Source organism: Nostocoides sp. (assembly GCF_037045025.1).
Classification (GTDB): Bacteria; Actinomycetota; Actinomycetes; order Actinomycetales; family Dermatophilaceae; genus Nostocoides_A.
In genome coordinates this window covers 1-112459 of record NZ_JBAOHM010000012.1, presented here as the reverse complement: position 1 = coordinate 112459, position 112459 = coordinate 1, and the positions used below count along the sequence as shown (strand labels likewise).

The 112459-nt window shown below is 70.6% G+C and carries 109 protein-coding genes and 3 pseudogenes (1 of these 112 cut by a window edge); 57 read left to right on the top strand and 55 right to left on the bottom strand.

Annotated elements, in window-relative coordinates; genetic code table 11:
- The 5 genes from V9G19_RS15700 to V9G19_RS15680 all read left to right on the top strand — a co-directional run.
- Positions 1–802 carry the 3' portion of a branched-chain amino acid ABC transporter permease gene (locus V9G19_RS15700; RefSeq protein ID WP_462286371.1) on the top strand. It extends 260 nt beyond the left edge of the window, so 802 of the gene's 1062 nt are visible here — the last part of the coding sequence; its start codon lies off the left edge, out of view; its stop codon occupies positions 800–802.
- Positions 803–826: 24 nt separating this feature from the next.
- Complete coding sequence (locus tag V9G19_RS15695) at positions 827–2053, top strand: ABC transporter substrate-binding protein (protein WP_462286370.1); 1227 nt, start codon at positions 827–829, stop codon at positions 2051–2053.
- Positions 2050–2904: an ABC transporter ATP-binding protein gene (locus V9G19_RS15690; protein WP_462286369.1), complete on the top strand. Its 855-nt coding sequence runs from the start codon at positions 2050–2052 to the stop codon at positions 2902–2904. Before V9G19_RS15695 ends, V9G19_RS15690 begins: the two co-directional genes overlap by 4 nt.
- Before the next feature lie 163 nt (positions 2905–3067).
- A complete protein-coding gene (locus tag V9G19_RS15685) occupies positions 3068–4279 on the top strand; it encodes a phenylacetate--CoA ligase family protein (protein ID WP_462286368.1) in 1212 nt (403 codons plus the stop codon).
- A gap of 77 nt (positions 4280–4356) precedes the next feature.
- On the top strand, positions 4357–5871 hold the full coding sequence (locus tag V9G19_RS15680; RefSeq protein ID WP_462286367.1) for a mannitol dehydrogenase family protein: 1515 nt from the start codon (positions 4357–4359) through the stop codon (positions 5869–5871).
- A gap of 65 nt (positions 5872–5936) precedes the next feature.
- On the opposite strand, the gene V9G19_RS15675 is transcribed toward V9G19_RS15680, so the two are convergent.
- The 4 genes from V9G19_RS15675 to V9G19_RS15660 all read right to left on the bottom strand — a co-directional run bounded on the left by V9G19_RS15675 (position 5937) and on the right by V9G19_RS15660 (position 9548).
- A complete protein-coding gene (locus V9G19_RS15675) occupies positions 5937–6314 on the bottom strand; it encodes a hypothetical protein (protein ID WP_462286366.1) in 378 nt (125 codons plus the stop codon).
- Between the two features lie 136 nt (positions 6315–6450).
- Positions 6451–7377 (bottom strand): 2-hydroxyacid dehydrogenase, encoded by a 927-nt coding sequence (locus tag V9G19_RS15670; RefSeq protein ID WP_462286365.1) that lies wholly within the window; start codon positions 7375–7377, stop codon positions 6451–6453.
- Positions 7378–7461: 84 nt separating this feature from the next.
- Positions 7462–8772, bottom strand: coding sequence for an FtsX-like permease family protein (locus V9G19_RS15665; protein ID WP_462286364.1), 1311 nt, complete (start codon positions 8770–8772; stop codon positions 7462–7464).
- On the bottom strand, positions 8769–9548 hold the full coding sequence (locus V9G19_RS15660; RefSeq protein WP_462286363.1) for an ABC transporter ATP-binding protein: 780 nt from the start codon (positions 9546–9548) through the stop codon (positions 8769–8771). Before V9G19_RS15660 ends, V9G19_RS15665 begins: the two co-directional genes overlap by 4 nt.
- 160 nt (positions 9549–9708) lie before the next feature.
- Here V9G19_RS15660 and V9G19_RS15655 point away from each other — a divergent pair, with 160 nt between their 5' ends.
- The 4 genes from V9G19_RS15655 to V9G19_RS15640 are packed head-to-tail and all read left to right on the top strand — an operon-like array spanning position 9709 to position 12830.
- Positions 9709–10119, top strand: a complete 411-nt coding sequence (locus tag V9G19_RS15655) for a TOBE domain-containing protein (protein WP_462286362.1) — start codon at positions 9709–9711, stop codon at positions 10117–10119.
- Complete coding sequence (gene modA, locus V9G19_RS15650; RefSeq protein WP_462286361.1) at positions 10112–10918, top strand: molybdate ABC transporter substrate-binding protein; 807 nt, start codon at positions 10112–10114, stop codon at positions 10916–10918. The genes V9G19_RS15655 and modA overlap by 8 nt, the downstream gene beginning before the upstream one ends.
- The gene (locus tag V9G19_RS15645) at positions 10915–11754 is read left to right on the top strand and encodes an ABC transporter permease (protein WP_462286360.1); all 840 of its coding nucleotides are present in this window, start codon (positions 10915–10917) and stop codon (positions 11752–11754) included. Before modA ends, V9G19_RS15645 begins: the two co-directional genes overlap by 4 nt.
- Positions 11751–12830 (top strand): ABC transporter ATP-binding protein, encoded by a 1080-nt coding sequence (locus V9G19_RS15640; RefSeq protein WP_462286359.1) that lies wholly within the window; start codon positions 11751–11753, stop codon positions 12828–12830. The genes V9G19_RS15645 and V9G19_RS15640 overlap by 4 nt, the downstream gene beginning before the upstream one ends.
- On the opposite strand, the gene V9G19_RS15635 is transcribed toward V9G19_RS15640, so the two are convergent.
- The 3 genes from V9G19_RS15635 to V9G19_RS15625 form a co-directional block, all read right to left on the bottom strand.
- Positions 12821–13702, bottom strand: a complete 882-nt coding sequence (locus tag V9G19_RS15635; protein ID WP_462286358.1) for a trimeric intracellular cation channel family protein — start codon at positions 13700–13702, stop codon at positions 12821–12823. The two genes, V9G19_RS15640 and V9G19_RS15635, sit on opposite strands and share 10 nt — an antisense overlap.
- 150 nt (positions 13703–13852) lie before the next feature.
- The gene (locus tag V9G19_RS15630; protein WP_462286357.1) at positions 13853–15937 is read right to left on the bottom strand and encodes an elongation factor G-like protein EF-G2; all 2085 of its coding nucleotides are present in this window, start codon (positions 15935–15937) and stop codon (positions 13853–13855) included.
- 55 nt (positions 15938–15992) lie between these two features.
- A complete protein-coding gene (locus V9G19_RS15625; protein ID WP_462286356.1) occupies positions 15993–16655 on the bottom strand; it encodes a SanA/YdcF family protein in 663 nt (220 codons plus the stop codon).
- Between the two features lie 35 nt (positions 16656–16690).
- On the opposite strand from V9G19_RS15625, the gene V9G19_RS15620 reads away from it, so the two are divergent.
- Positions 16691–17008, top strand: a complete 318-nt coding sequence (locus V9G19_RS15620; protein ID WP_462286355.1) for a DUF4235 domain-containing protein — start codon at positions 16691–16693, stop codon at positions 17006–17008.
- A 117-nt stretch (positions 17009–17125) separates the two neighbouring features.
- Positions 17126–17674 (top strand): Uma2 family endonuclease, encoded by a 549-nt coding sequence (locus V9G19_RS15615; protein WP_462286354.1) that lies wholly within the window; start codon positions 17126–17128, stop codon positions 17672–17674.
- Between the two features lie 33 nt (positions 17675–17707).
- Here V9G19_RS15615 and V9G19_RS15610 read toward each other — a convergent pair whose 3' ends face one another.
- Genes V9G19_RS15610 through V9G19_RS15595 form a run of 4 tightly spaced genes read right to left on the bottom strand, consistent with a single transcriptional unit; the run spans position 17708 to position 22426 of the window.
- A complete protein-coding gene (locus tag V9G19_RS15610) occupies positions 17708–18730 on the bottom strand; it encodes a DUF2332 domain-containing protein (RefSeq protein WP_462286353.1) in 1023 nt (340 codons plus the stop codon).
- Positions 18727–19908: an imidazolonepropionase gene (hutI, locus tag V9G19_RS15605; protein ID WP_462286352.1), complete on the bottom strand. Its 1182-nt coding sequence runs from the start codon at positions 19906–19908 to the stop codon at positions 18727–18729. Before hutI ends, V9G19_RS15610 begins: the two co-directional genes overlap by 4 nt.
- Positions 19908–21224 carry a formimidoylglutamate deiminase gene (locus V9G19_RS15600; RefSeq protein ID WP_462286351.1) on the bottom strand — a complete coding sequence of 439 codons (1317 nt, stop codon included), beginning with the start codon at positions 21222–21224 and terminating at the stop codon, positions 19908–19910. The genes hutI and V9G19_RS15600 overlap by 1 nt, the downstream gene beginning before the upstream one ends.
- Entirely contained in the window at positions 21221–22426 is a 1206-nt protein-coding gene (locus V9G19_RS15595; protein ID WP_462286350.1) for an allantoate amidohydrolase, read from the bottom strand. The genes V9G19_RS15600 and V9G19_RS15595 overlap by 4 nt, the downstream gene beginning before the upstream one ends.
- 201 nt (positions 22427–22627) lie before the next feature.
- On the opposite strand from V9G19_RS15595, the gene V9G19_RS15590 reads away from it, so the two are divergent.
- The 5 genes and pseudogenes from V9G19_RS15590 (at position 22628) to V9G19_RS15570 (ending at position 25821) form a co-directional block, all read left to right on the top strand.
- Positions 22628–23599: an RCC1 domain-containing protein gene (locus V9G19_RS15590; RefSeq protein WP_462286349.1), complete on the top strand. Its 972-nt coding sequence runs from the start codon at positions 22628–22630 to the stop codon at positions 23597–23599.
- Between the two features lie 220 nt (positions 23600–23819).
- Positions 23820–24035 (top strand): annotated as a pseudogene (locus tag V9G19_RS15585) (hypothetical protein); the annotation flags it as partial.
- Positions 24036–24059: 24 nt separating this feature from the next.
- On the top strand, positions 24060–24557 hold the full coding sequence (locus V9G19_RS15580) for an RCC1 domain-containing protein (RefSeq protein WP_462286403.1): 498 nt from the start codon (positions 24060–24062) through the stop codon (positions 24555–24557).
- Positions 24461–24874, top strand: a complete 414-nt coding sequence (locus V9G19_RS15575) for an RCC1 domain-containing protein (protein ID WP_462286402.1) — start codon at positions 24461–24463, stop codon at positions 24872–24874. Before V9G19_RS15580 ends, V9G19_RS15575 begins: the two co-directional genes overlap by 97 nt.
- Before the next feature lie 56 nt (positions 24875–24930).
- Positions 24931–25821 (top strand): AEC family transporter, encoded by an 891-nt coding sequence (locus tag V9G19_RS15570; protein ID WP_462286348.1) that lies wholly within the window; start codon positions 24931–24933, stop codon positions 25819–25821.
- A gap of 42 nt (positions 25822–25863) precedes the next feature.
- Here V9G19_RS15570 and V9G19_RS15565 read toward each other — a convergent pair whose 3' ends face one another.
- Positions 25864–27174 (bottom strand): glycosyltransferase, encoded by a 1311-nt coding sequence (locus V9G19_RS15565; protein WP_462286347.1) that lies wholly within the window; start codon positions 27172–27174, stop codon positions 25864–25866.
- A gap of 42 nt (positions 27175–27216) precedes the next feature.
- Here V9G19_RS15565 and V9G19_RS15560 point away from each other — a divergent pair, with 42 nt between their 5' ends.
- On the top strand, positions 27217–27873 hold the full coding sequence (locus tag V9G19_RS15560) for a TetR family transcriptional regulator (RefSeq protein WP_462286346.1): 657 nt from the start codon (positions 27217–27219) through the stop codon (positions 27871–27873).
- 31 nt (positions 27874–27904) lie between these two features.
- Here V9G19_RS15560 and hutU read toward each other — a convergent pair whose 3' ends face one another.
- Positions 27905–29587, bottom strand: coding sequence for a urocanate hydratase (gene hutU, locus V9G19_RS15555; RefSeq protein WP_462286345.1), 1683 nt, complete (start codon positions 29585–29587; stop codon positions 27905–27907).
- 314 nt (positions 29588–29901) lie between these two features.
- On the opposite strand from hutU, the gene V9G19_RS15550 reads away from it, so the two are divergent.
- The 3 genes from V9G19_RS15550 to V9G19_RS15540 all read left to right on the top strand — a co-directional run bounded on the left by V9G19_RS15550 (position 29902) and on the right by V9G19_RS15540 (position 31376).
- A complete protein-coding gene (locus V9G19_RS15550; RefSeq protein WP_462286344.1) occupies positions 29902–30327 on the top strand; it encodes a VOC family protein in 426 nt (141 codons plus the stop codon).
- A 114-nt stretch (positions 30328–30441) separates the two neighbouring features.
- Entirely contained in the window at positions 30442–30990 is a 549-nt protein-coding gene (locus tag V9G19_RS15545; protein WP_462286343.1) for a Uma2 family endonuclease, read from the top strand.
- A 68-nt stretch (positions 30991–31058) separates the two neighbouring features.
- Positions 31059–31376 carry a YdeI/OmpD-associated family protein gene (locus V9G19_RS15540; RefSeq protein ID WP_462286342.1) on the top strand — a complete coding sequence of 106 codons (318 nt, stop codon included), beginning with the start codon at positions 31059–31061 and terminating at the stop codon, positions 31374–31376.
- A gap of 38 nt (positions 31377–31414) precedes the next feature.
- Here V9G19_RS15540 and hutH read toward each other — a convergent pair whose 3' ends face one another.
- Both hutH and V9G19_RS15530 read right to left on the bottom strand, forming a co-directional pair.
- On the bottom strand, positions 31415–32992 hold the full coding sequence (gene hutH, locus V9G19_RS15535) for a histidine ammonia-lyase (protein WP_462286341.1): 1578 nt from the start codon (positions 32990–32992) through the stop codon (positions 31415–31417).
- A 393-nt stretch (positions 32993–33385) separates the two neighbouring features.
- A complete protein-coding gene (locus tag V9G19_RS15530) occupies positions 33386–34039 on the bottom strand; it encodes a maleylpyruvate isomerase N-terminal domain-containing protein (protein ID WP_462286340.1) in 654 nt (217 codons plus the stop codon).
- Positions 34040–34153: 114 nt separating this feature from the next.
- Between V9G19_RS15530 and V9G19_RS15525 the strand changes: the two genes are divergently transcribed.
- The gene (locus V9G19_RS15525) at positions 34154–34807 is read left to right on the top strand and encodes a DJ-1/PfpI family protein (RefSeq protein ID WP_462286339.1); all 654 of its coding nucleotides are present in this window, start codon (positions 34154–34156) and stop codon (positions 34805–34807) included.
- Entirely contained in the window at positions 34788–35264 is a 477-nt protein-coding gene (locus V9G19_RS15520; protein WP_462286338.1) for a MarR family winged helix-turn-helix transcriptional regulator, read from the top strand. Before V9G19_RS15525 ends, V9G19_RS15520 begins: the two co-directional genes overlap by 20 nt.
- Here V9G19_RS15520 and V9G19_RS15515 read toward each other — a convergent pair.
- Entirely contained in the window at positions 35252–36175 is a 924-nt protein-coding gene (locus tag V9G19_RS15515; protein WP_462286337.1) for a LysR family transcriptional regulator, read from the bottom strand. The genes V9G19_RS15520 and V9G19_RS15515 overlap by 13 nt on opposite strands.
- Before the next feature lie 100 nt (positions 36176–36275).
- Here V9G19_RS15515 and V9G19_RS15510 point away from each other — a divergent pair, with 100 nt between their 5' ends.
- Positions 36276–37490, top strand: coding sequence for an MFS transporter (locus V9G19_RS15510; RefSeq protein ID WP_462286336.1), 1215 nt, complete (start codon positions 36276–36278; stop codon positions 37488–37490).
- Here the strand turns inward: V9G19_RS15510 and V9G19_RS15505 are convergent.
- Positions 37456–37617, bottom strand: a complete 162-nt coding sequence (locus V9G19_RS15505; protein ID WP_462286335.1) for a hypothetical protein — start codon at positions 37615–37617, stop codon at positions 37456–37458. The two genes, V9G19_RS15510 and V9G19_RS15505, sit on opposite strands and share 35 nt — an antisense overlap.
- A 76-nt stretch (positions 37618–37693) precedes the next feature.
- On the opposite strand from V9G19_RS15505, the gene V9G19_RS15500 reads away from it, so the two are divergent.
- Positions 37694–38686 (top strand): NAD(P)H-quinone oxidoreductase, encoded by a 993-nt coding sequence (locus tag V9G19_RS15500; RefSeq protein WP_462286334.1) that lies wholly within the window; start codon positions 37694–37696, stop codon positions 38684–38686.
- On the opposite strand, the gene V9G19_RS15495 is transcribed toward V9G19_RS15500, so the two are convergent.
- On the bottom strand, positions 38687–39454 hold the full coding sequence (locus tag V9G19_RS15495) for an ATP-binding protein (protein ID WP_462286333.1): 768 nt from the start codon (positions 39452–39454) through the stop codon (positions 38687–38689).
- Positions 39455–39617: 163 nt separating this feature from the next.
- Between V9G19_RS15495 and V9G19_RS15490 the strand changes: the two are divergent.
- The 3 genes and pseudogenes from V9G19_RS15490 to V9G19_RS15480 all read left to right on the top strand — a co-directional run.
- A pseudogene (locus V9G19_RS15490) lies at positions 39618–39722 on the top strand (type II toxin-antitoxin system VapB family antitoxin); the annotation flags it as partial.
- 66 nt (positions 39723–39788) lie between these two features.
- The gene (locus V9G19_RS15485; protein WP_462286401.1) at positions 39789–40190 is read left to right on the top strand and encodes a type II toxin-antitoxin system VapC family toxin; all 402 of its coding nucleotides are present in this window, start codon (positions 39789–39791) and stop codon (positions 40188–40190) included.
- 83 nt (positions 40191–40273) lie between these two features.
- Positions 40274–42655: a tetratricopeptide repeat protein gene (locus tag V9G19_RS15480; protein WP_462286332.1), complete on the top strand. Its 2382-nt coding sequence runs from the start codon at positions 40274–40276 to the stop codon at positions 42653–42655.
- A 9-nt stretch (positions 42656–42664) separates the two neighbouring features.
- On the opposite strand, the gene V9G19_RS15475 is transcribed toward V9G19_RS15480, so the two are convergent.
- From V9G19_RS15475 to V9G19_RS15450, 6 genes and pseudogenes are all read right to left on the bottom strand, one after another.
- A complete protein-coding gene (locus tag V9G19_RS15475; protein WP_462286331.1) occupies positions 42665–43417 on the bottom strand; it encodes an SDR family oxidoreductase in 753 nt (250 codons plus the stop codon).
- Positions 43418–43435: 18 nt separating this feature from the next.
- On the bottom strand, positions 43436–43909 hold the full coding sequence (locus V9G19_RS15470) for a histidine phosphatase family protein (protein WP_462286330.1): 474 nt from the start codon (positions 43907–43909) through the stop codon (positions 43436–43438).
- A 1-nt stretch (position 43910) separates the two neighbouring features.
- Positions 43911–44117: pseudogene (locus V9G19_RS15465) on the bottom strand (histidine phosphatase family protein); the annotation flags it as partial.
- Positions 44114–45208 (bottom strand): phosphotransferase family protein, encoded by a 1095-nt coding sequence (locus V9G19_RS15460; protein WP_462286329.1) that lies wholly within the window; start codon positions 45206–45208, stop codon positions 44114–44116. The gene V9G19_RS15460 and the pseudogene V9G19_RS15465, both read right to left, overlap by 4 nt.
- A complete protein-coding gene (locus V9G19_RS15455) occupies positions 45201–45998 on the bottom strand; it encodes an SDR family NAD(P)-dependent oxidoreductase (protein WP_462286328.1) in 798 nt (265 codons plus the stop codon). Before V9G19_RS15455 ends, V9G19_RS15460 begins: the two co-directional genes overlap by 8 nt.
- A 1-nt stretch (position 45999) precedes the next feature.
- A complete protein-coding gene (locus tag V9G19_RS15450; protein WP_462286327.1) occupies positions 46000–47331 on the bottom strand; it encodes an acyl-CoA dehydrogenase family protein in 1332 nt (443 codons plus the stop codon).
- Positions 47332–47371: 40 nt separating this feature from the next.
- On the opposite strand from V9G19_RS15450, the gene V9G19_RS15445 reads away from it, so the two are divergent.
- Positions 47372–48028 (top strand): TetR/AcrR family transcriptional regulator, encoded by a 657-nt coding sequence (locus V9G19_RS15445; RefSeq protein WP_462286326.1) that lies wholly within the window; start codon positions 47372–47374, stop codon positions 48026–48028.
- A 26-nt stretch (positions 48029–48054) separates the two neighbouring features.
- Here the strand turns inward: V9G19_RS15445 and V9G19_RS15440 are convergent, their stop codons facing one another.
- Entirely contained in the window at positions 48055–48456 is a 402-nt protein-coding gene (locus tag V9G19_RS15440; protein ID WP_462286325.1) for a hypothetical protein, read from the bottom strand.
- The gene (locus V9G19_RS15435) at positions 48446–48865 is read right to left on the bottom strand and encodes a sigma factor-like helix-turn-helix DNA-binding protein (RefSeq protein WP_462286324.1); all 420 of its coding nucleotides are present in this window, start codon (positions 48863–48865) and stop codon (positions 48446–48448) included. Before V9G19_RS15435 ends, V9G19_RS15440 begins: the two co-directional genes overlap by 11 nt.
- A gap of 196 nt (positions 48866–49061) precedes the next feature.
- Here V9G19_RS15435 and V9G19_RS15430 point away from each other — a divergent pair, with 196 nt between their 5' ends.
- The 5 genes from V9G19_RS15430 to V9G19_RS15410 all read left to right on the top strand — a co-directional run bounded on the left by V9G19_RS15430 (position 49062) and on the right by V9G19_RS15410 (position 51002).
- Entirely contained in the window at positions 49062–49685 is a 624-nt protein-coding gene (locus V9G19_RS15430) for a PadR family transcriptional regulator (protein ID WP_462286323.1), read from the top strand.
- Positions 49686–49721: 36 nt separating this feature from the next.
- Entirely contained in the window at positions 49722–49982 is a 261-nt protein-coding gene (locus V9G19_RS15425) for a hypothetical protein (RefSeq protein ID WP_462286322.1), read from the top strand.
- Positions 49979–50185 carry a hypothetical protein gene (locus V9G19_RS15420; protein ID WP_462286321.1) on the top strand — a complete coding sequence of 69 codons (207 nt, stop codon included), beginning with the start codon at positions 49979–49981 and terminating at the stop codon, positions 50183–50185. The genes V9G19_RS15425 and V9G19_RS15420 overlap by 4 nt, the downstream gene beginning before the upstream one ends.
- A gap of 42 nt (positions 50186–50227) precedes the next feature.
- Positions 50228–50476, top strand: a complete 249-nt coding sequence (locus V9G19_RS15415) for a hypothetical protein (protein WP_462286320.1) — start codon at positions 50228–50230, stop codon at positions 50474–50476.
- Between the two features lie 151 nt (positions 50477–50627).
- Entirely contained in the window at positions 50628–51002 is a 375-nt protein-coding gene (locus tag V9G19_RS15410) for a hypothetical protein (protein WP_462286319.1), read from the top strand.
- 14 nt (positions 51003–51016) lie between these two features.
- Here the strand turns inward: V9G19_RS15410 and V9G19_RS15405 are convergent, their stop codons facing one another.
- Complete coding sequence (locus tag V9G19_RS15405) at positions 51017–52042, bottom strand: S1 family peptidase (protein ID WP_462286318.1); 1026 nt, start codon at positions 52040–52042, stop codon at positions 51017–51019.
- A gap of 341 nt (positions 52043–52383) precedes the next feature.
- Between V9G19_RS15405 and V9G19_RS15400 the strand changes: the two genes are divergently transcribed.
- On the top strand, positions 52384–52980 hold the full coding sequence (locus tag V9G19_RS15400) for a proteasome activator (RefSeq protein WP_462286317.1): 597 nt from the start codon (positions 52384–52386) through the stop codon (positions 52978–52980).
- A 163-nt stretch (positions 52981–53143) separates the two neighbouring features.
- Here V9G19_RS15400 and V9G19_RS15395 read toward each other — a convergent pair whose 3' ends face one another.
- Genes V9G19_RS15395 through V9G19_RS15375 form a run of 5 tightly spaced genes read right to left on the bottom strand, consistent with a single transcriptional unit; the run spans position 53144 to position 57885 of the window.
- Positions 53144–54796, bottom strand: a complete 1653-nt coding sequence (locus V9G19_RS15395) for an FAD-binding dehydrogenase (RefSeq protein WP_462286316.1) — start codon at positions 54794–54796, stop codon at positions 53144–53146.
- Between the two features lie 38 nt (positions 54797–54834).
- Positions 54835–55515 carry an HAD-IA family hydrolase gene (locus tag V9G19_RS15390; protein WP_462286315.1) on the bottom strand — a complete coding sequence of 227 codons (681 nt, stop codon included), beginning with the start codon at positions 55513–55515 and terminating at the stop codon, positions 54835–54837.
- On the bottom strand, positions 55512–56417 hold the full coding sequence (locus V9G19_RS15385) for a sucrase ferredoxin (RefSeq protein WP_462286314.1): 906 nt from the start codon (positions 56415–56417) through the stop codon (positions 55512–55514). The genes V9G19_RS15390 and V9G19_RS15385 overlap by 4 nt, the downstream gene beginning before the upstream one ends.
- The gene (locus V9G19_RS15380) at positions 56414–57637 is read right to left on the bottom strand and encodes a cupin domain-containing protein (protein ID WP_462286400.1); all 1224 of its coding nucleotides are present in this window, start codon (positions 57635–57637) and stop codon (positions 56414–56416) included. The genes V9G19_RS15385 and V9G19_RS15380 overlap by 4 nt, the downstream gene beginning before the upstream one ends.
- The gene (locus V9G19_RS15375) at positions 57634–57885 is read right to left on the bottom strand and encodes a hypothetical protein (RefSeq protein ID WP_462286313.1); all 252 of its coding nucleotides are present in this window, start codon (positions 57883–57885) and stop codon (positions 57634–57636) included. Before V9G19_RS15375 ends, V9G19_RS15380 begins: the two co-directional genes overlap by 4 nt.
- A gap of 101 nt (positions 57886–57986) precedes the next feature.
- Between V9G19_RS15375 and V9G19_RS15370 the strand changes: the two genes are divergently transcribed.
- Complete coding sequence (locus tag V9G19_RS15370; protein WP_462286312.1) at positions 57987–59279, top strand: saccharopine dehydrogenase family protein; 1293 nt, start codon at positions 57987–57989, stop codon at positions 59277–59279.
- A 60-nt stretch (positions 59280–59339) separates the two neighbouring features.
- Positions 59340–59777 (top strand): pyridoxamine 5'-phosphate oxidase family protein, encoded by a 438-nt coding sequence (locus V9G19_RS15365; RefSeq protein WP_462286311.1) that lies wholly within the window; start codon positions 59340–59342, stop codon positions 59775–59777.
- Between the two features lie 134 nt (positions 59778–59911).
- Here V9G19_RS15365 and V9G19_RS15360 read toward each other — a convergent pair whose 3' ends face one another.
- A complete protein-coding gene (locus V9G19_RS15360) occupies positions 59912–61954 on the bottom strand; it encodes an NAD(+) synthase (RefSeq protein WP_462286310.1) in 2043 nt (680 codons plus the stop codon).
- A gap of 27 nt (positions 61955–61981) precedes the next feature.
- Positions 61982–62845, bottom strand: coding sequence for a crotonase/enoyl-CoA hydratase family protein (locus V9G19_RS15355; RefSeq protein ID WP_462286309.1), 864 nt, complete (start codon positions 62843–62845; stop codon positions 61982–61984).
- Positions 62846–62883: 38 nt separating this feature from the next.
- Between V9G19_RS15355 and V9G19_RS15350 the strand changes: the two genes are divergently transcribed.
- Genes V9G19_RS15350 through V9G19_RS15335 form a run of 4 tightly spaced genes read left to right on the top strand, consistent with a single transcriptional unit; the run spans position 62884 to position 67458 of the window.
- Positions 62884–64164 carry a low temperature requirement protein A gene (locus tag V9G19_RS15350; RefSeq protein WP_462286308.1) on the top strand — a complete coding sequence of 427 codons (1281 nt, stop codon included), beginning with the start codon at positions 62884–62886 and terminating at the stop codon, positions 64162–64164.
- Between the two features lie 30 nt (positions 64165–64194).
- Positions 64195–65286: an endonuclease/exonuclease/phosphatase family protein gene (locus V9G19_RS15345; RefSeq protein WP_462286307.1), complete on the top strand. Its 1092-nt coding sequence runs from the start codon at positions 64195–64197 to the stop codon at positions 65284–65286.
- A gap of 49 nt (positions 65287–65335) precedes the next feature.
- Positions 65336–66370 (top strand): TIGR03617 family F420-dependent LLM class oxidoreductase, encoded by a 1035-nt coding sequence (locus V9G19_RS15340; protein WP_462286306.1) that lies wholly within the window; start codon positions 65336–65338, stop codon positions 66368–66370.
- 47 nt (positions 66371–66417) lie between these two features.
- On the top strand, positions 66418–67458 hold the full coding sequence (locus V9G19_RS15335) for an endonuclease/exonuclease/phosphatase family protein (RefSeq protein ID WP_462286305.1): 1041 nt from the start codon (positions 66418–66420) through the stop codon (positions 67456–67458).
- Here V9G19_RS15335 and V9G19_RS15330 read toward each other — a convergent pair.
- Complete coding sequence (locus V9G19_RS15330) at positions 67432–68007, bottom strand: arsenate reductase/protein-tyrosine-phosphatase family protein (protein ID WP_462286304.1); 576 nt, start codon at positions 68005–68007, stop codon at positions 67432–67434. The genes V9G19_RS15335 and V9G19_RS15330 overlap by 27 nt on opposite strands.
- Positions 68008–68144: 137 nt before the next feature.
- On the opposite strand from V9G19_RS15330, the gene V9G19_RS15325 reads away from it, so the two are divergent.
- From V9G19_RS15325 to V9G19_RS15305, 5 genes are all read left to right on the top strand, one after another.
- The gene (locus V9G19_RS15325) at positions 68145–68879 is read left to right on the top strand and encodes a hypothetical protein (protein WP_462286303.1); all 735 of its coding nucleotides are present in this window, start codon (positions 68145–68147) and stop codon (positions 68877–68879) included.
- Complete coding sequence (locus V9G19_RS15320) at positions 68876–71062, top strand: acyltransferase family protein (protein ID WP_462286302.1); 2187 nt, start codon at positions 68876–68878, stop codon at positions 71060–71062. Before V9G19_RS15325 ends, V9G19_RS15320 begins: the two co-directional genes overlap by 4 nt.
- 87 nt (positions 71063–71149) lie before the next feature.
- Positions 71150–72619 (top strand): tyrosine-protein kinase domain-containing protein, encoded by a 1470-nt coding sequence (locus V9G19_RS15315; RefSeq protein WP_462286301.1) that lies wholly within the window; start codon positions 71150–71152, stop codon positions 72617–72619.
- A complete protein-coding gene (locus tag V9G19_RS15310; RefSeq protein ID WP_462286300.1) occupies positions 72616–73482 on the top strand; it encodes a glycosyltransferase family 2 protein in 867 nt (288 codons plus the stop codon). The genes V9G19_RS15315 and V9G19_RS15310 overlap by 4 nt, the downstream gene beginning before the upstream one ends.
- Positions 73482–74456, top strand: a complete 975-nt coding sequence (locus V9G19_RS15305; RefSeq protein WP_462286299.1) for a glycosyltransferase — start codon at positions 73482–73484, stop codon at positions 74454–74456. The genes V9G19_RS15310 and V9G19_RS15305 overlap by 1 nt, the downstream gene beginning before the upstream one ends.
- A 1134-nt stretch (positions 74457–75590) precedes the next feature.
- Here the strand turns inward: V9G19_RS15305 and V9G19_RS15300 are convergent.
- From V9G19_RS15300 to V9G19_RS15280, 5 genes are all read right to left on the bottom strand, one after another.
- Positions 75591–76916, bottom strand: coding sequence for a hypothetical protein (locus tag V9G19_RS15300; RefSeq protein ID WP_462286298.1), 1326 nt, complete (start codon positions 76914–76916; stop codon positions 75591–75593).
- On the bottom strand, positions 76913–77434 hold the full coding sequence (locus V9G19_RS15295; protein WP_462286297.1) for an acyltransferase: 522 nt from the start codon (positions 77432–77434) through the stop codon (positions 76913–76915). Before V9G19_RS15295 ends, V9G19_RS15300 begins: the two co-directional genes overlap by 4 nt.
- Positions 77431–78165, bottom strand: coding sequence for an SGNH/GDSL hydrolase family protein (locus V9G19_RS15290; RefSeq protein WP_462286296.1), 735 nt, complete (start codon positions 78163–78165; stop codon positions 77431–77433). The genes V9G19_RS15295 and V9G19_RS15290 overlap by 4 nt, the downstream gene beginning before the upstream one ends.
- Positions 78162–79271, bottom strand: coding sequence for a glycosyltransferase (locus V9G19_RS15285; RefSeq protein WP_462286295.1), 1110 nt, complete (start codon positions 79269–79271; stop codon positions 78162–78164). Before V9G19_RS15285 ends, V9G19_RS15290 begins: the two co-directional genes overlap by 4 nt.
- A gap of 102 nt (positions 79272–79373) precedes the next feature.
- The gene (locus V9G19_RS15280; RefSeq protein ID WP_462286294.1) at positions 79374–80630 is read right to left on the bottom strand and encodes an AGE family epimerase/isomerase; all 1257 of its coding nucleotides are present in this window, start codon (positions 80628–80630) and stop codon (positions 79374–79376) included.
- A 97-nt stretch (positions 80631–80727) separates the two neighbouring features.
- Between V9G19_RS15280 and V9G19_RS15275 the strand changes: the two genes are divergently transcribed.
- Positions 80728–82080 carry an MFS transporter gene (locus tag V9G19_RS15275; RefSeq protein WP_462286293.1) on the top strand — a complete coding sequence of 451 codons (1353 nt, stop codon included), beginning with the start codon at positions 80728–80730 and terminating at the stop codon, positions 82078–82080.
- Between the two features lie 116 nt (positions 82081–82196).
- On the opposite strand, the gene V9G19_RS15270 is transcribed toward V9G19_RS15275, so the two are convergent.
- Positions 82197–83081 (bottom strand): LysR family transcriptional regulator, encoded by an 885-nt coding sequence (locus tag V9G19_RS15270; RefSeq protein ID WP_462286292.1) that lies wholly within the window; start codon positions 83079–83081, stop codon positions 82197–82199.
- A gap of 80 nt (positions 83082–83161) precedes the next feature.
- Here V9G19_RS15270 and V9G19_RS15265 point away from each other — a divergent pair, with 80 nt between their 5' ends.
- Entirely contained in the window at positions 83162–83296 is a 135-nt protein-coding gene (locus tag V9G19_RS15265; RefSeq protein ID WP_462286291.1) for a hypothetical protein, read from the top strand.
- Here V9G19_RS15265 and V9G19_RS15260 read toward each other — a convergent pair.
- The 14 genes from V9G19_RS15260 to V9G19_RS15195 all read right to left on the bottom strand — a co-directional run bounded on the left by V9G19_RS15260 (position 83280) and on the right by V9G19_RS15195 (position 102583).
- Entirely contained in the window at positions 83280–85421 is a 2142-nt protein-coding gene (locus V9G19_RS15260) for a DUF998 domain-containing protein (protein ID WP_462286290.1), read from the bottom strand. The genes V9G19_RS15265 and V9G19_RS15260 overlap by 17 nt on opposite strands.
- 5 nt (positions 85422–85426) lie before the next feature.
- Positions 85427–86680, bottom strand: coding sequence for a hypothetical protein (locus V9G19_RS15255; protein ID WP_462286289.1), 1254 nt, complete (start codon positions 86678–86680; stop codon positions 85427–85429).
- Positions 86677–87411, bottom strand: a complete 735-nt coding sequence (locus V9G19_RS15250) for a type 1 glutamine amidotransferase (RefSeq protein ID WP_462286288.1) — start codon at positions 87409–87411, stop codon at positions 86677–86679. Before V9G19_RS15250 ends, V9G19_RS15255 begins: the two co-directional genes overlap by 4 nt.
- Positions 87408–88325: an FHA domain-containing protein gene (locus V9G19_RS15245; protein ID WP_462286287.1), complete on the bottom strand. Its 918-nt coding sequence runs from the start codon at positions 88323–88325 to the stop codon at positions 87408–87410. The genes V9G19_RS15250 and V9G19_RS15245 overlap by 4 nt, the downstream gene beginning before the upstream one ends.
- Positions 88322–89605 (bottom strand): vWA domain-containing protein, encoded by a 1284-nt coding sequence (locus V9G19_RS15240; protein WP_462286286.1) that lies wholly within the window; start codon positions 89603–89605, stop codon positions 88322–88324. The genes V9G19_RS15245 and V9G19_RS15240 overlap by 4 nt, the downstream gene beginning before the upstream one ends.
- Positions 89598–91334, bottom strand: a complete 1737-nt coding sequence (locus tag V9G19_RS15235) for a PP2C family serine/threonine-protein phosphatase (RefSeq protein ID WP_462286285.1) — start codon at positions 91332–91334, stop codon at positions 89598–89600. Before V9G19_RS15235 ends, V9G19_RS15240 begins: the two co-directional genes overlap by 8 nt.
- A 277-nt stretch (positions 91335–91611) precedes the next feature.
- On the bottom strand, positions 91612–94023 hold the full coding sequence (locus tag V9G19_RS15230) for a serine/threonine-protein kinase (RefSeq protein ID WP_462286284.1): 2412 nt from the start codon (positions 94021–94023) through the stop codon (positions 91612–91614).
- Complete coding sequence (locus V9G19_RS15225; RefSeq protein ID WP_462286283.1) at positions 94024–95232, bottom strand: hypothetical protein; 1209 nt, start codon at positions 95230–95232, stop codon at positions 94024–94026. It abuts the gene before it with no gap.
- A complete protein-coding gene (locus V9G19_RS15220; protein ID WP_462286282.1) occupies positions 95229–96197 on the bottom strand; it encodes a glutamate ABC transporter substrate-binding protein in 969 nt (322 codons plus the stop codon). Before V9G19_RS15220 ends, V9G19_RS15225 begins: the two co-directional genes overlap by 4 nt.
- Complete coding sequence (locus tag V9G19_RS15215) at positions 96194–97510, bottom strand: hypothetical protein (protein WP_462286281.1); 1317 nt, start codon at positions 97508–97510, stop codon at positions 96194–96196. Before V9G19_RS15215 ends, V9G19_RS15220 begins: the two co-directional genes overlap by 4 nt.
- Complete coding sequence (locus V9G19_RS15210) at positions 97507–99441, bottom strand: AAA family ATPase (RefSeq protein WP_462286280.1); 1935 nt, start codon at positions 99439–99441, stop codon at positions 97507–97509. Before V9G19_RS15210 ends, V9G19_RS15215 begins: the two co-directional genes overlap by 4 nt.
- Positions 99441–100202: a hypothetical protein gene (locus V9G19_RS15205; protein ID WP_462286279.1), complete on the bottom strand. Its 762-nt coding sequence runs from the start codon at positions 100200–100202 to the stop codon at positions 99441–99443. The genes V9G19_RS15210 and V9G19_RS15205 overlap by 1 nt, the downstream gene beginning before the upstream one ends.
- A 22-nt stretch (positions 100203–100224) precedes the next feature.
- Positions 100225–101466 (bottom strand): toxic anion resistance protein, encoded by a 1242-nt coding sequence (locus V9G19_RS15200; RefSeq protein WP_462286278.1) that lies wholly within the window; start codon positions 101464–101466, stop codon positions 100225–100227.
- A 238-nt stretch (positions 101467–101704) separates the two neighbouring features.
- Positions 101705–102583, bottom strand: coding sequence for an ATP-binding protein (locus V9G19_RS15195; RefSeq protein ID WP_462286277.1), 879 nt, complete (start codon positions 102581–102583; stop codon positions 101705–101707).
- 209 nt (positions 102584–102792) lie between these two features.
- Here V9G19_RS15195 and V9G19_RS15190 point away from each other — a divergent pair, with 209 nt between their 5' ends.
- The 10 genes from V9G19_RS15190 (at position 102793) to cas2e (ending at position 112379) form a co-directional block, all read left to right on the top strand.
- A complete protein-coding gene (locus tag V9G19_RS15190; protein ID WP_462286276.1) occupies positions 102793–103245 on the top strand; it encodes a hypothetical protein in 453 nt (150 codons plus the stop codon).
- A 189-nt stretch (positions 103246–103434) separates the two neighbouring features.
- On the top strand, positions 103435–103983 hold the full coding sequence (locus tag V9G19_RS15185) for a CRISPR-associated endonuclease Cas3'' (RefSeq protein WP_462286275.1): 549 nt from the start codon (positions 103435–103437) through the stop codon (positions 103981–103983).
- Positions 103984–104008: 25 nt separating this feature from the next.
- Entirely contained in the window at positions 104009–106267 is a 2259-nt protein-coding gene (cas3, locus tag V9G19_RS15180; RefSeq protein WP_462286274.1) for a CRISPR-associated helicase Cas3', read from the top strand.
- Positions 106264–107913 carry a type I-E CRISPR-associated protein Cse1/CasA gene (gene casA / locus V9G19_RS15175; protein WP_462286273.1) on the top strand — a complete coding sequence of 550 codons (1650 nt, stop codon included), beginning with the start codon at positions 106264–106266 and terminating at the stop codon, positions 107911–107913. The genes cas3 and casA overlap by 4 nt, the downstream gene beginning before the upstream one ends.
- A complete protein-coding gene (gene casB, locus V9G19_RS15170; RefSeq protein ID WP_462286272.1) occupies positions 107910–108575 on the top strand; it encodes a type I-E CRISPR-associated protein Cse2/CasB in 666 nt (221 codons plus the stop codon). The genes casA and casB overlap by 4 nt, the downstream gene beginning before the upstream one ends.
- A complete protein-coding gene (gene cas7e / locus V9G19_RS15165; protein ID WP_462286271.1) occupies positions 108565–109701 on the top strand; it encodes a type I-E CRISPR-associated protein Cas7/Cse4/CasC in 1137 nt (378 codons plus the stop codon). Before casB ends, cas7e begins: the two co-directional genes overlap by 11 nt.
- Complete coding sequence (cas5e, locus tag V9G19_RS15160) at positions 109698–110402, top strand: type I-E CRISPR-associated protein Cas5/CasD (RefSeq protein ID WP_462286270.1); 705 nt, start codon at positions 109698–109700, stop codon at positions 110400–110402. The genes cas7e and cas5e overlap by 4 nt, the downstream gene beginning before the upstream one ends.
- Positions 110399–111085 carry a type I-E CRISPR-associated protein Cas6/Cse3/CasE gene (cas6e, locus tag V9G19_RS15155; protein ID WP_462286269.1) on the top strand — a complete coding sequence of 229 codons (687 nt, stop codon included), beginning with the start codon at positions 110399–110401 and terminating at the stop codon, positions 111083–111085. Before cas5e ends, cas6e begins: the two co-directional genes overlap by 4 nt.
- A complete protein-coding gene (gene cas1e / locus V9G19_RS15150) occupies positions 111082–112041 on the top strand; it encodes a type I-E CRISPR-associated endonuclease Cas1e (protein ID WP_462286268.1) in 960 nt (319 codons plus the stop codon). Before cas6e ends, cas1e begins: the two co-directional genes overlap by 4 nt.
- Positions 112035–112379, top strand: coding sequence for a type I-E CRISPR-associated endoribonuclease Cas2e (gene cas2e / locus V9G19_RS15145; protein ID WP_462286267.1), 345 nt, complete (start codon positions 112035–112037; stop codon positions 112377–112379). Before cas1e ends, cas2e begins: the two co-directional genes overlap by 7 nt.
- The last annotated feature ends 80 nt before the right edge of the window (positions 112380–112459 follow it).

The following is a 112459-nucleotide window of genomic DNA, read 5'->3' as shown; positions in this document are numbered from 1 at the left end:
TTCGTCGGCGATCCTGGCCGGGAAGTACTCGCTGCCGGTGCCACTGGCCATCGCCGGTGCGGTCATCCTCACCGCGGTCATCGGCGCCTTCTTCGGCCTGCCCGGCCTGCGCCTGAAGGGCCTCTATCTGGCGATCGCCACGCTCGCCTCGCAGCAGATCATCGAGTTCGTCATCCGCCGCTGGAAATGGCTGACCGACGGCAAGGGCTATATCACCGTCGACCGGTTTGAGATCTTCGGCTGGCGGATCCCCCGCTCCAGCTTCGAGCAGAAGTGGTACTGGATCCTGCTGATCGTCACGATGCTCAGCGTCATCGCCGCCCGCAACATCTTCCGCACCGGCCTCGGCCGATCGTTCATGGCTGTGCGCGACCAGGACATCGCCGCCGAGGCAATCGGAGTCAACTTGACCCGGGCAAAGCTGACCGCATTCGCGGTGTCCAGCGGTTTCGTCGGCCTCGCCGGGGCGCTGACGGCGCACTATACCGAGACCGTGACCTGGGAGGCGTTCACCCTCAACGTCTCGATCACCTACCTCGCGATGATCATCGTCGGCGGGCTCGGCAGCATCGCCGGGGCCGTCTTCGGCGCCGTCTTCATGAGCCTGCTGCCCGTGCTGATCCGCACGATCGCCGGGCGCGCCGAAGGCTCTCTCCCCTTCCTCGCCGACCAACTGCCCGCGGTGCAAAACGCGATCTTCGGGCTGGTCGTCATCCTCTTCTTGATCATCGAGCCCCGTGGCCTGAACCGCTTGTGGGAACGCATCAAGGAATACGTCCGGTTCTGGCCGTTCCGCTACTAACCGCCCCACCCAGAAGGAGAAGTCATGAAACACACCAGACGGACCGGTTTGGTTGCCCTCGGCGCCACACTCGCCCTGACCTTGACCGCTTGCGGCGGTGGGGAGAAGGAAGGGTCGAGCTCCGGCACGAGCGGCGGCGGTGGTGAGGCCAGCGGCGAGACGATCAAGATCGGCGTCATCGCCGACATGACCGGCGCCACCGCCGACGTCGGCGGACCTTACAACCGCGGCATGCTCGCCTATGTCGACTCGGTCAACACCGCGGGTGGCCTGGGTGGCAGCAAGATCGAGGCCATCTCGAATGACTACGCCTACGAGGTGCCCAAGGCCGAACAGCTTTACAAGCAATACGTCAACGACGAGGTCGTGGCGATCCAAGGCTGGGGCACCGGGGACTCCGAGGCGCTGCACGGCAAGGTCGCCCAGGACGAGCTGCCGTTCATGTCGGCGTCCTACGCCGAGGCACTGACCGACCCCAAGGAGGCGCCCTACAACTTCGTCGTCGCCGCGACCTACTCCGACCAGATCCGGGTCGCGCTCAACTGGATCAACAAGGACTCCGGCGGCGACGCCGAGGTCGCGGTCTTCCACCACGACAGCCCGTTCGGCAATGCCCCCGTCGAGGACGGCAAGGCCTGGATCGCCGAGAAGGGTTACAAGCTGGGCTACCAGGCCTACGCGATGCCGGCCGGCTCCCCGAACTACGCCGGACTGCTGTCCCAGGCCAAGAGCCAGGGCGCGGAGTACATCATCATCCAGAATGTCGCCAGCCCCGCGGCCCAGGTCGCCAAGGACATCAAGGCCGGCGGGATGGACATGAAGATCGTCTGCCTCAACTGGTGCTCCAACGAGTTGTTCATCAAAACTGCGGGTGCCGACGTCGCGGAGGGTCACATGATGATTCAGCCGATCGCGCCCCTGTCGACCAACAAGCCCGGCCACAAGGCGATCAACGACTACATCACCAAGAAGGGCATCAAGCCCGAGGACGTCACCGTGTCCTGGGTCGCCGGCTGGGCGACGATGGAGGCGATGGCCAAGGGCATCACCAAGGCCGGCGAGGGCGGCGACCTGACCGGCCCGGCGATCAAGGAAGCGCTGGAGACGATGGGCGCCATTGACGTCGGCCAGCTGATCGGCGGCGAGACCATCCAATTCTCGACCGACTCGCACCGCGGCACCTCAAGCAGCGGGGTTTATAGCGTCGAGGGCGGCAAGATGGTCGAAGTCGAAGCACCCGCCCAGCCATGAGCCCGGCCACCAGCGCGCCGGTGGAGAGCGGCGCAAACCCCGCCGCGCCCTCCACCGGCGGGCTGCTCGAACTCAACAACGTCGAGGTCATCTATGACGACGTGATCCTCGTGCTGCGCGGCCTATCGCTCAACGTCCCCGAGGGCACAATCGTCGCCCTGCTCGGCTCCAATGGCGCCGGGAAGTCGACGACCCTCAAAGCGGTCAGCGGGCTGCTGCCGAGCGAGCACGGCGAGGTCACCGACGGCGGCATCGTCTTCGACGGCGCCGACGTCACCAAGCTCGATCCCGCCGAACGAGTGCGCCGCGGCATGAGCCTGTGCATGGAGGGCCGGCACGTTTTCGAGCACCTGACGGTGGCCGAGAATCTCATCGCCGGCGGCTACACCCAGGAACGGGGACACGTCGAGACGGACCTCGCCATGGTCTACGACTTCTTCCCCAGGCTCGGTGAACTCACCAACCAGATCTCCGGATATCTCTCCGGCGGCGAGCAGCAGATGCTGGCGATCGGCCGGGCCCTGATGGCCCGGCCCCGCCTGCTCATGCTCGACGAGCCGTCGCTCGGCCTGGCGCCGCTGCTGGTCACCGAGATCTTCGGGTTCATCAAACGCCTTAACGAGGAGCGCGGCCTGACCGTGCTGGTCATCGAGCAGAACGCCCGCCGGGCCCTAGAGGTCGCCGACCACGCCTACATCATGGAACAGGGCCGGATCGTCCTGGAAGGCCCAGCCGCCGATTTGCGCGAAAACCCCGACGTCAAGGAGTTCTATCTCGGCCTCGGCGAGGGCGGCGGCCGCAAGAGCTTCCGCGACGTCAAGCACTACAAGCGCCGCAAACGCTGGCTCTGAGAAAACCCACGAAGTTCTCCGCTCCGCCCACGCAGAGCGTGAGACCCCGTCGCCCCGATACTTCGCGGGGACCCCGACAAAACGACCCCACAAAACGACCCCACGAAGAAACCCCACACACCACCCCACAGCGCTACTCACACGCTCTCCGGAAGGTAGACCCGTGTCGCTTCACGATGCCCTGGCCCGGCGCGACCGGGCCCTGGACGCGGCCGTCCAGGACCTGGTGCGCCAGGCCGCCGCACGCGTTCCCGCCTTTGCCCGACGCTGTCACGAGGCGGGGGTGGTGCCGGACCAGGCCACCGGGGTCGCCGACCTGGACGCGTTGCCGGTGCTCGACAAGGACGCCATGGTCGCGGCCCAACGCGCCGACCCGCCGTTCGCGGGGCTGCTCGCGCCGGACGCCGACGTCGAGCGGGTCTTCCAGTCGCCGGGCCCGTTGTATGAGCCGCAACTACGCGGCGGCGATTGGCGCTGGGGGCAGGTGCTCGCCGATATGGGCGTGGGCCGGGGCGATGTGGTGCTCAACTGTTTCGGCTATCACCTCTCCCCCGCGGGCGAGATGATGGAGCAGGGCGCGCTCGCGGCCGGGGCCAGCGTGCTGCCCGGGGGCATCGGCAACCAGGACCTCCAAGCCGCGGCAATCGCCGAACTCGGCGTCACGGCATACACCGGTCTGCCCAGCTATCTCAAGGCGTTGCTGGAGCGATTCGACGCCGCCGGTTTCGACCCCGGCCGCTGGCGGCTGGGCAAGGCAATGGTCACCGCCGAGCCCCTGCCCCCCTCGCTGCGGGAGGTGCTGACCGCACGGATCAACGACGTGCGGATGGCGTATGGCACCGCCGAAACCGGGCTGCTCGCCTACGAAACCGCTGACGGAGCCGGGATGCGGATCGCCGATGGCGTGCTCGTCCAGGTCTGCGATCTCGACTCCGGGACGCCGGTCACCGACGAAACCGAGGGCCAGGTCGTCATCACCCTGCTCCGCACCGACTACCCCCTCGTGCGGTTCGGCACCGGGGACCTGTCCGGGTGGATGCTCGGGGCGGACGGGCAACCCCGGTTGCGGGGCGTGCTCGGCCGGGTCGGGCAGGCCGTCAAGGTCCGCGGCATGTTCCTCCACCCGCGCCAGGTCGAGCACGTGATGACCGGAATCACCGACCTCGCCGGCTACCGCTTCGTCATCACCCGTGAGGACAACCTCGATGCGCTGCGCTGCGAGGTCGTCGCGGGCCACGGCGCCGACGGTGATGCGCTCGCCGCCGAAGTGCGCGAGCGAGTGCGGGAAGGGCTGCGGTTCCGCGTGGACGTGACCCCGGTCGTCGCCCTGGCCGAGGGCGACGGCCCGCTCGTGGACACCCGCGACTGGTCCTAAGTAGCCTCGGGGAGACACCCGAACTCGCGACCGCTAGGGTCGCAGATGCGGCACTACCGGATCGAAGGGGACCAACCATGAGCAACGACACCGACGGCCTCGTGCCGATCACCACCGCCCTCGCCAACGGCGGCACCGCGACCACGAGGGTTCCGGCATACGATCGAGCGAAGGTCACGGCGGGAATCGCGCACATCGGTGTCGGCAACTTCCACCGCGTCCACCAGGGCCTCTATCTCGATGACCTGCTCGCCGCCCGCGACGACCAGTTCGGCTGGGGCCTGGTGGGCATCAGCCTGAGCGGCGCCTCGCCGCGGGCCACGGCGCGCGCCAACGCCTATGCGGACCAGGATTGCCTCTACACGGTGACCGCCTACACCAACGACGGCACGCAGAACTCCCGGATCGTCGGCGCGATGGTGGAATACCTCAACGGCCCCGACGACCCGGCCGCCGTCGTGGCCCGCCTGGCCGACCCGGCGATCAAGATCGTCTCGCTCACCGTCACCGAGGGCGGCTACAACCTCGATGAGGAGACCGGCGAGTTCCGCGTCGACGACCCGGCCATCGTCGCCGACCTCGCCCGCGAGACGCCCGAGACCTCCTTCGGGGTGATCACCGCGGCGCTCGCCGCCCGGCGGGAAGCGGGCGTGCCGCCGTTCACCGTCATGTCGTGCGACAACCTGCGCTCCAATGGCGACACCGCCCGGCGGGCCGTTGTCGGCTATGCCAACGCCAAGGACCCGGAGCTGGCGTCGTGGATCGAGGCCAATGTCGCCTTCCCGAACTCGATGGTCGACCGGATCGCCCCCACCGTCGGGGCGCAGGCCCGCGCCGACCTGAACCAGGCCACCGGCATCGCCGACGCCCTCCCGGCGCTCACCGAGGAGTTCACCCAGTGGGTCCTCGAAGATAACTTCCCCCAGGGCCGGCCCGCCTTTGAGGACGTCGGGGTCCAGCTACGCCCCGACGTGGCGACGTTCGAGGCCATCAAACAACGCCTGCTCAACGCCTCGCACATGCTGCTCTCCTACCCGGCCGCGCTCTCCGGCTACGCCACGGTGTCCGAGGCCGGCAGCGATCCGGCGATCGCCGCCGTGCTCAACCGGTTCATGGAAGTGGACGCCATTCCGTTCATCGAGGCACCCGCGGACGTCTCGCTCACCGACTACATGTCGATGGTCGTCGGCCGGTTCGCCAACCCGCACGTGCCCGACACGGTGCTGCGGGTTGCACACGACGGAGCCTCCAAGCTGCCGGTCTTCCACCGGAACACGGCCGAGAAGCTGATCGCCAGTGGCGCCGATCCGCGGCGCGAGGCGCTCCTGCTCGCGACCTTCCGCCGCTACACCAACGGCGTCGACGACCACGGCAATAGCTTCGAGGTCCTTGAGCCGCACCTACAGGACGCCGACTGGCCGCTGCTGAAGTCGGACAACCCGCTGGATGCGCTCTCGGCCTCCCCGTTCGCGGCGTGGGGCCTGGCCGACAGCCCGGCGTTCGTCGCGGCATACCAGGAGATCGTCGGGCTGCTCGAAAACGAGGGCGTGCCGGCCGCCCTGCGCTATGCGCTCGCGGACGCCGACGGTTAGGGACCGCTGATCCACTGGCGGCGCAGGGATCGTGTAGCTCATCGGCTGCCAGGACGACCGATGACCTACACGCTCTCGCGGGATGGCGTTCCGGCGTGCGCGCGGATGCCGGCCGCGACCTCCTCCGGCGGCAGGTCGACCATGCCCTCGCCGTGCAACCGCTCGAAGTAGGTGACGTCGCTGCGGTACATCGGCTCGGGGTTGGAGCGGCTGACCATCCGCAGCAGCACCGGGAAGCGGCCCGACGGGGCCGGGCCGGCGCCATACAGCGCCCAGTTGAACGACGCGAGATCCCAGCCGTAGTAGGCGCGGAAGACCGCGGACATCGCGGCGCCGAGGTCGGCGCAGTCGGTGTCGTTGAGGTCGGCGAGGTCGTGGCAGCCCTCGACCACCGCCCACGCCTCGTGGAAGCCGATCGGCGCCCACGGGGTGAACAACGCCACCCGGCCGTGGCGGCCGACCCAGCGAGTCCACCCGCACGAGCAATGGCACCTCCAAGGTGGCCGACGGATTGGTGAGTTCGGGGACCCGGGCGAGGATCTGATGCTCGACGAAGTCGATGGCGGACATCCCACCAGCCTACGAATACTCGCCCGCGCGCACGAGATGCTCGGGCGGCTCCCCCCGGCCGAGGCGGCCGAGCTGGTGGCGCAGCAGGGCGATCGCCCGCGGGCGCATGGCGCTCGACATACCGCCGATGTGCGGGCTGATCAGCACCTCCGGGGCGCTCCACAGCGGGTGGCCGTCGGGCAACGGTTCGGGGTCGGTCACGTCCGCGGCAAAGCGGATCCGGCCGGTATGCCGCAGCACGGCCTCGGTGTCCACCACCGGCCCGCGGGCCACATTGACGACCAGCGCGTCGTCGGGCAGGGCGGCGAGGAAGGCGTCGTCCACGAGGTGGCGGGTGGAGTCGACGAGCGGGACGACGAGGACGACGATCTCGGCGTCGGGCAGCAGCCGGGGTAGCTCGTCGATGCCGTGCACGGTCGCGATGAGGTCGTCGCCGGGCCGGGGACGGCTGGCGACCGCGGTGACCCGGGTCTCGAAGGGCAGCAGCCGCTGCACGATCGCCCGGCCGACCGAGCCGTAGCCGATCAGCAGCACCCGCCGGTCGGCCAGCGAGGGCAAGAAGCCCGGACGGCTCCACTCACCCTTGTCCTGGGCGCGCACAAAGCCCGGTATGCCGCGCTGCGACGCGAGGATCAGCGCCAGGGCCAGCTCCGCGGTCGAGGCATCGTGCAGCCCGGCCGCGTTGGCGACCGCGATGTGCTCCGGGACCGCGTCGAAGACCCCGTCATAGCCGGCCGTGAGCAACTGGACCAGCCGCACCCCCGGAACCCCGGCGACGGCGGCCAGTTTGGCGGCGGCCCCGAGATAGGGGGCCACGACGACGTCGACCGGCTCGGCCGGCGGCTCGTCCCGCGGATTCCAGACCAACGGCTCGACGCCCTCGACCGCCCCGACATCGGCCAGCCAGTCGGCGTCCGGGAAGCTGACGCGCACCATGTCGCTCAGCCTAGGGCTCAAAACGGATGCGTCGGTTGCCGGCTTTCTGCCCGGCGCAGCAGTCTCGCCTACCGGCGCTGGGCCCTACAGACGCTGGGCTAGGGCTCCGGCGCTGCGCAGGAGCACCGCGGCCAGCAGGGCGACCACCACGGGGATCCACAGGCCGGTCAGCGGGACGACAATGCTTTCGCGAGCGACGGCGAACGGGATCACGGTGAGCAGCGAGCAGCCGAGGCCGACGGCCGTGCCGACGAACCAGACGGCCGACAGCTCCGCGCGAACGACCCGGCGCACCTGGGTGCGGGTGGCGCCGATCCGGTGCAGCTGCTCCAGCTCGCCGCGCCGGTCGGCCAGCGCGGCGAGGGCGGCGTTGACCGCCATCAGCGCGGTGAAGATCGTGACGACCACGGCGACCGTGCCGTTGAGCAGCAGCAGCGAGTTGGCCTGGGCGCGGGTCATCGTCGGCGGCAGCTCGACGGTGAACGCGTCGATCAGGACGACCATGGCGACGCTGGTGCTGCCGGCGACCATCACCATCAGCGGGCCGAGCAGCGGCGCGAGCAGCTGTGGGCGCCGCAGCACGTCATACAGCGCGAGTTCCCCGACGACGTCCGAGCCGAGCCGCTGCTGCAGCCGCGGCCCGAAGCGCTGAGTGACCCAGCTGGCGGCGAGCGCGGCGGCGAGGGCGGCGATCATGGCGGCCGGGCCGCTGGACTGCATCGCGGCATACGGATCGGGGTCGTGGGCGGTCACCGCGAGCGTGATGCCGGCGGCGCCGAGCGCGTGCCACAGCAGGACGCCGATGACAATCATCCGCACCTTCGTGGGCCGGGCGCCGGCGAGCACGCCCCCGGCCGGGGTCCGGCCGGCGATCGCGCCGCGCGCGGCGAAGCCCGCCGAGAAGCGGACCAGCCAGATGACGATGAGGGCCGCGATCGCGGCGGCGGGGAGGCCATTGGCGTGCGGGACCTCGGCGCCGATGATCCCCGCGTTCTGCAAGGTCGCGAACAGTCCCCGCCCGAGCGGCCAGCCGGACAGCGCGCCGAGGATCGCGGCCGGCACCCCGACGGCGAGCGCCTCGGTGCGCACCAGGGTCACCAACTGGTCGGAGGTCGCCCCCAGGGTCCGCAACCGCCGGAATTCGGCGGTGCGCTGGTGGACGACGAGCGCGAGGGTGGACACCGGCGCAAAGACGCCGAGGATCATCGCCCAGGTGCCGATGACCCCACCCATGATGACCAGCGACTCTCGCTCGGCCATCGGCATCGGGCCGATCGCCGCCTCGAGCAGTTGCGCGAACGGTGAGAACAGCAGGGCACTGGAGAAGACCGCCACGAACGTCGCGACGAAAGCGGTCAGCCGTCCCCGCACGGAGCGGCGGGCGAGCCACCTCATGCCGCCCGCTCCATCCGCGCCGCGGTCAGCGCCTCCAGGAGCCCGAGCCGCTCGGAGACGGCGTCGAGATTCGGCCGGTCCAGACCGTCGACGATCTGGCCGTCGCTGAGGAAGAGGACCCGATCGGCATACGAGGCCGCGAGCGGGTCGTGGGTGACCATCAGCACGGTGCGGCCCTGCCGGTCGACGGCTTCCCGGAGCAGGCCGAGGACCCACCGGGCGGCGACCGAGTCGAGCGCGCCGGTCGGCTCGTCGGCCAGGATGAGCGCCGGGTCGAGATAGAGGGCGCGGGCCACGGCGACCCGCTGCTGCTGGCCGCCGGAGAGTTGCTCGGGGAAGTGGCCGGCCCGATCACCCAGGCCCACCGCCTCCAGCACGTATGCCGTGCGCGCCGCGCTCGGCGTGCGCCCGCCGAGGCGCGCGGGCAGCTCGACATTCTGGGCGGCGGTCAGGTAGGGGATGAGTTCGAAGCTCTGGAAGACCATGCCGAGGTGGTCGCGCCGCAAGATTGCCCGGGCGTCCTCGTTCAGGCGGGCGAGGTCCTGGCCGGCGACGCGGACCACGCCTCCAGTCGGCACGTCCAGCCCCGCCAGGCAGCGCAGCAGCGTCGTTTTGCCGGATCCGGAGGGCCCCATCAGGGCGATCATGGTGCCGTGGGGAACCGCCAGGTCGACGCCGCGCAGCGCCTGCACGACCCCGGCTCCGGACGGGTAGGCGCGGGTCAGTTCTCGGACTTCGGCGGCCGACACCCCGGCGGCCGTCGCGTCGGTGCGCATAGCTTTCTCCTCGATCGGTGGGCAGATCTGTTCTTCCCTGAAGGAGACCCGGCACGGGCCCCGGGCGAGACAGGGGCGTCGGAAAGCTCTCGACTTCTGTACCGCAATTGCGGCATATCTGCCGATATCCAGCCGCAACTGCTGAGCTAGGATCGGTCGCGTGCCGCACTATCGCCTCAAGGAGGCCGCCGAACTGCTCGGGGTGTCCGACGATACGATCCGCCGCTGGGTCGATCAGGGCAAGCTCGTCGTCGCGCACGACGCCGGCGGGCGGCAGGTGATCGACGGGGTGCAGCTGGCGGCATACGCGCATGATCTGGCGCTGGCAGCGCCGCGTCCCCAGCCGCTGCCGGTCGTCTCGGAATCGGCGCGCAACCGCTTCGTCGGCCTGGTCACCCACGTCCTGCGCGACACCGTCATGGCGCAGGTCGAGATTCAAGCCGGCCCGCACCGGATCGTCTCGCTGATGAGCCGCGAGGCCGCCGACGACCTCGCCCTCGAGCCCGGCGTGCTGGCCATCGCCGCCGTCAAGTCCACCAATGTCGTCGTGGAGGTCCCCGACCATGCCTGATCCCCGCCGCATCGCTGTCCTAATCGGTATGCCGCTCGCCGCGCTCGCGCTCGCCGCGTGCGGGTCTGACACCGAGCCGGCCGCGTCGTCGAGTTCCTCCTCGTCTGGGGGAAGCGCCGCCCCCGCGAGCGGCAATCTGACCGTGTTTGCCGCGGCCTCCCTGCAGGAGTCGTTCACGACGATCGGAAAGAACTTCGAGGCCGCGCACCCGGGCAGCACGGTTACCTTCTCCTTCGGGCCGTCCTCGGGGCTGGCCACCCAGATCATCAACGGCTCCCCCGCGGACGTCTTTGCGGCGGCCAGCGACAAGACGATGGCGACGGTCACCGACGCCAGGGCCGCCGGCACGGCCCAACTCTTTGCCACCAACTCGATGGAGATCGCCGTCCCGCCGGACAATCCGGCCAAGATCGACTCGCTCGACGATCTCACCGCCAAAGACGTCAAGCTCGCCGTGTGCCAAGAGGATGTTCCCTGCGGTGCCGCGGCGACCAAGGTGTTCGACACCGCCAAGCTGACGGTCGAGCCGGTCAGCCTCGAGGTCGATGTCAAGGCCGTGCTTACCAAGGTCGAACTCGGCGAGGTCGACGCGGGCATCGTCTATGTGACCGACGTCAAGGCAGCCGGCTCGAAGGTCGCCGGCGTCGAGATCCCCGCGGACCAGAACGCCACGACGAACTACCCGATCGCCGCGTTGACCGAGGCCTCCAATCCGGAGCTGGCCGATGCCTTCGTCGACTTCGTCCTCGACGCGGAGTCACAAAAGATCCTGCAGGCGCAAGGCTTCGTCGGTCCGTGACCCGCGTCCGGCGGCCGCGGAAGGGGGCGCAACGCCGCGCGGGGGCGGATGCCGGTATGCCGTGGCAACTCGGCATACCGGCATTGATCGGTGCGCCGTTCTTGCTGCTGCCGCTGCTCGCGCTCGTGCTCAGCGCGCCGTGGGCCACGCTGCCGGAGCACCTGAGCGAGCCGGTGGCCCGCGACGCATTGCGGCTGTCGGTGCTGTGCGCGACCAGCGCGGCCGCGATCGCCGTCATCGTCGGGGTGCCCTTGGCGTGGGTGCTCGCCCGGCCGGGGTTGCCTGGCCTGAGCCTGCTGCGGGCATTCGTCACCGTGCCCTTGGTGTTGCCGCCTGTCGTCGGTGGCGTCGCCCTGTTAAAGGGGTTGGGCCGCAATGGGATCGTCGGCCGGTGGCTCGATGACGCCTTCGGCCTGACCTTGCCGTTCACCACCGCAGGCGTCATCGTCGCCGAGGCGTTCGTCGCGACGCCCTTCCTCGTGTTGGCCATGGAGGGGGCCTTCCGCTCGGTCGACTCGGGTCTCGAGGAGGCCGCCACGACGCTCGGTGCCGGCCGGTGGCACGTCTTCACCCGGGTCACGCTGCCGTCGGTCATTCCCGGGCTGATCGCCGGTGGAGTGCTCGCGTGGGCGCGCGCGCTCGGGGAGTTCGGCGCGACGATCACATTCGCGGGCAATTCCCCGGGGCGCACCACGACGATGCCGATCGCGGTGTATCTCGCGATGGAGTCCGATCCCGATGCCGCGGTCGCCTTGTCCCTCGTGCTCCTGTTCGTCGCCGTCGTGATCCTCGCGCTGCTGCGCGGACGCTGGCTGACCGCGGGGGCGGGCGGATGACATCTGCCCGGGGATTGGTGCTCGCCGGGAGCGCCGCCCGCGGATCATTCACGCTTGCCCTCAACACCACGCTCTGCCCCGGGGAGGTCGTCGCCGTGCTCGGGCCCAATGGCGCCGGCAAGACGACGCTGCTGCGCACTCTTGCCGGGCTCATCCCGCTGGCCACCGGCCGGCTGGCGCTCGACGGTCAGGTGCTCGACGAACCGGCTACGGACACCTTCGTCCCTCCCCGGCTGCGCCCGGTGGGCATCGTCTTTCAGGACTACCGGCTCTTCCCGCGGATGACGGTGGCCGACAATGTCGCCTTCGGCCCCCGCGCTCGCGGGTTGAGCCGGGCCGCCGCCCGCGACCGGGCCAGGCCGTGGCTGGAGCGGCTGGAGCTGACCGAGCTCGCCGACCGGCGCCCGGCGCAAATCTCCGGCGGGCAGGCCCAACGGGTCGCGCTGGCCCGGGCGCTGGCCGCCGAGCCCGGAGTGCTGCTGCTCGACGAGCCGCTCGCCGCCCTCGACGCGACGACCCGCTCGGCGACTCGCGGCCTGCTGCGCCGGCACCTCGCCGACTTCGGCGGGCCGGTCGCGCTGGTGACCCATGATCCGCTGGAGGCGATGGTGCTTGCCGACCGGGTGCTGGTCCTTGACATGGGCCAGGTCGCGCAGACCGGCACCCCGGCCGAGCTGGCGCGCCGGCCCGCGAACGCCTGGGTCGCCGGCCTGGTCGGGCTGAACTTCTATCGCGGGGTTCTCGACGCATCGAGCAGGCTGGTCGCCCTCGACGGCGGCGGCCGGCTGGTCGTCACGCCGCACGAGGGGATCAGGGGCGGGCAGGTCGTCGTCGTGTTGCGACCGAGCGCGATCACCGTCCACACCGAGCAGCCCCAGCATGCCTCCCCACGCAATGTCTGGCCGGGCGTCGTGCGCGGGATAGAGCTGCTCGGCGACCGGGTCCGGGTCGACGTGGTGGGGGACCCGGCAGCGCTCGTTGACGTGACCGCAGCCGCCGTGGCCGACCTTGGGCTCGCCCCCGGCCGGCCGGTGTGGCTCAGCGCCAAGGCCACCGAGACCGACGCCTACCGCTGAGGCCCCGGAGTTGGGCCACGGCCGCCCTCCTCGGCGCCCGGCTCCGTCGGGTCGCCATCGCGGTGCCGGGGATCCAGCCGCCACGCGCCGGGACGGGCCGCCCAGACCGCGACATCGCGGGCCTGACGCGCAGTCTCGACCGCGGTGCGCTCGGTCGACCGCACGAGCGCACGGAACTCGGCGGCGCTCAGCGTGACTCCGAAGTCGGCATCCAGCGGCAGCGTCCACTTCCGTCGCCGCGCGATCAGCGTCATCCCGCCGCCGATCACAATCCCCACCGCCATCCCCCACGTCGATCGATCGGTGCGCGGGACAAGGAGGATGGCGATCGACGCGGCGGCAGCGGCCGTCGCGTACAACGTATTGCCGCCCGGGACGGAGTTGCCACCGAGCACGCGCGGCACCTGGCCGACGCAGATGTCGCGGACCATTCCGCCGCCGACGGCGGTGACGACCCCGAGCATGATCGACGCCAGGGCGCTCAACCCGGCGAGCTGCGCCTTGATCGTGCCCGTGGCCGCCCAACAGCCGAGGGCGAGCGCGTCACCGATCGAGAGCGGCCAGTCCCACCGCCGGCCTTCCATCTTGACCAATTGCGCGGTGAGCACGCCGATCATGGCGACCACCAGGTAGGCCCGGTCGGTCAACGCAACCGGCTGGCCGATCTGCAACATGACATCGCGGATCATTCCACCGGCCAGCGCGGAGACGACCCCGAGCACGACGAAGCCGACGAAGTCGAAGCCCCGCCGCCGGGCGACGGTCGCGCCGAGCGCGCCATTGCAGAACACTCCGGCGAGGTCGACGATCCGGAAGGCGGTGCTGACATCGAGGATCGTCAACGGTCCGACCGCCAGGGCTTGCCCACTCACCAGGCGATGATGCCCCACCCGCGTGGCCAACCGGGGACCCCGCTCGCGTCGCAGGACGCCAGGTGTGTCGCGAACCCGAGGGATCGACGCGGTCAGCCGCGGTCGGCTCGATCACCGCACACCGAGCGCAGCCAGTGGCAGCTAGCCGCGTCAGTCGCCGACGACCTCGCGGGCCAGGGCGTTGGGCATGTAGTCGTAACGCACGAACTCGCGGGTGAAGGCCCCGGTGCCGTGCGAGACCGACCGCAGGTCGATCGGATACCGGGACAGCTCGTGCTGCGGCACCTCGGCCCGGACGGTGGTGAACCCTTCGGTCTCGGCCGGCTCGGTCCCGTGCACCTGGCCGCGCCGGCCCCGCAGGTCGGCGAGCACGGCGCCGACGTGGTCGTCGGCGACGGTGACCGCGATCTGGTCGATCGGTTCGAGCATCGAGACGCTCGACTCGTTGGCCGCCTCCCGAAGTGCCTGGGCTGCCGCGGTCTGGAAGGCCATGTCGGAGGAGTCGACGGAGTGGGCCTTCCCGTCATACAGGGTGATCCGGACATCGACGCAGGGATAGCCGGCGAGCACGCCCTTCTCCAGCTGGTTGCGGGCGCCCTTCTCGACCGAGGGAATGAACTGGCGCGGGACAGCGCCGCCGACCACCTTGTCGACGAACTGGATGCCGTCGCCCCGCTCGAGCGGCTCGATGAGGATCTTGACGACGGCATACTGGCCGTGGCCGCCGGACTGCTTGACCAACCGGCCCTGCACATCGCATTGGCGGATGAAGGTTTCGCGCAGTGAGGTTTTCAGCGGCTCGGCCTCGACGTTGACGTTGTAGCGGTCCTTCAGCCGGGAGAGCAGATCCTCGATGTGCGCCGGGCCGAGGGCCCACAAGACCAGCTGGTGGGTCTCGACGTTGTGCTCCAGCCGCATCGTCACGTCCTCGGCGACCAGGCGCTGAAGGGACTGGGCGAGCTTGTCCTCGTCGTTCTTGGAGGCGGCGTGGATCGCGACCGGCAACAGCGGCTCGGGCAGCAGCCAGGGCTGCACCAGCGCCGGCTGGTCGGGTGCCGAAAGGGTGTCGGACGTCTCGGCGTGGGCGAGCTTGGTCACCCAAACCAGGTCGCCGGCGATCGCCCGATCCCGTCCGACCGACTCCTCACCGGCGACGCTGTTGATCGCGCCGACCCGGTCGGCGTCGGTGTCGTGATCGGGGTGCCCGGCGATTTCGTGGCCGATGAACCGTCCCAGGTGACCGGAGACGTGCACCGGCTGCTCGGGGGCGAGCGCGCCCGAGAAGAGGCGCACGAGGGCGAGGCGCCCGACGTATTGGTCGCTGGTCGTGCGCACGACTTCGGCCACCAACGGCCCGGCGGGGTCGCAGCTGATCTCGGCGAAGTCGCCGCCGTCCGGCGTGGTGACCTGCGGCATCCAGGCATCCACCGGCGAGGGGAAGCCGTGCTCGAACAGGCCGAGCAACTCGCCAACGCCCACGCCGCTGGCCCAGTGGGTCGGGACGATCGGGAAGAAACGGGCGGTCGCGATCGCCTTGCGCAGGTCCTCGCGCAGGGCGGCGGCGTCGAGTTCTTCTCCCTCGAGATAGCGATCGAGCATCGACTCGTCCTCGGACTCCTCGATGATCGCCTCGACGACCGGGCCGCGCAGCTCCTCGACGAGCTGCTGCTGATCGTCATCCGGGGCGCCGCTGGCCGAGCCATCGGGTCCGTGCACCTCCTGGCCGAGCAGGTCGAGCAGCCCGACCACCTTGTCGGACGTCATGATCGGCACCTGCAACGGCTGCGCCTCCCCGAACGCGCGGCGGCAGGCATCGAGGATGCTCGGGTAGTCATCGCGGGTCTGCTCCAACTTGGTCAAGGCGACCGCCCGCGGCATACCGACGGCGGCGCACTCCCGCCACAACATCCGGCTGGCCTCATCGACCGAGGCGCCCGCCGCGACGACGAAAAGGGCGGCGTCGGCCGCGCGCAACCCGGCGCGGACCTCGCCGACGAAGTCGGGGGCACCGGGGGTGTCGACGAGGTTGATCAGCAGGTCGCCGTGCCCAATCGCCGACATCCGCAGCGCGGTCGACGGGGCGCCCTCGTCCTTGCGGCGGGCCGCGCCCTCGCCATAGACGAGCCGGTCGAACAGGGTGCTCTTGCCGCCGCCGCTCGGCCCGACCAGGACGACATTGCGGATCCGGTCGGGGGTTGCCGGGACGGGCAGGGACGCACCACTGGGTCGACTCATGGCGTCCACCTTAACCACCCCGTGCGGTCACGCCGGCGGCGTGGCCGCGGCCGGCTCAGCGTGGGCTCGCCAGCGCCTCCCGGATGCCGCTTTCGGGCTCGCCGAGCACCGGGTCGCGCCTGCTGATGATGTCGTATGCCGCCTTGACCGCGGCCAGCTTTTCGCGTTGCGCGCCGCTCGACCACTCGTGCGCGTACTGCTTGGCCGCGGTATCGCCGACGCCGTCGGCGTCGAGTCCAAGAGCGCGGCAGGTCGCGACCGCCCGGGGCAGATGGTAGTCCTGGGTGATCGCGATGACCCGGTTAACGCCGAAGATCCGCTTGGCCCGGGCGCACGAGTCGTAGGTGTCGCGGCCGGCGAAGTCCCGCACGATCCGCTGGGCGGGCACGCCCTTGGCGATCAGGTAGTCCGACATCGCGGTCGGCTCGTCGTAGTCCGTGCGGCGGTTGTCGCCGGAGACGAGGATCGCCTCGACCTTGCCCGCGTCATATAGCCCCTTGGCGATGTCCAGCCGGAAGGCGAGATAGGGCGTCGGCGCGCCGGCGGCCGTCAGCCCGGCGCCGAGGACGAGAGCGACCGGCGCCGACGGGGCGTCGGACACGGCATACAGGTGGCCGCGAGATGCCCGGTCGATCCAGAGGTTGGCGCCGACGGGCACACCGATCGCGAGCGCCGCCAGGCTCGCCCCGGCGATCAGGAGCTTGCGGCGGCGGGCCATACCACCAAGGATAGGCCGCTTCGAGCCCCGGACCGATGCCGCTGTGGCATGGTGTGGGCATGGGCAATATGGTCTGGCGCGTGCTCGGCACCGGTGCAGCGGTCGTGGCGGGGATCGTCGCCAACAAGACGGTGGACACGGTCTGGCAGAAGGCCGGCAAGGACAAGAACGCCGATCCGGAGAATCCCTACACCCCGATCGGTGAGGCCCTCGCCCTTGCCGTTGTCAGCGCCGCCGCGGCCGCCCTGGCCAAGACGCTGTTCACCCGCAAGGCCGCGGAATACTACGAGCAGTCCGCCGGCCACCTGCCCCGCCCGATGCTCGACAAGGAGGAAGCGGCCCGCGAGGCGTGAGTCGCACTGTGGCCGCAGCGATCCAGACGCCGGCTGCGCCCTGTGGATAACGTATGCCGCCCTTCACGGGAGGATGACATCATTGGTGGATGACACTGCCGGGGGAAGTGGGAGACGATGGCGGACGTGACGACGCTGCCGAGGAGCCGGGCGCTGACGCGGTCGGACCTCGAGACGATGCCCGACGACGGGCACCGTTATGAACTCATCGACGGGGCACTCCTTGTGACTCCGGCTCCGGTCACCAAGCATCAGCGCGCCGCCATGCGGCTCGGTGTCCAGCTGCACACAAGCTGTCCGCCCGGCTTAGAGGTCTTCGCAGCGCCCTTCGATGTGGTGCTGGCTGACGACACCGTGTTGCAACCGGACCTCCTGGTTGCCCGCGTGTCTGACCTCCACGCCGCCAACCTGCCGGCGCCGCCGCTCTTGGCGATCGAGATCCTCTCGCCCAGCACGCGGTGCATCGATCTGTTGCTCAAGCGGGCGCGCTTCGAAGCGGCAGGCTGCCGCTCCTACTGGGTTATCGACCCCGACGAACCGAGCATCACCGCCTGGGAATTGTCCGACGGGACTTATGTCGAGGCTGGGCGCGCCCGTGGCCAGGAGACGCTCACGCTCGAGCTGCCGTATGCCGTGACGATCTGCCCCGCAGACCTCGTCGGTTGACGGTTGCGGCCAGGGCGCTGGTCGGACGGACGATCACGCTGTCGCCAGCACGACCGGCGGCCCGTGGTGGTGGGATCGGGCGATCACCTGGCCGTCGAGTTCGGTCCGCGGGCCGTGCGCGAGGACGTCGTAGCCGCCGGTGAGTTGCGCGGGCGGGACGCCTTCCATCGTGAGGTGGGCCAGCGGCATACGGGAGCGGGCATCGGCGACGATCTCCCGGACGCGGGCGCTCTCCTGCGCGGGCCAGTATTGCGCGGTGATCGACTGCCACACCACGGTGAGGACGCCGTCGGGCGCGGCGGTCAGCTGCCGAGCCAGCCACCTGGACGCCGATTCACGATCGACGCGTGGCGGATGCCGTTGCGCCACAACTAGTGCCGCCTGGAGACGGCGATCGCGAGGGAGGTCGAAGGGCCAGACGAACGAGCGCAGATAGGCAGCCGCGTCCGGCTGGGTTACGTCGATCGGGGCGATGTCGCAGCCGCGGTGCTCGACGATCTCCACCGAGACCGGGTGGACGCCGGCCGCCTCGGTGTCGAGCACAAGCGGGCTGTCGACCGGGCCCCAGGCCCAGTCCGGACCGGTGACCCGATAGTGGGCGGCGTTGAGGTTGAGCCCCGCAGAGGCGCCCGGTTCGAGCAACCGGATCCGAGGCAGGTCGTGCCGGCGGGCCGCCTCGAACAGGCCGATCGCCAACAGCGCCGACCGGCCGACCTCGTTGGTTTGCGGGGGATGCTCGATCGCGGCCTGCAGCTCGAGAAGGTGATTGGCAAGCACGGGTCGCAGCACCGGCCAGATTTCTGCCGGGCCGCGGGTACCGCCGAGAGTGGGATAGAACGCGGCAAGCTCGGGTTCCCCGCCACGCAACACGAGGCGATAAATGCCCGCCAACAGGCGCAGTTGGATGGCGTCCGCCCGAGTCGCGTCGTGCTTGCTGGCGACGATCGTCGCGGTCACCCCACCCGCGTCCAGATCGTCGGCGAGCTCGGCGAGCATGACCCCATAGAGGTGGTCGCGGTGCCCGAAGTGATTGCGGAATTGATCGGCCAGGCTCATGATCGCCACCCCATCTGGGCTTCGACGTCGAGGGCGCGGGCGATCGGGACACCAGGACGGTAGGCGAGGTGGAGGTGGCTCGGGGCGTCCAGGACGGCCAGGTCCGCCCGGGCGCCGACCTCGATCCGGCCGATGTCGTCGCGTTCCAGCGCGGCCGCGCCGCCGCGGGTGGCCGCCCAGAGCGCCTCGGCGACGGTCATCCCCATCTCGCGGACGGCGAGCGCGATCATGAGCGGCATCGAGCTGGAAAAGCAGGTTCCGGGGTTGCAGTCGGTCGCCAGGGCGACGGTGACGCCGGCGTCGAGGAGCCGGCGGGCGTCGGGATAGGGCGAGCGGGTGGAGAATTCGACACCCGGCAGTAGCGTCGCCACGGTCGTCGAGCCGGCGAGCGCGTCGACGTCGGCGGCGGTCAGGAACGTGCAGTGGTCGACGCTCGCGGCACCGAGCTCGACGGCCAGCCGCACGCCGGGGCCCGGAGCGAGCTGGCCCCCGTGGACGCGGGGGCGCAGGCCCGCGGCCATACCGGCGGTCAGGATCGCGCGCGCCTCGTCGCCGTCGAAGGCGTGCGCGGACCCCGGCTCGCAGAAGACGTCGACCCACCGGGCGTGCGGCGCGCAGGCGGCCAGCATTGGGCCACACACCAATTTGACGTATGCCGCGCGCTCCCGCGCGTACTCGGCCGGCACCACGTGCCCGCCCAGGTAGGTCGTCTCGGTGGTCACCTCCGCGGCCAGGCGCAGCATCCGGGCCTCGGTGTCGATGTCGAGCCCGTAGCCGGACTTGATCTCGATCGTCGTCGTGCCCTGGGCGCGCAGCTCCGCGACCCGCGTCGCAAGTAAGCCCCGCAGCGCGTCCACGCTCGCCGCCCGGGTGGCGGCGACCGTCGTTGCGATCCCGCCCCCGTCGTACGCCTCCCCGGCCATCCGCGCGGCGAACTCCGCCGCACGATCACCGGCAAACACGAGATGGGAGTGGCTGTCCACGAAGCCGGGGATGACCGCGCGGCCGGCGAGCGGCATACGGACATCGCAGGGCGGAGCCTGCGCCGCGGGGCCGATCCAGGCAACCATGCCGTCCTCGACGACGACCGCGGCGTCGGCGAGCGGTGCGACCCCGACCGGCCCGTCGCCGCGACAGGTGACCAACTCGCCAATCTCGTCGAGCAGGGTCGCGGCCATCAGCGGCGGACGGCCTCGAAGGCCTCGGCGAGCAGGCGGCCGACATCGCCGAGCCGGTGCTTGCCGTCGGTGACGATCAGCTCCCCCGCGACGATCGTCGCCAGCACATCGGCCGAGGTGGCCGAGAACAGGATCTGGTTGGGGCGGCTGCCCGCGGTGCGTGGGGAATCCCGCTGCACGACAACCAGATCGGCAAGCTGCCCGGCGGCGATCGCTCCACCGTCGGGCCAGCCGAGCCGGCTGTAGCCCACCGGCCCGGCGGCGGCGGCGAGTTCCTCGAGCGTGAACCGGCCACGCTCTCCGGTCAGCAGGCGTTCGTGCATCTCCAGCCCACGGACCTCCTCGAAGGGGTCGATCATCGCGTGCTGGTCGGTGCCGAGGCACAGCGGGACACCCGCCTCGGACAGCGCCCGGGCCGGGCCGATGCCGTCGGCGAGATCGCGCTCGGTGGTCGGGCACAGGCATACGGCGGCGCCGCCGTGCGCGAGCCGGTGGATGTCGTCGGTGTCGGCGTGGGTCGCGTGGACGGCGGTGAACCCGGGCCCGACGAGTCCGGCCTCCTCGAAGACCCGCGTCGGGGTGCAGCCGTAATAGAGCGTGGCGGCAGCGTTCTCGGCGAGCTGCTCGCTGACGTGGGCGTGGACCGGCCGGTTGCCGACGATCGACGCGAGGTCGCGGAGCGCGTCGCGGGGGACGGCGCGCACCGAGTGCACCCCGGCACCGATTCGGGTGGTCGGGCCGTCGGCGAGCCGGCCGACTCGCCCGATCCAGTCGGCGACGTGCCCGTCGCTGAACCGCTGCTGGACCGGGTCGAGGTCGAGGTGGCCGGAGCCGGCCAGGCCGCCGCTGAGATAGCAGGTGTCGAGCAGGGTCAACCGGATGCCCGCTTCGGCGGCGGCGGCGACAACGGCGTGGCCCATGGCGTTCGGGTCGTCATACGGCTGGCCGTTGGGGCCATGGTGGAGGTAGTGGAACTCGCCGACGACCGTGAACCCGGCGCTCACCATCTCGGCAAAAACCGCGCGGGCCAACCCAAAATAGGTGTCGGGGTCGAGAACCCGGGCGACGGTATACATCTGGTCGCGCCAGGTCCAGAAGTTGCCACTCGCGTGGGTGCGCCCGCGCAGCGCGCGGTGGAAGGCATGGCTGTGGGCGTTGGCAAAGCCCGGGAGCATGATCCCGTCGAGCTGCACGTCCTCGGCTGCGGGAGGGGCCTTGGAGGTGACCCGGGTGATCCGCCCGTCGGCGACCTCGACGCGCACCCGGTGCGCCAGGCCCGTGGGCAGCACGGCGCTGGTGGCCCAGTAGTTCGTCATCGCGCAGCCCCAGCCAGGTCGGTCACGGCGGCGACAACGGCGTCGACACCCGCGAGGCAGTCTGCCAAATCGGCATGCTCGGCGGGCGAATGGGACACGCCGGTGGGATTCCTCACAAACAGCATGACGCTCGGGATGCCCGCCTGGTTGAGCACGCCGGCGTCGTGTCCGGCGCCGGTCCCCAGCAGTGGTATGCCGCCGAGCGCGGCCCGCACCCGCGTCACCAACGTGGGGTCGAAAGTCGTGACCGGGGTCCACGACTCCTCGCGCAGCTCACCGTCGCGGGCGGCGACGGCGGCGCCGATGTCGGCGACGGCCGCGCGCACGGCGTCGGGGTCGGCGCCGCGGGCATCGAGCCAGGCGCTGGCGTGACTCGGTATGGCGTTGACCCCGCCCGGGAGCACCTCGACCTTGCCGATCGTCGCCAGACAACCCCGGCGCTCGGCGGCCGCGCGTGCCTCCTGGATGACGCCGGCGAGCGCGAGGAGGGCGTCCCGGCGGTCCTCCAGGCGGGTGGTGCCGGCGTGGTTGGCCTCGCCGAGCAGGTCGATCCGCCAGCGCCCGTGCGGCCAGATGTCGGTGCCGACCGCGATCGGGGCGGCGATGTCGGCCAGGGCGCGGCCCTGTTCGATGTGCAGTTCGAGATAGGTCCCGACCCGCCCCAGAGCCTGCGGATCGGGCGCGATCTGCTCGGGGTCGTGTCCGGCCGCGCGCATCGCCTCGGCCATCGTGATGCCGTCGGCGTCGGTGAGGCCGCGCGCACGGTCGGGGTCGAGCAGGCCGGTGATCACCCGCGAGCCGGCCAGCGCGATCCCGAACCGCGCCCCCTCCTCGTCGACGAAGTTCGCGAGGCCGATCGGCCGATCCGGCTGGAAGCCATTCTCTCGCAGTCGTTCCACGGCGAGGAAGGCGGTGACGACGCCGAGGGGACCGTCATACGCGCCGCCGTCGGGGACCGAGTCGAGGTGGCTGCCGATGACGAGCCCGGGCCCGTCGGCGTCCGGGTCGCCCCACCACGCCCATTGATTGCCCATCCGGTCCGCCGTCAGGTCCAGGCCGAGCCGCTCGGCGTGGGCACGGAACCAGTCGCGCAACTCACCGTCGGCGCTGGTCCAGGCAAATCGCCGATAGCCGCCGGTATGCCGATCCCTCCCGACCGGCTGCAACTGCTCCCACATCGAGAGGAACGCCTCGGACGACACCAGACGAGCAAAGCAGATGACGGGCCGATTCCGGAATCGGCTCACGGGGGAATGTGCTGGATTCCGGCCGCGGCCGAAGCGAAACCCGTGTCAATGGAGTGCTCACCCCATTGACCGCCCGCGGGCGGCAAACTAGACAGGGGGGCACAGGCGGGCTTCAAGGCGCGGGGACGGCGCGGGCCTCGCCGGAGCGAGTCCGTCATGCGCAAACTCTTGGCCATCACTTGGGCGGCCGCCATGGGGGTCAGCACCGTCGGCGTCGTGTCCACGGCGCAGGCCACCGCGTCGTCCGCGGGGCTCGCGAGCGCGTCGGGGCAGGTCTCGACGTATGCCGGTCACCGCTTCCGGCAGATCGCCACCGGCGGATCGCACGCCTGCGGGCTGACGACCGCCGGTGGGGTTTACTGCTGGGGAGCTGGTTTTGCCGGCCAGCTGGGCAACGGCGGCACGGCGGACTCGAGTGTGCCAACACCCGTGCGGGGGCTGTCCGGCGGGGTGGCGGCCCTGGGGGCCGGCGGCAACACCAGCTGCGCCGTCACCACCGCCGGTGCGCTCAAGTGCTGGGGCTACAACAACCTCGGTCAGGTCGGCGACGGTCGCCACACCTGCATCGCGCTCACGACCGGGGCGGTGCGGTGCTGGGGCGTCAACGAGTACGGCCAGCTCGGGGATGGGACCGAGACCGACCGGTTGACGCCGACGCGCGTGACCGGGCTGCCCAGTCCGGTCGCCGGCGTGGCGCCGGGCAATGACCACACCTGCGCCCGCACCACGTCGGGGACCGCCGTGTGCTGGGGAGCGAACTACTCCGGGCAACTCGGCGACGGAACCTACGTCGAACATTACGCGCCCGCGCCCGTCCCCGGCCTGACCAGGGGTGTCGTGGACATCCGGGCGGGCAACTTCACCACCTGCGCAGAAACGGCGGACGGGCGCTTGCAGTGCTGGGGCGATGATTCGTATGGCGCCCTCGGCAACGGAGCAGCGGGCGGCTGGAGCCGCCCGAGCCAGGTCGTCGGGATCACTGCCGGAGTCCTGTCCATCGACGGCGGTTACCTGTTCACCTGCGCGGTCGACTCCAGCGGCGTTGGCAAGTGCTGGGGCCTCAACGATAACGGCGAGCTCGGAAATGGATCCATGCAGGACTCGACCGTGCCAGTCACGGTCCGCTAGCCAGCGGCCACCCGCCGAACATGAACACGCCCCCGAGCCCACTGTGAGACGTCCAACTCACCCTCAACACAACGGAGAACCATGCATCCAGTAACTCGTTCCATCCTGGCCGCGGGCGCCGCGGCCGCCGCTACCTTCGCCGCCCTGCCGGCGGCCGGCCAGGCCGCCGAACCGGCCGGCGCCTTCCCAGCAGTCCGCCGCTGGCCACCGCTTCGCCAAGATCGCGGCCGGTCCCAAGCACACCTGCGGGTTTGATGGCAATGGCAAGGCATTTTGCTGGGGCTACAGCGGGGAGGGTCAACTCGGGATCCCCTACCCCTACCCAGCCACTACATCCTTCCCGCGCGCGGTAGCCCGACTGGCGGACGGTGTCCGGTCGATCGCCGCGGGAAGTGACTTCTCCTGCGCGGTCACCAGGCGCGGCGCCGCCCGCTGCTGGGGCAGCGAGCTGTTGGCACCCGTGCTGGGCGACCCGGATCCCTCGTCCAGCGACGTACCGATCCCGGTGACCGGTCTCGGGTCAGGGGTTCGGGGGATTACCGCCGGGGCGCACCACGCCTGCGCTCTCACCCAACCCGGCGCCGTCAAGTGTTGGGGCAGCAACGAATTCGGTCAACTCGGTGACGGGACGACGTGGCGGGAGACGCCCGTTGCCGTCGCCGGCCTCTCGTCGGGCGTCACCGCAGTGTCGCTGGGTGTATCGCACAGCTGCACCGTGCTGACGTCCGGCGTGCTGAAATGCTGGGGCGCCAACAACAACGGCGAGCTGGGCGACGGCACGCGCACCAACCGGCTGACACCGACCCGGGTGGTGGGGCTCGCCGGTGGTGTTGCCTCGGTTGGCGCCGGGAGCTACCACACCTGCGCGGCGACGACTCGGGCGCGGCGAAGTGCTGGGGCGCGAACTACTACGGCGAGGTCGGCGACGGCACCCGGACCCGGCGCCTGGCGCCGGTGACCGTTTCCGGCCTGGCGGCCGGAGCCACCTCGATCACGGCCGGTTTCCATCACTCCTGCGCCGCCACCGGCGCCGGCGCCATCACGTGCTGGGGCCTGAACGACCACGGGCAGCTTGGCGACGGGACCCGGGTGAATCGGACCCGGCCGTCCCAGGTCGTCGGCCTGTCCCGGGGCGCTTCCCTGCCAACCGGGGGGTGGTCCTACTCCTGCGCCGTCGCTGCTGGCGGGGTCGGGAAGTGTTGGGGCGCCAACGAATCCGGCCAGCTCGGGAACGGAACCACCACGAGCTCACTCGTCCCGGTGACGGTGCGGTAGGGATTGCGGCGGGAAGCCGACTGGCACGGGGTGGGGGAACCAGCTTCGATACGACGATGGTCACCCTGCTGCTGCCCGATCTCGCCCTCATCGGCCTGGGGTTGCTGCTGCGGCGCGGCACGCAGTGGGGCGATGACCTGTGGGCCGGGCTGGAGCGCTTGACGCACTACGTCTTCTTGCCGGCGTTGCTCTTCCTCTCGATCGCCCGCACGCCGGTGAGTGCGGCGACGGTCGGCCCGCTGATCGGGGTCGTCGTGGCCGTGGTCGCGCTCGGCTGGCTGCTGGCCTGGCTAGCCCGGCCGGTGCTCCGGGTCGGCACGGACCGGCTGGCGTCGGGCGCCCAGTGCGCCTACCGGTTCAACAGCATCCTGGTCCTGGCCATTGCCGACCGCGCAGGCGGCGCGAACGCCGCGGGGCTCGCGGCCGTGTGCGTCGGCCTCGGCGTCCCTCTGGTGAACCTCCTTGCGGTGCTCGGCCTGGCCCGGCACAGTGAGCGATCTCTTGCCCGCGAACTCGGCACGAACCCCCTCCTCATCGCGACGGTGACGGCCGGCGTGGTCGCGGTTGCCGGAATCGACCTGCCCGGGCCGATCGCCGCACTGCTGCAACGAACCGGCAGCGCGGCCATCCCCCTCGGACTGATCTCCGTCGGGGCCGCGTTGCGGTGGGGAGGGGCACTTCGCGAGCCTCGCCTCGTGGCCTGGATCATCGGCATACGGGCCCTCGTGCTGCCGGCAGCGGTCCTCGCGCTCTCGCCGCTCGCGGGAGTGGGCTCGGACAGCCGGCCGGCACTGATGGCGTTCGCCGGGGCCCCGACGGCGACCGCGTCCTACATCCTCACCAGCCGGATGGGTGGGGATGGGCCGTTCGTCGCGATCCTCGTCAGCCTCTCGACGGTCGTCGGCGCCGTCACCGCCCCGATGTGGCTGGCTCTCGTCATGCGGTGAAGCGGACGCATATGCGCGGCCTCGGAGATTGCCTGGCGACGATCACTGCGGCGCTGCACACCGACCAGGTCGGCGATGGTCCTGGGCACCTCCGTCGCCGTAGGACTCGACTACCCTCACAAGGCCCGGGAGCCCTGGCGCGGCGGCGATCTCGGCCGCGAGGTGCTCGGCGCGGCCGCGGTAAGCCGGGTCGGTGAGCAGCTGGTGGAGCGCTCGTCCCAGTTGCCGGGCGCTCGCCCGTCGCCGCGCGATCCCCACCCCGCAGCCGGACCAGCGCACCCGGGCGACGACGTCGCGTTTGTCCTCGGTGGCACCCACGGCCAGGATAGGCACGCCGTGTCGAAGGGCGTGGTTCACCCCGCCATAGCCGCCGTTGCTGACGAAGACACTGCACCGGGGAAGCACCTCGTCAAACGGAAGGTAGTCGGCGGTGCGCAGGTTGGTGGCCTCGGGGAGGTCACCAGCGGCGATCGATCCGCCGGTGGAGACGACGACCCAGACGTCCTGTCCCTCCAGGGCCGAGATCGTGGGCGCGATGAGATCGCTCAGCTCCGCGTTGGCGATCGTGCCCTGGGTGGCGAGCACGACGGGGCGGTCACTCGCGGCGACCTCGGCCCACCAGGGTGGGAGCAGGTGTTCCTCGGTCCCGCTCGAAGTCAGCGGCCCGACGAAGTGCACGGGCGGGCCGTCTAGGGCTCTCGGGTACTCGAATCCCGGCGCGGTGAACTGGAGGAGCCCGTCCGCGGCGAGGGGCCAGTCCGAGAACCGGAACCCGAGCCGCCGTCCGCTCGCCTGCAGCACCCGTGCCTCGGCCGTGCGCTGCACGGGCCGCAGCAGGTATGCCGCGGCCGCGCCGGCAAGGCGGTGCACCACCGCGCCGCCCGGGCCGCTCGCGGGAGCCAGGTTGGGCACCGGGTAGACCATGGGCAGGATCCCAAGAACCAGCACCGGCGGCCGCTGTCCTGCCGGCCGCAGCACGAGCGGAACGGCGCCCATGAACAGGGGGTCGCACAGCACGACGTCGGCCCGCTGGTCGTCGAGCGCCCGGTCGATGACGCCCAGGTGAGCCGGGATGGCATCGACGAAGCTCGTCAGATCGAACCGGGCCAACGCGACCCCGCGCAACCGACGCCGCTCGGGAAAACTCGCATCGAGGTCGGAGTCGTCGAAATCGACCCCGTCCGGCAGCGGCAGCCAGCGGGCACCGAGCGCCTCAAATCGGGCGCCGTAGCGCCGGCCGGTGATGACCCGCACGTCATGCCCGGCCTCGATGAGGCCGGCGACAACCGGCAGCACTGGTCCGACGTGGCCGCGGGCGGGCTGGACACACACCAGGATGGAACAGCGCGGCATATCGGTCTCCTAATAATCCATCGATACACTGTACAACCGAATATGTCCGAGAAACGCCACTCCCGCAAGTACGATTCGACCGGCCGCCAGGAGCAGGCCGCCCGCACCCGCGCCCACGTGATCGCGGTCGCCGGACGTCTCTTCGCGGCCAAGGGGTATGCCGCGACGTCCATGCGCGCCGTCGCCGCCGGGGCCGAGGTCAGCCTCGAGACCGTCGTGTCGACCGGACGCAAGGCCGACCTGCTGCTCGCGGCCTTTGCCGCGCAGTTTGCCGGCGACCCGGACGCGCTGTCGCTCCGGTCACTGAGCCCGCCCGCTGATCCCACGCGCCCGCTCGTTCTGGACGCGGTGGTCGGCGATCTGGTCGGGCAGATCGTGCCCCGCGTGGCCGACTCGATGGGGATCTGGCGCGCCTTGCGCGTGGCCGCCGAACAGGACGCCGCCGTGGCAGCGGCGCGGCGCGACCAAGCCCGTCACCGCCGCGCCGACATCGTCACCCACATCCGAGCGCTCGAGCAGGCCGGGCTGGTGGCGAGGCGAACTCCGGCCGAACGGCGCGCGCTTGCGGACAGCCTCGGGCTGGTGCTGTCCCACGACTCCTACGACCAGCTCGTCGTCGTTTGCGGTTGGCGCCCCGCGGCATACCGACGGTGGTGTGCAGCAACACTTGTCGCGCTGCTACGCGCCGGCTGGAGGTGAGAGGCGCCGGGAATCGGCGACCGGGTGCCGGTCACCCCTCGCGCATCGGCACCCGCACACCGCGGTCGGCGGCGACGTCCTCGGCGCGGTCATAGCCGGCATCGACGTGCCGGATCACGCCCATCCCGGGGTCGTTGGTCAGCACCCGGGCAAGCTTCTCGGCGGCAAGCGGGGTTCCGTCGGCGAGGCTGACCTGGCCGGCGTGGATGGAGCGGCCGATGCCGACGCCGCCGCCGTGGTGGATCGAGACCCAGGTCGCTCCGGAACTCGCCGCGGTGAGGGCGTTGAGCAGCGGCCAGTCGGCGATGGCGTCGGAGCCGTCGGCCATCGCCTCGGTCTCCCGGTAGGGGCTCGCCACGGAACCGCAGTCGAGGTGGTCGCGGCCGATGACGATCGGCGCGCTGACCGCGCCGGAGGCGACGAGGTCGTTGAAGGCCAGCCCCGCCTTGTCCCTCTCACCGTAGCCGAGCCAGCAGATGCGGGCCGGAAGCCCTTGCCACGCAATGCGTTCCTGCGCGCCGCGGATCCACTTGTGGAGGCGGTCATTGTCGGGGAAAAGGTCGAGGACGGCCTCGTCGGTTGCGGCGATGTCTTTGGGGTCACCGGACAGTGCGGCCCAGCGGAAGGGGCCTTTGCCTTCGCAGAACAACGGCCGGATGTATGCCGGGACGAACCCGGGGAACGCGAACGCCCGGTCATACCCCCCGAGGCGCGCCTCGTCGCGAATGCTGTTGCCGTAGTCGAAGGTTTCGGCGCCGCCGTCCATGAACCCGACCATCGCCTCGACGTGCCGGGCCATCGACTCGCGAGCCCGGTCGGTGAACTCTTCCGGCTTCTTGGTCGCGTAGTCGTCCCAGTCTTCCAGCGCGATCCCGAGCGGCAGATAGGACAGCGGGTCGTGGGCGCTCGTCTGATCGGTGACGATGTCGATGTCGACGCCGCGGCGCAACAGTTCGGGGAGGACCTCGGCGGCATTGCCGACGACGCCGACCGAGTGGCCACGCCGTTCTGCCTTGGCGCGCAAAGCTTTATCGATGGCGTCGTCGAGGTCGTCGGCGACCTCGTCGAGATAGCGGTGCTCGACCCGGCGTTGCAGCCGGTGGGGGTCGACGTCGACGATCAGACAGGCGCCCTCGTTGAGCGTGACCGCGAGCGGTTGCGCGCCGCCCATACCGCCGCAGCCGCCGGTGAGGGTCAGCGTGCCGGCGAGCGTGCCGCCGCCATTCCCCTGCCCGCCCTCTCGGTGGGCGAACTTCTCAGCGATCGCGGCGAACGTCTCGTAGGTGCCCTGGACGATGCCCTGGGTGCCGATGTAGATCCACGAGCCGGCGGTCATCTGCCCATACATCGTCAGGCCGAGATGCTCCAGCCGCCGGAACTCGGGCCAATTCGCCCAGTCCGGAACGAGGTTGGAGTTAGCGATCAGCACCCGCGGCGCCCACTCGTGGGTGCGGAAAACGCCGACGGGACGGCCCGATTGGACGAGCATCGTCTCGTCAGGAGCCAGGGTGGTCAGCGTGCGGACCATCGCGTCGTATGACGCCCAGTCGCGCGCCGCTCGCCCGGTGCCGCCATAGACGACCAGGTCGTCGGGCCGCTCGGCCACCTCGGGGTCGAGGTTGTTCATCAGCATGCGCAACGGGGCTTCGGTGCTCCACTGCCTCGCGGTCAAGGTGGTGCCGCGCGGGGCGCAGACCGGGCGGGCGCCGTCCATCGGATCTCCTCGTCATCGAGTCTCTTGCGTCCCGAAATCATCCCACCCCGGTCAGGAGCTGGGCCAGTATGACCCGCCGCGGCCCGAGTTCGGGGAGTTGCGGAGAGTCGCCGGGACAGTCATCGCCGGGACAGTCAAACAATCAATGGGGGCGTCTCCGGCTGATTTGATCGTGCAATTGCGGCGAGTCGATCGGCATTGATCGTTTGAGTGTCCGCATCGTCCCTGTTGCGCCCTGTCTTGCGCCCGCTGCGGTCGTTGGGCTGACCCGACCCGGACCTAGATCGTCCGGAATTCGGCATATGGTCGCCGACATGAGCACACCGCACCCGACCGCGCCGGCCAGCCGCCCCCTGCTCGACCTGGTCGTCCTCGATTGCCCCGACGCGCCGGCGCTTGCCCGGTTCTATGCCGAGATCCTCGGCTGGGCGCCCGAGGGCGAGGCGGACGGCGACTTCGTCGTCATCGCGCCGCCGCAGGGCGGCATCACGCCGGACAACCCCGACGGGCGCACCTGCCTCGGCTTCCAACAGATCCCCGACTACGCCCCGCCGACGTGGCCAGGCGGCGCGCATCCCCAGCAGGTCCACCTCGACCTGTCCTGCCGCGGCGACATCGCCGGCATGGAGCCGCTCGTGCTGGCCGCAGGCGCCACGGTGCACGAGCACCAACCGTCCACCGATGGCGGATTCAAGGTCTACCTCGACCCGGCCGGCCACCCGTTCTGCCTGATCCGCTGAACGCCCGATCCCGTTGGCCGCCCGGTTGTCCACAGGCTTCGCCCTCGCCGTTCGCGCGACCTCGGCAACCCAGACATCATGAACGGATGGCACGGCAGTGGGAAGTGAGGGACGATGGCGAACGTGACCATGCTGCCGTGGAGCCGATCCCTGACGAGGGACGACCTGGACGGCATACCAGAGGACGGGCACCGATATGAGCTCGTGGACGGAGCCCTCGTCGTGACCCCCTCCCCGGCGATGCGCCACCAACGCGCCTCCGGCCGGCTCTTCGTGGCGTTGGTCCAGGCGTGCCCGGCAGGTCTGGAGGTGTTTGCGGCTCCCTTCGACGTCGTCCTCACCGACGACAGCGTCCTGCAGCCGGATCTGCTCGTCGCCCGGCAGGCGGATCTGACCGACGCCAACCTGCCGGGAGCGCCGGTGCTGGCCGTGGAGATCCTCTCGCCCAGCACGCGGCGTATCGACCTGCTCCTCAAACGATCCCGCTACGAGTCGGCGGGCTGCCCGAACTATTGGGTGATCGATCCCGACGAACCATCCGTGATTGCGTGGCGCCTGGAAAACAACCGGTATGTGGAATCGGGTCGGACTTCCGGGTCGGACCGGCTGACCTTGACCAGCCCGTTCGCCGTGACGATCGTTCCCGCTGATTTAGTCGTCTGACGCGATCGTCGCCATCTCCCCCGTCGCCTCGCGAACCCGGACCGGACGGGCCGGACCACCTCGACGGGTTGCCGATCCTCGCCTTCGCGACTCGAGAATCCTTGCGGGAGTGGCTGATCGCCGAGCACGACTCCTCACCGGGAGTGTGGGTGCGGCTGGCGAAGTCGGGGACCGGCATACCGAGCGTGGACTTTCACGACCTCCTCGAAGAGGGGCTGTGCTTCGGCTGGAGCGAGTCGATGCGCCGGCGCGGCGACGGCTCCAGCTATTTGCAGAAATTCACGCCCCGGCGCACTCGCGGGACCACCTCTCAACGCAATCTGCGCCTGGTTTCGACGTTGCGCGAACAGGGGCTGATGACCGCAGCCGGCGAGGCTGCCCTCTAGCGCCAGGTGCGGCCCGAGGGGGGTCCGCGCGGGAGGGCTCAGTTGAGGGGACCCGCCGCCTCCTCGGCGGCCGCGACGACGGAGCCGTCGGTCACGGCGAGGACCGCTCCGGCAATGTCGTCGGCGATCACCCGGTCCGGGCCGGGTGCCGTGCGGGTGACCTCGTCAAGCGCCGCGATCACAGCGGCCGAGACCGGCGACGGCGCCAGTGGCGCGCGCAGCCGAATTCCGCGTGCGGCGGTGAGCAATTCGATCGCGAGCACCTGGCGCAGGGTGTCGATCGAGCGGCGCAACTTGCGCCCGGCCGACCAGCCCATCGAGACGTGATCCTCTTGCAATGCGCTGCTCGGGATCGAGTCGACGCTCGCCGGCACGGCCAGCCGCTTCATCTCCGAAACCATTGCCGCCTGGGTGTATTGGGCGATCATCAGCCCGGAGTCGACGCCCGGGTCGTCGGCGAGGAAGGCGTTCAGGCCGTGGTTGCGGGCCTTGTCGAGCAAGCGGTCGGTGCGGCGCTCGCTCATGCTGGCCAGGTCGGCCGCGGCGATCGCGAGGAAGTCGAGGACATAACCAACCGGCGCGCCGTGGAAGTTGCCATTGGACTCGACCCGGTCATCGAGGGTGACGACGGGATTGTCGATCGCGCTGGCGAGCTCCGAGGCCGCGACCCGGGCGGCGTGCTCGATCGTGTCCCGCATGGCGCCCGCGACCTGGGGCGCACAGCGGAGTGAGTACGCGTCCTGGACGCGGGTGCAAGCATCTGGGTCGCGATGGGACTCGCGGATCTCGCTGACTGCCAACACTTTCCGCATGTTCGCGGCGCTGAGGGCCTGACCCGGTTGCGGACGCAGCGCCTGCAGGTCGGCCGCGAAGACGTCGTCCGTGCCGAGCAATCCCTCGACGCTCATCGCGGCGGCGAGGTCGGCGACGGTGACGAGCGCGCGGAGGTCGGCGATCGCCATACAGAGCATGCCGAGCATGCCGTCGGTGCCGTTGATGAGGGCCAGCCCCTCCTTCTCGGCGAGGTCGACGGGCGTGATGCCGGCGGCCGCGAGCGCCTCCCCCGCCGGCAGCAGCTCGCCGCGCGCGTCCCGGACCATCCCTTCGCCCATCAGCGCGAGCGCACAATGCGCGAGCGGCGCGAGGTCGCCGGAGCAGCCGAGCGACCCGAACTCGCGCACAACGGGCGTGATCCCGGCGTTGAGCAGAGCGGCATACGCGCGCAATGTCTCTTCTCGGACGCCGGTGCGCCCGGTCGCGAGCGTCTGGATCCGCAGGAGCATCAACGCCCGGACGACCTCACGCTCGACCTCTGCGCCCGCGCTCGCGGCGTGCGAGCGAATCAGGCTGCGCTGCAACTGATGTCGCTTGTCGATCGGGATGTGCATCGTCGCGAGCGCGCCGAAGCCGGTTGAGATGCCATAGTGCGGCACGCTGTCGTCGGCGAGCGATTCGACGACTGCGCGCGTATGCCGCACGCGCGCCCACGCCGGCTGGCTCACCACGATCTGCACCGGCTCGGCGAGGTAGTGCACGCCGAGCGGGCCGCTGCGGGCAATTGCGACGACCTGCTCGACCGTCAGGGGCTCGTCACCCAGGATCACCGTTGAACTCACGGGTCAATGAAACACTCTCTCCCGCGGTTCCGTGCGCCGCTCGGGCGCGCCGGTCGCGCCGGTTCCCAAAACCCGGCCGTGGGCGCCTCCTAACCGTCGCGGCAGAGGAGGTCCCATTCGGTCTCGTCCCAGTCCGGGTTCGCCGGACCAAGTCAGCTCGTTCTCGTAGCAGGCGAGCATTGACTCCAGCCAGGCGTCGACTTGGGCCGCGGCGGCGCACGGGTGCGCGCCGGGCGGCGGCACGAGGGTCGGATGGGTCGCTGTCATGATCTCTCAATAATACACATGTCCACTGACGGGTGCAATGGATTCGCGCTTTATTTCCGCCGCTTTGTTGTGCATTTTTCATAGGGCCACTGTGCTGTTCGCGATTATCGGTCAAACCAACTCGGATCAAAGCGAGACCGGGAAGCGCCCTGGACTGCCGGTCTGCGGCGGCCACGGGATACGTCCCAGGCCGGCGAGCACGGCATCGGCATCGCTCAACTGCTCCGGGAGGTCGGCGCCGGCGATCGCCTCGAGCGTGCGGCGCGCGAGAGCGGCGCCCACCGGCGTCCCACCCGAGCCCAGGTCGAGCTGATGGACGGCCAATTCCACGACCCAGGTCGCCAGGAAATCCCCCATCGTCATCGCCTTGCCCTGGAAAAGCACGACGCGATCCGGCGCGCCGACCAGCACGCGTCGGGCGAGATCCGCGACAAGGCGCAGGTGATGGACCGCGCTGGCCGGTCGGCTGTAGGCAGACGCTGTGCGTCGCAGCCACAGAATGTGCGCGACCGGATCCGCATCGCGGTCGTCGGGATGACTGGTCCAATAGCTCGCGGCGTCGTGATCGGGTGTCTGGTCGGTGTATGCCGCGGCCGTCGCCGCCATCTCCTCCACCCCGAGGCGCACATGGACGATGACGTCCAGACGGCTCCAGCCGCGACACCGCGCGGGGTCGAGGGCCGCCAGATCATCCATACCCGCTGCGGCAGAAACGAATTCGTGAAGCTGGTCGAGGAATAGCCCGCGGGAATCTTCCAGGGGGACACGCAACGCACGCATGCGCAGAGCGTATGCCGCATGCAGGCAGCGCGCGGAGCCCCGGACCCGCGCGCCCTGCCGGAGCTTCCCCGAAAACCTATTGACAGCATGCTGTCATTATGCCAGTCTGCTTCCATGAGTACACAGACCAAGACCATCGCCATCTATGCCACCGAGACCATGGCCGACTGGGAGTACGCGTACCTCACCGCCGAGGTCACCCGTGCCGAGCAGCTGCGGCCGGGACGATTCCAGGCCGTGTTCGTCGGCGACGGGACCGCCCCGGTCCGGTCCCTGGGCGGCCTGACCATCACGCCCACCGTCGACCTGGACGAGCTGGCAGAGATGCCCGGCCTCGCGGCCCTGGTGATCCCGGGCGCCGACACCTACGGCCCCGACACCGGAGCAAGCCCCCACGAGCAGCTGCTCGCGATTCTCCCCCGCCTGCTCGACGCCGGAACCCCGGTCGCGGCCATCTGCGGCGCCACCCTGCTCCTGGCCCGTGGCGGCTTCCTCGACGACCGCAGGCACACCTCCAACGCCAAGATCGTCCTCGAGATGAGCGGCTACGCCGGAGCCGAACACTACGTCGAGGCACCCGTCGTCACCGACCGCGGCATCACGACCGGCAGCGGCGTGCATCCGGTGGAGTTCACCGCCGAGATCTTCCGGCTGACCGGGCTCGTCCCCGACGAGATCACCACACCGTGGGAGCAGCTCTACCTCACCGGGCGGCCCGAGGCCTTTTATGCATTGATGGCGGCTCAGGGTGCCTTCGCGAACTCCTGAGGGGGACGCGCTGACCGCGCTGGTCCTGCCGGCATTCGAGCTCAACGGCGAATTCCTTTCCGCCGCAGCGATGATCACCACCCCGCACGACCTGACACCGGCGCAATGGCAGGTCCTCGGCGCCGTGCTCGGCGAGCCGCGCCCGGTCGCGGCGATCGCGCGGCGCATCGGTCTCGGCCTGACCCGGCAGAGCGTGCAGCGGGTCGCCGACGACGTCGTGGCGCGCGGCTGGGCGCGCTGGCAGGACAACCCCGACCACAAGCGGGCCAAGCTGCTCACCCCGACCGACCGGGGAGTGGCCGCGGTCCGCGCGATGGCCGGCGAGCAGCGCGCCTGGGCCGACGCGGTCGGCGCTGACATCGGGATCGCCGACCTGGAACTGCTCGGCCGGTTGATCCGCCGCGTGATCGACTCCTCCCGCACCCACCGAACGGCCGACCAGACTCACGACGGATAGGGCAGCAACCCGATCTCGGTCAGCCGGCGCCCCCGGCGACGCAGCAGCGTGCGGAATGCCGCACCCAGCGCGTTCAGCCCCTCCGCCCGCCAACACGCGCCGATCTCGCGCTCCGCCCCCGGATCGACCAGCGGCACCTCGACGAACCCGTGCGCGCCGCGCGGGTCGCGTGGCGCCACGGCGACCCCAAGACCCGCCGAAACCAAGCCGCGCACCGTGCTCAAGTTGTCCCCCTCGAACGCCACCGCCGGGGTGAATCCGGCCGCGCCGGCCAAGTCGCTCAGGATCGTGCGCATCCCATACCCCGGCTTGACGCAGACGAACGGCTCCTCCGCGGCGGCCGCGAGTTCGCACCGGGCGCGGGTGGCCAGCCGGTGTCCGGTGGGGACGACCAACACGAGCGGTTCGACGTGCAACCTCAGGCTGGTCAGCCCGCTGCGCTCCTCCAGCGGGGAGATCAGCGCAAACTCGGCCTCCCCGTTGGCAAGTGCGGCCAGGCAACCGTCGCGGGAGAGTTGCAGCAGCGCGAAGTCCACCCCCGGGTGCTCGCGCAGGAAGGTCTTGACGAGCGCCGGCACCACCCGTTCGCCGAGCGTGCCCTGGAAGGCCAGGCCGATGCTTCCCCGCGCCGCCGCATCCCGGGCCCGGACCGCCTCGACCCCGTCGGTGGCCGCGGCGACGACGGCGGCGGCATACGGAACCAGGGCCAAGCCCGCGGGGGTGAGCCGCAGCTCCCGTCCGCTGCGGGCGACCACCTCGCTGCCGAGCTCCTTGCCGAGCCGGGCGAGGCTGCGACTGATCGTCGACTGGGGCAATTGCAGCAGTTCCGCTGCCGCCGTGGTGCGCCCGGTCTCCGCAAAGGCGGCGAACGCGGGCAGCAGGGCCGCGATGTGCCGGGCCGTGGGGTCCATGCCTGATTATCCGCTAACGCATTAGTTTTCGTGAAAAGATGCATTGGACGCTGGTATGCCGTGCTCTCTAACCTCGATGAGGGTGAGCCAGGTGAGCGTGGTGAGCACGGTGCCGGCGGCCCGGTTGGTCGCCGGGTCGCGGGGCTACAAGCGCGCGATCGCGGCCTTGTGGGCGGCCGGGTTGGCGACCTTCGGCCAGCTCTACTACCCCCAGGGGCTGTTGCCGCTCATCGGCCGTGACCTGGGCATTTCGGCGTCCGACGCCGCGCTGACGATGTCCGGCGCCACCCTCGGCCTGGCCGCCGCGGTGATCCCCTGGTCCGTCGTCGCGGACCGGATCGGGCGGGTCGCGGCGATGCGAATCGCCATCGTCGCGGCCACGGTGATCGGCCTGCTCGCCCCGCTCGCGCCCACGCTGCCGGTGCTCATCACCCTGCGGGTGCTGCAAGGGGTGGCGCTCGGCGGCATACCGGCGCTGGCGTTGACCTATCTCGGCGAGGAGGTGCATCGGGCGGACGCGGCCTATGCCGCGAGCAGCTATGTGGCGGGAACCGCCTTCGGTGGGTTGCTCGGCCGGCTGACCGCCCCACCGATCGCGGAGTATGCCGGGTGGCGCCTGGGCGCGCTCGTCGCCATGGCCCTGTCCGGGATTGCCGGCGCGTTCTTCCTGCTGCTCCTCCCCCGCGCCGCGCAGCCGCTGCGGTCGCGTGAGGGCGCCTCGCTGGTGCGCGCAGTGCGCGGCAACCTGCGCCCGGCCATGCTGGCGCTCTATGCCCAGGCGTTCCTGCTCATGGGCGGCTACGTCGCGATCTACAACTACCTGGGCTATCGCCTCGAACGGCCGCCCTTCTCTTTGCCGGTGTCGGTGACCTCGCTGCTCTTCCTCGCCGCGGTCACCGGCACCGTCTCCTCGCGCTGGGCCGGCCGGCTGGCCGGGCGGCATGGGCGGGCGCCGGTGCTCATCGGTGCGGCGGGGGTGATGGCCGGCGCGACGGCGCTGACCATCATCGACTGGCTGCCCGCGGTGCTCGCCGGGCTGACCGTCCTGAGCGCCGCCTTCTTTGCCGGGCACGCGATCGCCTCGGGCTGGGTGACCCACCGCGCCACGGACGGCACAGCGCAGGCGGCGGCGCTGTATTCGCTTGCCTACTACATTGGCTCGAGCGTGTTCGGTTGGCTCGGCGGGATCGCGTTCACCGTCGGTTGGCGGGGCACGGCGGGCATGGTCGCCGCGCTGTGCGTGCTCGCCGTGGCGTGCACGGTGCTAACGAACCGGCCGGTCAGGCCGGGCGCTCGTCCTCGCGCTTGCTGCTGAGCACCAGGCCCGCGGCCAGCGGCACCAGTCCGGTCCCGGCGAGGGCAATCGCGGCCCGCGCCTTCGGGACGGCCGAGATGCCGGCCGCCACGAGCACGGCCCCGAGCGTGATGAGCGTCTTGTCCATGGGGGTCTCCTCCCTGTCGCCCTACGACAACGTTCCCGGCCCGCGGTCTATGCCGCGCGGCATACGATCGGCTGTTATGCAGGCCGTGACGATCCCCGAGCCCGGCGGGCCGCAGGCCCTTGTCCTCGCCGAGGTCCCCGATCCCGATCCCGCGCCGGGCGAGGTCGGCGTGCGGGTCGCCGCGGCAGGCGTCAACCGCGCCGACGTCATGCAGCGGATGGGCCGCTATCCGCCGCCCGCGGGTGCGCCGGAGTATCCCGGGCTGGAGGTCAGCGGCACGATCGACGCGCTCGGTGCTGGCGTCGAAGGCTGGCGCGTCGGCGATCAGGTCTGCGCGCTGCTGTCCGGCGGCGGGTATGCCGAAGCCGTCTGCGTCCCCGCCGGCCAGCTGCTGCCGATCCCCGCGGGGGTGTCGCTGACCGACGCGGCCGGGCTGCCCGAGGTGGCCTGCACGGTGTGGTCCAACATCGTCATGACCGCCCAGCTCGCCGAGGGGGAGGTGCTGCTCGTTCACGGCGGCTCGTCCGGCATCGGGACGATGGCGATCCAGATCGCCCGCCAGTTGGGTGCCCGGGTCGCGGTCACCGCCGGCTCCGCCGACAAGCTGGCCGTATGCCGCTCGCTCGGCGCCGAGATCCTCGTCAACTATCGGGACGAGGACTTCGTCGAGACGGTGCGCGCGGCGACCGACGGGCGCGGCGCGGACGTGGTGCTCGACAACATGGGCGCGAAATACTTGCCGCGCAATGTCGAGGTGCTGGCCACGGGGGGACGGCTGGTCGTCATCGGCCTGCAGGGTGGCGTCAAGGGCGAGCTGAACCTCGGCCAGTTGTTGTCCAAGCGCGGGTCGGTCTTTGCGACGTCACTGCGCGCCCGGCCGGCGGCCGAGAAGGCCGACATCGTTGCTGCCGTGCGGGAAAACGTGTGGCCGTGGATCGAGTCCGGTGCGGTGAAGCCGATCATCCACGCGAGCTATCCGTTGGCCGAGGCGGCCCGGGCACATGCCGATCTGGAGGCCAGCGGGCACATCGGCAAGCTCCTGCTGCTGACCGGTTCTGCCGCGCCCTAGCTACGCCGGCGTGGTCCAGAGCGCGCTCAGCGGCAACGCACGCAGCCGGTCCCCGAAGGTGAGGGCGTGCTCGCCGAGATAGAGCACATATCCCGCAAGGAAATCGTCGCCGATCCGGTCGCGCACGTGGCTGAGGCCCCGGAAGTCCTCGCCGCGGATGGTTGTCGAGGACTTGACCTCGATGGCGATGACCTGGCCCAACCGGTTTTCGAGGATGAGGTCCACCTCGACACCATCCTTGGTCCGATAGTGATACAGCCCCGCGCGCGTGGCCGACCAGGTCAACTGCCTCGCGATCTCCATGGCGACGAAGCCCTCGAGTAGGTGGCCCAACGCCCCGTCGGGGCGCGGCAGGCGACGGGCGGATTGACCGAGCAGGTTGGCCGCGATGCCCGAATCGACCATGGCCACCTTGGCGCTCGCCACCGCCCGGCTGCTGAGATTGCGCGACCACGCCGGGATCCGTTTGACGAGGAAGACCTCCTCCAAAAGGCTGACGTAGCGGACCACGGTGGGCCGAGGCAGGCCCAGGTCGCTCGCGAGGGTCCCGGGAACGAGAAGCTGGCCGGAACGGGCAGCCACGAGAGACATAAGGGTCGCCATCTGCGATCGACGCTCGATCTGCGCCAGCTGCATGACATCCCAATTGATCAGGTCGGCACCGTAGTTGTCGAAGAACCGCTCCCGCCGCGCCCGCCCAGGGCCTTGCGCGGCACGATGCGACCCATCGGACTCTCGGGCACATTCACCATCGTGGAATGATGTCACGAGCGTTCATCTGGCCGCTGCCTTAGTGTTCGTTTGGCCACCCTTCCAGTGTTCTTTTGGCCGCAAAGTCAGCGTTCATCTGGCCAGCCCGCTGGGACAGGATCGCCTTGTCGAGAAGGCGGGGAAGAACTCTCCCCGCTAAGGTGGAGCCGAGGCGCTCAACATCAAGGATCCCGTCACAGACCGGCTGGCCCGCGAACTGGCGGCGACGGGTGAGTCCATCACCGTCGCGGCTCGCCGCGCGCTGGAGGAGCGCCTGCAGCGGGTGCGGGCCCGGGCGCGATGCGCGCAGTGCCGACGAGATCCTCGGCTACGACGATGCCGGGCTGCCAGAATTTCAACGGTCCTGGACACCTCGGCGGTGGCGGCGGTCGTGTTCGGCGAGCCGGAGGCCGAAGTCATGCTTGCCGCGATGCGCCGGTCCGCAGGCGATCTTGCTATCGGCGCTGCCACCCTTGTCGAGGCGGGAATCGTGGTCGAAGCCAAACAGGGGCCGGCCGCGTCGAGCGACCTGCGAACGCTGCTGTCCACCCTGGAGGTGCGGGTTCTCGACGTCGATGAGGGCCAGGCTGCGACGGCGGTGGCCGCCTGGCGCCGCTTCGGAAAGGGCCGTCACCCGGCCCGCCTGAACTTCGGTGACTGCCTCTCGTATGCCGCTGCCAAAGCCACCGGCGCGGCCCTGCTCTACACGGGCGACGATTTCCCGCAGGCCGATATCCCGAGCGGGTTGGTATAGCTCGAGCGGAACCAGCCGACCCGCCGAGGCGCAACCTGTCTCGTCCTCCGCGCCCGGGCCGGGCCGCCTGCAAGGATACGCCCATGGCGAGGCCGGGATCGACGTGGGACAAGCTTCCCAAGCTGGGCAAGGCCGCTGCCCACGTGCTCGGCGCGGGCCATCTCGCCGATGCTGCCGACGCGTTGACCGGCGTCAGCGACCCCGCCCTGGAGCGGTTCGTCGCCCGGGCGGCCCGCTCGCTCTCGGATCACGGAACAGCGTGCTCGGGAATCAGCGAGCACGACCGGGACGCGGCGGCCGACGCTCTCCTTGCTGTCCTCGCCGACGTGCAACCGGTGGACGCCTGGGGCGCCGCCGCTGACGGGCCTGAGCACGTCCACACCTTCCTGATGAACCAGGGCGGCAACGCCGCCCTGGACCGGTTCGCCGTGCACTACATCCCCCGCGATGACACCGAGCCCGGTCGCATCCTCCAACCGGGAGAAGACACCCCACCCGGCCACGCCTTCCTCATGCTTGTCGACCTCGTGGCCGATGGGGTCCACCAGCGCGCGATGGACGTCCCGGACACCGAGCGGGCGGCCATCCTCGGTCTGCTGCGACGGGTTCGCGACGGACAGCGAACCACCGACGACGCCCTGACCCAGATCACCGACATCCTGGAGCTATTAACCGCGCAGTCCGGCCCGCGAGCGCCCGGTCAGCGCTGGCCCGGGCTGATCCGCATCGGTGAGGATGCCTGTCCCCGCGAGGCAACTGCCTTCGTGGAGCGAGCGGAGCTGGACGCCATCCGCACAGGGTTCGAGTCCGGTTCCGCCGTCACCCTCTGCCAGTTGCAGGGGATGCGCGGCGTCGGCAAGTCGCAGCTCGCCGCGGCATACGCCCGCGAGTGCGATGCCGACGGGTATGACATGATCGCCTGGATCGACTCCCGCACCCGGAGCAGCGTGGTGACCAACCTGGGGCGCCTGGTCGCGGCATACGCACCCGGCGATCCGGACGAGGCCCCGGACGCGGCCGTCGCTCGATTGCTCGACGCCTTTGCCACCGCTGCGGGCGACGAGCGGCGGCTGATCGTCTTCGACAACGTCGAGCGGTATGCCGATCTTTACGGTTGCACTCCCAAAGACCCTCGCACCCGGGTGATCATGACGACCGTCCTCACCGGCCAGAGCTTGGGCACCCGCATTCCCGTCGAGGTGTTCACCGACGACATGTCCGCGGACTATCTGGGGCGCCGGACGCTGTTGCACGACGACGCCGGTGCCCGGTCGGTCGCGCACGAGGTGGGCAACCTGGCGCTGGCACTCGCCCAATCGGCGGCCGTCATTTCCGCTCGCGGCTATGACTATGCGCGCTTCCTTGCCGCGCTCAGGGCACGTCCGTTGCGAGACAACCTCCTTCGCGACGAAGCCGGCGACTACCCACTTGGCGCTGCCCGGGCCATCGAGTTCGCCATTGAGGCCGCGCTGTCCGACATCGATGGACAGGCTGGGACGGCCGAGCGCGCTTTGCGCCCCGAGTTGATCATCGTCCTCGACGCGCTGGCCGTGCTGGCCGAGGGAGGCGCGCCGGTGGCCTGGTTGCGGTCACTGGGAGACGAGTTCCGGATCGACGACGCCATCGCTCGCCTGGTCGGCTCCTCCCTGGCGTCCTATTCCGACGACCGCAGCACGGTGACGCTGCACCACCTCACCCGCCGGGTGTATGCCGAGGCTCACCTTGCGGCGGAGCCGGAGTTGGCTCGCGCGCAAGCGGTTGGTCTGGCCGCTCTCGCCGGCGGTCAGCCTCCATCGGAGGGCGTCGACTTCAGCGTCTGCCGAGCAGGGTGGGCCGGCTGGCTCGCCTATCTGGCCACCGTGCTCTCCAGCGAGACTCCGTTGACAGGCAGCGCGGACTTCATCAGCGTCGGCCAGCGCGGCGTGATCGGGGGCAACGAGCATCATCTTCCGTATGCGGTAATCGCCTGCGCCGCGCTGCCCGACGCCGCGGCTGAGGTCCTCGGCCCCGACCACCCCAACACCCTGACCTCCCGCAACAACCTCGCCGGCGCCTACGGATCGGCGGGGGACCTGGGCCGGGCCATCCCGCTCTACACCCAAACCCTCACCGACTCCGAGCGGGTCCTCGGCCCCGACCACCCCGACACCCTGACCTCGCGCAACAACCTCGCCGGCGCCTACCGGTCGGCGGGGGACCTGGGCCGGGCCATCCCGCTCTACCAGGCCACCCTCACCGACAGTGAACGCGTCCTCGGGCCCGACCACCCCGACACCCTGACCTCGCGCAACAACCTCGCGATCGCGTTGTGGCAGAATGGCAATCGGGAGGCAGCATACGAGGAAATGCAAGGGGCAGCGGAGCAAGCCGGCCACGTGTTGAGCGCGGGCCACCCGCTCGCCCGGCACCTTGCCGATCAGGCCGCCACGATGCGCGCCGCCCTCGGCGACGACGGGAAGGGCTGACGAGCTGGCTCACATGATTCGGCGCAGCACCGACAGGGGCAGGTGGCGCATCGCCGTGCCGAGCGGCACCCACGGCCAGGCGGGGACCCGGGCGTGGGCCTTCTTCTTCTCGATCGCCTCGACGATGGCCGTGACGCCGGTCGCGGTGTCGACCATGAACGGGGTGTGCTTGACCCGCTCGTTCATCTCCGAGCGGATATACCCCGCATAGATCACCGACACGTCGATGTCGAGGCCGGGCTCGCCGAGCATCTCGGCGCGGATCCCCTCGCCGAGGGAGGCGACGGCGGCCTTGGTCGCGGCATACGTCGTGACCGTCTTGGGCATGCCGCGCACCGCCGACACCGACGAAATCATCACGAGGTGGCCGCGCCTCTGGGCGCGGAAGATCTCCATCGCCGCCTCGCATTGGGTCAGTGCGCCGATGAAGTTCGTCATCGCCGTCTGTTTGTTGGCGTCCGGGCGGCCGGTGCCGATCGGGGCGCCTTTGCCCAGCCCGGCGTTGACGATGACCCGGTCGATGCTGCCGAAGTCGGCGCGGAAGCCGCGGAAGACCTCGAATACCTGGGCGTCGTCGGTGACGTCGAGGGCGCGAATCTCGATGCGCCGCTCCGGATGCCGTGCGCCGATCTCCGCCCGCAGCGCCTCCAGTCGCTCGGTGCGGCGCGCCGCGAGCGCGAGATCGTAACCGAGAGCGGCGAATTGGCGGGCCATCTCGGCGCCGAGTCCCGAGCTCGCGCCGGTGATGAGGATCGTGGTCATTCGTTCGCCCTTCTCGCTCTATCGCTCGGAGAGTAGTTCAGGACGCGCCTGCAGGTGCGAGAGCTCGCCCAGCGACCGCAGCCGCAGTCCGCGCTTGTCATGGGTCAGCCGCATGATCCCGGTGTTGGGGAACATCCCGAAGATCCGCCGCCACGTCTGCGGGCCGCCACCGAGAATCCGCGAGGCGATCGCGTTCTGCACGCCCCCGGAGGTGACGACGACCGCGGTGCCCTGGCCATCGAGCGAGCCGAGCACCGCGTCCAGCGCGACGTGCACCCGCTCGACGAACGTCGCATACGACTCGACGTGCCCGCCCTCTCCGGAGAGCCAGCGGTCCATCGCCGAGTCGAAGAAGCTCTCGAAATCCTGCGGCGCCCCGCGACCGGAGAAGTGCGCCAGGGCGCCGGTCATCGTCTCGTGCTCCGGGGTCGTGGACGCGGACGATGTCGTCGGCGTCGAGTTCGTTCCAGCGCTCGTCCTCGGCGACGGCATACTCCCAGCGGGCTCCGGCCACCAGCTCGGCCGCCGTCTCGCGATGCCGGCGCAGCGTCCCGCTGATGAGCACGTCGGGCACCACCCGTCGCGCCACCAACTCCTCCCCCACGGCCCGGGCCTGCGCGTGCCCCCGCTCGGTGAGCTGGTCATAATCCTCGTTGTCCCACGAGGCTTCGCCATGTCGAATGAGGAAGACGCGGCTCACGCGATCAGCTCCCGCGACCGCGCGTCGAGGATCCGGACGACCTCACCCATCCCGCGCGCCGTCGGATTCGTTGTCTGCCCATGGACGTAGCGATAGTAGATCTGCTGCGCGATGCCGGCCAGCCGGAAGGTGCCGAACAGCTCATAGAAGCGCCGGTCCCGTTCGCTCACCTCGATCGCCCGTCGCTGCTCGTATGCCGCCCACACCTGCTCGCGAGTCCACATCCCCGGCGCGGTGGTCGGCTGCAGCCGGATCGCCTGGATGGCGGCGGGATCGTCGGCCTGCGCCCAATAGGCGAGCGCCGAGCCGAGGTCCATGAGCGGGTCGCCGACGGTGGCTAACTCCCAGTCGAGCACACCGACGATCCGCGTCGGATCATCTTGCCCGAGAACGAGATTGTCGAACCGGAAGTCGTTGTGGATCAACGTATGCTGCACGTCGTCGGGTTGGTGGCGATCAAGCCAGGACATCAGCTCTTCGAGCGAGCCGACGTCGGGCGTGCGGGCGGCGCGATATCTGCGCGACCACCCCTCGACCTGGCGGTGCACATATCCCGGTCCCCTGTCGAGGCGCGCCAGCCCGGCCGCGTCGACGTCGACGGCGTGCAACTCGACCAGGGCGTCGATCGCGTTGTCGCACAGGCGCGTCACGTCGCCGGCAGTCAGCCCGAGCTCGGGCGGGATCGTCTTGCGGAGGATCGGCCCGACGAGGCGCTCCATGACATAGAACTCCGAGCCGATCACCGACTCGTCCCCGCAATAGCCCACCATCGGAACGACCTTGGGATAGACCGGTGCCAGCGCCGCCTGAATGTCGTGCTCGCGCGCCATGTCATGCGCGCCTTTGGCCTTGGTTCCGGCCGGCGGACGGCGCAGGATCAGCTCGCGCTCCGGCCAGCTGAGCAGGAAGGTCAAATTCGATGCGCCGCCGGAGAATTGCCGCACTTCGGGAGCCTCATCCAGACCGGTCGCGTCGGCGGCATTGTGCCGCAACCATTTCGCGACCGCGGTGACGTCGAAGGCATCCTCGGCGCGCACACCGCCAAGGGCCGGGACCGCTGCTGTGTTTGCCGTGTCGCGCGGGTCAGCCATTCCCACCTCCGTCGCGTCGCCGCCGCGCCATCCCCGCGCCGAGCCGGCGGCCGGACGCGGCATAGAGCGGCCAGGCCAGCCGCTTGGTCCAGAACGCGACATGCCCGAGGCGGTCGGTGAGGATGAGGCGCTTGCGGGCATCCATACCGGCAATGACCATTGCGGCAATCTGGTCCGCACTCGCCTTGGCCCCGGTGATTAGCCGCACGGCGCTCTCCTCCACCGAGGTGTCCTTGCCCTGCAAGGAGGTGTGCAGGTTGGTCTGGAAGAAGGCCGGGCAGACGACCGAGACGGCAATCCCCCACGGCGCCAATTCAAAACCCAGTGTCTCGGACAACGCGACGACGCCGGCCTTCGCCGCGTTGTAGGAGGACATCCCCGGACCGTGGACGAGGCCGGCGAGCGAGGCGATGTTGACGATGTGCCCGCGGTGCTGGTCCTTGAACAACGGCGTGAACGTCTGGCAGCCGCGGACGACGCCGAGCAGGTTGACGTCGATGACCCGCTGCCAGTCGGCGATCGACTCGACGTCGATCCGGCCGCCGGTGGCGACCCCGGCGTTGTTGACCAACACATCCAGGCCGCCGGTCGACTTCACGTGCGCCAGCGCTGCGTCCCAGTCCTGTTGGCTGCGCACGTCCAGCCGCAGATACTCGGCTGCGGCCGGGACGGTGGCGGGACGGTCGTCGGCAAGGTCACCGACGATCACCCGGTCGCCCCGGGCAAGCAGCAGCTGGGTCAGGGCGAGGCCGAGCCCGGAGGCACCGCCGGTGATCAGGATGCGCTGCACCTCAAGACCTCTCGGTCGCGGCGGGCACCGCGCGGTCGGCGGCGGACACCGCGGACGCCGGCAGGGCCGACCCGCGGGCGCGAGCAGCATACGGGCGGAGCATGAGTCGGGAGATCACGGCGAGGTGGACCTCGTCGGGACCGTCCGCGAACCGCAACGACCGGGCCAGCGAATAGGCCGTCGCCAGCGGGAAGTCCGTGCTCGTGCCGGCACCGCCGTGCAACTGGATCGCCATGTCGATGACATCGCACGCCATCTGCGGGACAGCGGCTTTGATCTCGCTGATCTCGCTGAACGCCTCGACCGGGCCGACCGTGTCGAGCCGCCAGGCGGCATACAGGACGTGCAGGCGCGCCTGGTTGACCGCTATCCGGGCCTTGGCCAGTCGCTCGCGGTTGCCGCCGAGTTGGACGATTGGCCGCCCGAACGCCACCCGGGACGTGGAGCGCTCCAGGGCAAGCTCGATCACCTTCTCGCACAGGCCGATCAGCCGCATGCAGTGATGAACGCGGCCGGGGCCGAGGCGGCCCTGGGCGATCTCGAAGGCGCGGCCCGGGCCGGCGAGGATGTTCTCGACGGGCAGGCGGACGTTGGTGAGCGAGACCTCGCCGTGGCCGAGCGGCTCGTCGTAGACGCCCATCGTCGAGAGCATGCGCTCGACCGTCACGCCGGGGGCGTCCATCGGCACCAACACCATCGAATGCCGTTGGTGGCGAGCAGCATCGGGGTCGGTGACGGCCATGAAGATGCCGACCTTGCAGTCGGGGTGACCGGCTCCCGAGGACCACCACTTGCGGCCGTTGAGCATCACCTTGTCGCCGTCGATCGTGGCCGTGGCCTCCATGGTGGTCGCATCCGAGCTGGCGACGCCGGGCTCGGTCATCAGGAAGGTCGAGCGGATCCGGCCGTCGAGCAGCGGGTCGAGCCAGGCGTCCTTCTGCTCCGGCGAGCCGTACTTGAGCAGCACCTCCATGTTGCCGGTATCGGGGGCGTTGCAATTGAAGATCAGCGGCGCGATGAACGAGCGGCCCATCTGCTCGGCGATGCTCGCGTAGTCGGTGTTGGACAGGCCGACGCCGCCGTCGGTGCCGTACTTCTCGGCATACGAGCCCTCGTGGCCGGCGGGGAGGAAGAGGTTCCACAGTCCCTCGGCGCGGGCGGCGGCCTTGAGCTCCTCGAGCTGCGGCGGCGGCGGCCACGGGTCCTCCCCGCGGGCCCTTCTCTCGGCGACGTCGGTGAGCATCGCGGCCTCGAAGGGCTCGATCCGGGTGTCGACGAAGCGGCGCACCCGCGCGGACAGGTCGGCGGCACGCGGGGATAAGGCAAACTCCATACCGTTGACACTAGTGCTTTATTGAGCAATGCTCAATAGCGTGACAGGCCAGGGCTCGCCCACCCGGGCGCGGTTAAGCCCGCAGGAGCGTCGCCGCCAGCTCGTGGGCATCGGGCTGCGCAAGTTCGTCGAGCGGCCGGTCCAGGAGCTCTCCCTCGACGAGGTCGCCGCCGAGGCCGGTGTCTCGCGCGGGCTGCTGTTCCACTACTTCCCGACCAAGACCGCCTATCACCAGGCGGTCGTCGCCGCCGCCGGTCGCCGGGTGCTGCGCACGGTCGCGCCCGACCCGGACACCACCGGCGAGCTGGCGCTGCGGCAGGTGATCGACCGCTTCATCGCGCAGATCCAGCGGCGACGCGCCTCCTACCTCGCGCTCGTCTATGGCCAGGCCGGCCCGCTCGGCGACGATCCCGGCGGCACGGCGACGACGCTGCGCTCCGGGATCGCCGATCTCGTATGCCGCACGCTCGCCTCCCCCGACCACCGCCCGGACCGGCCCGCCGACGACGCGTCCACCTCGGACCTGCCCGCGGCGGATTACCGCACCGCGGATTACCGCACCGCCCATGCCTGGGTCGCCTATGTCGAAGACCGCGCGCTGCATCTGCCCGAGGACGTCGACCCCGTCGCCCTCGACGCCGAGGTCGCCCATTGCGCCGCCGCCCTTCGCGCACTCCTCGCCGCTCACCGAACATGAGCGTGTTCATGTTCCGGGCACCGTGTTCACGTACCGACCACCCACTGCGCCACGGTCAGCGAGGTCAGCTGGAGGCGAGGGTCGGCGGACACGACTGTGGTGTGGTCGCCGGCAAGGCTCACCAGCCGGTATCCCGCGCCGCTCGCGACGCCGAGTGGCAGGCCACGCCACCACGGGGCGCTGACCAGCGCGCGGATGGGGGCGGACGAGGTCCCCAGTTCATTGACCCGGGCAGCCCGCACATCGAGCCGCATCAGCTGTGCTGAACCACCCGCGGAGCCGGCCAGCAGTTCTGGCGACGGCGCCACCGATCCATCCACCGTGAGCACTGCGAACCGGCCGGCGTCATCCAGGGTGCCGGCCCCAACCGGGCGGGTGAAGAACTCCGTCCCCGGTCCGCTGACGCTGGCGTACGACTCACAACCCACGTCGTTGTAATCCATGCCGAGCAGCGACCACTGACACAGCGGTGGCGGCCTCGCTGAGGTCCTCGGCATACCGCAGCACAAGCACAGCCCGCTGCTTGGGCGTGAGGAGGGCCAGCGCACGGGCCAGGTCGACGCGGGCGGCGACATCCACCGGCTCCCGCCTGAGCTCGTATGCCGCCGGCTCGCCGACCGGCTCACCGACGACCGTCCCGGCGGCATCGCGCTGCCAACGCCGCCAGTTGTCGACCGACTGGGTATCGAGCATCCGGCGCACATAGGCCTCCGGCGCGCCCCCGCGGGCGATCCGCGACCACCGCACCCCGGCGCGAACCAGCGTGTCCTGCACGAGATCCTCGGCGCCCTCCCGGGATTCGGTGAGCAGGAAGGCGGGGCCGCACCAGAGCGGCATACGGCGCCCGGACGAACTCCTCGAACTCCACCGGCTCTCCTCACCGAGCGTCCCAACCATCTCTTTACACGCCGCCCAGGCCGGCTGCGGAGGGGTGCCCCGCCCGATCCGTCAAGTTGACCATTCCACATACCCGGTATTAGGCTTGTCCGGATACCGGGTATTCACTCGGTGCTCCGGCGTCACGGGAGGGCCCATGTCGGTCAAATTGGGGTTGCTCGCCCTACTCGCCGAGCAGTCGATGTATGGCGCGCAGCTGCGCAGCGAGTTCGAGGCTCGCACCGGGGGGACCTGGCCGCTCAACGTCGGGCAGGTCTACACGACGCTGGCCCGGCTCGAGCGCGACGGCATGGTCGAGCAGGAGTCGGCGCCCGACGAGGAGGGCCGGATCCTCTATCACCTCACCGACCTCGGGATGACCGAGGTGATGGCGTGGTGGCAGACGCCGGTCGATCGCGACGAGACCCCGCGTGACGAGCTGGTCATCAAGCTCGCCCTGGCCGTCACCACGCCCGGGGTCGACGTGCGCGCCGTCGTGCAGACCCAGCGCACCGCGACCCTGAAGCAATTGCGCGACCTGACCCGGCTGAAGATGCAGGCCAGTGACCGGCAGGCCAGCGACAGCGCCACCAACAACGACCTGGCCTGGCTGCTCGTCGTGGAAAACCTCATCTTCGGCGCCGAGAGTGAGGTTCGCTGGCTCGATCACGTTGAATCGAGCCTCGCGCGAGCCGCCGCGTACCCGCACCAGCCCACGGCCGCCACGTCGGACGGCACCGCCAGTGAGGCCACCACCGGTCTGCTGGGCGCCGAGAAATAGCCACCACCGGTCCGAACGCGGAAACCGGATCGGCCGGTGGCTGGGCAGCTGGCGGATCTCCTTGGCGATGGCCGGCGCGAGGCACACCGTTATCGCGGGCGCAGCGCGCTGGTCGTCGTCATGGTCGCGCTGCCGGTGCTGCTCATCGTGGCCGGGCTGGTCTTCACCGCCACGGCTTCGGCCAGCGTCGGCGGCGAGCCCGAGCCGGTCCCGGCTACGACGACACCGACACCACCGCCAGCGCCGCCGCCCTCGCGCGGCTGGTCAACGGCCAGGTCACCCGATCCAGTTCGGTGAGGTCCGCTTTGCCATCGGCGAGCGGCATCTGCGGGTGCGGGGCGCTCTTCCTCGACCCCCGGGCCGGCCTCGGCAGCGCAGGCCTTGGCAGCAAGGCGGCGTTGACCAGCGGGCGCTGGCCGGTCTCGAACGCCGAGATCGTCGTGACCCCCGTGGGCGGCGCCACCGAGCTTCGCGATCGCCGCCTTTGCTGGTCACGGTGACGCTGATCAGCACGGCGCTCGCTCGGCGGCGTCCTCGGCACGGTGGTCGGCCTGGTCGCCGGCGCCGCGCAGGCGCGACGATCGCGACTTTGTCCGGTTCTGGTGCGCCCGGCAGGTCTCGATCACGGGCTCCCTGGTGACCGCGAAGTCGTGCTGCCGGTGCTGATCTACCGGGTGAGCGGCTCGCCGAGCCTGACCGCGCTGACGACCGTCCTGGAAGGGCTGCCCTATCTCCTGTTCGGCCTCATAGCCGGCGCCCTGAGCGACGGCTCGACCGGCGCCGGGAGATGATCGGGGCCGACCTCGCCTGCGCCGCGACGATCGCGTCGGTGCCGATTGCTCATGCAGCCGGCGCGTTGACCGTGCCGCATGTTCTGATCGCGGCGTTCACGACGCAGGCGCTGTTCACCTTCTTCGACGGGCGGCCTTCGGCGCGCTGCCCATGCTCATCGGCCGCGCCGGAATCGGGCTGGCCAATGCGGCGATCTGGGGCTCCGGCGGCATCCTCGACCTGACCGTCCCGGTCGGCGTCGGAGTGGCGCTGCGCACCCGCTCGACGGCGTGGGTGACCTTGGCCATGATGCCCGTCTCGGGTGTGGCCGGTCTGGCCGTCGCCGCCCAGCGCACGTGGTGGCTGGCCGGGTCAACACCGCCGGGCGGATGCTGTCCTTCGGCCTGGGCTGGACCACCGGCGCGCTGCTCGCCAGCGCGGTCGTCGCCCGGCTCGGGCTGCGGCCGGACTTGCTCACGCGGGGTCGCGGTGGGGCTGGTGGCCGCGGCCTACGCATGGCTCTCCTCGCTGCGCACCACCCGGTGACGGTCGCACGCCGGTCAGCACTGCGCTGTCTCGTCGCCGTGGACGGCGTCGATCTGCCAACCGGTCTCGGCCGGCACGAAGTCGTACACGAGAGACCAGACGCTGCACGTGTGGCCGTCCGGACCCCACTGCGACTCCTGGTTCGTCGTGATCGTGGCGCTCACCTTCGTCTCCTCGGGTAGCTCCTCGGTATCGGTGACGACAATGGCTCGCCAGTAGCTGGTTGCCAAACCTTGCGACCAGGTCTGCAAGCCGCCCATCACGCCTTGCAGGCGCGGGGTGAACACACTGAACGCACTCGCGTAGGAGCCGGCGTTGATCGACAGCCCGTGGGTATATAACGCCTGGGCGAAATCGGCCGCCCATGGGTCGTCGGCGCTGACCTCGACCGCAATGCTCGCGTCTCCGGGAGCCTCGACCTCGTCGGCGCAGGGAGCGGCAAGCGAGTCGGTCCGGTCGGCCCAGAGCGCCAGATAGGGCTGGAGATCCTTGGCCGGGACGACGTAGTTGGTGCCCTGCACTGGGATTCGGGTCTCCGGATCCCATCCTTCCCACACCTGGCCGCCGCTGACCAGCCCCAGCACTCGCCCGTCCCGGTCGAGGACCGGTCCTCCGCTGTTGCCCGGGTTGGTCGCGGCGTCGGTGACGAAAGCCTCCTCGACGCTCTGGTCGCTGTATTCGACCGGCCGCGGTAGCCCGCTCATGATCCCCTCGCTGATCTGCAGCGTCTCGGCATACAGCGGGAAGCCGACGACCGCCATGCTCGAGCCGCGATCCGGGAGTTCTGTGGCGAAGCTGAGCGGCGTCGCCGACGACGGGCTGGCGAGGCGGACCAGGGCAACGTCATTCTCCGGCGCTATGCCGATGACCTCGGCGGCCTGCAGCGAACCGGCCTCCCCGCGCACCGAGACGGTTCGCGCACCCGCCACGACGTGAGCCGCTGTCATGATCAGATCCGGGGCGACCACGAACCCCGAGCCGGACCCGCCCGACCCTTCGCACTGGGTGACGTCGATCCGCACGACGGCCGGCCCGGCCACTGCAAAGACGCTCTCCCACCCGGCCTTGGACGCGGGCGGCGATGGCGGCGCGCTGGACTTAGCTGTATCGGCTGCTGTCGACTCGGGTCCAGCGGTCGAGTGCGGCGTTTCCGTGACGGTGATGGGCGGACCAGTGGTCTCTGTGGTCTCATTCCCCAGAACACCGCAACCGGATAGCAGAATGGCCGTGGCCAGCGTGGCCGACCGGAACGCGTTCATCGCCTCTCCCCATGCGCAGGTACTCCTAGCAGCACGCTAAAGCCGGATGCGCAGTTCCGACAGCCCCTCATTCAAGGGACGTTCCCTCCGCAGTGACGCGTTGATTTGGCAGGATGGCCCGCATGACTCAGCAGCCAGGCGAGCAGCACCCCGAGGCCACCGCAGCCACCGACGGCGACCGGGTCGTCGTGTTGACGCCCGAGGGAATGGGGGTCCACGAGAGCGACCAGGACCGCAATCCGGCCGACCTGATCGAGCAACCGGCCAAGGTGATGCGGGTCGCCTCGATGATCAAGCAGCTGCTGGAGGAGGTGCGCAGTGCCCCGTTGGACGAGGCTGGGCGAGCGCGGCTGGCCGAGATCCACCAGCGGTCGATCGCCGAACTCAAGGATGGCCTGGCCCCCGAACTCATCGACGAACTCGACCGGCTCGCCCTGCCGTTCAGCGAGGGCACGCCGAGCGACCCCGAACTGCGCATCGCCCAGGCCCAGCTGGTCGGCTGGCTCGAGGGCCTCTTCCACGGCATTCAGGCCGCGCTCGTCGCCCAGCAGATGGCGGCGCAGGCGCAGTTGCAGCAGATGCGGCGCAGCCTCCCGCCCGGTCATCCCGCCGCCGAGCAGCCCGACCCGGCGCAGCCACACCAGCCGCGCGGCCCCGGCATGGGCAAGCCGGTCAACCCGCTCGGCGATCCCTCCGGCCCCACCGGCCAGTACCTCTGAAAGCCACGCCCGGCTAGCGCGTCGTTGCGCCCTTTTGGCTGAGTTGGGGATGGCCCCTCGAGAGGAGCGTGTGGGTACGTCTTGTAGCGATAACCGTGCCGACCGGGTCCTCTCGACCCGCGGGCCTGGTAGGGCCACTAACCCGAGCCGAGGAGGCAGGCGCTCACCCCGCCGTGTCCGCCGCTGCCGACCGGCCGGCGGCGCGGCCGGAGAACAGGCACCCGCCGAGGAAGGTGCCCTCCAGCGCCCGGTAGCCGTGCATGCCGCCGCCGCCGAAACCGGCGACCTCGCCGGCGGCATACAGGCCGGGGAGGGGCTCGCCCGCGGCGGTCAGCGCGCGAGCCTGCAGGTCGGTCTCGATCCCGCCCAGCGTCTTGCGGGTCAGGACCCGCAGCCGCACCGCGATCAACGGCCCGTATGCCGGGTCGAGGATCCGGTGCAGCGGCACCGCCCGCTTGGTCAGCCGGTCCCCGCGGTAGGCGCGGGCGTTCTGGATCGCCATGATCTGGGCATCCTTGGCAAAGGCGTTGCCCACCTGGGCATCCCGCTCGCGGATCTGCCGCTCGATTCCGGCGGCGTCGAGGGGCGCCTGCGGGGTGAGCGCGGTCATCGCCGCGACCAGCTCACTCACGCTCGCGGCCTGGAGGAAATCGACCCCGTGGTCGAGGAATGCCTGGACAGCCGGCGGCATCCGGACCGGGCGGCGCAGCACGTCGGCGATCGCCTTCTCGGTCAGGTCGAGGTTTTGCTCCGAACCGGACAGCGCGAACTCCTTGGCGATGATCGCCCGGTTGAGGATCAGCCAGGAGTGATCGTGCCCGGTCGTTCGCAGGTGGGCCAGCGTGCCGAGGGTGTCGAAGCCGAGCCATAGCGGGGCCGGCAGCCGCCGACCGAGCGCGTCGAACCACAGCGACGACGGGCCGCCGAGGATGCGGATCGCGTGCCCGGGCCAGACCGGATCCCAGTTCTCGACGCCTTCGACGTAATGCCACATCCGGTCGGTGTTGACCAGCCGCGCGCCGGCGGTGGCGCTGATCTGCAGCATCCGCCCGTCGACGTATGCCGGGACACCGGTCAGCATCTCCGCGGGCGCCCACCCCAGCCGGGCCGGCCACTGCTCGCGCATCAGCTCGTGGTTGCCGCCGATGCCGCCGGAGGCCATCACGACCGCCTCCGCGGACAGCTCGAAGCTCCCGGCCGGGTCACGCCCGGAGGCCACGCCCTGCGGCGCGGGGTCGCCGGCCAGCACGCGCCCGCGCACACCGGTCACGCGGCCGCCGGAGACGACCAGCTCGTCGACGCAGTGCCGCGGGCGATAGTCCAGCCGCCCCTCCAGGATGGCCTGCCGCGCGGCCGCGGCGAACGGCGCCACCACGCCCGGCCCGGTCCCCCACGTCACGTGGAAACGCGGCACCGAGTTGCCGTGCCCGCCCGCCGTGCCGTCGCCGCGCTCGGCCCACCCGACGACGGGGAACCACCGCATCCCCAGCCCGTGCAGCCAGGCCCGCTTCTCCCCCGCCGCGAACTCGACATAGGCCCGCGCCCACTGCCGCGGCCAATGGTCCTGCGGCCGGTCAAAACCCGCGCTGCCACTCCAGTCCTGCCAGGCCAACTCGACATCATCGCGTATGCCGAGGCGCCGCTGCTCGGGTGAGCTCACCAGCAACAACCCGCCGAACGACCAGTGCGCCTGGCCGCCGAGGTTGGCCGCCGACTCCTGGTCGAGCAGGATCACCCGCCGGCCGGCGCGCAGCAGTTCGTCGGCGGCGACCAGACCGGCCAGGCCGTGACCAATGACGACGGCAGCGGCATCCATACCCGCATGTTACGGATCGGTAGCCTGCGCCGCCGCCGTCAGCCGGACCCCTCGATCCGAACCCCCTCGGAAGTGACGACGAAGCGCACGGCCGACAGGTCGGGCACGATCGCGTCGGCATCGCCGGCGGCGGCGATCACGTCCGCGCGTGTCGTCGTGGTCAGTGCCAGCGTCGCGCACCCGGCCGCCCGCGCCGCGGCCAGCCCCGCGGTCGCGTCCTCGACGACGAGGCACTCGCGCGGGTCGACCCCCAGCCGCTCGGCCGCGCGCAGGTAGGGCTCCGGGTCCGGCTTTCCCCGGGTGCACTCGGACGCGGTGACCAGCACGGGTGGCGCGGCCAGCCCGGACGCGGCGACCCGGGCCTCGGCGAGATCGGCCGTACACGAGGTGGCGATCGCCACCCGCCCGGATCCGGCGAGCGCGGCCAGCGCTTCGGCGCCGCCCGGCAGGATCGGGATGCCGACCGCGTCGGCGATCTCCAGCTCCCGCAGCCGGGCATCGGCCCGCTCGTGCACCTCGGGCGCGAGGAAGTGGGCGATCACCCCGCTCGCCGGCACGCCGTGGAAGGTCTTCAGCTGCTCCAGGTCGATGCCGAACTCCCCCGACCAGATCGTCCAGCTGCGCAGGACCGAAGGTGCGGAGTCGATGAGTGTGCCGTCCATGTCGAAGAGCACCGCGGCATACGTGCGCTTCAGGAGCCGGCCCAGGTCCGCGCTCATCCCTCCCCCACCCCGGGCGGATCGACCACCCGCGTCGCATAACTCACCGCGAACTCCTCCCGCGCCGCCCGGCAGGTTCGCCGCGCCGGCGGCAACACCACCCGGGAGACTTCGACGACGACCCGCTTGGCGCGTGGATGGCCGGCCACTTCGACCTGCCAGCGGTCGGGTCCGCCGCCGGGAAGCACCCGTGCCCGCATGATCGGCAGCGGCCCCGGCCCGAGTTCGCGCAGCGCGCCGATCAGCCCGGCCTGGCCCACCGGGGAGACGGTCGTGACGCCCCGCAGGTGGGCAGCGGGGATCTGGCGCACCCGGTGGGCGTCGAGCACCGCGTCCACCGCGTCGGGGTCGAGCCCGCCGTAATAGGTGCCGCTGGGCAGCACGATCAAGTTGGCGGCGAACCGGTCCCCGCCGACGTGACTGCACTCCCACGTCTCGACCGGATACCGCGCGGCAATGTGTCTCGCCACGGCGCGGCCGCGCACCGCGCAGCACTGATCGTGCTTGCCGTGGGTGCACACCAGCAGCCGGACCTGGGCGGGGTTGGCCAGCGGCGTCTGACCGGCGAAGGCGGCCACCGCCTCGGCCAGCCCGGGCCCGGGCTCCCACACCCCGCGCAACTCGAGCCGCGCGATCGGGTCGATCACCGCCCAGCGCCGCAGCCCGGATGCCGCCGCCCGTCCCGGCCGCCGCACAAACAGTACGCGCCCCTGGTATTGAGCGACGGCGGCGACGATCGGCCGCACCTGCCCGGCCAGGTCGTGGCTGGTCAGGATCTTTTCCGGCCAGGCCCGGTGCTGCTCCAGCAGCAACCAGCGACGCGTTGGTGGCGCGGTGGCGATCAGCGGGTCGTCGCGATCGCGGGCCGCGTCCGAGCATGGCGATGGCCCGGCCGGCCTCATGGAACGACCTCGGCCACACCCGCGTGCACCAGTCGGCGGGCCAGGTCGAGACCCAAGGCACCGGCCGTGGCCGCGCCGCTGGTGACGAACGCGCGCACCGCCTCGGCCTCCTCGGCGTCGATGACCCGGCTCCCGGCGCGCGAGTCGAGGACCAGCTCCTCCCCGCGCTCGGCCAGCGTGGGCGCCAGATGTGCGCGCAGCTCGAGCCGGGTCGAGGGGGTCAGCGTCGCCGCGGCGGCGACGGCGGCGATCGGGCCGAGAGGGTCCGGGCGGGTGCCGCGGCGGTGGGCCGCAGCCAGCGGCGCCAACACCGCCTCGACCGGCGCCTGGGCGAGGGCTCGGATCAGAGCGGCGCGGGCGCCCTCGACGGCGGCGGTCAACGCCGGATCGGCCGCGGCGTCGACGCGGCCCAGGTCGATGCCCAACGGCAGCGACGCGCGAACGGTGGGATCGTCGAGGGCCTGCTCCGCGGCATACGCGAGCAGTTGCTCGGCCAGGTGATGGCCGGTCCAGGTGTGCACGCCGATCGTCAGATGGGTGCTGACCTCGCCGCACGCCGTGGCGGCGTGAATGAAACCGCGCGGGAGATAGAGCGTGTCCCCGGGATGCAGCGTGGCCTCGATCAGCGCGGGTTCCTCGGCGGTGGCGCGCACCGCCTCCCTCCGGCCGTCCCAGGGCTGGCTGCGAAGCGGCGCGGTCAGGACCGGCGGGCGGATGCGCCACGTCTTGGTGCCGGCCACTTGGACGACAAAGACGTCGTGGACGTCGTAGTGGTCGCTAAAGCCGGTGCTCTGCGCGGGGGTGATATAGGCGTTGACCTGCACCGGGTGCCCGAGGTCGGCAGCCAGCTCGGCAGCGAACGCGCGGATCGGCTCCCAGGTGCGGTGCAGCGCCTGCAGCACGAGCGTCGCGCCGTCGGCGAACAGCTCGGTCAGCCGGGTGTCGTTGACCTGGTCGCCGATCTCGGCGCCGACCCCGCCGGGTGTGGTGAACTCCTTGGCCGCAAAGGTCGTGCCGTTCTTGGCCACCCGCAGGAAGGGCGTGCGCAGGCCTCGCCGGGAGAGCAACTCGTCGGCCGCGGCGTTGTCGAACAGCCGCTCCAACCCGGCCGCCTCGTTGTCCGCGGTGCGGGTCAGCAGCGGCGTCCGGCCCCAGTTCTCGGCGGCAAACCGCTCGGCCGGTATGCCGATCAGCCGGTCGAGTGCGCCCGTGGCGCTCAGAGTCCGCGCTCGATCTCGTCGGCCCGCGGAGTCTCGCCGAAATCGGGATCGGCACCGACAGACATCGGGCTCAGCTCGTCGGCGCCGGCATCGGCCGCGCCGCCGTCGGCGCCATTATCGGCGCCCCCGTCGGCGGCGTCTGCCGCTGGCTCCTCGCCACCGGACTCGGTGTTCTCGGCCACGGCCGGGGATTCCTCGATCATGGTTTGCAGCTGCTCCTGGAAGTCGTCCTGGGGCGCATCGGTCATGGCGGGCTCCTTCGGGTGCGCTGGGGCTGGTCGCTCTATCCAATACCACTCGCGCGGTCTTCGGATTCTGCGCCGCCCGCGGATTACTAGACTTGCGCTCCATGACTGCGGCCGAACGCGCCCATGATCTCATCCTCTTCGGCGCCAGCGGGTTCGTCGGCTCGCTGACCGCCACGCACCTGGCCGAGAATGCCCCTGTCGGCGCCCGGATCGCCCTCGCGGGGAGGTCCCGGGACAAGGTCGCCGCCGTGCAGCGCGGGCTGCCCGACGCCGCCCGGACTTGGGATGTCCTCGAGGCCGATGCCGGTGATCCCGAGCAGATGGCGCGCCTGGCCGCCTCGACGCGCGTGGTCGTCACCACCGTCGGGCCGTATGCCCGCTACGGCCTCCCCCTGGCGGCCGCGTGCGCCGGCGCAGGAACCCACTATGCCGATCTGACCGGCGAGGTGCTCTTTGTCCGCGAGCTGGCCGACACCTGTCACGAGCTGGCGCAGCAGACCGGCGCCAAGATCGTCAACGCGTGCGGCTTCGACTCGATCCCGTCCGACATCGGGGTGTTCCTGACCGCCGAACGCGCCCGGGCAGATGGCGCCGGCCAGCTGACCAACACCACCTTGTTCGTCCGCGGTCTGCGCGGCGGCCTCAGCGGCGGGACCATCGACTCGATGCGCCAGCAGGCGATCGAGATGGATGATCCCGCGCTCGCGGGGGTGGTGCGCGATCCCTACGGCCTTAGCCCCGACCGCTCGGCCGAACCGGCGAGCAGCCGGGCGCGGCCCCCCAAGGCGGGCGGTCCGCTCGACTTAGTCCGTGGCGTGGCGCGGCATACGCCGGTGCGTCGCGGACCGGACGGCCACTGGCTCGGCCCGTTTGTGATGGCGGCGTTCAACACGCGCATCGTGCGGCGCAGCAACGCCCTGCTCGACCACGCCTATGGCCGCGACTTCCGTTATCAGGAGGTTATGGACTTCGGCCGGTCGGCCAAGGCTCCCGCTGTGGCCTCCGGAATGACCGCCGGGCTGCTCGGCGTGGTGGGCGCGATGCGCTTCGGCCCCACCCGTGCCGTGCTCGACCGGATGCTGCCCAAACCGGGTGAGGGGCCGAGCCCGGAGCGGCAGCGGGCGGGCCGCTTCCGGATGGAGATCGAGGCCGGGACGAGCGGCGGCCCGCGCTACCGCACGGTTTTCGCGGCCAACGCCGACCCCGGCTATTCGGGCACGGCGATCATGCTCGGCCAGTCGGGCCTGGCGCTCGCCTTCGACGACGACCTGCCCGACCGGGCCGGGGTGCTCACGCCGGCCACCGGGATAGGCGCGGGCCTCGCGGACCGGCTGCGCGCGCAGGGGTTCACGATCACCACGACGGTGATGTCGCCCACAGGAGCGGCGAGATAGGGTGAGCAGACGCTTCGCTAGGGTGAAGGAGCCTTAGGCCAGACCGGGCAGGGAGAGAGCATGCTGGACCACGAACCCATGACCCAGCTCACCGAAGAGCAATGCTGGGAATTGCTGGAGAAACACGAGTTCGGCCGCCTGGCCTTCCACCTGGTCGGTGAGGTGCACATCACGCCGATCAACTACACGGTCGACAGCGAGCGCTTGGTTTTCCGCACCGCCGAGGGCAGCAAGCTCCTCGGCGTCGTCATGAACGACGATGTGGCCTTCGAGATCGACGACATCGACGACGAGCAGGCGACCAGCGTCGTCCTGCGCGGCACCGCCGAGGTGCTTGAGGGCAGCGACCGCGACGCGGTGGACAGCCTGCCGCTGCGGCCCTGGGTGGACACGTCCAAGTCGATCGTTGTCGCGATCAAGCCGTCGGAGATCACCGGGCGCCGCTTCGAGCTCCACCGCCCCTGGCTGCAGTCGCGCCCCGAGGACGACGAGCAGTAACAAGCAACCGCTGAGCAGGACAACCGCTGAGGTCTGCGTTTCATGCTGAGGTCGTACTACCGGTAGTACGACCTCAGCAAGAAACGCAGACCCCAGCGGTTTTTGCGGGGGGGCGGGGGGGTGGCGGCGGTGTGTCACTGGGCCGGAACGTTGGCCTCCAGCTCGGCCAGCCAGGTCGCCGCGGCCGCATCCGAGGGCATCCGCCAGTCGCCGCGCGGTGACAGCGAGCCGCCGCGGACGACCTTGGGCCCATTCGGCAGTGCCGATCGCTTGAACTGGTTGGCGAAGTAGCGCCGCAAGAAGACCTGCATCCAGCGCCGGATCGTCGCCAGGTCGTATGCCGCTCGCCGCGCCTGCGGGTAGTTCGGCGGCCACTCGCCCGCGGCGGCATCAGCCCAGGCGTGCAGCGCGAGGAAGGCGATCTTGCTCGGCCGGTAGCCGCGGCGCAGCACGTGGAAGAGCGTGAAATCCTGCAGCGCATAGGGCCCGATGGCGTCCTCGGTGCTTTGTGGCTTCTCGCCCTCCTTCTGCGGCACCAACTCCGGGGAGATCTCGGTGTCGAGGATCGAGGTGAGGATCTCACCGACCGCGTCGTCGAACTGACCGGACGTCACCACCCAGCGAATCAGGTGCTGCATCAATGTCTTTGGGACGCCGGCGTTCACGCCGTAGTGCGACATCTGGTCGCCGACGCCATAGGTGCACCACCCGAGGGCGAGCTCGGACAGGTCGCCCGTCCCGAGCACGATCCCGCCGCGCTGATTGGCCAGGCGGAAGAGGAAGTCGGTGCGCAACCCGGCCTGGACGTTCTCGAAGGTGACGTCATAGACCTCCTCGCCGCGGGCGAAGGGGTGGCCCATCTCGGTGAGCATTTGGGTCGCTGCCGGGCGGATGTCGAGCGTCTCGAAGGTGACCCCGAGCGCCTGCGACAGCAGCGTCGCATTGGTCTTGGTGTGCTCGCTGGTCGCGAAGCCCGGCATGGTGAACGCCAGGATGTCGCTGCGTGGCCGGCCGAGCCGGTCCATCGCCTTGGCCGCGACGATCAGCGCTTGGGTCGAGTCGAGCCCGCCCGAGACCCCGATGACGATCTTAGGCTGGCCGATCGACCGGAGCCGCTGCTCCAGCCCCGAGACCTGGATGTTGTAGGCCTCGTAGCAGTCGAGCGCGAGCCGCTCCTCCTCGTCCGGGACGAACGGGAAGCGGTCCACCTTGCGCCGCAGCCCGATGTCGCCGGTCGGCGGGTCGAGCCGGAAGCCGATGCGCCGGAAGGAATCCACGCGTTCCCGGTGGGTGCGGGCATTGTCGTCGAAGGTGCCCTGCCGCATCCGCTCCTGCCGCATCACGTCCAGGTCGATGTCGGCGACGCTACGCCGCGGGCCTGCGGGGAAGCGCTCGGTCTCGGCGAGCAGCGCCCCCATCTCATAGATCATCGTCTGCCCGTCCCAGGACAGGTCGGTGCTCGATTCGCCTTCTCCGGCAGCGGCATACACATAAACGGCGTTGCAGCGGGAGGAGGCGGACTCGCACAAGAGCTTGCGGTCGTAGGACTTCGAGACCGTGATCGGGCTGCCGGAGAGGTTGGCGAGCACGCTGGCTCCGGCCAGGGCCGCTTCGGCGCTCGGCGGAACCGGAACCCACATGTCCTCGCATACCTCGATGTGGATGTCGAGGCCGGCCACATCCTCGGCGCTGACGATGAGGTCGACTCCAAAGGGAATCTGCTTGCCGCCCAGGGTGATCGACCCGCCGCGCTGGTCGTCGCCGGGCGCGAAATGCCGCCGCTCGTAGAACTCCCGGTAGGTCGGCACATAGGCCTTGGGCGCGACCCCGAGGATCTCGCCACGATGGATGACGACCGCGCAGTTGAACAGCCGGTTGCCGGCCCGCAGCGGCGCACCGACGACGATGACCGGCAGCAGGTCCCGCGAGGCATCGGCGAGAACCTGCACAGCCTCGAGCGTCGCATCGAGCAGCGGGTCGTGCAGGAAGAGGTCCTCCACGGAGTAGCCACTCACGCACAGCTCGGGAAAGACCGCGAGCGCCACGCCGTCGTCGTGGCACTCCCGCGCGATGGCCACGATGGCCTCGGCGTTGGCGTGCGGCTGGGCAAGCGCGACGGGCAGGGTGCAGGCGGCGACGCGAGCGAAGCCGTGGGCATAGGCCGAGCGGAACTCCATGTCGGCGATCGTAGGCACCCGGGCGGGTCAGCGGGCGCGCGGAGCGAACTCGGGACGTTCCCTGGCAGCCGCCGCTGCCCGCACGATCCGGGTGTTGCGCGTCATCAGCAGCCGCGCCTGCTCGATCCGTTCCCGCGCGAAGGTCCGCCGCGCCGAACCGGGCCAGGTGTCCTCGAAGATCCGTTTGGTCGCCGCGACCGCGTCCGGGCTGCGCTGCAGGATCTCTTCCAGCAGTTCGCTGGCCGCCGGGTGCGGGTCGCCTGCCACCCGGCTGACCAGCCCGAGCTCGCGTGCCTGCTCCCCGCTGATCGTCCGGCCGGTCATCGCCAACTGTTTGGCCACGTCGATGCTCACCAGCTGAGCCAGGGCGCGGATGCCGCTCATGTCCGGCACGAGCCCCCATTTGCTCTCCATGACCGACCACTTGGCATCGGGCGTCGAGACCCGGAAGTCGGCCCCGAGCGCGAGTTGCAGGCCGGCGCCGAAGCAGTAGCCGTGGACGACGGCGATGACCGGCACGGGGACTCGGCGCCAGGCCCAGCAGGCCTCCTGGAAGAGGTTGGTGCCGCGCCATGGCTGCGGCACGAAGTTGCGCCCGAAGCCGGTCAACCCGCCGCTCAGGACGCTCAGGTCGATTCCCGCGCAAAAGGCCGGCCCGTCACCGGAGAGCAGCACCCCTCGCAGCGTGCGATCCGCGCGCATCCGGTGCGCGGTGGCCACCAGTTCCTGCAACGTCGGCACATCAAGGGCGTTCATCTTCTCCGGCCGGCTCAGCCGGACGAAGGCGACGTGATCGGCGACGTCGACACTCAGCTGCTCGGGCACCTCGCCACTGTATGCCGCGCCGGCGATCCACTCGACGCCGGTTGCCGTCTTCCCATTACCGTGCACCCGTAGGGGTAGGAACCGCTCACGAACGAAAGGCGCGCATGTCGGCATCCGAAGCCACCAGCCCAGAACCGCACGGCCTGCGCCCGATGGGTGGGCGCGACCCGCATGAGCGGGGCCGGGTCGCGACCCCTCTCGAGCTGCTCTTCGACCTGACCTTCGTGGTCGCCTTCTCCTACGCCGGCAACCAGATGGCCCACCAGGTCGCGGCCGGGCACGCGTGGCCGGGAATCATCGGGTTCTGCTTCGCGATGTTCGGGATCTGCTGGGCCTGGATCAACTTCACTTGGTTCGCCTCGGCCTTCGACACCGACGACTGGTTCTACCGGCTGGTGACGATGGTGCAGATGATCGGCGTGGTCATCTTTGCCGTCGGCCTGCCGACGATGTTCCACTCCATGGAGGAGGGCCACCACATCGACAACCGGGTGATGGTGCTCGGCTATGTCGTCATGCGGGTGGCGATGCTCGCCCAATGGGTGCGCGCCGGCCGGCAAAGCCCGCCGCACAGCCGCGCCTGCCGGATGTATGCCGCCACGATCTTCCTCGCCCAGCTCGGCTGGGTGATCCTCGCCCTGCTCGACACGAGCGTCCTGGTCTTTGCCCTCGCGGCCGCCGTCCTCATCCTGATCGAGACCGGCGGCCCCGCGTATGCCGAAGCCCGCCTCGGCGGGACCCCGTGGCACCCGCACCACATCGCCGAAAGATATGGGCTGCTCGCGATCATCACCCTCGGCGAGGGCGTCGTCGGTGCCGTGGTCAGCCTGGAGGCGGTGACGGCCGCCAGCGGATGGGACTGGGCGGCCGCTTCCTTCGTGCTCGCCACGATGGGGCTGACCTTCGGGCTGTGGTGGATCTACTTCGCGATCCCGTTCGGTGAGTTGCTGCATCACCAGCGGCAACGCAGCTTCGTGTTCGGCTACGGGCACATGGTGATTTTCGGCGCGATCGCCGCCACCGGCGCCGGCTTGCACGTCCTCTCCTACTACTTGGAGGGCCACCACGACCCCGAGGAGTTCGGCTGGGTGAAGATCGGTCAGGCCGGCGCCGTCCTGGCCGTCGCCGTGCCGGTGGTCGTCTTCCTGGTGGCTCTGGTGGCCATCTGGCAGTCCCTCTTCCGCGCCCGGGACGCCCTCCACTATGTCGAGTTGGCGTTGACGGTCCTCGCCCTGGCCGGCGCGGTGGTGTTGGCCACCGCGCACGTCTCGATCGCGATCAGCCTGATCGTCATCGCGCTGGCGCCGGCGATCGTCGTGATCGGCTACGAGATGGCCGGCGGCGATCGCAATCAGTTGGCCGCCTTGGACCGGCAGCGCACCTGATCGTTGCCCGGCCACGTAGGGTTTGTGCCCGTGAGCACTGCGGGCGCGGGCGAGCGCCCGGACCGCCAGGGTCGCCCGGGCCGCCCAGGCCGCTCGAGCCGGCGAGTGATCGCCCGCCGGTTGGCCTGGCTCCTGGTCGGGCTGTTAACCCTAGCCGGAGCGGCGCTGCTGGCGCTGCGCCTGCTTCCCCGGCTGCAGCTGCACTCCGTCGGCCCGATGGTGTCGGCGTTCGCGCCGTATGGGCTGTTCTCCTGGACCCTGGTCGCGCTCCTCCTGCTGCGCCTGAAGGGCCGTCGGCTGCTGGTGCCGGCCCTCCTCGCCCTGGCGGCGGCCGCAGTGCACGCCAGCTGGCTGGTGCCCTTCTATGTCGCCGACGAGACCCCCTCGGGCGGCCGAGCGGTGACGATCGCCAGCGTCAACCTGCTCGGCGGCGCCGCGGACCCCGACGCGGTGACTCGAGCCACCGCGGACGCCGACGTGGTCGTCCTGATGGAGTTCGATCCGAAGACCGACCGGGCGCTCGTCGAGCGCGGCTGGTATGAGCGCTTCCCGCACCACATCGGTGGCCCCGCGTGGGGCACCGCCGGAACCGCCGTGCTGTCCCGCTTCCCGATCCGCCAGGTCGACAGTCGTCCGTCCGGAGTGCAGATCTATGTCACCGAGATCTCGCCCCCGGATGGACCGTCCTTCCACCTGGTCGCCGCCCACCCGCTCAATCCGGCAGGAGGGGCCGTGCTGTGGCGAGCCTACGGTGACCTCGTGATCGAGGCCGTCCGGCATCACCCCGACGGTCCTCTGGTGGTGATCGGCGACTTCAACGCCACGCCCGACCAGTTCACGATCCGGCAACTCGTCGATCGGGCCGGGGTGCGCAACGCGGCCGACGAGTCCGGGGCGGGCTGGTTGCGAACCTGGCCGGACCGCTTCTATGGTCCGCTGCCGCCGCTGTTCAGCCTCGACCAGGCCTTCGTGCGCGGACCGGTGTATGCCGACGACATCGCCACCTTCGACACCCGCGGCTCCGATCACCGGGGGGTCATCGCCCGGCTCCGGGTCGCCGCGAGCCCGCCGACTCGCCCCACCCCCGGCCCCGCGACAGCGTCGGCCGCGGCGGGCCGCTAACGTGCACGGCATACGGGAATCCGGCGGTTGAGCACGGGAACGAGAGAGCATGGATATCGACCTGATGGTGGGACCGAGTTCGTGGACCGACGCTGCGCGTTCGGCCGCGGAGGCCGAGGCGGCGGGCTTTTCGGGGATGCTCTTCCTCGACACCGGCCAGACGCCCTGGATGAGCATGGCCGCAGCCGCGACCGCGGCACCGACCCTCACCTTCTCCACCGGAATCGCGGTCGCCTTCCCGATGAGCCCGATGATTGCCGCGATGCTCGCCTGGGAGCTGGCCGGCAACACCGGCGGCCGGTTCCGGCTGGGCCTGGGCAGCCAGGTCAAGGCGCACATCGAGCGCCGTTACGGCATGGACTACGACCCGCCCGGCCCGCGGTTGCGCGACTACGTCCTGGCCGTCAAGGACTGCTTCGCCGCCTTCCGCCGGGAGCAGCCGCTGCAGCACGAGGGCCGGTTCTACTCCCTGACCCTCCTGCCCGAGCAGTGGCGTCCGCTGGACCACGACTACGGCCAGATCAAGGTCGACATCTCGGCGGTGGGTCCGTGGATGACGCGGATGGCCGGTGAGGTCGCCGACGGTGTCCACCTGCACCCGCTGCACTCGATGCCCTACATCCACAATCGGCTGCTGCCCGCGGTCGCCGACGGGGCCGCCCGGGCGGGGCGATCGCCCGCCGACGTCGACCTCCTGGTGCCGGTGTTCATCGTGGCCGGTGACACCGTGGAGGAGCGCGAGTTCCTCGCCCAGCGGGCGCGCACCCAGATCGGGTTCTACGGAAGCACTCGCAATTACGCCTTCCAGTTCGACGACCTCGGCTACGAGGGAACCTCGGCGCGGCTCGGGGAGCGGCTGAAGGCAGGCGACCTGGACGGGCTCGCCGCGATCATCACCGACGAGATGCTCGACGCCTACGCCGTTGTCGGCCGGTGGGACGAGATCGCCGACCGCCTGTTGGAGCGGTATGCCGGTGTGGCCGCTCGGGTCACTTCCTACCTGACCGCCGAGGACATCGCCCGCCACCCCGAGAACGTGGGCCGGTGGGCCGAGATCGCCCGCGCCGTGCGGGCCGGCGGTTAGCCTCCAATCCGGTCATCGCCCGCGCGAGACGCGCCTACACTCACCGGGTGACCGCAGCGGAGGTGAGCACCGAGCCGCGGCAGGAGACGCCTCCTGCCGTTCGGCGCCGGCGCTCGGAACGCGTCGTGGGGCTGCTCACTGGGGCCTTCGTCGGGATCGGCGTGCTGATGGTCGCCCTGCGCGCCATTCCGGAGCTGCAGCGGCACTGGTTCGGGCCCTACGTCTCGGCGTTCATCCCCTACGGAATCCTCGCCTGGGGGGCGGCCTTCCTGCTGAGCCTGCTGCTGCCGGCCCGGGCGACCCGGGTGCTGGTGGTGGGCTGCGCGGCGGGGCTGCTGCTCCAGGCGAGCTGGGTGGCGCCCCTCTTCGTCGCCGACGAGCGCCCGCCCGGCGGGACCGCGGTGACGATCGCCAGCTGGAATATCCGCGACCTCGCGGTCGACCCCGATGTGCTGACCCGCCGCACCAGCGCGGCCGACATCGTGATCCTCCTCGAATTCGATCGTGGCACCGAGGCCATCCTCGGTCAGGGCACGGCGCGGGCGTTGCAGGAGCGGGGCTGGCAGGAGCGTTATCCCCATACGGTGGCGGGGATCCCCGGGCCGGGCGCGAGCACGGTTATCTATTCCCGCTTCCCGCTGGAGGAGGTGGAATCGCTCCCCTCGATCCATCGCCAGTTCGTCGTCCGGGTCTCACCGCCGAGCGGGCCGCCCTTCGTCCTGGTTGCTGCCCACCCGCTCAACCCGCGCGCCGGGAGCGCGACCTGGGAGCGTGAGGGCACGCTCCTCGCCGACGCAGTTGCCCGGCATAGCGGCGGTCCACTCGTCGTCATGGGTGACCTGAACGGGACCACCGACCAGCTGACGATCCGCCGGTTGCTGGCGGCCGCGCCCCTGCGCGACGCCGCCGACGAGGCCGGCGCCGGGTGGCTGCGCACCTGGCCCAACCACACCGTCCTCGACCTGCCGCCGCTGATCGCCCTCGACCATGCCTTCGTCGGCGGGAGCGCGTATGCCGATGCCGTCGAGACCCTGGCCGCGGCCGGGTCGGACCACCGCGGGCTACTCCTGCGGCTGCGGGTGCGCTGAGCGCGCCCCCAGCAGCCACACGACCGGCCCGAGCACCGCATCGATCTGTGCCTGCATCAGCCGGGCGCCGCGGGGTCCGAGCCGATAGGGGTCGTGGATGTCGGCGTCGGCCGCCTCGCGCGGCGGCAGCAGGGCGCGTCGCGCGGCGGCCAAGCGCACGCGGTCGCGCAGCGGGATCGCGGGGTCCAGGTCCGGCCGGACCGCGCGCAGACTCTCGGCGAGATCGGCGAAATCGGCGAGCACGAACGTCTTGGACAGCGCCCGCACGTGCTCTTGGACCACCTCGGAGCGGATGGCGCGACTGACGGTGAGCACGAGGTCGGCGGCCTCGACCATCTCGGCCGTCAGCTGCTTGCCGCGGAAGCCCTTCCCATCCAGGTGGATCTCGTGCAGCAGTTGGAGGATCTCGGGATCCAGCGGTTCGCCGACCAGGGCACGGACGCCGGCGCTGCCGATGTGGACGCCCGGGGAGACCTGACTTTGCAGCCGGGCCTTGATATAGGGCGATCGGCAGACATTGCCTACGCAGACAATCAAGACGGCGCTCACGATGCGCCCGATACTACCCAACGGTCACGGCTGACCGGGGACCTGCGAGCGGGCGTGCCGCGATTTCCCCCAGGAGCCGGGGAGGCGTCCTCGGCCAGCTCCATGTCGTACCGTGGGTGCGCCGAAAGAGGAGGACCGTGGCTACGAGCTCACCCGCCCAGCTCGACCGACGCTCAGCCGTTTTCGCCGTAGCCACGCTCGGCGCAAGCGGTGGCGCCAGTGCCCTGGCGTATGCCGCGGGGCGCCGGCTCAGCCCAAAGAGCGCGTCGCCGACGCTGCCGGCGCCCGCCGCCCCGACGCCGAGTTCCGCGACCACACCGGCGGCCAACCAGTGGCCCGACTACACCGGCGCGGCGTGGGCACAACTTCGCGGCAGGCTCCCCAAGAACGTCCGCCTCACGGTGCGACCGGTCGCCGCCAACACCAGCCCGGTCGTGCTCTCCCAGTCGCCGGCGCCCGGCACCCCCCGCGGCGAGAAGCTCACCCTCGTCGTGCGCGGCACGCCCACGCCCATGCCCCTGCCCGACGTGCCCGATTTCCCGGCCCCCGGGGTCACGATGACCTTCGACGACACCTCCTATGCCAAGTCCGTGCAGCTCGGCCCCACCCAGGCCGCCGACGGCCTGACCGTGCCCCTGCCGCTGGCGAGCACCCGGTTGAGCGCGGCCGGGTGGGCGAGCGGCGCACCCGGCTCCCGCGCGACCCTGATCGTCGAGATCGGTGGTCGGCTGCGGCTGCGCCGAGTGCTGACCGACCGGTCCGCGCAGCCGCTCTCGGTCCAGCTGGCGGGGGCCACGTCGGTCACCTTCCGGGTCGAGTCGGCCGGCGCCAGCGCCGTCCTCGGCGGGCCGGTCGTCGAGGTCATCGAATGACCGTGATGACCTCCTCCGAGCGCTCCGCGGATGAGGTCGCGCCGGCCGTGCGCACCACGCCCAGTGGCCGGCCGGTCCGCGCGGATATCCAGGCGTTGCGGGCGCTCGCGGTCGTGCTCGTCGTGGTCACGCACGCCTGGCCGTCGTTCCTTCCCGGGGGCAGCGTCGGGGTGGACGTCTTCTTCGTCATCTCCGGCTACCTGATCACCTCCCTGCTCGCCGAGGAGGTGAGCACCCACGGGCGGTTGCGCTTCGTGCAGTTCTATCTGCGCCGGGTCGCCCGATTGTTGCCGCTGGCGCTGGTCGTGGTGCACGCCACCGTCGTGGCGTTGTGGCTGTGGACGCCGAGTTTCGTCCTGGAGAACAACGCCCGGCACGCCATCGGCGCGAGCATGTATGCCGTCAACTGGCAGTTGATCGCCGACTCCGCGTCCTATGCCACGGTCGATGAGGGCGCCTCGGCGCTGCAGCATTACTGGAGCCTCGCCGTGGAGGAGCAGTACTACGTGCTGTTCCCGCTGCTGCTCGCGCTGCTGTGGCGACTGCGCCGCCGCCGAGCCGCACTCTTTGGCATCGCGGTGATTTCCGCGGCCTCGTTGGGGCTGGCGTTGGGCTGGCGTCCCGACAACCCGTCGGCGACCTATTTCAACACCGCCACCCGGTGGTGGGAGTTCGGCGCGGGCGCGGTGTTGGCGCTGTCCGGCTGGAGCGTCCCGCACCTGTGGCGCTCGGCGGCTCGCCTGGCCGGCCTGCTCCTCATCCTGTATGCCGCCAGCACCGTCACCGACACCACCTGGATGCCCGGCTGGGCCACGCTGACCCCGGTCGTCGGGTCGGTGATCATGCTCTCGGCGCTGCCGTTCACCACCGTCGCCGACGAGTCGACCTCGGGGCGGCTGCTGGCCCTGGCGCCGATCCAGTATCTCGGCGACACCTCCTATGCCCTCTATCTGTGGCATTGGCCGGTGCTGATCGTGGCCGATCAGCTGGTCGAGCCCACCGCGCTGCGGCGTGCCGGACTGGTCGTGCTGGCGCTGGCCCTGGCGGCGGCCTCCCGGCCCTTCGAGGACCGGACGCGGCGGGCCATCATCGCTCTCGGCACGCGCGGCCAATCCCGGCGTCCACTCGCGCTCGTCGCCGTCCTCGCCCTCGCCGGCAGCGGCCTCGGCGCGGGTACCGCCGTGGCCGTGACCCACATCGACTCCCCGTTGCGGTCCAGCCCTCCGCTGGCGGCGCCCCCGGTGACCGGGCCGACGACCACCTCGACGGCCGGCCCGAGCGGATCGCCCTCGGGGTCGGCCTCGCCGGGGTCGTCGTCCGGGTCCTCCTCCCCAGGATCTGCGTCCGGCTCCTCCTCCGCCGGCCCGAAAGGCAGCGCCTCCTGCGTGGGGGCCGGGGCGATGGCGCCGGGCGCCTCCTGCCCGCCCGTCAACGCGGTCAGCCCCGACCCGCAGCTCGCCCGAAACGACATGCCCCGGGAGGAGTGCAAGGAGAGCCTGGGCGGCAGCACCGTGCTGGAGTGCCACATCGGCGAGGGCAGCACCCAGGTCGCGCTGATCGGGGACAGCCACGCCCAACGCTGGTTGCCGGCGCTGCAGGAGCTGGCCAGCTCCCGGGACTGGACGATCACGACCTTCTTGAAGTCCTCGTGCCCGTTCTCCGCAGTGCCCCCCGTCAAATACGAGGCCGCCTGCGCCGGCTGGAACGCCGCCGCGCTCGAGCGCCTCAAGGCCGGGAAGTTCACGATCGCGTTCGTCAGCAACTCGGTGGCCCAGGCTTATCGCCTGCAAAGTGGCGACACCAACGACAGCGCCGCGGTCCGCGGCCTGCGGGGGGCGTGGGATCCGCTGCTGGCCCAAGGCACGCAGGTCGTCGTCCTGAAGGACACCCCGATCATGGGGTATGGCCGCATCGATCCGCCGGCGTGCGTCTTGGCCCGCGGACCGCTGGAGTGCGCCGCCGAGCAGTCGCAGGTCCTGCGGCCCGACCCCATGGTCACCGCCGCCGCCCAGGAGCCCCGCGTCCCGGTGATCGACCTGACCTCGTTCTTCTGCGCCGCCGGCCGCTGCCCGAGCGTGATCGGCGGCATTCTCGTCTACCGCGACGGCCAGCACATGCTCAGCGACTACGCCAAGACGCTCGCCCCCTTCCTCGACGACCAGTTGGTGGCCGCGCTGCGGTGACCGTGGCGACGATGTGCGAGGATTGACTGCCCGCGCCCATTTTCGTTGCCACGAACTGTTGTTACTGCGGGCCGGAAGGGTTCACGCATGGGTTTGCACGACCTGATCAGGGTGATCCGCCAACGCTGGCGCGTCGCGACGGCAGTCTTCTTGCTCACCCTGGCAGCCGCAGCGGCGCTGACCTTGTTCTCCCCCCGCGTCTACGAAGCACGCACCCAGGTGTTCGTCTCGGTCCTGGAGAACGAGACCAATTCCGACCTGGTCAGCGGGAGCACGTATGCCCAGGCCCAGGTCGGCTCCTACATGGATGTCGTCACCTCGCCCCGGGTGCTGCAACCGGTGATCGACTCCCTCAGCCTGGACGAAACCCCCGACTCGCTCGCCCGCCGCATCCAGGTCGTCGTCCCCGACCGGTCGGTCCTGATCGATATTGCCATCCAGGACGGCGACCCCGGGCAGGCCGCGGCCCTGGCCAACACGATCACCGACCGCTTCGGCGAGACCGTGGAGAAGCTGGAGGCGACGTCGTCCAAGGGCCGCAGCCGGGTCTCGATCACGACGCTGCGCCGCGCGGTGACCGACAACGACCCGATCTCGCCCAAACCGCTGCGCAACCTGCTTCTCGGCGGGGCGCTCGGCCTCGCCTTGGGCCTGGGTGCCGCGTTGCTGCGCGAGACCCTCGATGTGACCGTGCGCACCGAAGCCGATGTGACCAAGGTGACCAGCCTGCCGTCGCTCGGCTCCATCCCGCTCGATCCGAGCGTCCCCAAGCGACCGCTCATCACCCACGAGGGCGACCCCGACGGCAAACCGGACCGGCAGCACGCGCGCGCCGAGGCCTTCCGCAGCCTGCGGACCAACCTGCAGTTCGTGCAGACGAGCACCGACCGGCGCTCGGTCGTCGTCACCTCCAGCCGCCCCGGGGAGGGCAAGACGGTCACCGCGGCCAACATGGGCTTGAGCATGGCCGCGATGGGTTCGCGGGTGTGCATCATCGAGGGCGACCTGCGCCGGCCCAAGCTGCTCGACTACTTGGGGCTGGAGGGCTCGGTCGGGTTGACGACCGCCCTGATCGGCGCCTGCGACCTCGCCGATGTCATCCAGCCCTACACCGAGGGGCTGGCGATCGTCGGGGCGGGCCGCATCCCGCCGAATCCGTCGGAGCTGCTCGGCTCGCCGCGCATGGAGCAGGTGCTGCGTGAGTTGGAGAGCCAGTTCGACTATGTGATCATCGACGCGCCACCGTTGCTGCCGGTCACCGACGCCGCCGTGCTGAGCCAGATCGCCGGGTCGACGGTCATCGTCGTCGGGCTGGGCAAGATCGAAAAGGACGACCTGCGGCGTGCCCTGGCCCTGCTGGGGAAGGTCGACGCCAACACCGTTGGCATCATCAACAACATGGTGGCGCCCAACTCTCCACGTGAGGGCAGCACCTACTACTACTACGAGGGCTACCGCAGCCAGCCGGAAACGGAACTCGAGACCGAGCGGAAGCGGGAACCGGCCCCGGTCGAGGTCGTCCGCGAGGAGCAGAGCGCCGGCAGCCGCGTCGGATGACGCGGGTCATCGGGGTCATTCCGACCCTGCGGCGCGATCTGCCGAGCCTGACCCGGCTCAGCGAGCAACTGCGGGATGCCGGCGTGGAGCCGGTCCTGGTCGCCACCGGCGCCGGCGTCGATCGGGCACTGACCGCCGCCGGGATCTCCCACGTGTCCCCGCGAGCCAATCCGGGATTCGGCGCGGCGATCGGCTTTGGTGCCGCCCAGGCCGACTTCGACTGGCTGGTCGTCTGCAATGACGACATCTCGATCGACGGCCCCGGCTTCGGCGCGACGATCGCCGAACTGGTGGGCCACCGCGGCGGCCAGCGGGTCCTGGCCTTCTTCGACCCCGGTCCGCGGCGAGCCGTCCCCGGCCCCACCGGAGTGTTCACCTCGATCGCGTTGATCGACGCGATCGCGAGGCGGCTGCGGCTGCCGGCGCGGCCGGTGAGGGGGGCCTGGTACAAGTCGTTCAGTCTGTGCGCAATCAGCGCGCCGTTGTGGCGCGAACTGGGCGGCTTTGACCCGCGGCTGCCCTACACCTACGAGGACGCCGACTTCGCTGCCCGCGCGTTTGCCGCGGGCGCGACCCTGCTCGACGTGTCCGAGGGAGGGGTGGCGCACGAGGGCTCGGGCACCAGCCGCGGCCTGGTCGCTCGCGTGCTGCCGGTGAGCGTCCACAGCGCGCGGCAGTATCTGCGTGCCCGCGGCATCCCGTGGCCCGCCGCGACCGGGCTGGTCGCCGGTGCGCTGCTTGTTCGCGCGCTGGTCGTGCCCGTGGTGGCGCTACCGCGGGGAGAGCATTGGCGGGCCGTTGCCCGCAGCCTGCGCCATCTGCTCGGGCCGGCTCCCGTCCTGCCGGCCTACGAGGAGTGCTGATGCGTCCGCGGATCGGCGTCAGCGGGCCGGTGCGGCCCGACTCGGGGATCGGCGTCATCCAGCGGGAGCTGCACGCGCGGCTGGCCGCCGACTGCGAGCTGGTCCCCTCGGCCTCCCGGGACGCCGCCCACGGGCCGCTTGCGGCGGTGCGGGGCCTCGCCGCCGGACTTCAGCCCCCGGCGCGTGGGCTCGACGGCTACGTCGGGATGGTCTCTCCGCTGCCGCTGCGCGTGCCGGCACCGCTTGTCTATATCGTCCACGACCTGCGCTGGCTGCGCTCCGGCGCGGCCAAGCGGACCTACCGCGCGCTGGATCTGCGCCGCGCGGTGCGGTCGGCCGAACGGCTGGTGTGCGTGAGCGAGTGCACTCGCCGCGACCTGGTCGCCCACTACCCCGAGGCTGCCGCGACGGCACAGGCCGCGTGGCTGGGCCCCGGCGTGGTGACCAGCGCCGACTGGGGCGACGGCATACCGGGGCGGGTGTTGCTCGTCGGCGGTGACCCGCGCAAGCAGAATGAGCGAGCCGCCGACGTGCTCGCCGCGCTGCCGGCCGGCCTGATCACCAGCGTCGTCGGTGTCGGCGTCAGCGCCCGGTGCGCCGAACTCGCCGGCGCCGCCGTCGGTGCCGACAATGTGCAGGTGCGTCACCGGCTGCCCGACGAGCAGATGGCCGCCGAGTTCACCCAGGCCCAGTTCTATGTCCATCTCGGCACCGACGAGGGCTTCGGGCTGCCGTATGTCGAGGCGCTGGCCTCCGGCTGCGTCCCGGTTGCGATCGACCAGCCGTTGACGCGCGAGGTCCTCGGCGACGCCGGGATTCTCCTGCGAGACGCTCCGGTGCCGGACCTGGCGGCCCAGTGGGCGGGCGCGGCGTCCCCGTCCGCGGCGGCCCGCCGCGAGCGCGCCACCCGCTTCTCCTGGGACGCCTTCGCCGCCGTGGTCCGGGAGGGTTTGCAGCTCCCGCCCGCGGCATGAGCGCCCCCTCGGCCCGCACCCGGCTGCTCCGCTTCGCCGGGTTGCAGGCGGCCAACGCCATCGTGCCGCTGCTGGTGTTGCCGATGGTCATCGATGTCGTCGGCGAGGCGGGCTGGGTCGTGCTCGCGATTGGGATGGCGGTCGGCGCGGCGGCGGCCGTCCTGGTGGGCCTGGCCTGGCCGCTCACCGGCCCGCCCCGGGTGGCCGGGGTCGACCCCGCGACCGCGCGCGCGGTGTATGGCGAAGGGTTGGCGATGCGGCTGCTGGTGTTGGCGCCGGTGCTGCTCGCCGCCGCCGCAGCGGTCGTGCTGCTGGCCCCCTCGGGAGCCAGCCGGCTGCTCGGTGTGCTGATGGCGCTCGCGACAACGCTGAACGGGTTGACGGCCAGTTGGTATTACATCGGTCGGGCGAGGCCGCAGGGGATCGTGCTCTTCGAGACCGTGCCGCGGCTGCTGGCCACGGGGGCGGCCATCCCAGTCGTCGGCCTGACGGCGTGGGCGCCGTGGTATCCGCTGCTGCTGATGATCGCCGGTGTCGCCGGCCTGCTCGCCGCGACCCGCGAGGTGAACGGGCGGCTGGCGCTCCAGGCCGGCAGTTGGGCGGCGGCCCGGGCGGGCTGGCGCGCGCAGACGCCGCTGGCCCTCGCCGGAGTCCTCAGCACCGGAGCGACCGCGCTGGCCGTCCCGATCGCGTCGGTGTCGGGGACGGCGCTCAGCCAGGTCGGCCGGTTCGCCGCCGCGGTCCGGCTGCGGTCGTTGGCCCAGGGCGGAATCGCGGCCGGGACCACGGCCCTGCAGGGCTGGGTCGCCGAGGGCGATCTGTCGCTGTGGCGACGCCGCGCTGCCCGGGCGGTCCGGTTCAACACCGCGCTCGGCGTCCTCGCCGGAGGCGGGATCGCCGTGCTCGCGCCGGTGCTCGACTCGATCGTCTTCGGGCCGGCCACGGTCATCGACCCGCTCACGGCGGCCCTCCTCGGGTGCACCTGCCTCGCCTATGCGATCAGCTCGTCGTTGTCGAACCACATCCTGACCCCCGCCGGCCGAACCCGGCAGGTGGTGTCGTCGACGACGATCGCCTCGCTGCTGGCGATGCCCACGGTCTTTCTCGCCAGCCGCTGGTGGGGGGCAACCGGCGCTATGGGCGCGGTGGCGGGCGCCGAGGCGTTGGTCGTGGTTCTCCAGGCCCATCAGGGACGAATCGCGCTGCGCCAAACGACCCGCCTGGCAAGGGACGCGGCCCAGATCCCGGGCGAGCCGGAGCCGCTGGGCTGACGTCCAGGGCCCGCTCGACACCGGATCGGCCGCGCAGGCGCGCCAGCAGAGCGTGCAACCCGGCAGCGGCCAGCGGCATGATGATCACCGCCACCTGGGTGCGCAACCGGGTCATGGTTCCGTAGTTGCCGCTGGTCAGCGACAGCACGAGCAACAACGACACGGCGGGCAAGGCGATGCCGAGCAACGCCCGGCGGGCGGGCAGCACCCGGAAACCGGCAATCGCCAAGGCGAGCAGGCCCCACCACAAGAACGCGTCCAGGCTGAGCAGCAGCCCGACCGAGGGCATCTCCCACGGCAGCGGCCCGAACGCGCCGCGCACCAACAGCAGTGGGCTGGCTCGCAACAGTCCACCGAAGCCGGAGATCGTCGTAACCTCGAAGGAGGTCCGCGCGTCCCGGCTGAGCGCTTCGCGCTGCCGGTTGACGGTCTCCAAGTCGTATCCCCCGACGATCTCCTGGGCGCTTTGCAGCACGTCGGCTCCGGCGATCAGCGCGACGATGACACCGAGCAGGAGCGGCCAGACCCGCTGGCGCCCGGTGAGGGAGACGGTGATCAAGGCGGCGGCACCGAGGAGGATGGCCGCGGTGCCCCGGATGCTGAGCAGGACGAGCAGGGCGAGCAGGATCGTGGTCCAGTGCAACACCGGGCGGCGGGCGCCGACGGACAATCCGGCCAGCGCCCGGATGGCCACGGCGAGCATCAGCCAGGACGGCGCCTCCCGCAGCAGCAGGCTTCCCCACAACAGCAGCGGTGGAAACAGTGCGGTCAGCCAGGCGGCGGTCATCGCCGAGATGCCGAGGACCCGGGCCGTGGAGGCGATGACGGGGACGAGCAGGGCGGACATGCCGACGCACAGGATCACCCCGAGGAAGGGATAGTGCCCGATCAGCCCATAGATCACGCCCAAGGCAGCGGGCAGGCCCTCCTTCCCGGGGGTGACCTGCGGGGAGCGGCTGCTGCCGTGGAACCAGACGTCCGCGAACGCGACCCCGAGGCGGTCATAGAACATCGCATCGGGAGCCCACAAGCCGGCCCGGGCATAGATCGCGACGGCGACGATCAGGTGCAAGGCCAGGCTCGCCGATGTGGCCGCCAGCACCCGGTGGCGGGCGGCGACGAGCAGGACGGCGAGCGTCATACAGCCGAGGAAGCTGGCGTGCGCGATCAGCGCCAGCGGATCGGTCACGACGCGCCCGCCAAGCTCCGCACCAGCCGGGCCGGCACCCCCGCGACCAGCGTGTCCGGCGCGACATCGTCGGTGACCACCGCTCCCGCCGCGACGATCGCCCCGGCACCGACCGTGACACCGGGAAGGATCGTGCTGGCGGCGCCGAGCCAGGCGCCGTCCCCGATGACAACCGGCGCGGAAACGCTGTCGCCGCGACGACGTTCGGGGCCACCGATCAGGTGCGAACCGGTCACGATCGTCACCCGTGGCCCGATCGCGACCCGCTGCCCGATCGTGACCGGCGCCGCGTTGTCGATGAACACGTCATAGTTGATGAAGCTGTCCGCGCCCACCACGATGTCGGTGCCGCCGAGGAAGAGGCGCCCGTTGATCGTCGAGCGCTCGGTCCGGCACCCGAGCGCCCGCAGCGCCCGCCAGCGCAACCCGCGCGGGAAGGCGGTCGCGCCGATCACCGTGTTGATCGCCACGTCGCGCACCGTGCGGCGGGCCGCCCGCCGCAGCGACGGCGCGCTCATCGGTGGCACACCATCGGGCGCAAATAGAAGAGGATCTGGTCGGCGAGATAGCGATGGCCCACCCGGTTGGGATGGATGGCATCGGGGAGGATGCCGACGTGATACGAGCCGTTCATCTGGTCGCGTTCGCCGAACCACCCCAGGGCGATCGCGTCGACGAAATGCACCCCCTCCTCCTGGGCCGCGGCGCGGACCGCGTCGCGGGTGCGCAGGATGCCCGGCGTCGGCTTGTTGTTGACCCAGACCGGACCCACGACGAAGATCGTCGCATTGCGGGCTCGTTCCTGGACGGTCGCGAACGTCTTCTTGGCCGCTGACTCGATCTTGCGGAACGAGTTCCCCTTGTCGTTGCGGCTGCCGAAGATGATCACGACGTCGCTTTGCTCGTCGATCCGCTCGGCCTGCTCGGGATAGGTCATCGCGTCCTCGGCGGGTCCGCGGGCGATATAGCCCGAGCCGTTGGATGCGGTGATGAGGATGTCGGCGCCGAGCGCCTGACCGATCAGGCGGGGGAAGCGGGTGGCGTAGCCGCCGTCCTCGCTGACCCCGCGGACATACGAATCCCCGGTGAAGCTGATCAGCAAGCGGCGATCGCCGCACGGGTCGGCGGCCTGTGGCCCGCGGGGCGCGAGCGAGATCCCGGCCAGGATGAGCACGGCCAGGGTGAGCACGGCGAGGGCGGCGGCACCGGCCCGGCCGTTCATCAGTCGGTCGATCGGCAATCTGGTCATCGGCGAAGGCTCACCTCGTGCAGGGCGCGACGGTAGAACTCGGCATACCGCTCTTGGACCACCGGGCGGTCGAAGTCGGTTTGGGCACGGCGGCGGGCGGCTTCCCCCAACGCCGCCAGCCGGTCTCGGTTGGCGGCCAGCTCCCGCAGGCTCTCGGCAAACGCCTCCGGGGTCCGGGTGCGCACGACGATCCCGGTCTGGCCGTCGAGGATCGCGTCGCTGATCCCGGTCGCCTCGGTGGCGACGGTCGGGACGCCCGCCGCCGCGGCCTCCAGGACGACGTTGGGGAAGCCCTCGCGTTTGGTCGGCAGGCAGAGGATGTCGAGCTGGGGATAGACCGGCGCGACATCGGCGAGCTCGCCGAGGATCCGGATCGCCCACCCGGCCTGACGCGGGCCGGCGAGCTGACCATCCTGCTCGTCTAGCCCCCCGCCGACGTGAACAAAGGTTCCGGCGACGCCCCGGGCGGCGAGCACGGCCAGGGCGTCCAGCAGCAGGTCGAGGCCCTTGTCCTCGCTCGGGCGGCCGATGAAGCCGATCACCGGACCGCCCGGCTTCGGCGGGCGCAGATCGAGGCCCTCCGCCCGCGGGATGACGACGCCATTGGACGAGCCCGATCCGACGACACTCATCTTGGACCCCGGGCCGATGCCCTCGGCCACCAGCACATCCCGCAGTGACGCCGACACCGGCACGACGTGGGTGGCCGCCCGGGCGGCCAGCCGCTCCAGGGCGAGCAGCACGCGCCGGCTGGCGCCGGACGTGGTCTCCAGGCGCAGCCCGCGCACGAGATAGATCCGCACCGGCACGCGCGTCAGTGCCGCGGCGACCATCCCCAGCAGGCCGGCCTTGGGGGTTCCGGCAACGACGACGTCCGGGCGGCAGCCACGCAGCAGCCGCACCCACTCCCAGAAAGCGGCGACGTCACGCGTCGGGTGCGGTTCGCGCTCCATCTCGACGACGTGGGTGACCGTCCCGGCGCGGCGCAGCCGCTGCAGCCGCGGACCGTCGCTGGCCACCACCGCGACGTCCCAGCCGCGGCACGCCAGATCCTCGGGCACGCCGTCCATGAGGATCAGCGAGAGGTCGGAGGTGACGGCCAGCACGATGCGGGGTCTGGTCCGCGTGCGTTGCCGGCCACGTTGCGGCGATCGCACGGGACCCCCTCGCTGTCGGGACATGAGCCCGCATAGTTTAGACCCTCGCGATTAGCTCGGCAGGTCGGTGTGCCCGGCGACGGCGAGCGCGCTGGCGAAGGACGGGACCAGGGGGAGCCGGGGCAAGAGCATGGCCTGCAGCGCGTGATAGGTGTCGGGCTTACCGGCCCAGGTTCCGGCATACGGAGTGTTGTCCGGCGCCAGCTCGGCGTGCCACGAGCCGCGCTCGGCGTCCACGAGATGGGTCTGGGCGTAGCGCCACCACTGCTCGAAGAGGGCCTCCCAACGCTCGCCACCGCCGGCGTGGTGGAGGGCCCAGGCGGCACCGAGCGCCTCGGTGAGCACCCAGTGCATCCGGGCCCGCACCACCGGGGCGCCGTCCCAGTCGGTGGTGTAGACGAAGCCCTCGGCGCCATCGGCGTCCCAGGCATCCGCGATCGCGTTCTCGGTGAGCGCGGTCGCTGCCGGGAGCGCCCAGTCCCATTCCTGGCCGCCGAGTGTTGCGGCCGTCGAGAGCGTCAGCCGCGTCCACTCCAGCGCGTGGCCGGGCGTGGCGCCATACGGCCGGAAGGGGTGGGCCGGCTCGTCGCGGTTGTAGTCCGGGAGCGGCTCGAATCCGGCCGTGAAGTGTTCGGGGATGCGCCAGCTCCGGTCGCGGGCGAAGTCGTCGATCGCGCGGGTGACGATCCGGCCGGCCCGCTCGTGCCACAGCCGGTCGCCGGTGACGTCCCCGGCCGCGAGATAGGCCTCGACGGTGTGCATGTTGGCGTTGATCCCGCGGTAGTCCTCCTCGGTGCGCCAGTCGGCGGAGAAGGATTCGCGCGCCATACCCGCCCGGTCGTCCCAAAAGCGGCGGTCGTGGACGGCGAGCGCGGTGGCGAGCAGGTCGTCGGCGCCGGCGGCGCCGCACACCTGGCCGCTCGACCCGGCGAGGATGACGAAGGAGTGGGCGTAGGCCTGCTTGTCGGTGACCGTGGGGCGGCTGCCGTCGGGGGCGATCGCGGCATACCAGCCGTCGTTGATTTCGTCGTGGAAGTTGTCGGCGACGGCCGCGATGCCGTGCTCGACCAGCTCGAGATAGCCCGGCTTGCCGAGCAGGTGCCCAAGCGCGCAGACATGGGTCATCCGGCACGTGATCCACAGCTCGAGGTCGCGCTCGACGACCCGGCCGTCATCGCCGAGCCACCCGAACCCGCCGGGCACGGCCGCGCCCCGGGTGAACTCCAGCAGTCGGTCGGCCTCGGCCTCGAACTCGGCGGCCACCTCGGGGGAGCAGACGGTCGCGGGCGCAGCGGTGGGGTCGGTCACCCACCCAGCCAACCACATCCTGACTGGGCCACATCCCGACTGGGCCACATCCTGAATCGGCCGGACAGCCGTCAAGCGGGGATGGCATCATCGCGGGATGACGATGCCCGCTGCCTCGGCGCCGGTGTTCGCCCGGCGGGCGTGGTTCGTCGCCGCAATCACCCTCGCGGCCCTGGTCGCGGCCGCCGCCTTCCGCTCCTCCACCGGCGTGCTCATGGAGCCGATCGAGCGCGAGTTCGGGTGGTCGCGGGCCACGACGTCGGGAGCGGTCAGCCTCAACCTCGTCCTGTATGGGCTGGTCGCGCCGTTCGCGGCGGCCCTCCTGGAGCGTTATGGCCCGCGCCGGGTGGTCGCCATCTCGCTCGGCATCGTCGCCGGCGCCTCCGCGCTGACCACGGTGATGACCGCGCCCTGGCAGCTGTGGGCCTTGTGGGGCCTGGTGATCGGGATCAGCACCGGGTCGATGGCGCTGGTGCTCGGCGCGATCATCGCCAACCGGTGGTTCGTCGCCCGGCGGGGCTTGGTGACCGGGGTATTCTCCGGCGCCAACGCCACCGGCCAACTACTCTTCCTGCCGGCGATCGCGGCCACCGCGACGAACTACGGCTGGCGGTGGGCCGCCGCCATCGTCGCCGGCCTGGCCTTGCTGACGATGGTGCTCGTCGCCGCACTCATCCGCGACCGCCCGCAGGACATCGGGCTGATCCCGTATGGCGCCGTCCCCGACACGCCGGATGCCGCGCCCGCTCCCCCGCCCTCGGTCTCCCCGGTCGTCGCCGCCGTCGCCGTGCTGCGCCGCGGGTCGCGGTCGTGGACGTTCTGGGCGCTGATGGCGACGTTCTTTGTCTGCGGCTGGTCGACCAATGGCCTGATCCAGACCCACTTCATCCCCGCCGCCCATGACCATGGCATGCCGGCGACGACGGCCGCGGGGTTGTTGGCGCTGGTCGGGATCTTCGACCTTGCCGGGACGATTGCCTCGGGATGGCTGACCGACCGGGTCGATCCCCGGCTGTTGCTGCTCGCCTACTACGGGCTGCGCGGGTTGTCGCTGTTCACCCTGCACTCGATGTTCGCGCCCGATGTCCAGCCCAAGATGTGGGTGTTCATCGTGTTTTACGGGCTGGACTGGGTCGCCACGGTCCCGCCGACTGTGGCCTTGTGCCGCACTCATTTTGGGCTCACCGACTCGGGCATCGTCTTTGGCTGGACGTATGCCGCGCACATGGTCGGCGCCGGCCTCGGCGCCTCCTATGCCGGCTGGATCCGCACCGTCGACGGCAGCTATCACACCGCGTTCGTCAGCGCCGGCGTGCTCTGCCTGGCCGCCGCCTTCGTGTGCCTGACCATCCCGCGCCGGCCGCTCCCGGGCATCGACCACGCCCCCACCCCGCCGTCACCGCCACACCCCCACGAACTCGACGACGCCGACGAGATGACCTTCACCTAGGCACCGCAAGTCGTAGCCCGCCCAACCCGCCGAGGTCGGCGTTTTTCGCCGAGGTCGTACTACCGATCATCCGACCTCGGCGAAAAGTCCAGACCTCGGGCGAGGTTTTCCCCCGCTCAGGCGGACAACGCCCGGAGCTGGGCGAGCACGTGCTCGGCGACGGGTGAGCCGGCGATCGCGGTCCTGAGGAGGACATAGATCTCCCGGTGGGGCACCGGCTCCGTCAGGGCGACTACCCGGACATTGCGCGGCAGGTCGGCGGTGGCCAGCACCGGCAGCATCGTCACCCCGATGCCGCGGTCGACAAAGGCGAGCGCGCTGAGGTGATCGGCGGCCTGGACGATGATGCGCGGCGAGAACCCGGCCGCGGCGCAGGCCCGTGCCTGGACCAGGTGGTCTGGGCCGTCGACGACGTCATTGGCGACGAACTGTTCATCCCGGAAGTCGCCCAGCGGGGCCATCGACCGGCCCGCCTCGGGGTGACCCCGGGGCACGACCATGACGAACGGATCCTGCAACAGCGGGACCCGAATGAAACCCGCAGGGACGCCTTCGCCCGCGACGGCGATCCGGACGTCGATGTCGGGTTTGGACGGCGGGGGCGCCCCCGGAGCATCGCTGAGAACCAACTCAACCATGACGTCGGGGAAGTCGGTCCGCAAGCTGGCCACGACGGAGGGCATCCAGGCCAGGCCGGCCGAGGCAAAATGCCCGATCGTCACGTGGCCGGTCTTGCCCTCGCGCAAATCTCGCACGAGCGCCTCGAGCCGCGCCAGGCTGCGCAGGGCGTCGCCGCTGGCGACGGCCAGCCGCATACCGGCCGCCGTGGGCCGCACCCCGCGCCCGACCCGCTCGAGCAGGGTGAGGCCGGTCTCGCGGTGCAGGGCGGCCACCTGTTGGCTCACGGCCGAGGAGGTCACGCGGAGCTGGTCGGCCGCGCCCTGGATGGAGCCGGTGGCCACGACCGACCGGAAAGTACGCAGCCGCTCGGGATCCAACACCCCCTAATCATAAGCATTGCTTAACTACCAATCAGTACCTCAACCTGGTACTAAATAGTTGAATACGAGAGAATAGAGCCATGACGAACCCGATCGACCGCGATTACGCCCGAATGATGACCGAACTGCGCGCGCTGAGCCAGGTGTGGGAGCCGGCGCCCCCGCGCATTCGACGCAAGCCCAGCCTGCTGCGCCGCCTCACCCACCGCCACTGAGCGTCCCAGCCGGCACCCGGGTCGTCACCAGCGGCCCGTGCCGGGTGCAGGTGCGCAACGGATCGACCGGCCGCCGGTCGACGGTGGCGCCGTTGAGCAGCGTGACCTCCTCATACGCCGGGCGTCCCTCGATCACATCGGTGAAGCGATACCGGGCCGCCGAGGACAGCCGGCAGGTGGTGGCGATCGTGAGGATGTCGAAGGACGACGGCTGGCCGGCCAGCTCCTCGCTGCCTTCCCCGTCGATGTAGTGGCTGAACGAGCCGCCACCGGTGACGGTCCCGACCTGGAGCCGGTTACCCTCCCGGAAGGAGGAGTGCATGTGCCCGTTGAGCACCACCCCGGCCCGCGGGAGCCCGGACACGGCCCACGGCTCGTGGCTAACAACGATGTCCTGCGGCGGCCGGTCGGCGAAGGCCGCGACGAACGCCTCGCGCGACGGCTGCTGCTTGAGCGCCGAGCGTTTGCCGTCGTCACCGAACCACCGCGGGTCGTTGAACCCGGCGATCCGCACACCCCCGGCATCCACCTCGATGTATTCACGCGGATTCGGCTGCAGCAGAATGACGTTGTCGATTCGCTCAAGCCGGCGCAGCACGGCCTCGTCGGCGGCCGACGTCGCATCGTGATTGCCCCGCACAAATAGGTAAGGCACCGGCAGCGTGTCGATCCCGCTGAACACGCCGAGCTGCTCGCCCTCAGCGACGGTCCCGAAGTTGACCAGGTCACCCGCGTCGATGACCAGATCGATGTCCTGATCGGCGACGATCGAGGCGATGAGGGGGTAGTGATTGCTCGCGTGGACGTCCGAGATCAGCAACACCCGCACGGCGTCGGGCGCCTGGGCCTGCTGGGGGTCATAGCGCTGCTGCAGAGCGCTTGCTACCGCGATGACATTGAGCAGGTAGGGCGCCACCTCATTCGAGCGTTTCTCGACCTCGGCCAGGGCGGTGGCATTGTTCTGGATTTCCCCGAGGAGCCCGGTTGTGGTCACCTGTGTCTGCGCGCCCAGCCGATAGGTCCGCCAGATGCCGTATGCCGTCCCGCTCGCCGCGAGCGCGGCCCCCGCGGTGGCCGCGGCCACGACGCGCAGAGTTGGCCGGCGCCGGCGCCAGATCACCTGCAGACCGATGGCCGCGAGCGCGGCACCCGCGCTGCCGGCGACGACCCGCTGACCGAGGCCGACCGCCGCCTCCCGGACGGCGCTTTCGGTCTCGGCGGGCGACGGCTGGAGGGTGCTCAGCGACAGGCCCGGGCGAGCGAGCGTCTCGCTGATTCCCGCGCGCACCGACGGGGTTGCCCGCAGGCCCGGGGCGAGCCCACCGAATCCGATGACGATATCCCCGAAGACGGTGTCCGCCACCAGCCGGGAGGCCCCCCGAGGATCGGGGTCGAGCCACACCCGGGCCCGGTAGTTCGCGGTCGTCGCGGTGGCCGGCGCAATGACCGTGGCGAACACTCCCGCGGCGACGCCCGCGACGGCGACCACGCCGGTCACCAACGCCAGCCGAGCCGAGGGTGAGCCGATCCGGTGCCCGCACCCCCACCAGACATCGATCGCGGTGAGAAATGGCCACACACCCAAGGCCACCATCGTCAGCCGTTCATAGACTCCGAAACCCCGATCGAGCAGGAAGGTCACCGGCAGCGTGAGCACCAATGCGGTCAACAGCATGCTCACCGCGCGCACCGTGCCGGGGCGTTGGGCCCACCCCCCTCCGGGCACCGCGGCAAAGCGCGGCCAGATGCCGAGGGCGAACAGCCCGACCGAGGCGATCGCGATATGCACGGTGCTGCCGCCCGTGGCCGAACGCAGCGGCACCACACCGGCGGCGAGCGTCGCGAGCGCGCCGAGCGCCATCATCGCTCGGGCCAGCCGGGGGATACGCGGCAGCAGCAGCGCGACGAGCAGGTGGGCGGCCCCGGCGATCAGCAGCGCCGCGGTGAACACCCACCGATGGGCCGCATCGGCCGCCGACAAGGCACTGACGGGGCGCTCCGAGGCGTCATACCCCGTGGGCTGCAGCCGCGCGGCAACGACCCAGCCGACGATCAGGACCAGCGGCCCCAGCGCGCTGAACACCACCGCCGCTCGCGGAGCGCGACCCACTCCCAGCCGCGCCATGGGCGTCACGATAACCGCTCGACCTGACGCGCAGCTTGACTCTCGAGCCGCGGCCAGCAGAGCACCGCAAGCACGAGAAGCAGCAGGTTGCGGGCGCACAGGACGATGATCGGGAAGGCGTCGAGGGCAACCAGCTCCCAGTAGTGCTTGGGGAAATACCACTGGGTCAACAGCATCACCACGGGGAGCAGCGTGAGCGCCAGCCGCCCGCGGGGCCCCGGCAGGAGCAGGGCCGCGGGCATCATCCAGAGCAGGTATTGAGGGGAGAGCACCTTCGAGCCAACCGCGAGCACGACGATCGTCGCCGCGACCGTCGTGACCAGAGAACCTCTCCCGGTCTGGGCCTTCGGGAGGGCGCGAAGGCGACGGGCATAGCCGACCAGCAGGAGGGCCACGGCGGCCACCCCGGCGATCGACGACGCGGTGGCGAGCACGGTCGGCACCCACCCCACCGGCCCCTGACTGCCGAACTGCGTCGCGATCGTGACCGGCACGTCCGCGACCAGATGCCAGGCCAGCAGATAGGACGACGCCGACGACTCGATCTGCGCCGGCCGGCGCAGGTGGTAGGCGAGCATGCCCCACAGCCCGTGGGGTGCGACGATCGCGAACGGTGCGACAACCGCCGCCGTGGCGAGCCCCGCGCCGGCCAGCGCGCATTTGGTGACCATGGCTCCGGCTCGGTGCCATTGCCACAGCGCCAGGCTGGGCACGAGCACGACCGGCATGAGCTTGAGCAGGATGGCTGCCACGAGCAGCCCCCACATCCACCGCCACCGCTCGGCGACGGCCGCGACGAGCATCCAGGCCATCACGGCCGTGACGAGGCCGTCATACCGCGTCGCGAGCAGGGAGCCGAGCAACACCGGGGTGGCCGCCATGATCGCCCCGACGGCCGCCTGGCGGGCCAGGCCAAGTCGCAGCACGGTCGAGGCGGCGACGCCCCCGGCGCTGGCCACCGTCCAGGCGATCAGCATCAGCAGCCGGAACTGGTCGGTGTAGTTGCCGCCGGGCAGGAAGCGCGCGAGATAAAAGACCAGCGCGGCACCGGGTGGATACTCCAGCTCGATGTCGCGATACGGCAGTCGTCCGGCGGCGGTGGCGCCGGCGGACTCCTCGTAGGTCGGGATGTCGGTCAGGCCGACGTCGGTCCAGCGCGCATAGTGCCGGAACGGTCCGAGCCAGACGATCAGCGTCGCCGCCACCGCGAGCGCAGTCGGACCCCAGCGACGTAGGCGGTGGGCCCAGCCGGACGTCATTCCCAGCTCGTGCCGGCGAGCGCCAGCTCGGCGAAGCGACGGGCGAGCGGCTGCCAGGTGCGCTGCAGCTCGGCGCGCGCGGCATGCACGGCGCGGGATGCGGCATACACATCAATGCCGTCGGTGCGTGCCTGCATGGCCGAGGGTTTGTCGATCGTCCAGCGGTCGAACTGTTCCGGGGAGACCTCGGGGTGGAATTGCACACCCCACGCCCGGTCGGCGAAGCGCACCGCCTGCGGGGTGCCGTCCGGGGCGGTGGCCAGGACCGTGCCGGTCGGCGGCAGGCGCACGGCGACGTCGTTGTTCCACTGGACTGCCCGGGTGCCGGCGAAGCTCGCGAGCAACGGATCGCCGGCGCCGGCCGCGGTGAGCGTGACCGGTGTCAACCCGGTGGCGTGCCCGTGCGGGTTGGGAGCCACCTCACCGCCGAGGGCGACGCAGGCCAGCTGGTGGCCCAGGCAGATCCCGAGAAAGGGCTGGCCGGCGGCGACCGTATCGCCGATCAACCGGCGGGTGGCGGGCAGCCACGGGTAGTCGCCGTCGTCGTTGGCGCCGGCCTCACCGCCGAGGACGATCAGCGCCGCGGCGTCGGCGATCGAACCCGGGATGGGCTCGCCGTCGTGTGCCCGGATTCGGCGCAGCGCGATGCCGGCCTGCTCCCACCACAGCCCGAACCACTCCGGCGGGCACTCGTCCTCGTGCTCGATGACGAGGAAACCCGGTCGGCTCACCCGACCGCGATCTCCTCGTCGGTGGCGCGGCGCACGACGATGCGAGTCCAGGCCCCGACGTAGACACGGTTGTCGCCGACCTCGGTTTTGGGCCCGACCGCGATCGGCTGGTCTGGCAGGGGCCCGGAGGCCGGCCCGACGAAGGTGCCGTTGGAGGACTGGAGGTCCTCGATGAACCAGCGGGAGCCGTCCGTGGTCAGCTGGGCATGCCGGCGCGACACCCCGGGGTCGGCGGAGCAGTCGATGTCGGGGGCGATATTGCGGCTGGCCGACTTGCGCCCGATCATCGCGCTCGCGATGCGCAGCGGCACGACGACCGGCAGCCCGGGCGAGGGGAGGGGCTCCTCGGCCTGCTGATCGGCATACCAATCGGGGTCGATCCACACCTCGGCCACCCACTGGAAGGGGATCCGCGGAGGCACTCCGGTGCCGGTTGGCGCGGCGGGCGCCTGGTCCGGCCCCGAGGCCTCCGCTGCCGAGGGCTCCGGGGAGGTGGCTTCGGCCGGCGGGCTCGCCGCCGGCTCCTCGGCGTGCTCCGCTTCCGCGGCGAGATCCTCGCCCTCGGCGGGACTCGTCGGCGCGACCGGCTCCGCGGGTGGGCTCTCCGGAGGGGTTGGTGCCGCGCCCGCCGGGAGGGCCCCGGTGGTGAAGTCGTAGCCGCAGGCCTCGCAGAACAGGCTGTCCGGGGTGTTGGGGGTCTGACAGTTGGGGCACGGCTTGGGACCGGACGCCGCGGCGGCCGGCTCCGACCCGGGCACCGGCGGCAAGTCGAGCGAATTCCCGCTGGGCGGACTCGACGCCGCGGCCGGCTCGGGAGCGCCGGGGGTGAGCGCGCCCTCGGCGATCGGGGCCCCACAGGTGTCGCAGTAGTCGGTGGACTCGGAGGTGTGCCCCGCCGGGCAGACGGCGCTCACTTGCGCACCCGGGTGGTCTTGGTCGACGCGGTGTCGAGGGCCATCTCGTCCAATTTCTCCACCTGCTTCTTCAGCCGGACCGTGCCGGTCTCGGCGTTGTCGATGTCAACGACCTTGCGCAGCCGCGAGGTCATCTCGTCGTTGCCGGCCTCGTTGGCCAGTTGGACGGCTCGCCCGAGTTTGGCGGTCGCCTCGTCCTCGTGGCCGGCGGCCTTGGCGGCCAAGCCGTCCTGGATGGCGGCGGCGAGCTCGGCCTGACCGGTGTACTGCGCGACCTGCGGATTGATCCGCGCGGTGAGGGCATCGTCGTTGGACCATTTGGCCTTGACCAGCGCCTGTGCCTTGACCTCGTCGCCGACGGCAAGCTGGACCCGGGCGGCCAGCTGTTCCTGGCCGACCGATTTGGCGGGCAACCGGACCGCGACGTGATAGTCACGGTCCTCATCCGACCAGGCGCCGGTGGGATAGCCGCCGGTGAGCGGGTTGACCTCGCGGCGGCGGGTGGTCAGGTCCTCCAGGTTGGGCGAGACCTGCTTGACGAAGAGCACCTGGGCGCCCTGCGGCACCCATACCCGCAGCTCGGCGTTGGCGACGCCGCGGGCCATCGAGGTCTGGATCAGCGCCTTGAACTCCGCGGCCATCTCCTCGGGGCGGGGGATCAGATCGACCGTGCCGAGCAGCGCCGAGGCGATCCGGCGCACCTCCTCGACCTGCCAGCGGTCCCCGACGCCACGGCAGTCGGCCTGGAAGACGCCGGTGCACGAGTTGATCGCCCAGGTCAGCTGGTCGGGGGTCTCGTGCTCGTTGGCGCCGTCGGTGAGCAGGATCGCGTGCCGGCGCAGCTCGGGAGGGGCGGTCTCGAAGACCTGCCGCGCGGCGAGCAACCACTGCCCCATCGCCGTGCCACCATCGGCCCGGAACCCGCGGACCGCCTGCCTCGCCGCCTGTCGGGTCATCGCATCCATCCGGGCCAGGCCGGGCACCGGCTGCGTCGGATAGACCTGCCAGGCCAGGTGATTGCCGGCGACCACGGCAAAGAGCGTCCCGTCGGTGATCTCCTGCAGCGCGGCCGTGGCCGCCAGGGCGCCTTGTTGGATTCCCCGCTCCCCCATGGATCCGGAGGTGTCGACGATGATCACCTCGACGCCCCCCGGACCGCGGGCGTCGGCCGCCGCCGCGCCGGAGGCGCCGGATGCGGCGATACGCACGATCGCGTGCACGTCGGTGGCCCCGTCGGCCAAGAATTCGTTCTGGAAGGCCTCGGCGACGAAGTCAGCCACGGTCCTCCTCCTTTCGGTCCATCGCCGCGTCGGCCAGGCGGGCCAGGGCGACGGTGATGTTGTCGGCTCCCCCTGCATTATTCGCGAATTCGACCAGCGCACCCGCGAGGGCGGTCGGGGTGCTGGCCTTTCCCTCCTGCGTCAGCGTGGCAATCAGCGCCTGCAGTTCGCTGGCCTCGGAGCAGTAATTCCATAACCCGTCGCTGCACAGCAGCAGCCAGCCGGCGCGCTCGACGCTGATTGCCCGGGTATGCGGGGTCAGGTCGTCGGGCGCGTCGATGCCGAGCCAGCGGGTGATCGAGTGAGCCATCGGGCCGGTCTCGGCCTCCTTGCGCTCCACGCCGGCGGCGATCCGGTCGGCGGCGAAGGAGTCATCCCGGCTTAGTTGCTCGGCTGCGTCGGTGCCGTCGGGCAGCCAGTAGATCCGGCTGTCGCCGACATTGCCGACATAGGCCGTGGCCCCGGTGACGATCGCCCCGGTGAAGGTGCACGACGGTGGCGCCGGGTCGTTCTTGTCGGCGACCGTCGCGATGACCGCCTTGTTGGCGGCGGCGACGGCCTCGGCGAGCCGCTTGACCGCGGCGGCCTGGGTCGCCTCGGGCGTGCCGACCCCGGCGGGCAGGGCCGTGTCCAGGATGCCGCGGGCTGCGGTGGCGCCGTTCATGCTGGCGACATGCGACAAGGTGGTGTTGGAGACGCCGTCGCAGACGACGAGGATCGCCCGCGAGCCCGGCTCGGGGTCGGCCGATAGCGCCATGGCGTCCTCATTGGTCGCGTGCCGTTTGCCGATGTCGCACACGCCGCCGACCCAGGGGGCCGGGGATTCCTCGAAGTGGTCGCGCGGGTTGGGCTCCTTGGCGCCGCAGTGGTCGCAGTAGCCGTCGAGATAGGTGCCGGCGCCGCAGGCGGCGCAGGTGGCGGCGGCCGGCGGGGCCGCTTCGTAGGCGCTCGTCCGTCCGGTGACCACGCCCGTCCAACCGACGTCCAGCGGCGACTCCTCGCCGGCGACCGGTGGCACCGGGGTGGCGCTGGCCTGCTTGGCGGGCAGCTCGTCCGGGGCGAGATTGCGGTTGCTGACCGGCGCCGGCCCGGACGGGCCGGGCCCGATCCCGGGAGCGTGGTCGACGGGTAGCGGGCTGTGCGGCGGCTCGCCCTCAAGCGTCGGGTCGCTCCGGCTGACCGGATCGCTGCCCGGCGGCGGTGGGGGTGGCGCCGGGTCGCTTGCGACCGTTGGCCCCGCTTCCTCGGCCGGTATGACGACCGCCTCCGAAGCCGCAGATCCGGAAGCTGCCGGACCAGATTCGGCTGGCGTCGGGGTGGTTTCGGTGGTCGGGGTGGTTTCGGTGGGTGGCGGCGGGACCGCCTCGGCCGGCCCTTCGGTGGTCCCGATGGCGGTCGCACCCCCAGCGCTCAGACCTGCGGCGCTCGGACCCGCGGCGCTCGAATCGGTGGCGACCTGGACGTCGCTAGCCGGGTCACCGGCAGCCGGGGCCGGGGCAGCCGGGTCCGCTTCCGGGGAGACCGCCGCTTGGGAGTCGGGCGCGGCGGGGACCGCGATTGCCGGGTCGGCCGCGGCCGGACCTGGCGTGGTCGGTGCTGGCGTGGCCGCTGGAGCCGTGGACTCGGCCGTCGTGGCTGACACCGGCGCCAACTCACCGCCGCACGCCTCGCAGAACTGGGAGCCGGCCGGATTGCTCGCCCCGCACGCCGAGCAGATCAGGTCACTCATGCCGCGCGCACCCCGCTCGCCGTCGGCGCACCAGAGGGAGGCGGTGACAGAGGGTGGCACGGCTGCGGGTCGGCGCCCCACGAGGAACCTCTGCTAGCAGAAGTTAGTCGGCGTCCCACTATCTTGCTAGCTATTGGCCAGCGAGGAACCTCTGCTAGCAGAAGTTCCTCGCGGGTGGGGTGGGCCTCGCGGGTGGGGTGAGCCTCGCGGGTGCGGTGAGCCTCGCGGGTGGGGTGAGCCTCGCGGGTGGGGTGGGCCTCGCGGGCGGGGTGGGGCGTCATACCAGGCTCCAGGGTCGGATCTCGTTGGCCTCGTCGACCAGCCGCAGCCGCTCGATCGGATTCTCGGTGTATGCCGCGAGCTCGCGCAGCGACTGCTCCAGCCCGGCCCGTGCCCCCTCGCTCGTGGCCGGGTGCGTCCCGATCTTCTCCCCCGGCTTGTGCCCGTCCTTCTTGATCAGATCGATCCCCTTGCGGTAGGTCTCTACCGCCATCTCGGCCCGCCGGCGCGGGGAGAAGCCGGCGCCGGCGGCCGTGCTCAGCGACGCCGACAGGTCCTCGACGCCGCGCGGCTGACGGACCAGGGCCTCGGCCCAGTGCTGGCGGGCGATCGGGTAGGCGCTGGAGCCGGGCGGCACCAGCGTCAACGCCGCCTGCACCCCGTCGAGGTCGTCGCGGGCCTGCCGCAGCCGGGCCAGGCCGAAGGCGGCCGGCGGGACATAGGCCGCGTCGGTGCGCGCGCATACGGCATACATCGTCTCGGCGATGTCGGGGGTTCCGGACAGCTCGCACGCCAGGGCGAGCCCGAGCTTGGGCGCGAGTTCGCCGGGCACCTGGCCATAGACGGCGTTGAAGCCGCGCTGAGCGTCGGCCGGCTCGTTGCGGGCGAGCGCGCCGAGCGCGGACATCCATACCGCCCGCCATTCCCAGGGGTCGTCGGTGAGCAGGTGCTGGACGATCTGGTCGAGCAGCTGCCACTGCTCGGATTCCAGCGCGGCCCGGGCCTGGGCCAGGCGCACCTCGGCCGAAAAGCCGGGTGCCCGGTCGAGCGCCTTGAGCCGCTCTCCGGGAGGCTGGCGCTCGATCGTCTGCAGCCAGCCGGCGTGCGGGTCGCCGGTGTCGCGGCGCAGCGCGGGCAGGTCCTGCCAGGTCATGTGCGCATCGCCCGCGGGCGGCGGCTCGAAGAGCAGCGAGGCGGCCGAGGTTTGCGCGGCGCCGGCCTTGCGGTCCTGGGCGACGACCTCGCGCAGCACGCCGAGCATCTGCACCCGCAGCTCGTCGGCGGAGACGAAGCGGTCGTCCGGCGACGGCGCGCACGCCTTGAGCAGCAGCCGGTAGAAGGAGTCGTAGCGGCGGAAGATCTCGACATCCTCCGGGGGCGGCAGCGACTTCACATACTTGGTCTGGTAGCCGCGAAACTCCATGGTCAACACGACGAGGGTTCGCCCGATCGTGTAGATGTCGGAGGCGACCGTGCAGCCCTGCGCGGCGACCTCGGGCGCCTGGTAGCCGACCGTGCCGAAAATCGCCGACTCCTCATCGTCGATCCGGCGCACCCCGCCGAGGTCGATCAGCCGGACCTCGTCACCGATCTGGATGATGTTGTCCGGCTTGAAGTCGCAATAGACCAGCCCGAGATCGTGCAGATACTGGAACGCCGGGAGGATCTCGATGATGTAGGCGAGCGCCTGATCGACCGGGATCGGGTCATATTTGCCCGCGGCCCGCAGCCGCTGCTTGAGCAGCGACTTCAGCGAGGTGCCGCCGATGTATTCCATGACGATATAGCCGGCGTCGTCGTGGGAGACGAAGTTGTAGATCTCGACGATGTTGGGGTGGCTGACCTGGGCGAGGAAGCGCTGCTCGGCCAGGGCGGCGGCCAGGGCGTCGGGGTCGCCGGAGTTGAGCAGGCCCTTGAGGACCACCCATCGGTCGGAGACATTGCGGTCGCGGGCCAGATAGATCCAGCCGAGGCCGCCGTGGGCCAGGCAGCCGGCCACCTCGTACTGCCCGGCCACCAGGTCGCCCGGCCGCAGCTTGGGCGTGAAGTCGAAGGGCGTGCGGCAGTTGGCACAAAACCCGCTCGTCCGGCCCGGGCTGCCCTCGCGGCCGCGGCCCACCGGCTCGCCGCACTTGGGGCAGAAGCGTTTGTCCTCCGGGACGACCGGGTTCTTCAACACCGCCCGGGCCGCGTCGATCTCGGGCACCGGCGGCACAGACGTCACGCCGGCGCCGATGCGGGCGGTGCGCATCCGCCGCGACTCGCCGGAGATCCGGCGGGTGGAAATCGTGCCGGTCTTGGCGCGCGCCGACCCGAGTGCGGTTGCCTCCAGCCGGCTGGAGACCCGCGAGACCGCGGAGGCCTCCCCCTGCATCGGCGATTCCGCCTCGACCGGCCCGCCCTCGGGGGTGCCGCAGACGTCGCAGTAGCCGTCGACGACCCTCCCGTCGCAGCCCGGCTGTTTGCAGGGGGAGCCGGCCACGCCGATCGGCCCGGCCGGTTTCGGCGGTCCGGCGGGCTTCGGCGGGGCGGCCGGGCGAGGCGGCGGAGCGGCGCTGGTCGCGACCGCAGGCGGGGTCGCCGAGGTGGTCCCGGCGCCGGGGGCACCCGGCATACCGCACTGATCGCAGTAGCCGTCGACGATCGTGCCGGCGCACCCCGGCTGACTGCAGGCGTTGGGATCGCTCATCTACAAAGCCTTTCGGGTGACGGCCTGGATATAGCTCTGGTATGCCGCGAGCAAGGCTCGCGCTCGCACGAGCGGCACCGGGGTGCTCGCCAGCGTCGTGTGCAACTGCTCGCGCAGCGGCGCCAGATCGGCGCGCTCGTCGGCGTCGACGTCGGGGGAGGCGGCCACCTGGGCGTCGAGGGCGCCCATCAGGCCGAGCATCTCGTCGCGTTCGCCGAGGGCGCGGGCATAGGTCTCGTGGGCCTGGTCGAGCGCCCGGGAGACCAAGGCGAGCCGCTTGAGCAGCGCGTCGACCGCGTCGGGATCCTCCGGGACGGCCCCGAGGGCCCGCACGTCGGGGACCGCCAGCTTGGGCGCCGGGGTGATCGCCGCGAGGCACTGGGCCTGCATCGCCCGGATGGCGTCGCCGCGGGCGGCGAGGTCGGTGATCAGCGTGGTCGCGTGCGCGGCGTCGCGTTCGTTCTCGTGGCGGCGCGAGGCGGCCACGATCAGGTCGCGCTCCTTGGCGGCGACGTCAATCTCCAGCGGCCCGAGATAGCCGCCGACGTCGGCACCGCGCTTGGCTCGCTCGGTGACGTCGAAAAGCCGCTGCTCGAAGCCGATCAACTCTCGCCCGGCGCTGTCCTTGGTCGTGCCGGTCGGGGTGAGCGCAACCTGGTCGCGGATCCGCTCGATGCCCTCGCGGATCGCCTTGACCCGGATGCCGACGTCGAGCCCGCTCGGCTCCAGCGCCAGGCGCGCCCGCAGCGAGGAGGTCATCGCGTCCGAGAGGCGACAGGCCTCGGGCAGGGAGACGGCGAGCGTACCCTCGGCGCCGGACGGCATCCGAGATCTGCTCGCGTCGCGGCCGGCGCCGGGGGTGACGTCCAGGCGCCCCCAGATCAGCGTCGAGAGCTGCTCGGCCTGGACGGCGCCGACCCGGCCGGAGTCGAAGGTGACCTTGAGCAGTTCATACCGGTCGGAGATGGCCTTCCATAGCGCCATCGAGACCGTCATGTCGTGGGTGAGCGCGTCCCGGTCGGTCTGGTTGGGGGCGTTCAGCGCGGCCGCGTCGATCGCGTCGAGCTGTTTGCGCCGGTCGTCGATCCACAGCCCGAGGTCGGTCAAATAGCGCAGCGCCTCGGCGGCGGTGACGGGCACGCCGAGCCGGCCGGGGGCGCGGGGGGCGCCGCCGGCCGGGCTGCTCGTCAGGCCGAGGTCGAGGCTCACGGCAACGGACGTCCGTAGACCGGTCGGGGCGGGTTGGGCGCCTTGCCGAGCGCGCCGGCCAGCCACTTGTCGTAGATCTCTTGCCAGGTCCCGTCGGCGCGGATCTGGTCGAGCACCGCGTTGACATAGCGCACGAAGTAGGTGTTCTTGGCGTTGATGCCCAGTCCGTAGGGCTCGTCGGAGATCGCCGGGGCATCGGTGACCTTGGCATACGGGTCCTGGGCGGCCAGCCCGGCAAGCACGGTGTCGTCGCCGGTGATCGCGTCGGCCTTGCCCTGCTGGAAGAGCACCAGGCAGCCGGTGTGGTTGCCCGCGGTGACGGCCTCGACGCCGGCGACGGTCTTCAGTTTGGCCAACGAGGTCGTGCCGGTCGGGGCGCACACGCGTTTGTCCTTCTGATCGGCCAGGCCTTGCGTGGGGTCGGCGTCGTAGGCACCCAAGGTGACCAGCAGCTTCTGGCCGGCGTGGTAGTACTCGCTGGAGAAGGCGATCCGGGTCCACCGGTCGCAGGTCATCGTCATATTGCGGGCGACCATGTCGATCTCGCCGCTTTGCAGCAGCTTTTCCCGGTCGGCGGCCGAGATGACGCGCAGGGTGATCTTGTTCTCGTCGCCGAAGAGCGCCTTGGCCACCTGCTTGGCGATATCGATGTCGAACCCTTCGATCTTGTTGCTGATCGGGTTGCGGGCGCCGAGCAGATAGCTGTCGCCGGAGACCCCGACGATCAGCCGGCCGCGGCTGACGATCTCGCTCATCCCGGCATCGTCGATGGCCCCCGCGGACGGGATCGACCCGAGCGAGTCATAGCTTTGGGTCGGGTCGTCGCAGGTCACCGGGGGTGCGGCCGTTGTCGAGGAGGAGGAGGAACCGCTCGGTGCCGGGAGCGGTGTGTCGGGGTAGTTCCCCCCGGCGCACCCGGTCAGGGCGAGCGCCGCCGCGGCGGCGGCAAGGGCGCGACGGTTCATCGGTACTCCTCGATCCGCTTGGTCATCGAGCGTCCGGCGGCGAGGGCGGCGAGCACGCCGGCGAGACCGACCAGCCAGGGAAAGAGCGGCGTGCGCAGCCCGTCGAGCGCGGACAGGGCGCCCTTGACGCGCTTGTCGAGTTCGGCCGTGGCCCGGGTGTCGAACTCCTCGAAGGTGGCGTTGGCCCCGCCGGCGCCGGCCTGCGTGGCCAGTTCGACGGCGGCGTCCCAGTCGCCGCCGTTGTCGAGCGACCGGATCCGGGTGTGCACCCCGTTGTACTTGTTCACGGACGCGACCAGGTCGGGGCTCTTGCCCGCGCCATAGCCGGCGCCGTTCAGTTGCTCCAGCGCGGTGTCGCGAGCCTCACCATAGGCATCCTCATAGCCTCGGCCCGATCCCCGGGCGATGAGCGTCAGGCTCTCGTTGGATTTCATGTCGTATGCCGCTGCCCGCCCGCTCGCGAGCGCGACCGCCGACTTGAAGTCGCCGTCGGCGACCCGGCCCATCGTCGTGGTCGCCGACGCGACCGAGGTCAGCAGCAAGGCGGTGGCGGCGAGGACGAGGAGGATCGCGCCCGTGAGCGGCAGGTTGAGGTAGCGATGGGTCTTCTTGGCCAGCCAGAGGGCGATGGCGGCCAGGACGATCAGGGTGAGAACTCCGACGACGATCGGGATGATGCCGGCCAGGCCGGCGCCGAGTTCTTGATCGGCGCGTTGCTGGTTGGCCTTGGCCAGCTCGGCGACAATCGGGAGGATCTCGGCGCGCAACTGCTGGCTGGCCAGGGTCTGGTATTGCGCGCCGACCGGCAGGGTCTGGCGGTTGTAGCTGCGGGCCTGGTCGATATAGGAGGTGTAGCTCTCCAGCTTGGTGTTCAACGCGGCCAGCGCCACCCCGTCGGCCGGTTGAGCCTTGGCCGCGGCGGCGATGTTGCTGGAGACCGCCGCAATCGATTTGTCGTAGGACGCGCGCAGCTGCGCCGGCTCCAGCCCGCCTTGGAGGAAGCCATTGGTGGTCGCCGCGTCCGCGGTGAGCAGGTCGGCATAGATCTGCTGGACGCGGATGACCTGCTCGGTGTTGGCTCCCGCGCGGTCCACGGCGCCGTCGAGGGCGCGCAGGCCAAAGAAGCCGACGGCGGCGAACGCGAGGCACATCACCGCCGCGATGACCGCGTTGATCCGCATCCGTCCGGGGGTGCCGGTGAAGTAGTGGCGACGGGCGGCGGCCCGCTGGGCGGCGGCGGTGGGCGGCGCCACCTGCTGGGCCGGGGGGCTCGCCACCGTGGCCTGTGGTGGTGCGCTGGCAATCTGGGTCATCGGCCGCTTCCCTCCTGCTGTGGCGGTCCGGGGTGATCGCTCTGGGCTTGATCGCTCTGGGCTTGCTCCGGCTCGTCGTCGGGCTCGGGTATGCCGCCCTCGGCGGTCATCTCGGCCTCGGCGTCGGCTAGGTCGGCCTGCTCGTCCGCAGGCAGGTCGTCGGCCTGGGCGGGGGCGCTCGGCTCGGCGTCGGTGTCGCTGTCAACGTCCTCGCGGAAGTCCTCCGGGAGCAGCTGGCGCAGCTGCTCGGTGGTGACCTCCTCGATGTCTTTCAGCCGCCAGGCGTGCCGGCCGATCGCCTCCTCCAGCAGGTTGCGGACGAAGCGGCCGTTGCCGAAGGTGACGTTGCGCTCGGTGGCGGCCAGGATCTCGCGGACGACGGCCTCGGCCGCGGGGGTGATGTCGTAGTCGGACTTGGCGGCCAGGCCCTGGATGATGCCGGTCAGCTCGTCGTCGGTGTAGTCGGCGAACTCGATCATCGTCTTGAACCGGCTGGCCAGGCCCGGGTTTTGGGCGATGAACTCCATCATCGGTGTGGGGTAGCCGGCGACGATCACCACAAGGTTGTCGCGGTTGTCCTCCATCTCCTTGACCAGGGTGTTGATCGCCTCCTGGCCGTACTGGTCGCCGGACAGCCCATAGGCCTCGTCGATGAACAGCACCCCGCCGAGGGCCTTGGCGACGACCTCCGCGGTCTTGATCGCGGTCTGCCCGAGGTAGCCGGCGACCAGCTCGGAGCGGTCGACCTCGATCAGCTGGCCCTTGGAAAGCAGCCCGAGAGCGCGATAGATCCCGCCGACCAGGCGGGCGACGGTCGTCTTGCCAGTGCCGGGGTTGCCGACGAAGACCAGGTGGCGGGTGATCGTGGCGCTCTTTAGGCCGGCCTCGGCGCGCCGCTTCTCAACCTTGAGGATCGCGACCTGCTGGTTGATCTCCTTCTTGACCGCCTTCAGGCCGACGAGGTCGTCGAGTTCGGCGAGCAGCTCCTCGAGGGTCTTGGGTGGCGGCTCCGCGGTGGCCGCGGCGGCCTGCTCCTCGGGCTGGCCGGGCGGCTGAGCCGCCCCGCCGGTGCCACCGGAGCCGGCGTCATAAGGATCGCGCGGCGCGTCGGGGTTCGCGGGGAGCGCGCCCGGTGGGGGCGTGCCCGGCGGTTGGCCGCCAGGTGGTTGGCCCCCAGGTGGTGGCGCTCCGGGGGGTTGGCTGCCGGGTGGCGGGAGGATCGGCCCGCCGCGCAGCCGCTCGATCGCGGCCAGTTGCTCGGTGACCCGGCGCTGGTTGTCCAGCATCAGCTCGGTCAGGTTGGGGATGCGGTTGGGGTCGCCGACACCGAGCACGGGGGGCTGGGCCTGTGCCGGCGGCTGCGCCGGACTCCCTCCTGGCGCCATCGGCTCGGCTTGTGGTCCGGCCGGGCCGGGAGGCTGGGCCGGAGAGTGCGCGGACCCGGGGGACGCGGGCTGTGCCGGCCCGGGAGGTGCGGAGGAAGGGTGGCCGGGATGCGGCATACCAGCGGAACCGATCGGGACGATGCTTTGCTGGGCGGCGGCGGCGACGGTGGCATTGCCCGCGACGCGGGGGGTCGGCTCGCCGAGCAGGCAGGCGGCGGCGGCAATGTCGGCGAGGCGAGCGGCATACGGACCAGCCTGTGGCGAGGAGGTGGCGACGAGTTCACTGAGCCCGGCAGTGGGGGCCTGGCGCCATTTGCGACCGCTGGAGGCGGCCTCGAAGAAGGCCGTGTTGGCGGCGGCGGCATCGGCTGGGTCGAGACCGGCGGCGCCGGCCCAGTCGAGCGCGGCCCGGGGTGAGGACTCGGCGATCGCGGCGGCGAACCGCAGCGCCTCCGCGCGCGCGGCGTCGGCGGGCAGCCCGGCGTCGGTGGCGACGGCGACGAGGGCGGCCACCGCGTCGCGGAGGCCGTCGGCGGGTGCGGTCATCAGGATTCTCTTCCGATCGGAGGCGCCAGGCGCCCGGGGTCGGCGGGTGGGGTGGAGCCGGGTGGGGTGGAGCGATGGACGATCGGGACATCGCCCGTGTCGGGATCGTCCGGGGCGAGCCAATCGTTCCCGGCGGCCGAGGAGGTGCGCATTTGCGGCCCGGCCCAGTCGGGGGTCGCGGTCGGCGGGGCGAGCTGGCCGCCGGGCGTGGTTGACGAGGTCGACGTGGGCATGGGCGGCAGCACGGCGTTCTCCCCGATACCGAGGTCGCCGCCGGCCGGGCTGCCGAATTTCTCCTGCAGGAAGCGTCCGTGCACGACCAGGGCCTGGGCGTCGGCGCGGTTGACCGCGTCGAGGATCTTGTCCATCGTCCCGCCGAGCAGGTCGAGCTGGTCGATCAGGATGAGCAGCGAGGTCTTGCCGCGATCGACCGGGCGGGAGTCGGCCCAGTCGCGGGGCAGGCGCAGATAGCCGCCGATCGCTCCGGGCAGGTAGTCGGTCGCGACGGCCATGACGTTGTAGGCGCTGTAGCTGCTGTCGCCGAGGTTGTTCAGCCGCGGGATGGTGTCGCGGACGATCTTCGTGACCCGCTTCAGCCGGGCCATCACCATCGGCGGGACAACCCCGTCGCGGGCCATCCGCTCGACCTCATCGAGGGCAGCCAGCAGCGACTCGCTGGTCGGCGCCGGCGGCACCTCGATGATCGGCTCGGACGGCGGCGGCGCCTTCTTGCCCCGCCCGAACCAGTCGGCGATTCCCATGTGTGCTCAGTCCACCCCGGACTCAGAGCTGGTTGCCCGGGCCGATGTTGAGGCTGCCCTGGGCGATCCGCTGGTCTTGGCGTTGCACCCGGTCGAGGTAGCTGCGCGACTTGGCGACCTCGGTCTCCAGGGTGCCGATCGTTGCGGCCATGTTGTCGAGCGCCTGCAGCTTGAAGTTGTCGATGGCATCCATCGTCGCGTAGATGTTCTGGAAGGCCCGCTGCAGCTGCGGCAGCCCGATGGTGGCGCTGGCCGCCTGCTCCTGGATGCGGATGCTGTTGTCCTTGAGCATCTCGGAGGTCCGCTCGATCAGGCCGGAGGTCGTGGTGTTGAGCGCGGTGATCTGGTCGAGGACGAGCTGCTGGTTGGACAGCGCCTGGCTGACGATGACCGCGGTGCGCAGCGCGCTGATCGTCGTCGTGGTCGCGCGGTCGACGCCCTTGATCAGCTCAATGTTGTTCTTGATGACGATGTCGATGGCCAGGTAGTTCTGGATGCTCACCGCGAGCTGGGTGAGCAGGTCCTGGTGCTTTTGGCGGACATAGAAGAGCACGTCCTCGCGCAGCGCCTTGGCGCGCTCGGGGTCGCTCGCGTCGAGGGTGGCGATCTGGGCGGCGAGCTTGGCGTCGAGCTTCTCGGCGATGTAGACGTATTGGTTGAGCCGGCCCATCGAGTCCCACAGCTGCTGCTTTTCGAGATTGAGGGCGACGTTGTCGCGTTGCAGCTCGTCCTGGCCGTTGCGCAGGCTGTGCAGGATGCCGTTGAGGTGGCTCTGCGCGCTCTGGTATTTGCGGAAGTAGTCGGTGATCTTGTCGCCGAAGGGGATCATCCCGAGGACCTTCTTGGGCCCGCTCGCCTGGCTCGGGTCGAGGTCCTCGACTGTGCGGCGCAGCTCCAGCAGGGTCTTGCCGACCTTGGAGCCGCTGGCCAGGCCGCCCTCCTGGAGCGCCTTGACCGGGCTTTGCAGCAGCCGGTTGGACGACTCGGCGGCGCGGCGGATGTCGTCGTCGCCCATCGTGCGCATCTCGTTGGCCTTGGCTTCGTATTCCGGCGACTTGGTGGCCGTCGAGGAGAGCGCCTGGAGGAAGCCGTCGACCTTTTGGTCGAGCATCGGCATGGCCGCCTCCGGCACGGCCGGGGCCATCTTGGGCGCGGCGGTCGCCGGCACACTGGCCATTGCCGGCGGCGCGTCCAGCGTGAGCGTCTGGTTGGGCGGTGCCAGCGGCTGGACAGCGTCCTGGACTGCGCCGGGCTGGTCGGACATGCCTCGTCTCCCTTTTCTGCCCGCCCCCTGCGGCGGGCCGTATACCGTTCTAATCGCCTCCGCGGGCCCGCGGCCCGCCACGCCTAACAGACGTGGCAGCAATCTACGCGGTTCCTCGGGCAAGGGCGGCGCCGGCCATGCCCGGACTGCCCCGGTTGTCCCCTGAGCCGGTCACGGATGAGTAGGGTGAGAGGCCAGGGGGCTCGAGGAGGACCCGTGCCTCCCCGGCGGCAAGGGCTCAACGGCCGAGCAGGGCCAGCGGCACGACGGCCACGCCATCTCGACGCCGGTAGGCGTGCTGACCGGTCGTCAGCACGACGAGATCCACCACGTCGTCACGCAGTTGGTGCCGCAGCCACAGCAAGTGGCGCACGTCGGCGTCGGTGACCTGCACCGACATCGTGACTTCCACGCCGACGATCTGGCCGTCCTGCCCCTCGATGACCAGGTCGACCTCGTGGTCTCCGTTTCCCGTGCGCAGGTGGCCGACGGTGGCATGCGCCGTCTGGGCGGCCGCGCGCACGGACAACGTCGCGAGCGATTCGAACAACGGCCCCGCCATGTGCGCACCGCGGGGTGATCCCAGGCTGGCAGCCGACAAGCGCAATAGCCGGGCGGCGAGGCCGGGATCGGCGAGCTGATGCTTGGGGGCCTGCTGCAGTCGGAAGACTGGGCTTCGGGACGGACTCCACCCGGGCACCGGATCGAGCAACCAGAGCTGAGTAAGAAAGTCGCGGTAGGCAATCGTTGTCGTCTTCGCAGGCTGCGACCCGTCGCCGGCAGTGGCGGCATCCAGGATCCGGCTGTATGCCGCCGTGGTCGACGACGCCGCGGCGTAGGCGGCCAGCCACCGGCGCAGGGTCTCGCGACGGCGGACCGCCAAACCCTGCTCGGGCAGATCGCGGTCGATGACGCGCAGCAGATAGGCGTCGAGGGACTCGAGGCGCAGCCGGGCGGGTTGGGCCATCACCCCGGGCAGGCCACTGGAGACAACCGCCTCGAAATAGTCCGCCGCCCGCCACGGTGTCGTCCCCTGAATCGGCGTCGAGCGCGCCTCGATCAGGTCGGCCAGACTGACCGTGGGCGCCGCGGCCGGACCCGCGACCAGGTCCGCCAAGTCGAGAGGACCCGATCGGCACGATTCTGGCCACAAAACGTACCGACACGGTCCTCTCGACCGGGCCGGGCCGATCATCCTCCGCTCCGGGACAACGTGACGATGCCTACTGAGAGGTAGGTCCTGCAAAATCGGGCGAACCAGCACCGCCATCGAACCGGGGAGGAACACCACACTGCCCACCGGGGGTCGGTGGGACAATCAGCGCCGTGACCGCCGAGGACCCGCTGACCCAGCTCCGCGCCGCCGCGACCCGGGCCGCCGAGACTCTCACCGAGGCCGAGGTCGCGCTGTGGGGTATGCCGCGCAAGGGCCTGCGCGGCGTCTCCACCTGGGCGACCGCCTGGCCGCTGACCGGCAACGGGCTGACCGGCCTGGCCGTCACCCCGCAGGGCGAGCTGGTCCGCCTGGTCCGCGCCGCCGGCGTCGTCGAGTGGCCCGGCTCGGTCATGAAATGGGTGGTCGACAACGGGTATGGCGGGATCCTGCAGGGCCTGGGCCCGATCGAGCGCCGCGACATCGCCCCCCACGGCGCCCAGCCCGGCGACGCGCTCTTTCGCGTCGACGGCACCGGCCGGCTGCGCGTCTCCGCCACCGCCATGGCCCTCGACGATGCCCTCGCCGAGTGCGTCGCCCAGCTGGTGCGCGGGGAATCCGGCTGACGCCCTCCCCTGGAACCTGAAGATCAGCTTGGAAGCGACGGCGAGTGTTTGCGAGAGTTCGTACCGCTTGGGACGACCAGTTACGCCGCGCCGCTTGGCCAGCCGCGAACTCGACGTCCGCGAGGCTGGTCCGTCGCTGCCCGCCCCGTGCTCCCGCGCGGGCGCAACCACAACCGAGAGGAGCCACCGATGGGTGCTGCCGAGGAGCCCGGATTTTCCGGAGCCGCACTGTCCGTGTGGGCGAAGACGAACGCCCAGGACGGCGACTGGATGCGTCTCACGCGCCACCTGCTGGACTCCAGCGCCGTCGGCGAAATGCTTTGGGATCACTGGCTGCCCGACAACCTGCGGCGCCTGCTGAGCGAGCAGTTTCCCGATCCGGGAGACGCCCGGATCGCCCTTGGCTTCCTGGCCGGAATCCACGACATCGGCAAGGCGAGCCCAGGATTTGCGGTGAAGGCCCGACTAGCCCCAGGGTTCGGCGATTTAGTGGACCGGATGGCCGATCATGGGCTGATTTGCCCGGCCTACCAGCCGGGTGGGTTCACCAAGCTGCCGCCGCACTGCCGGCTCGGGCAGCACCTTGCCACGGAGTGGCTCATCGAGCGTTACGAATTCTCCCGACCTGATGCAATAGCCTTCACCATCCCCGTGGGAATGCACCACGGCGTCCCTCCGACGAGCCACGAACTCCAGGACCTCCAGCGCGACCCGATCTGGGTCGGAAGCCCGGCATGAGGCGTGGCACACCGTCCAGTGGGAAATGCTCGACGCGATGGCGCGGCGTACGGGCGCCGCCACGCGCTTGCGCGACTGGGCCGAGCGGCCCATCTCGGCGACCGCCCAGGCGACGCTGGGTGCGGCCGTCGTGGTTGCCGACTGGCTCGCGAGCGACTCCTTCCGATTCCCGTATGCCGATGCCCACACCTCCGCTCGACGAGCCGAGAGCGCCCACCTCGATCGCGACCTGCTGACCCCGTGGCGACCGGACGAACCACGAAGGGGCGCTGATCGCCTTTTCCCCCAACGCTTTCCCCAGGTCGGTGGCGAGCCGAAAGGCCTGCAACGCGAACTCGTCCGCATCGCCTCGGATATCCACGAACCGAGCCTGCTCATCCTCGAGGCCCCCATGGGGTCGGGCAAGACCGAGGCCGCCTTGATGGCGGCGGAGATTCTCTGCGCACGCTTCGGTCAGGGCGGGGTCTTCGTCGCGCTGCCTACCATGGCGACGTCGGATGGCATGTTCGACCGCCTCGTGAACTGGATTCATCACCTCGACGGCGATCAGGCGAACTCGGTCTTCCTCGCGCACGGCAAGGCCCGGCTCAACGAGAGCTATCGAGGTCTCGTCGACAGGGCTCGCATCCACGCGGTGAATGCCGCAGAGACCGAGTTCGGGGCGATCGACGACCTCAGCGAGAACGCCGTGGTGTCCGCCTGGCTCACCGGGCGTCGCAAGGGCGTGTTGGCGAGCATGGTCGTGGGCACGATCGATCAGGTGCTCTTCGGCGCACTCAAGGCCCGGCACCTCGCGCTCCGCCACCTCGCCCTCGCCGGGAAGGTCGTGATCATCGACGAAGTCCATGCAGCCGACGACTACATGCGGCGTTACCTCGGGATGGTCCTGCAGTGGTTGGGGGCCTACCGAACGCCCGTGATCCTGCTGTCCGCGACGCTGCCGCCGGACCAGCGGACCTATCTGCTTCAGGCGTATGCCGCCGGCCGCGGCATACGTCCGCTGCCATCGGTTTCCGAGGGCTATCCACAAATCACCGTTCAAGGTGAGACGACCGAGGTCCACCCGGTGGCATGGGATGGCGTGCGGCGCAGCCTCTCCCTGATCCCGGCGCGTGAGGACGACCTTGTCGCGCTGATCGCGCCCATGCTGGACGCGGGCGCGATCGTCACCGTGATCCGCAACACCGTCCGCTCGGCGCAGGAGACCTACACCCGGCTGCGGGAGTCCTTCGGCGAACGAGTCCTCCTCTTGCACAGCAGGTTCCTCGCCGACGCTCGCGCGGAGCGTGAGCAGGATCTGCGCTCCGCATTAGGGCCACCGAACCCACAGAACGTCCGCCCGCACGGTCTCATCGTTGTCGGCACCCAGGTCCTCGAGCAGTCGCTCGACATCGATGCCGATGTCATGATCAGCGATCTCGCGCCCATCGATCTCCTCCTGCAACGTGCGGGTCGACTGCATCGTCATGTGCGCGGGGCCGACGAGGTCGATCGTCCGGCCGTATGCCGCTCGCCTCGCCTCTATGTCCTCGGCATGCCCGATCTCGACGTCTTGACCCCGGACCTGGACCCCGGGAGCCGCGCTGTCTATGGCATGAGCCGCCTCCTTCGCTCCGCCACCGTCCTGGCGCCGCATATTGCCGGAGCCCCGATCAGCTTGCCTGACGACATCTCTCGCCTGGTGGAGCAGGCATACGACCCTGCGTTGTCATCCCCACCAGCGTGGCAAAACGCCTGGGCGAGCGCCGAACTCGAACAGCAGACCGCGACCAACGATCAGGTCGCCCGCGCCGATGTCTTCCGGCTGGCGGATCCGCGCGCCCGAACCTTGGTCGGCTGGCTCGACGGCCGGACCAGCGAGTCCGCAAGCGACGCCGACACCAGCGGGGCAGCCCGGGTGCGGGACAGCGAGGACGGCATCGAGGTGATCGTCGTCTATCGCGCTGGCGGCTTCGTCAGACTGTTGCCGTTCTCCGGCTCGCACCCCGACGCCGATCTCGGCGTCGTCTCCCTCGGACCACCCGACGACATCCTTGCCCTCGCAACGTGCTCGGCCACGGTGCGCCTCCCGGCCGCCATGACCCACCCCGGGCAGATCGATCGCACCATCCGCGCTCTGGAAGACCAGTGCCGCGACTTCACCGGCTGGCAGCGGTCGCCCTGGCTCAAGGGGCAACTCGTCTTGTGCCTGGACGAGAGCTTCTCTGCCCGCATCGCCGGCTGGCGTCTGCATTACGACCCAGACCTGGGTCTCCGAGCCACCTATGAGAAGGAGTCGTCATGAGGCGCACCGCGTTCGACCTCACCCGCGAGCCGTGGATTGCCGTCCGGATCGGTGGGCAGGTCGAAGAGCTCTCCCTACGCGACGTGTTCCACCGCGCCGGTGAGATCCGCGCTCTGGCCGGCGAAATCCCGACCCAAGACGCGGCGATCCTGCGCCTTCTCCTGGTTATCCTCAACCGGTCCATCCCTGAAATGGACCACAGCCCCGATGAGTGGGCGCGGATGTGGACGAGCCGGGAGTTGCCCATGGCGGCGATATACGCCTACCTCGATGAGCAGGCCGAGCGGTTCGATCTGCTCTCCGGCACAACGCCATTCATGCAGGTGCCCAATCTGAGTGCGGGGAAGACCTCGGGGCTGGTCAAGCTCATCGCCGAGGTCCCCGCTGGGGAGCAGTACTTCACGACGCGAGGCGGTCGCCACATCGAGGCGTTGTCGTATGCGGAGGCGGCTCGCTGGCTCGTGCACAGCCAGCAATTCGATGTCTCGGGGATCAAAACCGGGGCCATCGGCGACGACCGTGTGAAAGGCGGCAAGGGCTACCCCATCGGGACCGGGTTCGCTGGCCGCTGCGGCCTGATCTTCGTCGAAGGCCGGGACCTGCGAGAAACGTTGCTGCTCAACCTCGTTCTGCCCCTACGACCCTTCGATCGTGGTTCGGACCTGCCGGTGTGGGAGCGCCCACCCCTGAGCGCCGGCATCGAGGCAGCGCATGTCGCACCACAGGGGCCCAACGACCTGACCACCTGGCCCATCCGACGAGTCCGGCTGCACCACACCGGATCTGAGGTAACCGACGTGCTCATCGCCAATGGCGACCCGATCCATGCGCGCAACCTTCACCTGGTCGAGCACCTGTGCGCCTGGCGACGCAGTGCCAACCAGGAGAAGCTTGTCGGCGGCACCGCCTATATGCCACGGCAGCACGATCCGTCGCGCGCCTTGTGGCGCGGACTCGACGGCATCCTGATCAATCGCGCGGGTGGTGGAGCCGTGCGGGACGAGGCCCCGCAAGAACGTCCACCGGGAGTCCTTGCCTGGCTTGCGGATCAACGCCAGGACGGGGCTTTGGACCCGAACCACTCAGTGACCTTGCGTGCCATTGGAATGTCCTATGGCACACAGGATTCCATGATCGAGGCCACCTATGACGATGCACTCGCCCTGCGGGCTAGCGTCTTGACGGATCCCCCGGTCATGAGTGTCGCGGTTCGCGCGGTGGAAATGGCAACGGCCGCCGTGGGGTTGCTCGCCCAACTCGCGGGCAATCTGGCGAGTGCGGCTGGCCGGGATCCGGTTGGCCCTCGCGAGCGGGCCCGGGAGTTTGGCTTCCACGATCTCGATGGCCGCTTCCGGCTCTGGCTCAGTCAGTTGGGGCCAGACGATCCCGACGCTCAATTGGACGGGTGGGCACGTACGTGTCGTGTGGCGATCAAGAACGAGGGCGCCCGAATGGTGCGCCAGGCCGGCCCGGATGCCGTCATGGGCCGCAATGTCAACGGCAAGCATGTCGATGCCGCCCTCGCGGATCTGTGGTTTATCGCGGCACTGACCAAACTCATTCCCCCGCCGACAGATTCGATCAAGGAGGACTCTATGCCCAGCAACCCGGCAGCAGAACTTGGGGCGGAGGTCCCGCAGACGTGAACGCGACGGCATACGCAACCGATCCCGAGCGCACCATCGCACACGCCGTGGGGGCCCGGGCAGCCGCGCTGCAACGCGGCCTCGAGGGTGACTCGGCATCCGCACACAGCACAGCGCGCGGCGATCTGGCGCGCCTGCGACGCCTCCGTCCCGGTGACCTCGGCGCCGACACGGATTCGTGGGCCCTGACCATGGACGTCCTACCCGATGCCCTCATGGGCCGCAGAGACCAACCGAACGCGGCCGAGCGCGCCACTCAAGCGGCCCTCGTCCTGTTTGCTCTGCACGCCCAATCGGCCCGTGGTGCGATTCATGTGCCCGATCGTTCATTGGGCCTGGCCATCCGCCACCTCGCGGAAGCCCGCGATGGCGACGACCCCACCGGGGGTGCAGTGATGGCGCGCTTCCAGTCTTTGGGGCGGGCGCAGACATACGGGCAGCTGATGACCCATCTGAGGGGACTCATCCAGCTCCTGCGCACCGAAGCCATTCCGCTGGACTACGGGGCCCTCGGCGCGGACCTTTACCGATGGCAACAACCCGACGGACCGGCCATTGTTCGCCTGCGCTGGGGCCGCGGATTCCATCGGCGACCTCCTCACGACCCCCACCAAGAAACATCCACCTCCCCCGACGAAAGCGAGACCACCCATGTTCGTTGACATCCACGTCATCCAGTCCGTGCCACCGAGCAATATCAACCGCGACGACACCGGCAGTCCCAAGACCGCCTACTACGGCGGAGTGCTGCGCTCACGCGTCAGCAGCCAGGCCTGGAAGAAGGCCGTGCGCGGATCCTTCGCCACCACCTTGAAGACGGACGACCTGGGCGTGCGAACCAAGCAGGCCGTCGAGAAGCTGGTCGGCCGAATGACGCAACTCCAGCCGGAGATCGAGGCCGCGCAGGCCCAGTCACGAGCGAAGCTCGTACTCGAGGCGCTCGGGATGAAGGTGGACGAGGTCAAGCTGACCAGGACCCAGCAGAAGGCGGTTGACGCGGGAGAGGCGAGCGCGCCGGCATACGGCAAAACGCAGTATCTCGTCTTCTGGAGCAACCGGCAGCTCGATCGGCTGGCGCGCCTGGCGCTTGACACGGAGGGCAAGCCGTCGAAGGCCCATGCGAAGGCGGCTGCCGACGAGGAGCACGGAATCGAGGTTGCCCTGTTCGGGCGCATGGTGGCCGACGCGGCCGATCTCAACGTCGATGCCGCTGTTCAGGTGGCGCACGCCATCAGCACCCACGCGGTGACGCCAGAGCAGGACTACTACACGGCCGTCGATGACGCGAATGTGGAGGAGGAGACCGGCGCGGGGATGATCGGAGTCATCGAGTTCAACTCCTCGACCCTGTATCGCTTCGCCACCGTGGATGTCGCCGGCCTGCACAACAATCTCGGCGATCCAGAGGCCACCGCCCGCGCTGTTGAGGCGTTCGTCAACGGGTTCGTCGCGAGCATGCCGACCGGTAAGCAGAACACTTTTGCCAACCGGACCGTCCCCGAAGCGGTGCTGGTGTGCGTTCGTGAGGACCGGCCGGTCAACTTGGTCGGAGCCTTCGAGGACGCGGTCGACAACGACGGCGGCTTCACCCGACCGTCGGTGGCCCGATTGGTCGCGGAGTTGGCGAGTGTCTCCGAGATGGGGTTCACCCCGGCTGCCGTTTTCACCGCGCGCGGAAGTGACCGGGGAGCGGCGATCGGCGATGTCGCCAGCCCGCTGCCCCTGCCTGATCTCGTTGCCTCGGTTGGCGCGGCGGTCCGCGGCTCCTTCCCTGGCGGGAGCCAATGAGCACCCTGCTGCTGCGGCTCGCCGGGCCGATGCAGGCGTGGGGCGACTCCAGCCGCTTCACCCGGCGAGAGACCCGAGCGGAGCCGACCAAAAGCGGCGTGCTCGGTCTCCTTGCCGCGGCGCAGGGGCGACGTCGCGTCGATCCGATCGAGGACCTGTTGTCTCTCCGGTTCGGCGTGCGGATCGACCAGCCCGGGCGGATCCTGCGCGACTTCCAGACGGCGCATCGCGCGAGCGACGGGGCGGTCATGCCGCTGTCGACCCGCTTCTACCTCGCTGATGCGGCCTTCCTAGCGGGTGTCGAGGGTAATGCTGCCCTGTTGGAGGGACTTGTCGACTCGCTGCGGCATCCGACATTTCCGCTCTACTTGGGCCGCCGGTCCTGCCCGGCGCCGCCCGACCTGATCCAAGGGCTGCTCGACGAGGACTTGGTCGGTGCGCTCACGTCCTACCGCTGGATCGCCTCCGACTGGCACCGCCGCCGGATGGGCGCCACGGTCAATCTCCCGATCGTCCTCGATGACGACGGCGACCTAGCCGGGGACCGGCTAACGTCTCGCGACGTCCCGCGCAGCTTCGATCCCGAGCGGCGCGAGTATTCCTGGCGCGACGTCGTCCGGCTCGATCGGACCGCCGTGGTCACGAACGAGTTGGCTCGTCCGAGTGGTGACGACTTCTTTCAGGTGGTGGCGAGCGCATGACTTATCTGTCACGCGTCCGACTCAATCCGACGCGCCGGGATACCCATCGGCTGCTGGCCTCCCCACAAGCGATGCACGCGGCGGTGATGGGCTCCCATCCCGATTTGGTCGAGGATGGGGGGCAGCGTGTGCTCTGGCGCGTCGATCGCACGACGAATCACGATGTGCAGCTTTATGTGGTGTCGCCGACAGCGCCCGACTTCGTCGGACTCATCGAACGGGCCGGCTGGCCGACTCAACCGCAGTGGGACTGCACGGCATACGAGCCCTTCCTCGGCAAACTGGCTGACAGGCAGATGTGGCGGTTCCGCCTGACGGCCAACCCGGTTCGCGTCCTACCCAAGCTCGTCGGTGATCCGAAACGCCGCGGACGGGTATCACCCCACCTCACCGTCGCACAACAGCGTGAGTGGCTGGTGAAGCGCTCGAGTTCGTGGGGCTTTGCGTTGCCCAGCGATGCGGAGCTGGGCGTGCTGTCGGACGTGAGCGAGCGGCATACGGTCAGCTTTGGACGACGCTCGGAACGAGCCGAACGATCCACCGTGACGCTCACGCGGGCGAGCTTCGCCGGCCTGCTCACGGTGGTCGATGCTGCGGTCTTCCGGTCGGCACTGGTCGACGGGATGGGACGTGCCAAGGCCTACGGTTGCGGCCTGATGACCTTGGCCCCGGCGCAGCGGTGAAACCGATCCCCGGGCCGCCGCCGGCGTCCGTATCCGAACTCCTGAGGGCGCAGGATCGGCTGAGCTTCCTTTACCTGGAACGATGCACTGTCCACCGAGACGGGAACGCCCTGACCGCGACCGACGACCGTGGCGTGGTGCACATCCCCGCCGCGACCATCGGGGCTCTGCTGCTTGGGCCCGGGACACGCGTGACACACCAGGCGATGATGCTCATGGCCGAAAGCGGCTCGACGTGCGTCTGGGTGGGCGAGCAGGGCGTGCGCTACTACGCGCACGGGCGCACCCTGACGAACTCCTCGCGCTTACTGGAGGCGCAAGCGGAGTTGGTCAGCAACCAAAGTTCGCGTCTGAAGGTCGCCCGTGAGATGTATGCGATGCGCTTCCCCAGCGAAGACGTGAGCGCGATGACCATGCAGCAACTGCGCGGCAGAGAAGGCGCGCGGGTTCGGCAGGCGTATCGCGCGTCGGCCGAGGAATTCGGGGTGGAGTGGAAGCGGCGCGACTATCGTCCGGATGACTTCTCCGGCTCGGATCCGATCAACATGGCCCTGTCGTCTGCGACCACGTGCCTGTATGGGGTGTGCCACGCCGTCATCGTGGCCCTCGGCTGCGCACCGGGGCTTGGGTTCGTGCACAACGGGCATGCGCGGTCACTCGTGTTCGATATCGCCGACCTTTACAAGGCGGAGATCGCCATCCCTGCTGCCTTCGAGATCGCAGGATCGTGCGAGGAACAGGAAGACATTCCGGCCCTGACCCGGCGCCGGGTGCGCGATCTCATTGTGGAGCGCGACTTGTTGCCGCGCATCGTTCGCGACATTCGGCACCTGCTTGCCACGGGCGGCGCAGATGTCACCGAGGAGGCGCCGGACTGGGACGTCATCTATCTCTGGGATCGATCTGGCTCGAAGATCGTTGGCGGACAGAACTTCTCGGAGGATGTCCCGTGGTAGTCCTGGTCTTGACCGCCGTGCCCGCCGGTCTCCGGGGGCACATCACGCGCTGGTTGCTGGAAATTGCACCAGGCGTCTACGTCGGTCATTTGACGCGTCGCGTCCGTGATGACGTCTGGGATCGAGTGGTGGAACTCTGCAAGGACGGGCGCGCCATCATGATCGAGTCCGCGCGCGGCGAGCAGCGCCTCTACTTCCGGGTACATCGCCACGACTGGGAGCCGGTGGACTTGGACGGTATTCAGCTCATTCGCCGGCCCAGCGCGCCCAAGGCCCGCTACTCGGGTATGCGTCCGGGCTGGAGCGCCGCGAGCCAGCGACGACGCGGCAGAAAGTGATGCTGGAACGCTAGACTTCGCAGTGAAGGCCCTGCTCACGCAGTGTCCGCCCCGCCCGCGCGGGGATGAGCCCAACCGCC

Coding starts and splice junctions, on each gene's coding strand:
- V9G19_RS15550 (WP_462286344.1), top strand. CDS start 29,902: ATGAGCACACCGCACCCGACCGCGCCGGCCAGCCGCCCCCTGCTCGAC.
- V9G19_RS15305 (WP_462286299.1), top strand. CDS start 73,482: ATGCGTCCGCGGATCGGCGTCAGCGGGCCGGTGCGGCCCGACTCGGGG.
- V9G19_RS15505 (WP_462286335.1), bottom strand. CDS start 37,617: ATGGACAAGACGCTCATCACGCTCGGGGCCGTGCTCGTGGCGGCCGGC.
- cas6e (WP_462286269.1), top strand. CDS start 110,399: ATGACTTATCTGTCACGCGTCCGACTCAATCCGACGCGCCGGGATACC.
- V9G19_RS15400 (WP_462286317.1), top strand. CDS start 52,384: ATGACTCAGCAGCCAGGCGAGCAGCACCCCGAGGCCACCGCAGCCACC.
- V9G19_RS15295 (WP_462286297.1), bottom strand. CDS start 77,434: ATGAGCGCGCCGTCGCTGCGGCGGGCGGCCCGCCGCACGGTGCGCGAC.
- V9G19_RS15315 (WP_462286301.1), top strand. CDS start 71,150: ATGGGTTTGCACGACCTGATCAGGGTGATCCGCCAACGCTGGCGCGTC.
- V9G19_RS15590 (WP_462286349.1), top strand. CDS start 22,628: ATGCGCAAACTCTTGGCCATCACTTGGGCGGCCGCCATGGGGGTCAGC.
- V9G19_RS15660 (WP_462286363.1), bottom strand. CDS start 9,548: ATGCGCACCGACGCGACGGCCGCCGGGGTGTCGGCCGCCGAAGTCCGA.
- V9G19_RS15665 (WP_462286364.1), bottom strand. CDS start 8,772: ATGAGGTGGCTCGCCCGCCGCTCCGTGCGGGGACGGCTGACCGCTTTC.
- V9G19_RS15530 (WP_462286340.1), bottom strand. CDS start 34,039: ATGCGTGCGTTGCGTGTCCCCCTGGAAGATTCCCGCGGGCTATTCCTC.
- V9G19_RS15500 (WP_462286334.1), top strand. CDS start 37,694: ATGCAGGCCGTGACGATCCCCGAGCCCGGCGGGCCGCAGGCCCTTGTC.
- V9G19_RS15525 (WP_462286339.1), top strand. CDS start 34,154: ATGAGTACACAGACCAAGACCATCGCCATCTATGCCACCGAGACCATG.
- V9G19_RS15560 (WP_462286346.1), top strand. CDS start 27,217: ATGTCCGAGAAACGCCACTCCCGCAAGTACGATTCGACCGGCCGCCAG.
- V9G19_RS15260 (WP_462286290.1), bottom strand. CDS start 85,421: ATGGCGCGGCTGGGAGTGGGTCGCGCTCCGCGAGCGGCGGTGGTGTTC.
- V9G19_RS15430 (WP_462286323.1), top strand. CDS start 49,062: ATGTCGGTCAAATTGGGGTTGCTCGCCCTACTCGCCGAGCAGTCGATG.
- V9G19_RS15375 (WP_462286313.1), bottom strand. CDS start 57,885: ATGACCGATGCGCCCCAGGACGACTTCCAGGAGCAGCTGCAAACCATG.
- V9G19_RS15310 (WP_462286300.1), top strand. CDS start 72,616: ATGACGCGGGTCATCGGGGTCATTCCGACCCTGCGGCGCGATCTGCCG.
- V9G19_RS15265 (WP_462286291.1), top strand. CDS start 83,162: ATGACGAACCCGATCGACCGCGATTACGCCCGAATGATGACCGAACTG.
- V9G19_RS15435 (WP_462286324.1), bottom strand. CDS start 48,865: ATGCCGCTCTGGTGCGGCCCCGCCTTCCTGCTCACCGAATCCCGGGAG.
- V9G19_RS15625 (WP_462286356.1), bottom strand. CDS start 16,655: ATGGCCCGCCGCCGCAAGCTCCTGATCGCCGGGGCGAGCCTGGCGGCG.
- hutU (WP_462286345.1), bottom strand. CDS start 29,587: ATGGACGGCGCCCGCCCGGTCTGCGCCCCGCGCGGCACCACCTTGACC.
- V9G19_RS15220 (WP_462286282.1), bottom strand. CDS start 96,197: ATGAACCGTCGCGCCCTTGCCGCCGCCGCGGCGGCGCTCGCCCTGACC.
- V9G19_RS15570 (WP_462286348.1), top strand. CDS start 24,931: ATGGTCACCCTGCTGCTGCCCGATCTCGCCCTCATCGGCCTGGGGTTG.
- V9G19_RS15230 (WP_462286284.1), bottom strand. CDS start 94,023: ATGAGCGATCCCAACGCCTGCAGTCAGCCGGGGTGCGCCGGCACGATC.
- hutI (WP_462286352.1), bottom strand. CDS start 19,908: ATGGCCGCGACCCTGCTCGACGAGATTGGCGAGTTGGTCACCTGTCGC.
- V9G19_RS15690 (WP_462286369.1), top strand. CDS start 2,050: ATGAGCCCGGCCACCAGCGCGCCGGTGGAGAGCGGCGCAAACCCCGCC.
- V9G19_RS15275 (WP_462286293.1), top strand. CDS start 80,728: ATGACGATGCCCGCTGCCTCGGCGCCGGTGTTCGCCCGGCGGGCGTGG.
- V9G19_RS15640 (WP_462286359.1), top strand. CDS start 11,751: ATGACATCTGCCCGGGGATTGGTGCTCGCCGGGAGCGCCGCCCGCGGA.
- V9G19_RS15545 (WP_462286343.1), top strand. CDS start 30,442: ATGGCGAACGTGACCATGCTGCCGTGGAGCCGATCCCTGACGAGGGAC.
- V9G19_RS15185 (WP_462286275.1), top strand. CDS start 103,435: ATGGGTGCTGCCGAGGAGCCCGGATTTTCCGGAGCCGCACTGTCCGTG.
- V9G19_RS15480 (WP_462286332.1), top strand. CDS start 40,274: ATGGCGAGGCCGGGATCGACGTGGGACAAGCTTCCCAAGCTGGGCAAG.
- V9G19_RS15390 (WP_462286315.1), bottom strand. CDS start 55,515: ATGAGCGCGGACCTGGGCCGGCTCCTGAAGCGCACGTATGCCGCGGTG.
- V9G19_RS15395 (WP_462286316.1), bottom strand. CDS start 54,796: ATGGATGCCGCTGCCGTCGTCATTGGTCACGGCCTGGCCGGTCTGGTC.
- V9G19_RS15565 (WP_462286347.1), bottom strand. CDS start 27,174: ATGCCGCGCTGTTCCATCCTGGTGTGTGTCCAGCCCGCCCGCGGCCAC.
- V9G19_RS15385 (WP_462286314.1), bottom strand. CDS start 56,417: ATGAGGCCGGCCGGGCCATCGCCATGCTCGGACGCGGCCCGCGATCGC.
- V9G19_RS15210 (WP_462286280.1), bottom strand. CDS start 99,441: ATGACCGCACCCGCCGACGGCCTCCGCGACGCGGTGGCCGCCCTCGTC.
- V9G19_RS15370 (WP_462286312.1), top strand. CDS start 57,987: ATGACTGCGGCCGAACGCGCCCATGATCTCATCCTCTTCGGCGCCAGC.
- cas5e (WP_462286270.1), top strand. CDS start 109,698: ATGAGCACCCTGCTGCTGCGGCTCGCCGGGCCGATGCAGGCGTGGGGC.
- V9G19_RS15320 (WP_462286302.1), top strand. CDS start 68,876: ATGACCGTGATGACCTCCTCCGAGCGCTCCGCGGATGAGGTCGCGCCG.
- V9G19_RS15600 (WP_462286351.1), bottom strand. CDS start 21,224: ATGACGAACTACTGGGCCACCAGCGCCGTGCTGCCCACGGGCCTGGCG.
- V9G19_RS15670 (WP_462286365.1), bottom strand. CDS start 7,377: ATGGTGCGCGTCAGCTTCCCGGACGCCGACTGGCTGGCCGATGTCGGG.
- V9G19_RS15255 (WP_462286289.1), bottom strand. CDS start 86,680: ATGACGTCCGGCTGGGCCCACCGCCTACGTCGCTGGGGTCCGACTGCG.
- modA (WP_462286361.1), top strand. CDS start 10,112: ATGCCTGATCCCCGCCGCATCGCTGTCCTAATCGGTATGCCGCTCGCC.
- V9G19_RS15630 (WP_462286357.1), bottom strand. CDS start 15,937: ATGAGTCGACCCAGTGGTGCGTCCCTGCCCGTCCCGGCAACCCCCGAC.
- V9G19_RS15680 (WP_462286367.1), top strand. CDS start 4,357: ATGAGCAACGACACCGACGGCCTCGTGCCGATCACCACCGCCCTCGCC.
- V9G19_RS15450 (WP_462286327.1), bottom strand. CDS start 47,331: ATGGAGTTTGCCTTATCCCCGCGTGCCGCCGACCTGTCCGCGCGGGTG.
- V9G19_RS15470 (WP_462286330.1), bottom strand. CDS start 43,909: ATGCCGTCGCCGAGGACGAGCGCTGGAACGAACTCGACGCCGACGACA.
- V9G19_RS15360 (WP_462286310.1), bottom strand. CDS start 61,954: ATGGAGTTCCGCTCGGCCTATGCCCACGGCTTCGCTCGCGTCGCCGCC.
- V9G19_RS15410 (WP_462286319.1), top strand. CDS start 50,628: ATGCTCATCGGCCGCGCCGGAATCGGGCTGGCCAATGCGGCGATCTGG.
- V9G19_RS15350 (WP_462286308.1), top strand. CDS start 62,884: ATGTCGGCATCCGAAGCCACCAGCCCAGAACCGCACGGCCTGCGCCCG.
- V9G19_RS15365 (WP_462286311.1), top strand. CDS start 59,340: ATGCTGGACCACGAACCCATGACCCAGCTCACCGAAGAGCAATGCTGG.
- casA (WP_462286273.1), top strand. CDS start 106,264: ATGAGGCGCACCGCGTTCGACCTCACCCGCGAGCCGTGGATTGCCGTC.
- V9G19_RS15290 (WP_462286296.1), bottom strand. CDS start 78,165: ATGACCAGATTGCCGATCGACCGACTGATGAACGGCCGGGCCGGTGCC.
- V9G19_RS15610 (WP_462286353.1), bottom strand. CDS start 18,730: ATGAGCCTGGCCGATCAATTCCGCAATCACTTCGGGCACCGCGACCAC.
- V9G19_RS15475 (WP_462286331.1), bottom strand. CDS start 43,417: ATGACCACGATCCTCATCACCGGCGCGAGCTCGGGACTCGGCGCCGAG.
- V9G19_RS15620 (WP_462286355.1), top strand. CDS start 16,691: ATGCCGCTGTGGCATGGTGTGGGCATGGGCAATATGGTCTGGCGCGTG.
- V9G19_RS15215 (WP_462286281.1), bottom strand. CDS start 97,510: ATGACCCAGATTGCCAGCGCACCACCACAGGCCACGGTGGCGAGCCCC.
- V9G19_RS15235 (WP_462286285.1), bottom strand. CDS start 91,334: ATGAGTGACCTGATCTGCTCGGCGTGCGGGGCGAGCAATCCGGCCGGC.
- V9G19_RS15460 (WP_462286329.1), bottom strand. CDS start 45,208: ATGGCTGACCCGCGCGACACGGCAAACACAGCAGCGGTCCCGGCCCTT.
- cas3 (WP_462286274.1), top strand. CDS start 104,009: ATGCTCGACGCGATGGCGCGGCGTACGGGCGCCGCCACGCGCTTGCGC.
- V9G19_RS15515 (WP_462286337.1), bottom strand. CDS start 36,175: ATGGACCCCACGGCCCGGCACATCGCGGCCCTGCTGCCCGCGTTCGCC.
- cas7e (WP_462286271.1), top strand. CDS start 108,565: ATGTTCGTTGACATCCACGTCATCCAGTCCGTGCCACCGAGCAATATC.
- V9G19_RS15205 (WP_462286279.1), bottom strand. CDS start 100,202: ATGGGAATCGCCGACTGGTTCGGGCGGGGCAAGAAGGCGCCGCCGCCG.
- V9G19_RS15340 (WP_462286306.1), top strand. CDS start 65,336: ATGGATATCGACCTGATGGTGGGACCGAGTTCGTGGACCGACGCTGCG.
- V9G19_RS15695 (WP_462286370.1), top strand. CDS start 827: ATGAAACACACCAGACGGACCGGTTTGGTTGCCCTCGGCGCCACACTC.
- V9G19_RS15615 (WP_462286354.1), top strand. CDS start 17,126: ATGGCGGACGTGACGACGCTGCCGAGGAGCCGGGCGCTGACGCGGTCG.
- V9G19_RS15200 (WP_462286278.1), bottom strand. CDS start 101,466: ATGTCCGACCAGCCCGGCGCAGTCCAGGACGCTGTCCAGCCGCTGGCA.